This is a genomic window from Lewinella cohaerens DSM 23179 (genome assembly GCF_000379805.1).
Classification (GTDB): domain Bacteria; phylum Bacteroidota; class Bacteroidia; order Chitinophagales; family Saprospiraceae; genus Lewinella; species Lewinella cohaerens.
In genome coordinates, this window is the sequence record NZ_KB903531.1 from 115,343 (window position 1) to 230,685 (window position 115,343).

The window sequence follows — 115,343 nt, forward strand, 5'->3', positions numbered from 1 at the left end:
AAGCTATTTTAGGTAAAAAGCTCGGAAATAAAGGTGCCGCTATTGGAGCTGTAGTCGCGACGGTTCCAGACCTTGATGTTGCCTTGTATTTGTTTTATGATAAATTTGAAATGCTCAGTATTCACCGAGGGTACAGTCATTCTATTTTATTCAGTATTGTCGGAGCATTTTTAATCGCTTACCTGTTACAACGTATCAAATGGACTAAACAAGTGAGCTATCGAAGGCTTTGGGTATTTAGCTGGCTGGCATTATTTACCCATATGCTGCTGGATACTTTTACGGCTTATGGCACACAATTGTATTTGCCCTTTTCCAATGAAAGGCTTGGCTTTGACAGTATCAACATCGTCGATCCGGTTTATACGGTGCCTTTAATCCTTGGCTTGCTCGGTAGTTTAATGTTCTTTAAAAACAAGCCTTCAAGAGCTTTCTTCAACTACGCCGGGATTGCCATTAGTACCCTCTATCTGATAAGCACTTTGGGTATTAAAACGCATGTCAACAACCACTTCAGGGAAGAATTAGCGGAGCAGAACATTGCTTATGACTCCCTACTCACGATGCCAGTAGGAATAGCCAGCATTTCCTGGTACGGCGTAATAAAAGCAGACAATGGTCTGTATATGAGTAAATATTCAATGCGGAGTGATAATGACAGTAAACCTGTTTTTGAATATTTCCCGATAAATGAACACCTCTTGGATAAAATACCCTCAAGCGCAGCTGAAACAATGCGTTGGTTTGCCAAAGGCTATTACACCGTCACCGCCAATCAGGATAAAATAAGAATTTACAATCTACAGGTTGACATGAGAGGTATTGTCAGAGAAGGGGACACAAAAGCACCAACAGCGGGGTACTTTGAAATAACGCCTCAAGGCGATGGTGGTTTTGTTTTTTCATCAGGAGCGCATCAGCAATAGTGTGAGGTAGCGAGAGATTTAATCTGTGGTCTGTGATATTCCATTCAATTCCCCGCACGCACCAACTCCTCCTCGACATGCTCCTTCAGGCTGTTTACTTTCTTTGCCGTTTCGGCATAGAAATACATGATAAAACGGCGGTTGACCTGAATTTTCCACAGATAGGATAGTACTATTTTTTGCTCGCTGTCGGATAGGTCAAACGGGGTACGCATTCCAATGATATTCCCCTTTTCATCGAAGGTGAAATTGGGAGCCAGGATGTTGTTGATCGCCATGAAGTAGTTGTCCTGGAATTGCATTTCCTGGTATTCTTCTTCGAATTTCTTCAAGGTCTGATAATCATATTCGTACAAGGAAATGACTTCAAAGCGCAAAGCATCGTTCTTCAACAACTCTAGGCCTTTAGATTTTAAAGCCTCGTAACCCGATACGTTTTGGATGGAGATAAAATCGCGGGTCAGGCCCAGATAATGGATCATCACCGAGTCGGTATTCACCTCCTGGCCCGTAATGACTTGCCGCCAATATTTACAAGCTTCGATGCCATCTTCGTGGCCTTTTACGTTGACGTTTATATCCTCAATATCCTTTTCCAGGCCATTGGCTATTTCCACTAAAATTTTATTCTCAATGGTCGCATTGCGCTGGTTGTCGTTCCAGTTGTTCAACGCAAAGGCCGCTATGACGGCAATAAAGATGGATAAAAACTCAAAGCCGTATTTTCTCCAGTTGACTTGCTTCATGGTGGGTGGGTTGTGGTGGTGTGATTAGTTTCCAAAGTTATAGCTGTTGACGCTCCAAAAGCGCTACCCATTCACCGCCTTCAACCTCGTCTTGAACTGCCTATAATGCCTTTCAACCCTCGCTAAATATTCTTTATCAGCAAACACCAATTTCTTGAACATTAAGAAAACGTAATCAGCAATATCGGACTGGTACTGAAACACCTCCAAATTAGGTCCTTTTAAATCTTTAATACTTTTCTCATCACCCCCCCCTAAATGTTCTTTTATAGTAAGAAAGTTTTCCCCATCCATAAACAATGTTGGCAACTTCTTTTTGATCCAATAAAACTTTCAAAAACACCCTGCGGCAATCGCATTCATCGCAAAAAAGTTCAATAAACGCATATTCCCCTACAGGAAGAGAAAAGTCATTGTCACGATCCAGTATTGTAATCACCCTCGTTTCTTCGATGGCGGTTTCAGGGCAAAGATTATAAAATGGCAAATAGGGCATACTTTTTTCTTCGCTAATTAAAGAATTATTTTTTTTCAACACTCAAAAACAAAAAAAGCCCACTTCCAATTGGAAGCGAGCTTTTTTAAGTGACCCGTACGGGATTTGAACCCGTGTTACAAGGATGAAAACCTTGCGTCCTAACCCCTAGACGAACGGGCCTCGACGTTATTCTAACTAAATAGAAAATTGTCAATTTCTTTTGCGCATTTAACCTTACGCTTGGTAGTCCGTACGGGAATCGAACCCGTGTTACCAGGATGAAAACCTGGCGTCCTAACCCCTAGACGAACGGACCTCATTTGATCCTGGCTGCAATGATACTACAATATTTTGATTCTCCTATATTTTTTATCTCCAAAGTCTATCGAAAACAAAAAAATACTCGAAAAAAGATGTTGCATCTACAACCAAAACAGAAAACCAGCAGCCCGTACGGGACTCGAACCCATGTTTCAGGAATGAAATTCCTGCGTCCTTACCGCTAGACGAACGGGCTGATCTCGACGGTAATTTAAGGCGCTTTCGCCTTAGCACGTGGCTGCTTTTTTCTAAAGCGATGCAAATATAAACCGTTTTATCATTTCCACCAAAGCTTATTATTGTTTTTTATTCAACAAATCCACAAGTCTCCTGATAACCAACTGAATAGGTTTAATAATCAAAATACGAGGATTACCACCAGCAATGGCAGTAATCCCCGCTAAAATACTCAGCAATTAGCAAACAACGAACGGCTCACCAACATAAGCAACTGACTATCAACAACAAGCACTTCATTCGTCACTCTAGGCTATTGTTTTATCAATTGCTGAATCAACAACTCGTTCTCCTTGCTGATTGCTCGAAGGACATAGACCCCGTTTGGTAAATCCGAAATATCTAACTGAAACGACTGCACTGCTCCTTCCATCCGAATTTGTTGTACCATCCGCCCTTGGAGGTCAAATACTTCTACGGCTTCAAAATCAGTATTGGTTTCCAACCAGACCGTAACCTGACCACTAGTGGGCGTCGGATACACTTCTGCATTCAGTTTTACAAGATCATCCGCGGCGACCATACAGGTACCACATTGGAGCAGGTTATAGCTATCCGTTTGCACACACGTCGTCACACCGTCAGTACAAGTCACTTCAAAGGTAAAGGGGCCGCTCCAGGTAGGATCTACGGTTAGCGCTAACCCTGTTTCTCCTGGCAGTAAAACACCATTGTCGTACCACTGGTAAGTACAGTTAAAACCAGCTATCGGATACAAGACAATACCTTGTAGCGTAATCGTATCACAATTGCATCGGAAACAAGGCCCTACTGCATAAACTTCCATCGGCGGAGCCAAAGTCACCACGGGGCTCTTTACACGTTGCGGACAACAGCTGCTTTCTATAATGCAATAGTAATTTCCACCCAAGCTACCTCCTGCCGGCGGCGTATAGGTGTATGTCGCGGTCGTCGTCGTATGCACTGAGGTGTGGATCAAACTCCCTCCCTGGTACCAAAACACGGTGTAAGTACACCCTACCGGAGCCGGCGATGGCGCAAAATCAACTTCCAAATCCACCGAAGTCGGCGCGCATATCGGACTATAATCTGCAGTAAAATTATTGACAACCAATGGATCTATAATATCCAGGAGCAACTCTATTTCGTCAGCAGGGCATACGCCATTGGTCTTCTCTACTTTCACCCAGGTATCTTGGTACAGGCGATTGGTAAAGTACAAGGGGTTGCGGTCACCATTCGTAGGTAAGGCGGTGTAGCTGCTATTCGAGATTGGACGAATAAACCAATCCCAGCGCGCTGGCTGTCCGGCACATTCAGGCATATACTCTAGCACCGCATCTTCGCCATAACACAGCGGATTAGTATCGGGTGGCAACAATGTCAGCGTACCTACCGGAGCAGCTTCATTATCCAGGCGGATCGTAGCCGAACAGCTTTGATCACCGCAGGCTGGCGAGCTTACTATAACCGTATACACATAACTCTGAGAGCAATCCGTCGCCGAACCGGTAAAGCTCAGCGGTCCTGGCTGATAAGTAGGATTGGTCGCTCCTGGGATAGCGTTCCCATTAGGATCGTACCACTGGAGGGTATACGTACAGTTCGGCGTAGTCGGGTTCAAGGTCACCACCAAAGGTGCGGGCGTAATCGGGCTACCGGTATAGCAATAGGCTTGGTCTGCCACACTACAACTTACCGGTTCGCACAAGGTAATCGTCACGATATTAGAAACCAGCATCGTACAAGGTCCAGCTCCAGCGCCCATCACTACTTCGGCGTAAACACATACGTCACCACTGTGGTACTGAGGAGACAGCGTCAACGGCGAACAACCATTAGTTACCTGAAACGGCAAGCCCCAACTTGTAGGCGGACAAGGCGCATCAGCCACGTACCAGCGAACTTGTTGGACATCATAAAGCGTATTGCACCCCAACAGCGGAATTTGTACCGTTCCATCCGTTTTACATACTTCCTGTGGGGCCACCCTAATCTCTTTACAACACGGGGTCGCAAAAACAATAGGAAAGGAGCAACTGTGAGTACTCCCATCAGGACAAATACAGTTGACCGTTACCGTAATCGCAATACTATTCGGCATTGGCGGCGCTGCCACATCTATCAATCCGGTCACCGTATAGCCAGGGCCAGTACCACTTACGGCCACGTTGCTAATCGTAACACCAGCTTGGCTAGTACTTACACTTACCGTACAGCCTCCCGCGCCTGCGCCCGTAAGGTCAATCACATCTACAGAAAAGGCAAACTGATCATCCACAGCAGTACATTCAATAGACTCGTTACCAACCTCCGCACATTCGCAATCTACGGTAATGGGAAAAACGCAAGTGGTCTGGTTCCCTGCCATATCTGTAGCCGTGCAGGTCACCATAGTGGTTCCACATGGGAAGAAATCGCCGCTATTGTGGCTACAAATGTAAGTCACCATTGGGCAATTATCCGTCACCATCGGCGGGTTAAAGTTGACAATACTCCCCCCTGCGCAAGCCGGTACCGTCACGTTGATCGAGTCCGAGCAAGTAATCATTGGCGGCTCCATATCTTCTACCGTAATGGTATAGCTACAGGTCGCCATCTGTCCTTTGCTGTCCTCGGTTACGCAGGTGATCGTAGTGATACCTTTATTCAGTACCACCGGCGAAATGGCTGGACCACTGGTAGCACCAGACATCGTACAACTGTAAATAAACATCGTGGTACAATCGTCTGTAGCCATAGGGTCTGTCAATGCATAGGTAGCGGTACACAAGTCCGGATCAGTAGGAATGGTCACACTCTGTGGACAATTCAGCACCGGAGGGTTATCCGTCACAGTTACCGTCTGCTGACTAGTTGCCGCACAGCCGGTAGCATCCGTTATAGTGAGACAAACCTGATAAGTACCTGTGCCCGGTAAAGTAGCCGTCACGTTTTGCCCCGTAAAATCGGGCGGACTGCCGGGTAGGTTATCACAATTGATGTCCCACTCGTAGGTAAACGGCCCTGTTCCCGTAGCAATTCCCGTCAATTGTACTTCACAACAATCGGCTGTCCATGTAAAGTCAGCCGTACAGGCCACCATCTCACAGAAGTCATTACATCCATAACCAGGGTCGTATACAGCATACTGAAAAAACGAAGGTGGCTCCGGCAGCAGCGTATTACTCACCATAAACGGCAGCTGATTGATGGAATAGGCTTGCTCTACCTGCACAAAATCCTCTGCACAAGCATTCGTCATATTCAAATCAAAACTACCGATCAACATATCGTAATTCCCAAAACCTGAAGGGTTGTTCTGGCGGGCATCAGCATAAAAGATAGCATCATGATTAGCCTTTACCGAAAGGTGGGGTTCATCAAAAGCCGTTTCGTTATCATACAGGTATTTGTAAAAAACATCATTGAGCACAAAACCACCAATACCATTGATATACGACAGGCTATGCACCACATGGTAGTTCGGGTCTGCCCCTTTTTTCCGGCCTACCGTATACAGGTTACCCTGCAATCCATCACGGCCAATCTCTCTAAAGACACTCACACCAGGGAAACGGAAGCCCGTGATAACATTGTAGTTGGAGCGGTCAATGATGTATACCAAAGCCTCGTCTGTACCAAAGTCAGTACCCGCCAGCGCTACCTCACCGTTCTGCACGTCTACCCCATCGTACAAATCTATCACGCCTGGGTAGTAGGCCCTACCCTGCCAGGCGCCCGTCAGTCCGTTTATATCAATCAAAATTCCTTCGTTGCTACTGCTCCCAAAACTGGAACCATTGCCCACCAAAAACAGCGAGCCATCATTGATCGGCACCAGTCCCCGGTAAGCTTCGATCTCCACACCAGCTTGGTACTCTTGCGCCCAGTTAAAGGTCAAATCTGCGGCAAAGTTATAGACCACAGGCACATCAATTCCCGATGGTGTCGGTGATGGATTTTTCCGTCCCAGCACATAGTACGGAAAAGCCGGATTCGCAGGATTGGGATGTCGCACTATGCGCGTAAAACCTTCCCGGCCATTCTGGTCATAAACCTTACGCAAACCAGGGTTCCCAAAATCATCCATCTTCAATATAAAGGAGCGGTCACTGGCATTTTGGCCCGGGCCGGTACTCACCCCTCCGACTACGCCCACCAAAATCAGCTCATCGTTCGGCGCATCGTATTCCAAGTCCGTGATCCTGCCGGGAAACTCTAGCAATCGTTGCCAAACCAAAGCACCACTCGTCACCGAAAACTTGCTCATCGTAGGATACACCACACCCGACATATCCACCTGATATCCAGCAACATAAACACCATCAGTAAAAGCTTTAATTCGGGCAGGGCGATTATCCAACGTATCACCATACAGCTTCGCCCAAGGGGCTGCATTTGGGCAATTAAGCGGCGTTTCCGTAAAACCACCACACTGCTCGCCGCTCGGGTTACTCACCGTCACTTGGGAAGTAACCACCCCTGCAGACAGGTCTTCAAAACAAACAACGCCCAGTGTAATCACCGTCCCAGGGGCCGTCAATCCTACCAGATTGCCACTATAACTTATCGTCGCAATACCCGTAATCGGGTCAATAGTAGTCGAAAAGCCCGGCAAGTTAATCGTTACACTTTCTACCTTTCCCGAAAACGCGGGAAGCACCGTTGGGTCAATCACCAATTGGTCATACAACGAAGTCGATGGATCACAATTAGGACCAAAAAACAACTCCAAGTCGCCACAACAATCACTCGTAGGCACTATCTGGGCATCACAGCTACATTGAGCATAAAGTGCACTCCCTGCCCACCACAACAGTAGGCCCAGCATATATTTTATCGTTCGCATTTTTTATTTTTTATTTGGGCGTGCCCCTATCGGGTCGCTATGCTTCGGGGTTCGGCCCAGGGCCTCAGCTTCGCCCACCTCATCGGCGGGCTCGTCCTCCCTTCGGTCGCCCCTGCGCAGCGCTCACGCGTTCATCAACAATTATTTACCAAGTCCCTCTTTAAGGGTTCTTATCACAAGGCACCACTGTCCGTTCGGCTTCTCCCACACAGCCGGTCAGCGTATCGGTCACGATCACCTTGTAGGTCGTTCCGGTAATGGCAGGAGTATCGGTCAGGGTACATACCGCAGACGCAGGCCCTTGGGAAACATTATCTATAAACCATTCGTAGCTCAGCGGACCAGTGCTACTACATATCGTATAAGAATCACAAGCAGACAGCGTGATCGGGTCACCTAGGCTGGCACACTCGTTGGGCGTGATTGGGCAACTTAGTACCGCCACCGTTTCACACACTTCCAGGCAAAACTGCGGGCCTTCTACTGTTTGACACCCATTACTGGCCTCCAACCAATAGCAGCCACCAGCAGTGGCCGAAATACTCGTTCCCGTCCCAATCGGCAAGCCATCTAAATACCACTGATAGTTGACCCCAGCTTGAGGGCTATTCACCATCAAGGTTTCTGGCAAATCTTCCAGGCACACTTGGTTAATACCACTAATCGTTGGCACAAGTGGTGCCGAAATGAGGCGTATTTCCAACCAATCGCTATAGCAAGGATCACAAGCAGATGGGCTCGACAAAGGGTTACATTGTATCCGGTAATAGATGCTCGTAGCCGCAGGCGGCCAGAGGTAACTGGGCAGAATATTGGTATTCTGCAAACTGTTGGATAGCCCCATATCTGTCCAAACAGGTGTGCCTGTACCAGGATTCGTAAAGGTGTACTGCCACTGCGGGATACAATACTGGAAAGGTGTAGCAATAGTCAACTGTGCATCATTGCCTGGGCATATTTCGTAGACCAGCGGCGTAGCACTCACCAGGTTCAAGTTGGTAGGCGATCCCAATGGTGCTCCATCAATGGTGCCACAAACAGGCTGAGGGTCTACCATCACACACTGCGAGAACACCGCCAGTTTCCCCTGACAGTTGCGTACTTCTGCTTCAAAACAGTAGCTCCCCGGTACACCACCCGGAGGAAAAGGAGCCGTCCAGTTGTTGTAGGTCAAGCTCGTTTGGTTAAACGCTGAAGGAATCGGAATTCTACCCGTAGCAGGATCGTTAAAAAACCAGTCGATGGTCACATTGGGTCCGGGTGTACTTACAAAGGGATCGCTTGCATTTAGGGTCACCTGAAAATTTACCAACTCGCCTTCACAGAAAGGTCCCGACGGCACGATGCTAATGGTTGCTGGCCCAATGGGGCAACAGATTTGCAAGTCGTATTCGTCACTTACATAGGTACACTGCAGCGCTCCCGGGCCACTCACTGTGCTTACAGCACGGTATTTCCGATCAACAAACCCTTGGCTACCAGCACTGGTACAATCTGTCGTGAGTATCCCTGGCAAAATCGGAAAACAAAAACCCGTAAAAGGTGGGCTCACTAAATTGCTCCATAGCGTTCCACCGTTATCAGAATACTGCCATTGTACATTTACATTGCCAAAAGGGCCAGGCGTTTGGCCATTGTCATACAAACAAAAGTGGGCTGGATCGCCATCACAAATGCCGGTAAGCAAATTGTTTCGGTAAGGGTAGTCTCTAATCTCCAGACTTAGGTTGTGCAATGCCGGATAGACCAATGGCCCAGGTAAGGCCACAAAATTGCTCGTTGATCCTGTGAGACCAAAGTTGATGATGTTGCCATTGTTTCCGTTTCCAGAAAAGTCCATGACCTGCGTCAAAGAAGTATTGACTCCTCCGGGTACAATCGTTGTTTCATCAAAAGTCCAATAGGCAAACAAATTGCTTTCGTTGCCGGCTAATGGGCAATTCAAGCGGCCGCAAATCTCTGCCGGGATAAGTGCAGTATCCCAAATACGCAATTCATCTACCAGCCCCTGCCAATCAGCGGCAGCGGCAGCTCCACCTGGCCAGCGTCCCAGTCGGAAGTTGGTAATATTAAAAGTGTAAGCGGCCAAAGAAGGCGTACTTCCTACCAACACACAGTCTAGATAGAAATCTATCTGGGCGCCATTTTTCACCAATGCCAAGTGCTGCCAAACATTGACGCCAATAGGCGTAATGTTATTGACTCCCGTGTTATTGAAAACACCTCCCTGGATAAAATAGACGAGCTGGCCGCCCAATTGCCCCACTTCTATCCGGGTATTGGTGCCACCAAAACTAAACAGTCGGCGAAACTCAGTAAGGTTGGTATTTTGGGGATTAAACCAGCATTCTACCGTATAACTGGCAGGATTTCCCGCAAGAGAAGTAGCAACAAGCGGCAATTGAATAAAATCGTCTGCATTGCGTTCAAAGTGAAGCGCATTCTGGCCAGCTACTACTTGCCAGCTACAGCACAGTAGCAATAAAAATTTTAGGGTTTTCATAGATAAGGTTTAGTTGTAAATAGCACCTGATGTTATAGCAGGTGTACTACCCTACAATTGCCGCTACCTTAAAAACCTTACCCCTAAATGCTATTTATTTGTAAACAAATGCTTGTGCCTACCCACTCTCTACCCTTAGAAAGGCCCATAAACTCCTGCTTACCAACTCGAAAACCATGCATGGTGACAAATATTATTGTATATTTTACACTAAGTCATTTGATTATTGATCTTTAAGGTGCTATTTTTGTTCCTCTTTTAGAGAGATCAGTAGATGGAACTATTCATTAGCTGATCAACACCTTTAAATTTTATCCATCAAACTCCGCACAAACATGAAATCTCGCGCAAATACGCCAAAGAGAATTGCTATCAACGGTTTCGGACGCATCGGTCGCCTGACCTTCCGCAACCTCCTCAAAAAAGACGGCCTTGAAGTTGTTGCTATCAACGACCTGACTGATAACGCTACACTCGCTCATCTTTTGAAGTACGATTCTGCACAAGGCCCATTCGAGGGTACCGTAGAAGCTACCGATGATGCCTTAATCGTAAATGGTAAAAAGATCGTTTGCCTTTCCGAGCGTGATCCTTCTGCACTTCCTTGGGCAGAACATAACATTGATTTGGTACTAGAATGTACCGGACGTTTTGTTACTAAAGAAAATGCTAGCATGCACCTGAAGGCAGGTGCTAAAGATGTTTTACTTTCTGCTCCTGGCAAAGGTGAAGGCATCCAAACCATTGTACTTGGTGTAAACCACGAAGACCTGGATCGTCGTGCTAATATATTCTCGAACGCTTCTTGTACCACCAACTGTTTGGCACCGGTCGTAAAGATCGTCAATGACAACTATGGTATCCAGCTTGGTTCGATGACCACTACCCACGCTTATACTGCTGACCAGCGCATTCAGGATGCTCCTCACAAGGACCTTCGTCGCGCACGTGCAGCTGCTTACAACATCGTTCCTACCAGCACTGGTGCTGCAGCGGCGGTGAAGTTAGTATACCCTGCTATTGGTAGCAAACTATCGGCTATTGCCGTACGTGTACCTGTTGTTACCGGTTCTATGATCGAACTGAACGTAGTACTGGACAAAACACCTGGTAGTGTTGCTGAGGTAAACGCTAAGTTTAAGGAAGCTGCTGAAGGCCCAATGAAAGGTTACCTACAGTACACCGAAGATCCTATCGTTTCTAGCGATATCGTTCGTAATCCTCACTCTTCTATTTTCGATTCCCTGATGACCAACATCAACGGAAACATGCTGAAAGTAGTAAGCTGGTACGACAACGAGGCGGGTTATTCAGCTCGTTTGGCTGATTTCGCTCACTTGATCTGTACTAAGTAATTTAGTACTAGGTACTTAGTAAAAGGTATAGGGTATAGGGATTTACCTATGGTAATGATTACCCCTTCAGTCCTCAGTGTTGTCTAAGACGCTTACCAAGTACTATTTGCCTTTTCACTTAAATGCTCACTTTAACCATTCTCAGCCCAAGTCCTGACAACGACATTACAACGGCTACGTTTTGGTTAAAGTGAGCCATTCTGTTTTTCCTTCTACCTAGTACTTAGTACCCTGTACAAAGTACCCCTTTAAAATCCCCACTCCATGCTGAATGCTGCAGGTAAAAAAGCGCTTATCCGCGTTGATTTTAATGTTCCTCTTGATAGTGAATTCCAAATTACGGACGACACGCGTATCCAGGCTGCCGTTCCTACCATTAAAAAGGTCCTGGCCGATGGAGGTGCAGCGATTCTAATGTCACACCTTGGGCGTCCACAGAAAAAGAAACTGGAAGACGGCAGCATTGATGTGCAGAAGTTCACCCTGCGCCACATCGTTGCTCACCTTTCGCAGGTACTCGGTGTTGATGTTCGTTTTTGTCCGGAGACCGTTGGCCCTAAAGCCCGTGCCTTGGCAGAAAGCTTGCAGCCAGGCCAGGTGATCCTTTTGGAAAATACCCGCTTTGCAGCCGGAGAGGAGAAAGGCGATGAAACTTTTGCTAAGCAATTGGCAGAACTCGGTGATGTATACATCAACGATGCTTTTGGTACTGCCCACCGAGCTCATGCTTCTACAGCGGTAATGGCCCAATACTTCAAGGCCGATGAAAAGTCATTTGGCTTTTTGATGGACAAAGAAGTGGTGAGTGCTAATAAAGTACTCCACAACCCGGAACATCCGCTCACCGCTATCGTTGGTGGTGCTAAGGTATCTGACAAAATTCTGCTGCTCGATCGCCTACTCGACAGTGTTGACAATCTCATCATTGGCGGTGGTATGGCTTATACTTTCGCCAAAGCGCAAGGAGGAAGCATTGGCAACTCTATCTGCGAAGAGGATAAAACAGACTTGGCGCTTCAGTTGCTCCAAAAAGGTCATGACAAAGGCGTAAACATCTACCTGCCTACCGACAACAAGATCGCGGATGGTTTCTCGAATGATGCAGCAAGCCAGTTTGCAGCCACAGGTTCCATTCCTGACGGTTGGGAAGGCCTGGACATTGGCCCAGACAGTATCAAAACGTTTGGCAAAGTGGTATTGGCATCCAAAACAATTCTTTGGAATGGCCCTATGGGCGTTTTCGAATTTGAGAACTTTGCTCACGGCACCAAAGCCATGGCCGAATACGTTGCTCAAGCTACCAAAGCTGGCGCTTATTCATTGATTGGTGGTGGTGACTCTGTAGCTGCTGTCAACCAAATGGGGCTAGCGGATGACGTTAGCCATGCCTCTACAGGTGGTGGTGCTATGCTCGAATACCTGGAAGGTAAAACCTTACCTGGTATCGCTGCTATCGAGTCCTAAGGAACAGCACGAAAATAAAGTGTTTTCTGCGCAATGCTAGCTGTAGGATATTCCTAAAAAATAAAGGCCCGGGTACTTTTTATTTAGTATCCGGGCCTCTGTATTCCTGTAATATCATACTTTCGTTGGCAGAAAACGGCATTTCGTCGAATTCTACCCTTTAATCGAACATAAAAGGGCCTGCATTGTGTTACTTTTAGGGCCAACACAAGGTCACAAGGCTAAACTTATTCTATGCTGCTCTGGAGCATCTTTATCGTATTTATACTTTTTTTATTAGGATTAGATCTCGGCGTCTTCAACCGGGACAACCATGTTCCGAGTACGCGTGAAGCGCTACGATGGACGAGCCTTTGGGCTGTTGTAGGGCTAAGTTTTTCTTTAGTAGTCTACTATCTTTACGATCACCATTGGGGTACCCGAGATTTAGCGGGTGGTGATGCCGTTTTAAAATACCTGAGCGGTTATTTGGTCGAACTTTCGCTGAGCATGGACAATGTGTTCGTCATGGCCCTGATTTTCAAGTATTTCAAAATCCCTCAACAATTTCAACACCGGGTTCTATTCTGGGGCATTTTAGGGGCATTGGTATTTAGAGGTATCATGATTGGAGCTGGTGTTTGGTTATTAGAGCAGTTTCAATGGATGATGTACCTTTTTGGAATCATCCTGATCTATAGCGCTTACAAGATGCTCACCAGCGAGGAAGAGGTTGATCCCAATCGGAATCCAATCATCAAATACGCTAAGAAGATATTCCCTGTCAGTAAGCAAATCGAAGACGAATCGTTCTTTGTACGCCGCAAACATATTTTGGCAGCCACTCCCCTATTCATTGCTTTACTGATGATAGAAACTACCGATGTGCTTTTTGCTTTCGACTCTATCCCTGCTATTCTGGCGATTACCACCGATCCATTTTTGGTCTTCTCCTCTAATGTATTTGCCATCCTGGGGCTACGTTCCCTTTATTTTGTATTGGCCTCTATGATGGATCGATTTGAGTACATGAAATACAGCTTGGCAATCATCCTGTTTTTCGTTGCCGCCAAAATGATGCTCCACCAATACTGGCATCCCGCCGAATGGCTGAGCCTGGTCGTGATCTTTATATTGTTAGCCGGTGGGGTTTTCGTATCGCTCTACCAAACGAGAAAGGAGGAGAAAGCTGGTTAGGTGGTTTGGTTGTTAGATGGTTGATGGTTGATGGTTAGATGGAAAATCTGGAATAGCTAGATGGCTACCCAAAACAACTTCGCGCAACACACATCCCTTTTCCTGTAAAACACATCCCGGAACGAAGCCATTTTCAACAATGGGAAGAGATGGAGCTTTTGGGCGCTCCCCTTCGGGTCGGGTCATTCGCCACGCGCTATCGCTTGGCCCTACGGGCGCCCCGGTGCCCGGTGCTGGCTACTACCCCTAGCGCGAGGTAGCCAAAGACGCAGACCGTACAAGAATGGCATGACTTTGCTTGATAGACAAGTCCCCACATACCTGAAGTGGGACGTCAGAAGTCAGAAGTGGGAAGTATTTTGCGCACCGAAGCCGCACACTGCACCAAAAGGTGTAAAGGTTGGGTAAGTGTAAGTGTGTAAAGTTTAGGTCAACTACCTCGCATTCCGCACCAAAAACGCACTCTGCAGCTGAAGTGGGAAGTATTTCCCGCACCTAGCACTCCGCACCCAAAGCCGCACACCGCACTAAAATTCGGGAGAATTTTCCGCACCAAAAACGCACCCCGATTGCAAGTACAATCACGTCACCCAGAAGAAGATCGCTACAGCAATGGCTATCACCAGTAGTTCCAACAAGTTCCCGTTGTTTTCTCCTTCTACCCTTAGGTGGATCATAGAAATCGAAGAGGCTACCAAGCCACCCGCCGCATAAAACCCTATAATATTGTAACCAGGGAGGGTGGCGCCATGATGCCCCAACTCATTCCACACACGCAATGCCAACAAAAAGAGCAGAATACCGATAGCGGCACTGGCGACTCCAATGATAAGATGCCAGAAAAAAGCGACCCCTTCGCGGACTTTATCAAAGGTTCGGATCGTAGAGGTAATCACCAGCCAAAAGGCCAACAAGCTCACCCCTGTACGGGTAGCATTGAGCCAATTAGCATTATTGGGAAATAACTTGCCTATAAGAATATAAATCACCGTCAGTATTACACCCAGTACAATACTTGAGACCATAACCGTGCGCCAGAGTGCTCTCTTGTCTTCGTGATCAAGGCCCACTTCCATGGAGCGCTCAGGGTTTTTCTTACGTTTTGCCATTATTGTTTGTTTTTATGACTAGCTGCCTAGCATCTTTATTTTTTTGACTTGCCTCGCGCGTAGCGCATTACCGCCGACACCGTCGGCACTACCACAACCCCGGCTTTCCGGGGGAGTACCACCGCGAACGCAGTGAGCACCTTCGTGAACGTAAGTGAACACCTACGCGAGCACTACCCAAACATCCCCTCCTCCACCAATTCACAAATAAGATGCCCCACCAGCATGTGGCACTCTTGAATGCGTGGTGTATCCTTAGAGGGAACAGCCAAGAGATAATCACAATGTTCTGCCAGTTTACCACCGGTTTGGCCCGTAAAGCCGACAATGGTCATTCCTTGTTCCTTCGCAGCCGCTACCGCTCTTAAAATATTAGGGGAATTCCCTGAAGTTGACATCGCAAAAAGAACATCGCCCTTGCGTCCCATAGCCTTTACCATACGAGCGTAGCTTTCTTCGTAGCCATAATCATTGCCTACTGCCGTCAGGTAACTCGTATTAACGTGCAATGCTTCGGCATAAAGCGGCGGACGATCAAAGTAAAAGCGCCCAGAAAACTCTGCAGCCAAATGCTGTGCATCGGCCGCACTGCCTCCGTTGCCACAAAAAAGAAGTTTACCATCGCGACCAAAACAGTCGATACACAAATCTACGAGCTGCTCTGTAAGCGTAATCATCTCGGTATCTGACACCAATAGCTGTTTGAGGTCAATACTGTCCTGGATACCTTGTTTTATTCGTTCCTGTATCATACTGTTTCCTTAATTGATCGCAAGTTAGAACAACTGCTCCAGTGTTTCCACAAAAGTGGACCAGGAAAACCGCTGCTTTTCTTTTCGCACGCCTTTTCCAAGTGATTCTGTCCTTTCGTTTTGATAAAAATCAAGTACCGAAACGGCTAATTCTTCGGCATCCTGTTCAATGACATAGCCTGCCTCTCCGTGGGGAACAATTTCTGGCAGCCCCCCTACCCTGGTCACAACCATCGGTTTTTCGAAATGGTAAGCCAGTTGGGATATTCCACTCTGTGTAGCCGTTTTATAAGGTTGCACGACTAAATCAGCTGCGCCAAAATAATACCGCACCTCATCATTGGCAATAAAGGAGGTATGGGCAATCACCAGGTCTGTTATCCCCAATGTCTCCATCAAGGTTTCATATTTTTCCTGATTGCCATAGTATTCTCCTGCGAGAATCAATTTTACTCCAGATTTCCGAATCATCGGATTCGCCATGGCTTCCAGCAACAACTCCAGTCCTTTGTATTCGCGAATGTATCCAAAAAACAAAAGGTATCTCCCATCGGCATCCAAGCCTAGATGCTGGCGTGCGACAGTAGGGTTTACCCGCGCTCCGTAAGAATCATAAATGGGATGTGGAGAGGTGCGAACAGGTGCCGCAGAAAAATCCGCTAGTTCTTCTTTGACCGAAGTAGAAAGCGTCATAAAGCCATCAGAAGCCGCCGTAAAATAACGAGACAACAACTGGTCTCCTGGTCGGCGTTCGTGCGGGATGATGTTATGTACTAAACCTATTCGTTGGGTATGCCTATCATCCAGTTGCCGGAGAATTGTCCCCAAGCACGGCGCCATAAAGGGCATCCAGTAAGCCGCAATGACGACATCCGGGCGGCGTTTGCGCAGTTCCCGGCCTACTCTCCACCAATTGAATGGATTGACCGCATTTATTTTACGCTCAATGGCCAGGCCTTCCGGCGCTGCATCTTCAGAATATTGGGTTTTTCCTGGAAACAGGAAGTCCGGATATTGCAAGGTAAAGGTGATCAATGTTACCTGATGGCCTGCATCTTGTAGGGCGTAAGCGAGCCGCTCATTGAAAGCCGCCAGCCCACCACGATATGGATAAGCTGGCCCCAAGAGGAGAATGTGCTTAGAAGGACTACTCATTGACTGCTGCTTGGCCAATTTTCTGCTCGACAAGGTAGTGGTTGCGATCTGTGGCCGAGCGTACAATCAGTTCCGCCAAGAAGCCTGTGAGAAACAGCTGACTACCAATGATGGCACAAATCAGTCCCAGGTAAAACAAAGGACGATCCGTAATGCCGTAATTGAGATAAACCAACTTTGAAATGCTGAGGTAGGCCAAAATCACAAAACCCAGAAGAAAAACTACCGCGCCGAGCATCCCGAAAAAGTGCATCGGGCGTTTGCGGAAACGCGATATAAAGATGACCGACAGTAGATCCAAAGGCCCTCGGATGAATCGTTCTATACCAAACTTCGTCACGCCATATTTGCGTTCCTGATGTTGAACGACCTTCTCTGTGATCTTTTTGAAGCCCGCCCATTTTGCCAATACAGGGATGTAGCGGTGCATTTCACCGTAAACTTCAATGCTCTTGATGACTGCTTTGCGGTAAGCTTTTAGCCCGCAGTTGAAATCATGGAGTTGAATGCCTGTCATTCGCCGAACCGTCCAGTTGTAAAGCTTACTCGGCAGGTTTTTGGTAAGCACTGGATCGTAGCGCTTTTTCTTCCAACCAGATACCAGGTCGTAGCCTTCATCACGAATCATTGCTACCAGCTCCGGAATCTCGTCAGGGCTATCTTGCAAATCAGCATCCATCGTTATAACGACATCACCGACGGCTGCGTCAAAACCTACAAAAAGGCCGGCAGACTTACCATAATTACGCTGAAATTTGATGCCTCGTATTTCCGGCATTTCTGCCGAGAGTTTTTCAATCACTTCCCAGGATCTATCTGTACTACCGTCGTCTACCATGATGATTTCATAACGATAAGCCTCCCGATCAGCCACACGCTTGATCCAGGCAGCCAGTTCAGGCAATGACTCTTCTTCGTTGAAAAGGGGGATAACGACGGATAAATCCATTAGCTAATGTGGGTTAGAATTTAAGCAAAGCGACAATATACGGACTTTCCCGACGGAAGAAGTCGCAATAAAATAGACTTCTACCTTCTCCGAGAGAGGATAAAACCTATAGCTGTCGCCAATAAAAAACCGGGAATTAAACTTTGCGCGTAAGCGAAAAACGAGCTTCCTGCTGTAGGCATCACTGCGTCTTTGGGGTCATAGCCCTGAGCAGCCATCAACTCTCCCTGAAGTTTGACCAATTCTGGATCAAACACCGCGAAAAGCAGGTGATAGTAAAAATAAAACAAGGCATTAGCTACCACAAAAACCATAAAACCTGGCTGAATATATGACTTGAGTTCTTCACCCTCTACTTTACTTTGCGACTTCCACATCGCAAAAATGAAAACAACATAAGTACTCAACCAAAGACCACGGCTAAGCACCAATTCTCTTTGAAAAAAATAGACCGAAGCAAACAGCACTACGACTATCCCTCCGGCTATAATACCCCAGCGAATACCATCTTGCCGCCACTGTTCTTCCTGCTGTTCGTTTGTCATAAGTAGTTATTTAGAGGTAACAAATTGATCGCCATTCAAAATACCCAGAGGGCAACCACTAAGTTCAGTGCCGATCAATGGTGAGTTTTTTGACCTTGAGTGTATATCTTGCAGTGCAACACTCCAATTCTTATCATACTGATAGAAAGTAAGTTGTGCATACTCACCCACAGCAATGCTTGATGACTCAAGTTGAAAAATATCCCGTGGTCCGCTCGTAAACTTAGCAATCAACTCCTCTTCCGTAAGGAAATCACCTACGCCCTTGCGAGCAGTTGCAAAAGCAGTAGAAATCGTTGCTGCACCAAAATCTGCGTAAGCAAATTCAAGGTGTTTCGTTTCTAACTCCAGGGGTGTATGATTAGAGGAAATACAATCAATCGTGCCATCCTTCAAGCCTTCTAGCAGGGCTTGTCGGTCACTCTCTTCCCGCAAAGGAGGAAGCACTTTGCAATGGCTATCGAAACTCTCTACATCCTTGACGGTTAGTAAAAGGTTGAGCGCCGCCACTGAAGCCGTCACCCGTAAACCCTGGGCTTTAGCTTCGCGAATTTTCTCAACACCGTTAGCAGTAGAAACATGGCTAAGATGAAGCCGAGAGTCGGTATATTCTAACAAGCGGAGGTCGCGTTCGATCATCAACTCTTCAGCCAGGGAAGGAATACCGCGCATACCCAGCATGGTGCTTACAATCCCTTCATGGAGTTGCCCCTTACCAGCAATGGTTGCCTCTTGGGGTTGATTCATAATCAGGCCATCAAAAGTCTTTGCGTAGAGTAAGGCGCGCAACAATAGGCCAGCGTGCTGGATGCTGTGGCTACCATCTGAAAAAGCGACGGCTCCAGCAGCACGCATATCCAGCATTTCTGTAATTTCTGCACCAGCAAGGTTCTTGCTTACAGCACCAATGGGCAGCAGGTCTACTGGCGCAAAGCGAGATTGCTGCAACAGATAACTTACCCCTGACTTATCGTGAATAACGGGTTGCGTTTCCGGGCGAAGGCCTACTTTCGTAAAACCACCTGCTGCTGCTGCCTTTGTAAGAGAGGCAATATCTTCTCGGTGTTCAAACCCGGGGTCGCCGCCTGTGGCCTCAAGGTCTATCCAGCCTGTAGAAACACTTGCTTTGGGTAAGTGTATTTCTTCCGCACCATCAAGGGATAAGCCTGATCCAATCTCAGCCAATATGCCGTCGGTGACTCGAATATCTACCGTTTGCCCGTGCCATTCGCTGCCGGGATTCATGATTTTTACTGCTCGAAAAAGCCTCTGCATAGAAGTGTCCTCATTTGAAAGCCAAATTTAGGAATTTTGAAGGAGATAGAAGTAGCTTCTTGTCGATTCCTCCGAAATGTTGCTGTGATCCTCACCAGTGAGCAAGAGACTAAGGTGGCGATGCTGGTCGGGGGACCAGCGGGATACAACAGCTTAGTCTGGGGACTAAGCTGAGCGAGGAGTCGGGGACAAACCCGTTTGTAAACCTCGGAGAAGTCAAAGTTTGGTAGCTATTACACCAACAAACGGGTAGTCAGCAGCAAGCAGTATTGGTCCCTTTGACGCTAACAACCTGAGGTTTCTTCTTTAACCGAAGTCGGAACCGAACAGGTGGAGACCGGGCGTTCCGATCTTCCATCGGAAACCAAGGACAATGGGATGGTAACGTTAGTGGACAGCCCGGTGCCGATCCCGTCCCGACTTTTCTAGTCGGGACGGGAGATGGCATGGCACCAAAACAACCCCAAAAGAACTAGCCTATTCCTGCTTAAAAAGCGTGACGGATTTCCGCTGCTGATCCTTTTCCAGGCTCAAATGGTACCAACCTACGGGGAGATGTGCGGTGGGCAAAGTAAGCACCTGATTGCCAGAAGTAACCGACACGATACCTTGATCTACCGCCTGGCCGAGGGCGTTGACAAAAGCCCAGTACACCTCCCCTTCTTGCGGGAAGGTTACAGGTAGGAAGACCTCGTCTCGAACAGGATTGGGGTAAACATCTCCTACCGTCATCTCCAAGGATTGCCGCTGCAAGCTGCGAATGACCGAATAAGAGGTACTTTCATCAAACTCTTTGACTCGGATGCGGTAGTACATCACTGGTTGATCTGCTTCATGATCCAGGTAGTGATAAGTCGCTGCGGCTTGGTTTTTGGCAGGAATAACATCAAGCGGCAGAAAGGTTTTTCCGTCCTCCGACTTTTGTACTTCGTAGTAGTCCAGTTGTTCTTCGAAAGCCGTGGACCATGTAAGCGCTGCGGTGCTTTCATCTATTGATTTCACGGTAAAGCTCAACCAATCCAATGGCAATACTGCCACGGCAGTGAGCGTAACATCTGCCGGGTTTTTCCAGTCTAAATAATTAACGCTGGTGTGCAAAATTCGCAAATAATTTAGTCCGTCTTTCTGCAAGGCAGCATTGGGAATAAGCAGGCGCTGCTCTGAATTGGTGCCTAACGGGTATGCCGCAGAATAGGCTCCAGATTGGTTCATTTCGGTGTAATCGCCAACACTGCTGCCGAAGAAATCTACCTGGGTAGCAACACCGCTAGCGGGGTTTATGTCAATGGCCAAATCATCAGCAAAGCCAGAGGGGACCGAAAAAGCAAACCAATCAGGATCAGCGGTGGTGCTACCGTGAGGCGTATTGCGCGCACGGAAGGTGGGGATTACGGTATAGGGGTTCTCAAAATCAAGCGTCCAGGCAAAATAAGGGTAATCTCCCTCGTCCATGCCCCGAATCAACTTATTCATATCGTCATTGGCACCAAGGTGAGTGGCATTATTGAGTAATGTGTCTGTCAGTCGGCCACTGATACCATCTGAGGGGTAAGGGACATTACCATTGAAGAGCCATTGCCGCTCCCAGGCCACTACCCCATCACCGGAAAAGCCCGTGATATCACTGGTCATCCAAGTATAGTGAATATTGGTTGGCAAAGGCATATTGGGGTTATCGTAGGTTCCATGCCAGGCATCACCCGTACCTTGGTCTTCGCCGCTGATATTGATACCTTCAATATTATCGGACTCATCACCATCGCAATTTACATCTTCGTTCCACCAACCCCAACCAGCATCTTCGTCACCACCGAATAAGTAAGCACCTGAACAATCACTTAAGCCCAAAAAACCACAGGACCAGGAATAACGTAAATCCCGTACCGCTTCAGAGGACAAATCCGGCAGGCCATCCCGCTGTGGTGGATTATCATCGTCGCGAACACCTGTGATATTCCCCAGCGTGTTGCTCCCCCGGTGTGGTGTGACGGTGGTAAGAACGCTCGCGACCTTGTGCCCCGAACCAGAGCCCGGCGTGACCCACCAAGGGTGACCGCCGCTCCCTGTGCGTTGGAGGTACTCGCGGATCGCCAAGCCGCCCATCGAGTGCCCGGCCAGTATGACTTTACTTTTATCAGGATTGGCCGCTAGTACTTTCTCTATCATTACCCCTAAAGCGTAGCCCTGCTTGAAGATGGCAGATTCGTTACTGTCGGATTCTGTAAATGAAATAGCGGAACCATCGTTACGATTAATGATGGGGTTGTTTACATCTTCGTTCCAGGAGTTATCAAAATTGATGGCGTAGACACAGCCGGGAGCAAGCTCATTATTTTCGTTGTTGAAGGTGACGAGTACATCGTCGTCATTGGTGCCTTTGGTGCCGTCATTTCCCCAAATATGGGTGTTGGTCTGCGCGTTGAGCATGGCNTGAAAGACATGATTGTCTGTCAGGTCTCCGAAGATACTTTCAAAGGAACCATTATTGTAAGCATCCCCCCAAGAGGTTTGATCGCCCGTCCAGCCGTGCAGAAAAATGATGGGGTAAGGACAGTCACCCCCCTGCGCAGAAAGCATAAAAGGGCAAAAGAGCAATAGCAACAAGCTAAAGCAAAGTGGTTTAAGGATTGTCGTAAAGGGCATAGTTTCGTATTCAAATACAGTCAAATATAAATAGTCTTTCCCGCAATACGAATCATTTTTCTTTGCAGAGGGCAAACCATACAAATGTATCGTCGTTTTAACAAGGATTTAAACTACTATCCACCCAACGCATCCTTCTATTACCTAACTTTGCCGCATGAATAAGACCACTGTAATTTTACTCCTCTCCATCAGTTTGATTGGAGGACCGCTGATTAGTCAAACTCTCGAAAATCAGGTAAGTACCCTAGAACAAGAAATCGCTCAACTAGACGCTCAGAAAGCGACTTTATTGAGCAAGGTAGAAGATGTGAAACTGCAAATGATTCGTCGCGACCTAAAGGCGGTGGGCTTACCTTCTGCGGAGTTCATCGAGCACAGTGCTATGATCTTGGAATACTCCGAGCAGCATGAACAGGCCAAATGGGTAGCACACATCATCACCGCTGACGTTATTGACGGCAATGTGTTTCGGACCAATGATTTTCGGGAAGACCCACTGATCACCACCGGGACAGCTACGGAGGTTGATTATTTCCTAAAATATTTACAGCCCGACAGTACGTATAAATACGATGGTTTTGGCTACGACCGCGGCCACCTGGCACCATCTGCCGATTTTCGTTGGTCGCAAACGGCCTTGTCGGAATCTTACTTTTACAGTAATATGTCGCCTCAGCTTCCCGACTTCAACCGCGAAGGATGGGCCGAATTGGAGGGGTTGCTCCGCCGCTACATTGTCGATCATCCGGAGACACAACTCTACGTTGTGACGGGGCCGCTACTGGATGACAACCTTCCTGTGATTGAACGCAGCGTCAATAAAATATCGATTCCGCGGGAATACTTCAAAGTAGTGCTGAACCTAAAGACAGGCGATGCCATTGGTTTCTTGATGCCCAATGCGACCATTACCCAACCTATTTCTGAATACGCAAAATCCATTGATGAGATCGAAGCCCTGACCGGATTGGATTTCTTTTCGCTCATCGAACAAGAAGAAATTATCGAGAGCCATGTCCACCTGGAGCATTGGTTTTCAGACCTTCCCCAAGGTGATGTTGACCCCATCTACCCTCCTAGCCTACCGCGTGGCCATTTCAACACCGAACAGGCCAAACAATACATGGGCGAAAACAAGACCATTACGGTGGTGGGTAAAGTGGTGGGCAGCCGCTACAGCCGCTCTGGCAATCTGTGGTTTAATCTAGACAAGCAGTTTCCGAACCAGACTTTTTCGGTCTTCATTCGCAAAGACGACCTCGTCAATTTTGAGGGCGACCCCAAGGAATTCTTTGATGGGCAGGTGATCAGTGTCACTGGCGTCATCCAGGATTTCAGTGGTGTTCCAACGGTGAATGTGGAGAAGAGTGGGCGGATTCTGGTGTTTGAGAAATAGGAGGAGTGTGTGCAGGGTGCGGAAAATTCTCTCGAATTTTAGTGCGAGGTGCGATTTTGGATGCGGGGTGCGAGGTGCGAGGTGCGAGGTGCGAGGTGCGAGGTGCGAGGTGCGGAAAACAAACAACTTTTACACCCTTACACCTACCCAACCTTTACACCTTTTTGAGTGCGAGATGCAAAGTCACATCTTAATACGCTCGCCATTTTCGGCTCTGAGCCTTGCTCCATAATGAACATACCAATGAAGATGTTTGCTGGATTGGTAACTTCCTATGTTTGATGAGATTCGGCAACCGCCATAGTTCTCTTCAAACATTTTAGTGACCAACCTGATGGCTTCGAAAAAGTCAAAGTTCAGTTTTGCTGTATTTGGATAGCTTGAAAGAGAATCAATGTGTGCTTTAGAAATAATTACAACGTGCTTTTCCCAGAACGGATCAGTGTGATAAAAAGCCATAACCTCATCTGTTTCAAAAATGATCTCTACCTTGACTTTACCAGGGATTACCTGTTCACAATAAAAGTCATTCATATTTTTCGAACTTAGCATAATATAATGTTAGCAAAGCGAAAGCAAAAAATGGAGCCGAAAAAATGATATTGAGGAAGCCTAAGTCAAAGTAAGATATCAAAACACTGAATAAAAAGCCAAAAGGCACTATACCAATCAACCAAAAAACCTGAATCTTAACAAAGTCGCATTTTATTAATTCACGGCAACCTTGACAAGCCCATTTAGATAAGCCGCCGTAGGACATTACATATTGCCTTACGAATTGCCCAAATGGAAATTGATGACCGCATTCAGGACAAGTACGAGGTCCTGTATATTTTTCAACTTCATCAAGTATATCGTTACTCATTGTTGTTTTTGATGCTAACAAGTTCTATACGCAACTTATGATTCTCTCTGTTATCCATACACTTTGCAGAGCAAACCACTGAATATCAAAAAATCACAAGAAAACACCTCCTCTAAAACACCACCAGTTTCCCAAAATAATACCCTCCATCCCCTGAAGCCCTTACCAGGTAAGTTCCCACAATCAATTGTGATATATCCAATCGCCAAGTGCCTTGCGTCTTCTTATATGCAGGAACATTTACTTGCTGCCCAGCGAGATTAAACACTTGAAAAACGAGTGATACACTCCCCGTTGCAGGAATCATCACATTGATCTCCCCCCGGGCCGGGTTAGGAAAAACCTTCAAAGCATTGACTGCCGCCGGCCCTGTGGTATTCGTTGCCCCCACCAGCACCGATTCCGTGTACTGACAACCGGCAGCATCCGTAATTTGCAACTCATAGGTGCCCGCTGGCAAATCCGTGAGCACAGCCCCACTCGCTCCATTGCTCCAGCTGTAAACGAAAGGAGGCGTGCCGCCGCTCACCGCGACAACAACCGAAAAGAGACCATCATTTTGCATCATGATCTCGGTGGTAAAACCTAGCGGCGCCGATTCATTGACCATAAAAGAACGGAAAACATTGCAATCGGCGCCTGCGGATATATTGACTTCATAAACGCCCATCGACAAGTTGCTAAGGGCGGCAGTTGTAGCGCCATTTGTCCAATCATAAACATAGGGTTGCTCGCCGCCAGTGAGTTGCAAGCTGATCGCTCCATCACTGGCTCCAAAACAGGAAATATCCGTCACCACGGCATCCACCACTAAAGGTGGACGGTATTCAACAAGGACTTCTTCCTCGGTAACGCAGCCGTTGGGGTCTGTAAAAGTCAGGGCGTAATTACCTGCATTGAGGTTGAACAATTGGGACGCGGTAGACCCTGTACCCCAACTGTACATATAGTCCTCCACATCACCGGGAGGGTTGGATCGAATCCGTACACTGTCGTCGCCACAGCCATAAACAATGGAGAGTTCGGGGTCGGTAGCATCGGGTATAGTTAGCGTTTCTGTAACCGTTTCCTGGCAGCCACCGGGGTGTGTAATGGTCACTGAATAGGTTGCTGCCGACAAGCCTTCAATACTCGCCGTGGTAGCATTGTTGTAATCCCATTGGTAAGCAATGTTTTCCAAATCTATGGTAACAACACTGATCATACCATCGTTGTTATTGGCACACGAAGGTTGGGTAACCATGGTTTCAAGTAGTAAGCCCGGAGCTTCAATAGCGATGTTTTCCAAAGAAGCTGTACAGCCATTATCATCCGTGACCAATAACGAATATTCACCGAAAGGTAAATTGTCCAGGTCTTCGGTTTCTTCCTCATTGGACCACTGAAAAGTATAACCTGGCGTACCACCGCTTATGCTGAGGTCAATCGCTCCGTCGGCAGCGCCAAGGCAGCTGGCATTGGTCACCGTCGTTGTCGTTAATAGTTCCGTAGGTTCAACAATTATAAAATTAGCCATTAGCGTATCCAGATCGCTATCAAACACCAGTAGCTCGTAATTGCCCGGCGAGAGGTCTTCGATCGTGCTTAGACCTTCTGTATTGTTCCAAAAGTAGCGATACGGAGCAAGGCCTCCCGTAAGCTGAACGCTAGCAGCACCATCATTGGCACCAAAGCAAGTCACCTGATCAACCGTAAGGCTTTCAATTGCTAAACCAGGCCGTAGCGTGATGAAACCATCATCAAGCATGGGTGCAAACTCGTTGAAGTTACCATTATCTAGTTGCACCACTTGTGGCACCGTTGGCACGGAAGTAAACACCACATGATTCGTGTCAGCTGGCGTATCTCCCGCTGAGAAGTACATGGTGAAAGGTGCAGCTCCGTCAGCCAGTGTAACACCTTCCAGCGAAGCATCAAACCAAATAAAACGTAGCGTTCCAGCAAGGCTATCCACATTGAACGAAAAAGGCGCCAAGTCTGGCAATTGATAAGCACCAACACTATCAAGCACTAAAGCCTCTGACGACCAGCTAAGGGTTAATTGCAACCCGACAATGTCCGTAAAGTCAGTGACCGTCAATGGATAGGCTACATTTGTATTTCCCAACTCGGTTTCTGGTAGCAAAAGTGTCGGCAATGTCTGGGCTTGCAAGCTGCTCAGTGCTCCCAACAGGCATAAGCCCCAAATGATAAAAAACTTTCTCATGATGATGGCTTAGCGGTTGTGAATTAGTTTACCCGTGTGAGTGCTGGTTGGCGTTTGCAATTGGAAGAAATACAAGCCAGCGCCGGGTAATCTCTCCGACGGAACTTCCCAAGACTGCACTCCTGGAAGTAACTCTCGGTTGGATTGCCAAATGAGTGCTCCTCCGGGGCTTAGAATCTTCAAAGTTGCTGATTCCTGTTGCGTGCTGGTAAGCGTGAGCGTACATTTTTCCCGGAAGGGTAAAGGATAGCAAGTGCTCACTTCCAGTGGTTCAAAACCGGCTTTGGCAGGCACAAAAACCAAGTCATTGACGATCGCCTCCCTCCCCTGTTCGTCGGAGAGGAGATTGCCTTTGACAGCCAGCCTCAACGTTTTGCTTAGCTGCCCTTTGCGAAGCGCTTTCATCCTGAGCTGTAGCTGTGGCTCCGAAGTAGCTTGACGTGCTTTTGCTGGATCATCGTCGTACCAAATCACTCGTAGTAAGTGCTTATCGCGATGGTATTGATCCGTAGACAAAGGGCTCCCATCCTGGCCAATGACCTCCAATAGCTCGAATTCTTCCGCGGGAAGGTAGAAGGCGAACTGCCAGCCAGCGGGTGTTTGCCCATCAGCGAAAGACAGCCGAATATTGAGTAGCTCTCCAGCAGCGTATTTCTGATCAATAGTTTGCAAAGCTACAGGAGAACCGCCCTGAACAGCAAGGATCACATCTTCATTGACATCCCCTACTTTGATTCCTACAAAATCGCCATTCGTTATATCCGTTGTCAAATCAGTAAAGCGCAGTGCTTCAGGAAAATCCTCCTCCAATGGTGCCAATGGATTGAGGAAATCATAATCGGAAGGTACAAATCGCCACGATTCGTTGTTTGGAAATGTATCCAAAAATCCAATCACCAAGCGTTGCAAAGTGATCAGGTCCAGCACCGTTACAATATCATCACCCGTTGCATCTGCCGCAATAATCTTGTAAGGGGAATTCAAATCCTGGAAACCGATAATGTGTGCTCGAATAAGGACAATATCCCCCACTGTAACGCCAGCTGAATGCTCAATATCACGATGAGGTTCAATCAAGTAATCCTGGTCGGCAGGCAGTTCAGTGAACGTATAGACTCCATCCGTAGCAGTGGTAAACACCTGTCCATCAGGATTGCCTACTTCTGCATTACTTACCGGCAAATTGTACTCCGTCAAAAGGGTACCGCTAATATTTACCGTGGCGCGCACACAGAAGGTGCCACTAATGGTAGCCGGCACAAAACTATTGTCTAGTCCTTCTACCGCAGAGATCGCCGTAGGGATATTGCTAAAGCTAAAAATGCTACAATCGCCGGGTTCGCCATTCAGGCGCACCTTGACCCAAAAGATGATCGTATCATCAGGTAGATCAAGCGGTGGTGCACCAAGCGCAATATTCCAGATCACCCGGAAGATATCATTGGCTGGATTGACGCTAACACCCGTCAGCGCTGGGCTGGGTACAAATTCTACGAAAGTGCCCTGATCAGGCTCAGGAATGACCATCGTAAACTGGAAGCCACTGATATTATTGAAGTTCTCTACCGTTACCGGAATCATCACGGTATCGCCTTCTCCGCCAGCAGCATCACCACCAATAAAGGTAAGCAAGTCTGTAGGTAGTGTTCCTATGATATCGTCGCAGTCTTCGTCCACATTATTGCCAGGAATCTCCTCTGCTCCAGGGTTGATATCTGGGTTCATGTCATCACAATCAACGGTCGAGGAATAGCCATCACCATCCTGGTCTTCATCACCGTTGGTACAGCCATTGCTCGTTATCATCGTAGACAAATCAGTAAATGGCAAATTATCTCCATTACCATCAACAACAGCAGCTTGCGTATTGGGCGAGGACTGAATACTCACTGTCGTCGTGGTATTTGTCAGCTTTTCAAAACAAATGGTGAAGAGATTTTCCTGAGGATCGAGGGCCTCAGATACACCCGCTACCATCCAATTTACAGCAACCTCCCCTCCCGCTGGGGTTGTGAAACTCGCATTAGAAAAACCAGGGAGGTTAGGCGTAACATTTATTATTTCATTTAGGCTTAAAGCCGAAGGGTCAAATAAAACGGGGAAGCTAAACGCTGAGATATTTGTGAAGTTGCTCGCCGTCACATCCAGGCAGAAGGTTTCTCCCTCACAAGCATTAGCCGCTGATATCGCCAGACCAAAGGTTCCCGGTTCGGGGACAATGATCGTGACGGTGCCGTCTTGTTGAAGGAATTCTACCTGTTCTTCATCGGCATCAATGAGCTCTATCGAAGTTGGTGTTCCTGAGAAAATCACTTGGGTCGTCGTCGTTCCTGTAGCTGTAAAGCACAGTTCCAGCAAAGTGGAATTATCGGCCATACTTGCGCCGGTTATCAGCGGGTCCGTCCAGGTAAATGTGAGATTACCCGGTGAAGGGTTGCCTACATTCCCTGCCCCAAACCCGACAAGCTGCGTCGTAAAGTTTTGAGCCCCGGTGTAGCTGAGTACACTTGCATCGTAGTTGACACTGAACTGCATCCCTAACATGTTATCAAAATCGGTAACCGTTATCGGCAAACAGAAGCTTTCGCCTTGATTAACTTCTTCATCTCCAAGAATAAAGGTCGCTTGCCCACCACCAGTATTAGGATCTATGATCGTTACCTGACCGTTTGCAGCATTGAAATCCAAGCTTATACCTCCTACTGCTGATATTTCCGCAGCGAGCGGCAGGTCTTCACGAAATGCAAAGGTTGTAGTACCTTCCGCAACAGCAAGAAACGTAACGCTGAACAAGCCCGCATCATCAAGGCTGACGCCATCACCTGTTGGGTCAAACCAGCTAAAGGAGAGTTGCCCTGCCGGACCACCGGTAAGTGGGGTAATAATATTCGAGGAACTCAACCCCGGCAAATCATTGATAATAGAGATAGACTGAAAAGTCATTAAGTCACTATCCCAAGTCATTGGAAACTGAATACTCGTCACATCCACCAGGTCATTTACGGCCACCGTCAGGGTAAGCGTATTACCAACATCCCTAGTTATCGTTGTAGGCGCTACATAAAACATTGGAGAAATAACAGGGTCACAGTTGAGTATAACACTATTTTCTGCGGTGCAGCCTTCCGCATCCATCACAGTCACGGAATAGGCCCCCGCTGCTAAACCAGATAGTGTGGAAAAGTCTTGAAAACCATTACCAAAATCATAGGTATAAGGCGGCGTACCACCGTTTGGCGTAGCAGAAACAGATCCATTGTTGAGGCCGCAATCTGGGTTGGTGCCGACCACAACTATGTTTAGATCACAAGTTGTACTGCATTCTTCGATGGTGAAGGTGATGCTGGTGACGAATTGATCATTAATCAACAATTCAACAGTATAACTCCCTGATGCTAGTGGTGTATCCACAGCCGTTCCAGACCAATCAGCGCCGGGGCTCGTACATGGTGGGAAATTTATAAAGGTTTGTACATTAGCCGTAAACACATTACCCTGCCGAGAATAGTTTATTCCTGAAAAACCGGTACATGAACTTGCAAACGTACCACTGACTTGGTAAACAAAATCTGAGCAATCATCAAGATCACTAATAATCGTAATATCTCCACTGAGGCAATCTGGATATCCCTCCGACAACAGTACGGCATAAGATTCTACAACACATCCCTTATCGTCGGTTACACCCAGGTTATAGACTCCTTCCGTGAGGTTGGTAAACAAGCCTGTGCTGTTGACCTGCTCTCCCAATTGATAAACAAATGGTGGCGCTCCGCTTTGAATGGAAATGGACACTTGACCGTTGTCGCCCCCGCAATCCGGCAAGGTCGTATTGACGGAAATCGCCAGATCGCAGTAACAATCGGGCAGATCGTCACCACAAGACCAGATAAGTTCTGTATTAGTAAAGCCTTCCAAGATTGCCCCTTGTGGAGGGAAGAAATCACAGGTAAACCCAAGCACTGCACCTGAACATTGATCTACAGCCACACCATCAAGATTGTAGGCGGTCTCCGTATAACTATTATTGAACGGGTAAGAACAGTAATCGTAGACTACAACAAAGACTTCACCTTGATAGCTGCCAAGCGAAATGATTTGTCCACATTCCCCCCCTGCTTCATCTGTACCGCAAACACCGAAATCATCAACGATAGCTCTCAACCAAGGCAGGCAAAGGACATTATCAATAGGTGGGAAACACGCGCCGCTGGTGTAGTCGAAAATGCCAGCACATTCGGCATAGCAGCTATTGGAGTAAGTATTCCCATCACTGCCGCAAACCGGGTCGTAAAGTGCTTCACAAATACATAGTTCTTCGCAAATACCGGGCGTCCAGTTTACACCAGCACATTCGGCATAGCAGGCATTTTGATAGGTGAGACCATCACTGCCACAGACAGGGTCATAAATAGCGGGGCAGTCGCAAACTTGTTCACAAGCGCCTGGTGTCCAATCTACATTGGCACATTCGGCCACGCAACTGTTGTAATAAGTAATTCCATCGCTACCGCAAACGGGATCATAGAGCGCCGGACAATTACATTCTTCGGTGCAAGCTCCATCTGATGCTACTTCTACACCTGCGCACGCAGCGTAACAAGCATTGGAGTAAGTGATGCCATCAACCCCGCAAACAGGATCATAGAGCGCTTCACAGATACACGGTTCATTACAAACACCTGACGTGTATTCCGTAATCCCTGCACATTCGGCGTAGCAGCTATTGGAGTAAGTGTTGCCATCACTGCCACAAACGGGATCGTAAATCGCGTCGCAAATGCAAGGATTATCACACGGCCCTGGCTCCCAGTCTACGCCGGCACATTCGGCTACGCAGGCATTAGAGTACGTAATCCCGTCACTACCGCAAACAGGGTCATAAACGTGAGGACAAACACAAAGTGCTTCACATTCCCCAGGCACCCAATCTACACCAGCGCATTCTGCTGCACAGGCGTTAGGGTAAGTGATGCCATCGCTCCCGCAAACGGGATCATAATTGAGTGGACAGATACAATCGGCGAAACACTCACCCGGTTCGTACTCCGTAATACCGGCACATTCAGCACTACAGGCATTAGGATAGGTGACGCCATCGGAGCCACAGACAGGATTGTAATCAGCGGGGCAAATACAAGGCTCGTCATCACAGGGCCCGAAGGTATAACCAACACCAGCACACATCGCTTCGCAAGGATTAGCATATTCATTGCCATCAGTACCACATACCGGATTATCGTCCGGCGGACAGGCTTCGACCGTGATCTGGGTACTGATACTGGCGGTACAATTGTTGGCATCCGTCACCGTTACCGAATAAAAACCAGCAGCTAGACCACCAGGATCTTGAGTGTTCCCTTGGTTCGGCTGCCAACTGTAGTTATAAGGAGGCGTGCCTCCACTAACCTCTAAATTGATAAAGCCCGTATTTTCACTACACAATGTCGAAAACGGCGTAATGGATAATGACAAATCACTTCCCGCACCCTGAAGCGTAACTACAGTCGTTTCTTCACAATCCGCATTATCTCGAACGGTTATAAAATAGGTCCCAGCTGCTAAATTGGTAAAGAAATTGTTAGACGTAAAAGCTCCGCCGATGCTGTATTGATAAGACGGCGTACCACCGCTTACATTGATTTGGATGCTTCCATTATTGAGGCCACAGCTAGGGTTGGTTCTATTGGTAGAAATACTCAAATCACAACCCACACAAGGAGGAATCGGATCATCACAAGACCAGATCAGGGCTTGATCTTGTAACGCATTGACAATAGCGCCCATCGCAGGGCCATTACTACAATCAACCCCTCCGTTAACTAGATTCTCTATACAACCATCAACGGGCGTGCCTTCGCAATCATATACAATGTCAATATCTACAGTAGGAATCCCTATCGTTTCCACAAGTTGATTAACGTAAATGTAATCTTGCCCATTAGCAGTAGCAGTGTACACATCAAAATGAACCACTGTCGTACTGGTTTCATCACAACTCTCTTGGAATTGATTCAACAAACCCGGCAACCACTCCAAACAAAAAGGATCATTGATATTACAAAACGCAGAAGGCGCACAGTCCTCCCCCGTCAAGCAATTCGCGCTGTTGTAGTTATTGAGTATAACATTTCGCACCTGTGCATGAAAACCCAGGCTAAAGTTCACACCAATGCCCGTCATACGCTGACAGTAGCTCATAAGCGTTCCTCCATTGGTGGGTAAGATCGGGCTATTGCTATTATAGCAATCAGGAAAGGTATAATCAGGGTTCGGGTTTTGCTCAAAGTAAACGCTTGCACAGTCGTCGATTTGGGTGTCGTTGCCATTCCAAACACAGGCATGGGTGTGTTGTGCACCGAGGTTATGGGCCAATTCGTGAGCCATAACGTGTAGGTTATTCGAATAATTGGGAAAAGGAGCTGGATTCGCCTCCAAACGAGTGCCCATGCTGTAAGGGCCATTGGCCCAGGTGCCATCAGTAGAATAAGTTCGGCAAACGACATCGTCACCAAAAATTGCTAAACCATAATACAACGGGTGAATGGTACGGGTAGTCAGCAATTGAGCCAAGCGACCATTATAATTATCCTGCCGAACGTCGGCGTAATTGGAAAGAAACTGGATAAACCCCGTTAGCGTATTTGGTGTATCCGTGTAGGGGTCAGGTGAATTCCAGACTAGGATTTCAGAAATATTTAGCGGAATACCAGCCTGCTCAAAGAGGATTTGCATCTCATTGAACGTACCCGTCACAAACTGTTCGGTAGCACTTACACTACTGCCATTGTCTTGGTAGGTTTTAAAATCACATTCGAAGAAAACATCCAGGCAATCGCCGAAAAAAGAGGCTTCAGTTTCAGGAATTACGGGAGGAGGAATACTGCTTCCACTCCCCTCTTCTTCTTGCACCGCACACACACCATCCAAGGCGCGTAACCAGTTTTTTTCATGGTAAAAAGCATACCGCGTGCCGCCATCTAGTTGGGTAACACGATGATTACCATCCTCATCGGCAAATAAAACGCGTACTTCATTAGGAAAGAAACTCACGGCACAGCGCGAGTTCGGACGGCCCTTCACACTCCCTTGGTAGAATACCTGTTGCTCATTTTCGGGGTAGGTTTCCCCGCTACTTGTATTCAACTGGTAGCCATTCGCAAATAAATCCACCCGGTTCAAATCCAGCTGCAATACTGCGCTCCCATTAGGAATTTCTACCACCAACGTAGCTTGTCGCTCAGCTATAATCTGATCAAGTATCTCCTGCTTTACCTCAAGATATTGCACCTCACTTACAAAACCAGTATGCTGGTTAGGTAAATCCAAGGTTTCAAACGGCTGGAAAGCAAAATCATCACCTCCAATTTCAGGTGTGACCGCCAAAAAATCCTGCTGGCCAACAACTACAGAGAAAAACAGAAAGATTAAGGCGAAGCTACCGAAGAGGCGCCCAATGATGCGTAAGGGTTTCATAATAAGGGTTTAGTACAGCTAAAATTTCTTTGAATGGAAAAATACTAAAGTTCAGGAGAAGGAAGAAAAATAGGAAAGGCTTTCTCAATATTCATACGCCTATTCAAGAGCTTCTTGATCGATCAGGGGCCATGCCTTCGTGCCTCGGCACCGGGCTGTTCACTAGCGTTACCATCCCATTGTCCTTGCGCCATCCTGGCCCCGAGCTTCGGCCTATTGGCCTGCGCACTAGCATGGCTTACGCTACCACTGTAGCGTTAGACTACTTCATTTTAAAAAAGCACTCATATGTTCTTCTATGAACTTATATGGTTCACCCCCCCCTGTTCGGCATTCGTTATACCTGTTCAGCGTCGGTTGTACCTACACTACCACTTCCCGAAAAAAAACCAGCCCTTTGCCATTGCGCATACCAAACCGGCCAAATTTCCGCTAAGCCCTTGGCATCATAACCATACTTTTCAGAGAGCCACCGAAGGGCTTGAGGCACCCCCTGACCATCCGCCAATGCTTGCAAAAGGAGATACTGCTCTGGATGCAAATCAAAGAAAGTCAGTTTGTAATCACGGCGCAAAATGGCACAGTAGCTTGGCTGGGCTTCAGGAAGATGGGGTTGTTCTCCTTTGGCCACCGCCTGATAAAACCAACGCACCGGAAACTTGGTCGCCAATAGGCGGATGCCTGGAACGAGGGAGAGCCGTTCTAGTGGCGTAGTCATGGTCGCCATTGGGTCTTCATGCTCAACATCAGCATTAAAAAGGTGGTTGATCAGCCATTCAAAGCGGGCAAGCTCTATCATAAAGTCAGGCCAGTCTTCTTTGATGAGTTCATCTCGATCAGGGCGACTTTCCTCCAGGTAGGTCATAAAACGATCTCCGAGGTTAGCGAGGCTGTAGCTTTCTGATGGGTACTTCCGTAAGTATTCATCAGCGAAAGCCTGAAATAAATCAGGACTCAAGGCATACTCCAAGGCCGTAAACTGCTTTGCCAAACAGTCGCGTAAACGGGCCGTATAACCTTGCTGATAAATCGCCAAATGCTGCCTTGCCGGTAACCGGCTCGAAGGCTTAAAAACTTCCTCAATCGAAACACTCCTCCCCTCGCCTATTTTGGCGGCGGCATAACCTGGCTGAAGCAGCATCTGCAACATCCATTTTTGAAAATCCGCTAAAGAGAGTTTCGAGTTCGCCACAGTTTAAGCTTCTTTCATTAAGTTAGTCATAAGAAAATCTACAGGGTTAGATACTTCTGCCGCATCATTGGGTGCCTCTTCTTGCATTTGCGGCTTGGAAAAGGAAGACGACATAAAGTCTTTGGCCTTCATCAGTTCAGCATAATAATCATCGAAGGGCGGAATGTTTCCATCCCACTCCAGCAAGGTCGAAACACCCTCGGTCTTTTGCCACGCTAGTTGAAAGAGTTGCCAGACGTTATTGGTCACCTCCCGGTCGTGGGTATCAATGATGTAATTCCCACAGTGCTGATGTCCGGCCAGGTGCATCTGTACAATGCGCTCATGCGGCAGCTGTTCGATATAGTGAACGGGATCAAAATCATTGTTAAAGGCAGAGACATAGACGTTGTTTACATCCAACAATAAACCGCAGTTGGTTTCCTCGGCCATTGCTTTCAAGAATGCCCATTCCGGTATGGTAGAATGCTGAAAACTGGCGTAAGTGCTGGGGTTTTCCAGTACCAGCGGCCGCTCCAGGTAATCCTGCACTATCCGGACGCGTTCGCACACATGCGCCAAAGACTCTTCATTGAGCGGCAGCGGCAGCAGGTCATGGGAATTGATAGACAATACGCCCGTCCAGCAAAGATGATCACTCACCCAGGCAGGTTTCACCTCATCAGCAAGGGTCTTCAAGCTTTTCAGGTAATCAAAATCCAACGGGTCGGTACTTCCTATCGACATCGACACTCCGTGCATCACTACCGGATAGCGTTCAACAATCTGCTTCAACAGATACCGAGGCCGGCCGTAAGCATCCATAAAATTCTCGGAGATCACCTCAAACCAATCCACCGCTGGTTCATGTTCCAGAATATGGTCAAAATGCTTGCTTCGCAGACCGAGGCCCAAGCCGAGATCTGGCAGATGGAGAAGATTACTGCTCATTATTACTTTTTCACACAGGCCTCATCCGAATAATGAGCCTTGCTGCTGTTTTTCATAAAAGCTTCTCTGTTAGCTTTCTTCTCTGCATCTTTCACCTTTGGATCAAAAGCGAAGGAACAATAATGAGAACCACTCTGCCCGCAAGATTCATACTGGTATTGCCCAATTTTAGCAGCAAACTCAGCCGTGGGGCCGTAAGCTTGCTTAGGCGGAGGTGATCCGTATTTTTTTCCGGCCTTACTCATGCGCTCTTCAAAACGTTTTCGTGCCAATTGCCAAACGCTCAGCCCTTGGTTGGGACCATCGACAAAATAGCGGGTAGCCAAAATGGGAGAGCCGCAACTACCCTGGTATTTACAATCGTTCTCACCAGGATGACAAAATTCGGGCGCGGTGCCAAACAAGCCGCATCCACCCTGCCCACGACAGTCATTGACGGTATGGCAAGCGTGAACGATGGTAGCACATAAACCCATTCCGGCACAGTCGTTTTTCTTGGTAAAACCTTGGTTTTTGCAAGCGTTCAGTCCCATGCATACGTGCAACTCAGGGCCAACTGGGCTAGGAATATCCGTTATTTGTGCCTGCCTGCGCTTGTTGGGCTCAGGTGCAATGGTGTGTTTTTTATCAGAATGATCCATCTTAGTAATAATTGACGAGTTATCAGAATCGGGTTGAGTTAAGTTAAGCATGAGCCGTTGGGAACGCGTTACCTTTTATCCCCAGGTCTTTATCAATGTCTTTGACATTGTAATCAAGATCAATATCCGGCAGTGCCATAAAAGCAGCACTGCTTTTGTTGCCTTTACTAAGCCACCCTTCTACCGTCCATACTTTAGAAAGCTGATCGGCCAACTCAATGATTTGGGCTTTGGGCCGCATCTTAGGCTTCGCTGCAAAATCATAGAACTCGAACGTCAGCGCAGCAGAATACGTTTTGCCTTTTTTCTGGTAAAGGATATTCGAGATATTACCACCAAAATGACTCAGCAGCCAAATCATCGCCTTGTGTACACCGTACATAAAAATCTGAAACTGTGTTTTCGTACTTTTCGTCCGATAGCAAGTTTCTATCATCAAAAGGATATAGGTAAAGATCGCATTGCCAAGCTCTGACTCCAGTTTTAAAGCAGCAACAGCATTATCGCCCTTCTTGGGGTCTTTAATACTCGGTTTAGCGTTAGGGCTGTCATAATCTGCCTGCTTGGGGTCAAGATCTTGATTATGCACAAAGAGCGAGAAAAAGTCGAGGCCATAGCCTGCTAGCATTTCTTGATAATAATATCCTAAGCTATACGCTTCGTAAAATTTATCAAAGTGAGCCAACTCTTTGCCGCTAGGGTCATCAGCATCTCCTTTATCCATTACCACCTTACCATCTATTACGGGTAGCGGGATGGGCATACCTGCTGCATCCAGTTGTAGTTTATTACCATCCTGGTTACCTTCACCTTGCTCTACAATGATACCCAGTGCAGCCAATGCGGTTTCACTGTCTATCACTTCCACCAGTCCACCACTATCATCCTGATTGACGAAATGCGGTTTATGGTCTTTATCGTAATAAGCGGTGTTGATCGAATTAGGAGAATAGACGCCCATTCGTGGATTTGGTGTCAACTGCAAGCGGTCTCCCAAATCGTAAGCACCAGAAAAGTGATTCTTTATACAGTCTTCAATCATCGTGTAAAACTGCCCGATGGTTTGATAATCAATCGCCCTCTCCTCGATCAGTTTTGCTGGCAATTCAAAAGCATTAGGGCTTTCAATCTTCAGGAAGGTCGCCAATTGTTTTAGCGAAAGCGGTCCCAAATTGATCGGGAACTCTGGCTCATGCCCATCCAACTGGGTAGGAAACTTAAAGCCCTCTGAAGCAGCAATGCCCATCAAATTGGGCGGCAAACCACAAATCGCTTGTCTGACATTAGAGGCCAGCGCCAAATGTAGCATCTCTTCAATCAAAACCCCCATAATCAGAGCTGCCGTCTTATTGGCATAAACCATGATCTCCAGGGTAAGGTCTTGTGCCTGCTTTACCTTTCCGGGCATACGCTCCAACAGCTTCTTATAAAGCGTTTGCTGATCCGGAAGTCGCTGAATAGAGTAATACGTAGAAAGGTAAGTGGGAATAGTCGCCAACTCCAACGTGATGGCTTGCTCCATCGCCGCATCAAAGTTACTGGGCATAACGACGGTAGGAATATTAAACAGTTTCTTTTTAGGCATGATATGGGTAGGTTGTAGGTTTGGTTAGGGTGTGGTTTAAAAGTAATCAATCCTAAAGTAGCAGCCAAATATCTGTATAAGATACTCCTACAAAGGAGTAAATACGAAAAAACAAACACCCCCTTCATTTTTCATCACTGATAATGAGTCCGTTACGTTTTTCTAGAAAAAATGTTCGCTTTTTTCTTGCTTAAGAGCAAATAAGCGACGTATATTTGCGTCGCCTTAGGAAACAAGGGCAGTTGGTTCGGTAGCTCAGCTGGTAGAGCAATACACTTTTAATGTATGGGTCCTGGGTTCGAGCCCCAGCCGAGCCACTCTCAAAAAAAGCTTATTCTGATTTTCAGAATAGGCTTTTTTGCTTTTTAGCCATTCCTTTTCTTTCCTCCTGTTTATCAGATTAAAGTTAGGGATGTTATTGTTGTTATTTTTTCCAATCCTTTCCTCAAGCTTTTATTTTAAATTGGCCCCAGCGCAGTTAGAGCGCATTACACTTACCCCTGTATCCATTTACACCATTGAGTTTAAGTACTCTCTGAGTAGTCAAAACATCCCCATTTCTGTCACGGATAAGTAATCTCCGAAAATAAATCATTGCTCAAAAGGTGCCCATTCCTGAAACACCTACCAACCCATCATTAAACAAAAAAATGGACCTTACCCCACCCAAAATCGCAGGCAAAACCTATTTTTTTTTACAGGTGTTGATCCTACTGAGATATTTCTATTCCCAGCAATCAAGGTAAAAATAAATCTTAATCAAACACCCACGCCAAGCCCCCCTTCTTCTCCGGAGCCGGAACTTTCGCCTTAGCGGTAACTTCCCGCTCCGCAGCAGCGTTCCTCACCCCCTTGCAACAAGAATGCCTGCAAACATCTACTCAGACGGCACGGCTAGGTGTCGGTCAAAGTATTCGATTATCTTGCCAAACAGGTAGCGATCGTAATTCCGCTCACGGCTCCATCCATGCGTTGCACCCGGTGCAAACGCAAAGTCGAAGTCCTTGCCCTGTTTAATCAGTTCTTCAGCTAACACGGCCGTCGTCTTGAATGGTACCACATGGTCCTGGATGCCGTGGATAAACAGGAGTTTATCCTCCAGATTCGCTGCATAGTTGAGCGCTTTTCTTTCGAAGATCTCCGGGTGTGTCTGTGGGCTACGAACAATCGCGACGTCGTCCGTACCAAAGAACACCGGGTCAACAGCCGCCGCTGCAGCAACACCCACCTGGAATAAGCCCGGCTTCATCAACAGCGAATAAACGGAGAGTGTGCCACCGTAACTGCTGCCCCAGATACCGATGCGATCGGGATCGACATAAACCTGTGATTCCATGTAGGCAACGGCACTCGCATAATCCTCAATGTCCTGGTCGGCAAAGCCCAGCAAGAACTCTTCACGGAATGCCCGGCCATAACCGTTGCTACCACGTGAATCCACCTGCACGATAACATATCCCTTCTTGGCCAACAGATGCTGTACGAGGCTGTAGTTGCCAGCCCAGCGGTTCCTCGCTGTATTCGAATACACGGGCCCAAACAGCACTGGATACTTCTTACCGGGCTGCATGTTGGCAGGTTTCAGAATCCGGGCATGCAGCGTGTAGTCATCTACAAGACTGGGGAAACTAACGTATTCCGCAGCTGCCCAGGTTCGCTCCGTGAAGGCGGGCAAGGGCGAGTGGGTTACTCGCGTAGCCTCACCACCCTCGCTGCTTACCACGTAAAGCTCGGGCGGTGATGTGTCGTTGCTGTGCATGAACACCAAGTGCCGGCCATCCGGTGAGGGGTAGCCAACGTTCCGGCCCGCAAGACGCGTCACCTGTTCGGGGTCGCCACCGGACCTATTCAGGCGATACACGTGTTGTTCGTACGGGTTAACGCCGTTGCCTGCATAAAACAGTGCATCACCAGCAATACTTGGGGCGGACAGCACATCGTAGGACGGATCGGTCAGGAGCTGCGGACGATCATCCCCAGACGGTGAGGCATCGATCGTATAAAGGCCGTAGCGATCCCCCATATCGCTTAAGAAAACGACCTGCTGCCCATCCGGATGCCAGGTAGATCCAAACGATGTGTACATGCGGCTCTCTCGAACACCTCGCCAAATCTCGCGCACTTGGCTTTCTCCGGGTGCAAGGACGAACAACTTACGTTCAACCGCCGTGTCGGATGCGATATCAACCAGCAGAGCACCGCCTGGTGACCAGTTGAAGTCAATGACCTGGTTGGCTTGCGGGTCTGGCAAATCGGGGTACATAATGTTACCGCTTTCTACATTGAGCAGGCCAACCTTGCGAATCTCGTTTGGATCGCCCGGGTAACCTCGGCGTACCTCGTTAGGATTGGTTTCGGCAGCGAGGTAATCCGGGAACAGCACCTTTCGCATCTCGCGTCGGTCAACGGCGTGAAACGCGATTGTCTTGCCATCCGGGGACCACTTGTACGTTGGCCCGCTCCAGATGCCTGGACCAATTTCACGTTCCGGTCGGCTGTAGCGCCCCTTCCGTAAGCTCGAAAGACTGGCGATGCCGATCTCGGTGAGCTGGCGATTCTGTTTGGAAGGGAAGTCAACAAGCCACAGATCACCGTTCTGTATATACGCCGCTTGGTTGCCGCTTGGCGATAGCGACAGGTTACTTGCTCCTACCTCGACGGGCATAAATTGGAGGTCTTCTCCTTGGCTCAGCGATGTCTGCCATAGGTGGTTACCTCGCAGACTGACAATTGTGTTCGCGTCGATCCAGACAATATCGCGCACTGAGGCGGATGCTGTATCGGAACTGAGGCGTACCTCCTTCCCATCGCTTGTGGATACCCAGAGGCCACGCCCAGGATTTCCTGGTTCACTCCAGGAAAAGGCGAAGTGCTCGCTGTTCGGTGCCCACGCAGGCCGGGACGGGGTTGTTCCCGTCAGTTTTGGCGTTGCGAACAGGTCATCAAGAGTGAGCTCACCTTCCTGTGCTATGACCGTTGCGGGCATCGCCATCAGTAAGCCTGCCACTACCCATGTTTGCCAAAAAGAGATCTGTTGCATGTGTTTGCTTGTTATACGCATTGCATAAACTCGATTATAGTCCTCCAACCCCTTGTCAAAATCAAAAACTGGCCTCCCCTCACCCATAGCGAAGAGAAACACATGTTAATAAGTTCATCCTGCTGACGGGCCCAGCAGTCAAGATAAAAATAAATCTCAATCAAACACCCAAGCCAAGAACCCCTTCTTCTCTGGAGCAGAAACTTTCGCCTTAGCGGTAACCTCCCGCTCCGCCGCAGCGTCCACGCCCGCCAGGTCATACCCACCAGGCGACTTCGCCCACCGCACCAAGTTATCCAGGGTTGGTTCGAGCACCTTGCGATTGGTGTTTTGGGCATCTTGTAAGGTTCCCCGCACCGATTGCACCAATGGCCGTAGCGCAATCCCGATGCGGATGATCTCCGCTTTGGTGATGCGCACCCCGTCTTTGTCCAGGCGCTTGATTTTGCGCTCTACGTAGGCGGTGTAGCTTTTCTGATCTGACTTGGCAGCCAGGGCTTTGAGGTCTTCTTTTACATGCTGCTGGTCCGCCTCGGGCTTTTTGTAGGTGGTACGGATTTGGATAGCGCGAAGCTGGCGGGGCGGAGTGAGTATTTTTTGTAGGGACGGCTAACTTTCCTGTAAAATAACTGGCTAGCTAGAAGAGCCGTTATATTTATGATAGTAAAACAAATGCTTATGAGTACTGTAGAGATCAGAGCCGAAATCCAATCTTATTTAGAACAAGTCAAAGATGAAAGCTTTTTGAAAGTTGTTCATTCAATGCTCGACACATACCTTTAGGAGCAAGAAGACCCAATCGTTAGCTATGATATTGACGGTACTCCAAGAACAGTCTCGCAACTCACTGCTATATTAGATGCTGAGGTGGCAGTAGCAAGAAAAGGAGAGTTTGTTACTATTGAAGACTTCCAAAAACAATCTGCCAAATGGGGCCAACTTACCAAGTAGTTCTTAGAGCTTGCTTGGTATCGAAGAAGAAATAGTAAAGTCATCTCAGGCTCCCGACTCAAGAGGACTACTGAAAGGTCATAAAAGCCAAACAGTCTATAGACGAGTACTCAAATGGTCTTACCGGATCATTTTCACCATAGAAGAAAATGAGCTTAGTGTTTTAGTGGTTAGAATCGATCATAGCAAAAGTAATCCTGCTGAACTCGAAAGCTTACCGTAAGCGTGCTGACCTGCTTTGGTAGGCAGTAAAGCGACGTGCATCAAAAACTCCCCTTCATACCAACCATCAGACTCCCTTGTAACCGCCGGTATTCTGCCTGTTCTACAAATGACGGAGCAGTGGTGAGCCTTAGCGTCTGCGAGCTATTTAGATTGAATAGATCCTGCCCGGAAAGGCTAAGTGTTAGCCAGGTGTTTAAGCTATAATCTAACCGGAAGTCTAATACATGAAGGTAGATGGAAGCACTAGCTATTCGATTGAGTTGCCAATCGTAATTTATTGAACCGTTCCACTTTTTGGCTTTATGGCGTAGGCCAACTCCCACTACCCAAGTATGCCAGTTTTGGTCAATCGCCCCTTGTTTTTGTTCGGACCAATTATAAGTACCCTGCAAATCGGCGTTCCATTGGCCTTTCCATAAGGAAGAAAAATGAGTACCAAGACTCAAATTACGGCCGTCAATATTTGAAAGAACGCCCCGCTCTATGGAGGTGAGCATTGTTCTCAGTCTTGTCTTCAACTGGTACTTTTTATTTCCAAAAGGCTGTGAATAGGACATGGCAATGGTAGTACTTTGCAACTTTGGGGCAAGAAAAATTTCACTGACTACAAAGTCGTTATCAAAGCTATTTAATCGTGAAATAGCATTGGTCTTTTCCTGGTAGTTGAATGTGCAGTTGATCGAAGACTTTTTATCTTTTTTCGAATTAAAGAAATAAAAATCTGCTTGTCGAGTGCGGGAGCTTTGCCCTGCTTCCAAGGCCGAAGAAATAACTTGTAAATTGTCCTGGAGCTGGTAAAATGCGAAGGTATTTCGTTGGTCAATGAACGCTTGCGTCTGTCGTAAAGAAAACCCGATGAACTTCACCAAACTCCAGCTGTGTTTGAAGCAAAAAAGGGGGTTCAGCCAGGTACGCTGAAAAGTCTGGTGAGATAGATCAAGGTTATTGTGTGCCAATTCCAGTTGCAGGTGTGTCATCCAATGGTCCGTTTTGATGCCATACCGGATGCTTGGCTGCCAGTTTTTCCAGTTGTACGCGTAACTAGACGCGTTGTCAAAGCCAGGCAGTTGATCAAATTGGATGCTCCTGCGAAGGTGACCAAACTCAAGGTGGTTCTTGATTTCAAGCAGGAAGATATTGTACTTATTTTCTAAAAACGAGGACAAAAAAACATTTACGCGTTGATCATCCAACCTTTGACCATAAACGGGCTCGCTACCGTTATCTTCAATAAAAGCAAGGTCAAGATGCTGGTCTTTTATGTCTACCCCCGTACGGTGCCCCGAAGACCAGTTGGACGGATGCCGCATGTTCACGGATACTACTGGCGAGTAGTGCGAAGAACGGTCGGTACTGGTAAACTCGGAAAAGTAGGACGCTTCTCTAAAAATCCCGGCACGGGTATCCGCCGCTTGCTGTTCATTGAACTGTGCGGTCATATCAAAGGCTAGTAGTAAATTTTTGGAGGGCTCGTATTTGGTCTGTAAGGTGCCAAAGAGCATAGGAAAGCGGGTCTGGCCCCTACCTTGACCTGTAAAGCTGGCATTTTCGTCGAAGAATTGAGTGGCTATATTCGCCTGTTCTCTGGCGGTTTTCCAGACGCCAAGAATTGTTGCGGTCACCCTGGTCTTTTCGCCGATGTCGTTGTCTATACCGGCAGAAAAAAGGTGTTGGGTTTCTTCAAAGGCATTTACATCGGGCAGAAGTGCCTTGGGTATGACTTCCACCTCTCCACTTTTTCCTCCACCAATTGAACTTAAGTCTGGCAACATCCCCAGATATTCTAAAGGCTGAATAACGGCTGCTCCTATATTGTTGGAGCGAACGAAAGCCGATTCTCCGCTTTTCTCTCTTGCTCTCAGGGCTTCTGCGCTTAGTTGGTATTTTTGGTTTGCTCCGCCCAGCGCTTCAGCTTTGCCGTTGACCTTACCGCGAGCCGCTTTTTTAAGACCGATGTTCATGGCTACATCCGATGAATGCCCTTGCGAAAAACGCAGATGAAAAGGTTTGTATTCGTGGACAATCTGGATCTTTTCGATATCCTCTGCTCGTAAGCTCTCTACGGCCAGACTGTGCTGGTTGTTCAGGATGTCTCGGCCTTCTACCCAGATCTGTTTGACCCGCTTGCCCTGGTACAGTATCTGATTACTGGTACTGATTTCTATGCCTGGCATCCGGCTTAGTAGGTCACCCAGGGTAAGGTCTGTTTTGGTCCTGAAACCTTCTACGTCAAATGTCAATGTATCACCGCTCTCCTTAATAAAACTTTGCTCGGCCGATACAATCACTTCATCAAGTTGCTGGGTGCAATTTTCCAGTTTTACGGCTAAAAAAATCGTTTTACTTTCAGAGAAATCAACCTTTTGAAGAAAAGGCGAACAGCCCAAAACCGAAACGATAAGATGAACGATGCTGTAGGAAGTGTCGACTTCAATTTCAAAGAAATCCCCCCCCTCTAAAATGAGATAGCCTATCCGTCTGAAAGAAGCATCCGCTAATTCAACTTCTATGAATGACTTCTCCATTTCATCATCGCTTGAGACGATACCTCGCAAGGTATGCTGGCTATAGCCAAAGACACTAAAGCCTAAAATGGAAGTGAGAAAGATTAAATATCTGGTTGCATACATCTATATGCCTAGTTTTTCAACCATCCTTTGTGCCCTTCTGCGGTATAGATCAAAGGAATCCAGCTTTGCGTCGGAAATTCATTATTGAGGAGCATAAACCATGCTGAATCAGGATCCTCAGGCGGATAGCTCGGCTTTGGTGTTTTTTCCCACGGTTGAATTTGGCTGACTTTGTTTTCCAATCCTGCAAAAGGGGCTATGAATTTAATATCAACGGCTTTCGTGATGTTTCCATCCCCCATGATGTGTTCTAAAACCAAACCGGGCAAATTACAATGGTATTTTTTCCTCGAATGAATAGGGCCATCTTTGTAAGGCAAGTCATTCGTAAACCAAATCTGATGAGTTTCTTTATTGATCACTACCGAAGCATAATGACATTCCAGTCCCAATATCTTCTTGGTTTTGGTTTTGTCAATTTCCCAGTCTACTGTTTCATCACAACTTTCAAAATAAGCAAAGTCGGCAGGTAGATTAGGATAAATAGAGAGCTTTTGACCAGCGGCATAATCCCGTATGCTGATGATGGAATATCGCCAGGCTTTGACTTTATTACCAGGAGATTCCACATAGACGGAATCNGTTGTAAAGATGCCAGCATGTTCATACAAACGCAAGGTGCTTCTTTCTTTTCCTTGTATGAATTCGATCCCATCTTTTTGACTGAAATACGAAGAGAGGTGAGGCGAGCGCTGCAAGGGGGTATACGCATCAATATTTTCGTACACTATACATACCGGAGGAGTGCTTTGCTGACCTAATAATAAGCTGGTAAGTAGTAGTAATAAAAAAGAGAGAATGGGTTGCATCGTTTATGGGGATTGGAGTTTTACCAAGAACTTGAAAGTAGATAAACCCAATGAACTCACCAAAAAGGATTTTCCAAGAGAAGAGTACACTGGACTTATGGTTGATCCAATATTAGCAACCATTGGCCTTTCCATAAGGAAGAAAAATGAGTATTAAGGTCAAGTTACGTCCATCAATATTTGAGAGCGCACCGCGCTCTAGAGTAGAACGAGAAGTAGATACGACAATCAAAAACGCTAACCAGCTTTTGTCAGGCTTATTACACTACACCTGTACAAGATTTAACCAAGACTAATATAAGTTCATTACATTTGATAGCGTTCGTCTTCAAAAACGCTCTCTAAACCTTGTTTTATGCCCCCCCTACATCTCAAAGTATTTCTATTTATTCGTACTCTGTTTTCCGATTACTTTACTCAATGCTCAATACTTAGAGCAATACGAACAAGCAGACGAAATTTCTACGGGAGATACTTACGGTACCTTAGATTGGTCGATCAACTCGGAGGATGGATACATTTATACTGCCGGGAAAACAACATTTCGAGGATTTAAAGACACCTATGTCATCCGAAAACTAGACACCCTAGGTAATATCTGCTGGTCTTCCGCAGAGAGAGGATACTTCATTCCGACTTCTAATTTCTTGAGAGACTTCAACCTCTTCGACGACAACTACCTGTATCTAGTAACCTCTGAAACAACCAATTCAGGGCCTAAGTATTTATGGAAAATTGATGCACTTGATGGCTCGTTAGCTTACAAGCAAGTTTTACCTGCTCAATTAGATCCTTCTGCAAATCGCAAGGTTATCCCTTTCAATGCGGATACACTCCTTTTTTCTTTTCGCCCGGCATCTTCTCCTAGCACTGGCTCCAAAGGAATTGCCTGGATCGACCGGACTACTGGCGTCACGCTGTCTATACAGGATATTCTTGCTCCACAAATAGAGAGTGATGTTCCAATCGTTGTGATTGATAATGATCGGCATCTGATTTTCAGCTCTGCTGATACCTTGTATAAGATGAACCCTTTTATTTCCGACAGTATCATCTGGAAGACTCCTTTACTTTCTCCTTACAGTAATAGTACCGTTTCCCCTCAATCACTCCATTATGCAGACGGAGAGAATGCCCTATACGTGGCGGGAATTATTGATAATTATTCCGAGGGGTTCGCAAGTCGCCTAAATACACTGACAGGTGAAATAGAATGGATGACATTCATCGAAAGTAACGATGATATTGATTTCAGTAATTACCTATTTGATCAAGCGTACTATTACGTTAACTGGCGACCATCTACTACTGGTAACTCCAAGGTTCTTGTAAACAAATTTGACAGAATTACAGGAGAGATCGTTTGGGAATCGGCCTCCAATTACGAGGTCGGTAATAACCGAGAACAAGCTGGCTTAGAGATGATACAGGATGATAATGCGCTATATCTAACAGGCTACTTCACCACTAGCCAGGGATACACCAACTGGGGCATGCTAAAATTGCAAAAATCAGATGGGGGATTGGTTTACTCGACGTTGATCACCAACATCCAACAAAGCATTGGCAGCCTAGGTATCGGCTTAAAGGTTCTGAATGACAGGGTAGCTTGTTTAGGAACAAAAAGGCTTGAGCAAAACCTTGGCCTTGCCACCGAGCAATGGGTGGAAATTGATAATGAAAACGGAGACATTCTACTTGAAAAAATCATCCCCGATACGATCCCATTCCCTTCAGCTATAGTAAATATCGAACAAGCTGGCCCCGGAATCTTAGCCATTCTACAACAACATGGCACCAAAGCCAAATTGAGCCTAAAAACCACCAATGGAGAAACCCAATGGGATACGGTCTTCACAAGCCCTAACTATCCCAATTTCCAGCCTCAATACCTTGAGGCCATTAATGATTCAACTCTATTTATTGGTGGAATTGGAAGTAATGACATTGAACTACTATTGGCTCCAGACCCCTACGAGACTTATGAGCAGGAGATGAGGTTCTACATTTTCAACACCAATCAGCGAACCTTCATCAACTACGGACAAAACCTCCTAGGTAATTCAATCAGGCCGTTTAAAATTGTAGATATTCTTTGCGATCCTGGTACAAACAACTTGTTTATCTGTGGAGCACAGTCGGATAATCTTAACTTATATCGCTTTGACTACGGGATAAACGTTCCTGCTATGTTATTAGCAGACCGAACCGCAGATAATGGAACAGAAACCAGTGAATGGATGACACATGCTCAACTTATGGTTGACGTTTCTCCTGATCATTTTCTCTTCATTTCGAAAAACAAATGGTACCGCGTTCCCAAAACGAACCTTTCCTTGTTGACGGGCTACCCTGGCACTGGTGCAGCTCGCCTACATCATATCGACACTTTTCCTGATGGTCGCTTTTTTGTCAATGGACGTATTGGCTATTCACAGATATCTTATATTATTGACCCATTAGATTGGGAAGAGATTCAATATGTACAAATATGCCAAGGCAGTTATGCTGCTAAAAAATGGGTACAAGGAGAGTCTGACAATTATATTTATTCCCTCTGTGCCGGAGAAAACAGTACGGCTGTCGCCAAGTACGATATCACAGCCAATTCAATTGTTTGGCAACAAGAAGTCTCTTCGTCTGATCCTTTATACACATTAGCAACGGCAACAGATATTACGTTTAATACCGCTGGCCAATACATAGCTATCACCGGTCACCGAAGATCAACAACAGGTGGAGAAGAGCAATTGTATTTTGCAACCCTAAATACAGATGGTAATATTACTTCTGCCATTAGCCACGAGGCCGTCGGTATTTTACAAAATGCCCGTGGTCTTGTTTTGCATAGTGATGCCAGCAGCACCGCAACGGTAATGGGAGGAACACTAAAACGGGCTCCTGGCCCAAGCGAAGCCGCTCTATTTTACATCAACGAGCTATCGTTGGAAAACCGGATCATTGCTAAGGTGTTTTTGGACGACAATCAAGATGGCTTACAACAAACAGGCGAACCTACCATTCCCGTTGGGGATTTCCTAATTGACAACCAACAACAACTATTTCCTAATCAGTTAGGATATATTCATCACCTAACGATACCCGGACTACATGAAGTCAGTTACCAACTCCCTGACCAATGGCAACTGACATCCGAATTCTTAACCTATGAAGTTGACCCTTACGACATTACACAGGAAACAGACACACTCTGTTTCGGCATTTCGCCTACGGAAGATAACGCGAACATCAGACCTTTCCTGAATGCAGAACAATTCATCTGTAATGAAGAAAATCAGGTTCATCTTCAGTTCAAAAATATAGGTACTACAGCTACAGATGTACAAATTAGCCTTACTTACATTGGTGAATTTATTAACGCTGACACTCCTCCTGAAAGTCAGCAAGCAGATACACTGTTCTGGTTGTATTCTGATATTCTACCTGGTACCACACAAACCAATACGATCACCCTACTTTCCCCCACTGCCCAGCAATTAGGAGAATTATTGACCTTAGAATTAACAGCCACCTGGTACGATACGGATGGCGTTACACTAATCGATACAACATTCAGGTACCAAGATATACTACTTTGTAGTTACGATCCTAATGATAAACAGGTTTCTCCAAAGGGAGAAGGACCAGCCAGCGAAATACTCAAAAATGAAGCGTTGTTCTACACCATTCGCTTCCAAAATACAGGTAATTTTCCCGCTCAGGATATTGAGATCATTGACGATCTGCACGAAGGCTTTGACTTACCGACTTTCGAATTCATTAATGCCAGTCATCCAATTACAGAAATAAAACGTGTAGACAGTCGTCTATTCTTTGTTTTTGAAGACATTTGGCTACCCGATTCCGTCAACAATGAACCCGAAAGCCATGGCTTCGTAAGCTTCAAAATTTCTCCTCAGCCAAATCTGCCGGACAACTACGTAATCAACAATACGGCAAGTATATATTTCGACCAAAACCCAGCCATTGTTACAAATACCGTTACTAATACACTGGTAAATATTATTTCTAGTAATGAAGAAATCCCCCCTGCTACAAAGTCTAATTTTCTGATTGCACCAAACCCTGTTACCAACGCTTTCTTTATTCGAAAATTGGCCGATGATGGAATCTCTTATCCATTAGTTCTCCATGATGCTAGAGGAAGGGTCGTACAGAGATGTACCCTCGTTGACAACGAAAAAGAAATAACAACCTCAGCCTTGGCTGCAGGGCTTTATTTGTTACGAATAGGTCATTTAGAAGTAATAAAAATCATTATAAAATAGCCCCCCTACTCTTCCTCCTCCGGAAACTCAAGCAGCAGCTGTATCCCAACTCCATCCCCCTCTTGCTCACGCTCTAGGTTGGAGATCGACATGCCGAGGAGGCGCACCTCCCCCACTTCGGAGATGTTTTCTTCTAGTAAGGCAAAGACGACTTTCCGTAGTTCTCCCAGCTGGCGGACTTCGCTATTGAACGAGCGGGAACGGGTAAAAACCTGAAACTCCGGCGTCTTCATTTTGATGGTGACGGTACGGCCAAAATTTTGGGTCTTCTTCATGTAATCGAAGACTTTCTCCGTGAGATAGGCCAGCTTCTCTTTCATGATCGGCAGCTCGCGGAGGTTCTCCGAATAGGTGCGCTCCGCCCCGATAGATTTCCGTATCCGATTAGGGTTCACGGGGCGTTCGTCTTGGCCACGCACAATCCGGTAGTAGTGGCGGCCTGCTTTCCCAAAGCGTTTCACCAACTGTATTTCCGTTAGCTCCCGCAGGTGCTCGCCGGTACGGATGCCCATCCGTTGGAGCTTACTCGCCGTCACTTTTCCGATGCCGTGGAATTTCTCAATCGGTAGTGCACTCAAAAACGCCAATGCCTCGTCCGGCAGGATAACCTTCATCCCGTCCGGCTTATTGATATCGGAAGCTACCTTGGCTAAAAATTTGCAGTAAGAGATGCCTGCCGATGCCGTCAGCTGCGTGCGCTCCAATATCTTGGTTCGTATCGCTTGCGCGATCAAAGTAGCAGAATGAGGACCTAGCTTGGGCTCCGTCACATCCAAGTAAGCTTCATCCAATGAAAGCGGCTCTACCAAATCTGTATATTCATGGAAGATTTCCCGAATCTGGCTCGACACCTCTTTATATACATCAAAACGGTGGCGAACGAAAATTAGCGACGGGCACAAACGCTGCGCCGTCACACTCGGCATCGCTGAACGCACCCCATAGCGACGAGCTTCATAGCTGGCCGCTGCAACCACCCCGCGTAAACCACCGCCACCTACCGCAATAGGTTTACCCCGCAACGAAGGGTCATCCCGCTGCTCCACCGATGCATAAAAAGCATCCATGTCAATGTGTATTATTTTACGCGAGGTATCCAATCGGGGAATTAGTATTGAAGGGCTTTTCATCAACCTTTTGAACCAAAAAAGGGATTATAAGGTCATTTAAGTCCTTTCTAAATGCTTATATGTTCTTATATGGTTCAGAATAAAAACATAAAATTAGCTATTTCGATTTAAACTTCACTGGTGCCAAGAAAGCCCGATTAGTCATGTAGACTCATCAAAAACACCAAACTACGCTGATATTCTCCCGCCATAAGGGACCTCAAACACCTTACCTTCTTTGGCTAATGAGGTATTAGAGAAAATCGTCTGTGCTTCGGTCAGCAAAGGGCTCAGGTCACCATAGCGGGGCGAGAAATGCCCTAGCACCAATTTCTTCACTTCGCCTGCGAGGCCGACCTCTGCTGCCTGAGCAGCTGTTGAGTGTCCTGAAATTTCCGCTTGTTCTCTGAGCTCGTTCAGAAAAGTGGCTTCGTGGAATAAGATATCTACTCCTTTTATATAAGGTAGCAACGCTGAATTCGGACGAGTATCACTTGCGTAAGCAAAAGAACGTGCAGGTGGAGGGTCGACCGTAAGCTCAGTATTAGGTACAAGCTTACCGGTGGCTGCCTGATAATCACCTCCTGCCTTGATGGCCGGAATATTCTTGTAAGGAATTTCGTATGCTTGAATAGCGGAGCTTAAAATAGTGCGAGGTCGTGGTTTTTCCTGAATAAGATAGCCAACAGTAGGCACCCGATGGGAAAGCGGCAGCGTTTTTACGGTAACCACTTTGTCTTCAAAAACCAATTCCGGTGTCTGCTCAGGGTCAACAACAATGTATTTTACCGGATAAGGCAAACCAGTATGGCTGTGTTCGAAAACCGCTGCTAGGTAAGGTTCCAAGCCTGGAGGACTAACAATAGTCAAAGGAGTGTTACGCTGATTCATACCCCAAGACGTCAACAATCCCGGTAAACCGTAAATATGGTCACCATGAAGGTGAGAGATGAGAATAACATCAATACTACTCCACCCCAATCCATTTCGCTGGAGGGAAATTTGAAGTCCCTCACCACAATCAATCAGGAATCCGGCTTTACCGGTTTTAAGATATTGCCCACTAGGCCAACGCCCTGGCACCGGACCAGCAGCAGAGGTGCCCAAAGTCGTTAGCTTGAAATCCATCCTTTTTACTAATGATCGGCAGGAGCCTGATCACCGTCTTCCGCATTGATTTCTCGTTCCAATTCCTCCATAAAAACGAACTCAATCGACTCTTCAACCGTCGGAATAATCGACAAGACAGAATCAAGGCGAGAAATTTCGATCAATTTCTTCACACTAGGATGAGTTACACCCGTCAGAATGAACGATCCAAGTGGTTTCCACAAACGGTTTGCTGTCAAGATGGCACTGAGGCCCGAAGAGTCAACATACTGAACTTGCGAAAGATCGAAAATAAGGTTACGCACTCCTTCGTTGGCGAAAATAACCAATTCCGACTTCAACTTCGGTGCCAATATAGAGTTTAGGTTCTCTTCTGACAGTTGAAAAACGGCGTACTTGTCTTTTTTGTCTATGCTGTACTTCATTAATGCTGAACTTTGCTGATACGGTATCTTGGTGAAACCGCAAGACGCAAATGTAAGCAAGAAAAAGCTGTCGGCCAATAGGCAAAGTAAATTAAGTTTATGTTAATCTGTCAACCAGCCGCCCTTTTTACCGCCTAATTGGCAGTTATTAGTATAATTTTTAAACGTGGCACCATTTTTTCTGTTAAGTAGGCATTAATTGATTTTTTTCGTCATACAGGCATCGGAAAAAAAGGCAAGGAAGGATGAAACTTCATCAAGGCAAACTTTGTTTTCTTACAGAAGTCCCCTATTATTGTTCACCATAATCCTTGAACAGCCTAAAAGATAAAGCGAGTAAAAAACATGAATAATAACCGCAGATTTTCACCACAAGTCAAGCAAGTCATCTCCCGCAGCCGCAGCGAAGCGGTTCGCCTTGGGCACGGCTTCATTGGCACCGAGCATTTACTGCTGGGCCTACTGACCGACAATGACAACTTAGCACTGCGGGTACTAGAATCGCTGGAGGTAGACCCCGGTGAATTGCGCAGTTCCGTCGTAGAAAGCATTCATCGTATCCCCAGCTCGGGCAATACGGGCCTCAATGTGGGCAATTTGCCGCTTAACAAGCAGGCTGAAAAAGTCCTTAAAGTGACTTTCCTCGAAGCGAAAATGCTCAAGAGCGAAGAAATTAGCCCTGAGCATTTACTTCTTTCCATCCTTAAGGATAAGGATAATCCCGCTTCGAAGATTATGCGTCAATACGACGTCGATTACGATTTATTCAAAGCAGAATTAGAATACGTGAAACAAGAACAAGATTTCACTAGTGGCACCGACCCTTATACGCGTGCTTCCGGTGACCAGGATGAGCCCTACGAAGAGGAAGAAGGCGGCACCCGTGGCGGTTCTTACCAGCAACGCGGTAAAGGTGCTACAAAGTCTCGTACACCGGTCCTCGACAATTTTGGGCGCGATATCACAAAGCTCGCCGATGAGGGTAAATTAGACCCTATCATTGGTCGTGAAAATGAGATCGAGCGTGTCAGCCAGATTCTTAGCCGCAGAAAAAAGAACAATCCTATCCTCATCGGTGAACCCGGTGTTGGTAAAACAGCAATAGTGGAAGGCCTTGCCTTGCGCATTCAGCAAAAGAAAGTATCACGTACGCTTTTCAACAAGCGCATCGTAATGCTTGACCTTGCAGCCCTTGTTGCTGGTACCAAATACCGTGGTCAGTTTGAAGAACGGATGAAAGCCATCATGACGGAGCTTGAAAAGAGCCGTGATGTCATTCTGTTCATCGATGAGATTCACACCATCGTAGGTGCAGGTGGAGCTACCGGGTCCCTGGATGCTTCCAATATTTTCAAGCCAGCACTGGCTCGAGGGGAATTGCAATGTATTGGTGCTTCTACCCTTGATGAGTATCGCCAACACATTGAAAAAGATGGCGCACTGGATCGTCGTTTCCAAAAAGTAATGGTTGACCCGCCAAGTGCGGAGGAAGCTATCCATATCTTGGAAAACATCAAGTCTAAATACGAAGAGTTCCACAACGTTGTCTACTCCGACGATGCCATCAAGGCTTGCGTTAAATTGAGTGACCGTTATATTACCGATCGCTTCCTGCCGGATAAAGCTATCGACGTTCTGGATGAAGTAGGTGCTCGCACACACTTGAAAAACATCCATGTGCCTAAGCACATCGAAGAGTTGGAAGCCAAGATTGAAAAGGTCAAGGAACAGAAAAACCAGGCCGTTCGCAATCAGCAGTATGAAAAAGCTGCCGACTTGCGCGATCAGGAATCAAAACTGGGCCGCAACCTCGAACAGGCAAAAGTAACCTGGGAGGAAGAAGCCAAGACCAAGCGTTATCCCGTAGAGGAAGAAGATATTGCCGAAGTGGTTTCTATGATGACCGGTATCCCCGTACGTCGGGTAGCACAATCGGAAAGCAAGAAACTGGTTGGTATGACCAATGATCTGCGTAGTGTTATTATTGGCCAGGATGAAGCTCTTGCGAAAGTGACCAAAGCCATCCAGCGGAATCGTGTCGGATTGAAAGACCCGAAGAAGCCTATTGGAACCTTTATCTTCCTCGGTCCTACCGGAGTCGGTAAAACAGAATTGGCAAAATCACTGGCGCGTTACATTTTTGATAGCGATGATGCGCTCGTTCGTATCGACATGAGTGAATACATGGAGAAATTCTCCGTTAGCCGATTGATTGGAGCGCCTCCAGGGTACGTCGGTTACGAAGAAGGTGGACAGCTTACCGAACGTGTACGCCGTAAGCCCTACTCTGTGATCTTGCTCGATGAAATCGAAAAAGCACACCCTGACGTTTACAATATCCTACTCCAGGTACTGGATGACGGACAGTTAACGGATGGCCTTGGACGTAAAGTAGACTTCAAGAATACATTGATCATTATGACGTCTAACATTGGTGTACGTCAGTTGAAAGATTTTGGTCAAGGCGTTGGTTTTAAAACGGCCGCTCGGGAAGAAGCTGCGGAGACCCACAGTAAGAGTGTTATTCAAAATGCCCTGAAACGGACCTTCTCTCCTGAATTCCTTAACCGTATCGACGATGTAGTCATATTCAATAGCCTAGACCAGGAAGAAATCTTCCAGATCATCAATATTACGTTGAAAGATTTGTTTGAGCGCCTGGCTGGAATGGAATACACGCTGCAATTATCTGATGAAGCAAAGAAATTTGTTGCAGAGAAAGGATTTGACCCACAATTTGGTGCTCGCCCGCTACAACGAGCTATTCAAAAGTATCTTGAAGATCCGTTGGCTGAGTTTATTCTCACCAACAATCCCCCGGCAGGTACTGTCCTTGAGGCAGTTATGAACGAAAACGAGGATGGTTTAGATATTACTCTAGCTACTGAAGAAGTAAATTCTGACGTAGAAGAATAAAAATTGTCCTATCTTGTAAGCACGCTTTCAGGAACCCGTCCGGAAAGCGTGCTTTCATTTATATTTTTAACTAAATTTTATATCATTTGGCAAAGAGAAGAGGTTCAAAAAACAGAAACCAACGAAGAGAAGACCCAAAAGACCAGTTTCGTGTTAATGATCAAATCCGGATTCCGGAAGTTCGATTAGTAGGAGATAACCTAGAGGAGGTCAGTGAAATAGCTGGCAGAAAAGTAGATCCCGGTATCTACAATACCCGTCAAGCCATTGACTGGGCACGTCGCCTGGAACTTGACCTGGTGGAAATTTCCCCTAATGCCGCACCGCCCGTAGTCAAAATCATTGATTACAATAAATTCTTGTACGAAAAGAAGAAGCGGGAAAAAGAAATCAAATCAAAGGCTGTTAAGACGGTAGTGAAAGAAATTCGCTTCGGCCCTAATACGGACGAGCACGATTTCGAGTTCAAGCTGCGTCATGCACAACGATTCTTGGAGGAAGGTGCTAAAGTTAAAGCTTATGTACATTTCCGTGGCCGTACGATTGTTTTCAAAGATCGCGGAGAGCTCTTATTGCTGCGTTTCCTCAAAGAATTGGAAGAATTCGGAGCAGCAGAAGCATTACCCAAGATGGAAGGACGCCGTATGACGGTGATCGTCCAGCCTAAAAAGGGTAAAAAGTAAGGTATCTCTTGGTTTCTTTCTAAAGGATCACTACCTTTGCGGACCGTTTAAAGAAAACAAATTTTGTTATGCCAAAAATGAAGACCCATTCCAGCGCGAAGAAACGCTTCAAGTTGACTGGATCAGGGAAAATCAAGCGTTTTCAGGCTTACACTTCGCACATGATGCGGAACAAAAGTAAGAAAGCCAAGCTCAATCTACGTGATTCAGCACTGGTAAGTACTGCCGACAGTCCTCGCATCCGTCGTATGCTTTGTAAGTAATTTTATCATTAATTCAGTGATTTTTCACGAGAGTGTAGGTATAAGTGCAAAAAGCCTCTACACTGAACAAAAAATCGAACTATGCCACGTTCAGTAAATGCCGTCGCTTCACGTCGCCGGCGCAAAAAAATTCTCAAGGCTGCCAAAGGTTACTTTGGTGCCCGTAAAAATGTTTATACCGTTGCCAAGAATGCCGTGGAGAAAGCCATGCAGTATTCTTACCGTGACCGTAGAAACAAGAAGCGTGCTTTCCGCCGTCTGTGGATCGCTCGTATCAACGCGGGTGCGCGTATGCACGGTCTAACTTACAGCCGTTTAATCCACGGCCTAAAAGAGAGTAATATCGATCTGAATCGTAAAGTACTAGCCGACTTGGCAATGAACCACCCTGATGTATTTAAGGAGGTTGTTGCTAAAGCTCAAAAGTAATTTACTTACTGATTGGAAATATAAAACGCCACTGTGGTTCAACCGCAGTGGCGTTTTTCGTTTGGCTCTTTCAATACGATCCTAGACTTATCAGGACTAGACCTTACGGGGCAGCGCCTCACAAGTAAGAGGAGACGTGAAGCTAAATGAGCAAAGAAAGAAGGGGACTTGACGATACAAATCCCCCTGCGAATGAAAATGAAGTAATTCCTTAAGGGAGGTAATCAGCAGGATTAACTGGCACACCGTTCTTGATCACTTCATAGTGAAGGTGGGTGCCTAACGATAAGCCTGAATTGCCCACCGAACCGATCTGCTGTCCGGCAGTAATTTCCTCTCCTACTGCTACATCAATATTTTCCAAGTGAGCATACAGTGTTTGGTAGATTTCATCGTGAAGGATAATAATGCAATTGCCGTACTTTTCCTTGGTACCCGCTTCGAGGACTATGCCATTTCCGGCAGCAAGTACGGGTGTTCCGAGCGGAGCCTTCCAATCGACGCCACGATGTAATACTTCCTTTTTGGAGATGGGGTGGATACGATTCCCATAATCTGAGGTCAACTCATGCCTGTCTGTGAGGGGACAAAAGGAGGGCGGCTCGAAATACTCAGCCGTAGCTAGGGCGGGTATCTCTTGACTTGTTTTCTCCGGAAGTTTTTCAGATGATGCTCCCGATGATGGGGAGAAAAAAGTAATTGTGCTCATTCCTATGAGCAAAATGCCAATCAGTTTTACCATGGTAAATCTTTTTTGGGTGGATGAATGAATTTTCTTTACTTCACTTTCATTCCATCGTTCCCGGCAGCGGAGGAAGGCTTCATCAAAGCCCACACCTGCTCCCATGGTTTTTTCAATATCACAACAAAGATGATCTAGCAACTCGTCTTTTTGAGGCGCTGTAAGTTTTCGGTACTGCCGCAAAAAGGCATCTACTTGCCCCGTTTGATCCGTATCCAATATCATTGTTAGTCGAGATTTAACTTAAAGATGCGGTTCATCGTCAGTACGAAATCCCGAAACTCATCCAAATAATCGGTAGCACTTACAGTGCCAATATCACTGAGCAGGTAGTATTTACGCACACGCCCCCCTACCCTTTCCTTTTCGGAAATGATCAGGCCAGCTTTTTCCAATTTGTGCAATGTTGGATACAATGCCCCCTCGGTGAGTTCCAGTTCGCCATCAGTAAGTTCTCTCACCCGCTGGGTGATTTGATAGCCGTACATCCTGCCTTCTGCTTGCAACAGGTGCAAAATCAGTGTTTTCAGGGTGCCTTTAAAGAGTTCTTTTGAATGCATAATACAAAGATGCATAATATTCTTATGCATTGAAAGCATTGACTGAAATTTTAACACTTTTTGCCAAAAGTATCGGAAGGGGAAGCGCCCTTGTCTCAAAGTTGGAAAGGTGGAAGTGTTGGAAAAGTGTAAAGGTTATACACGCCCTTCTTAAAGTCGGATGCTACTAGCGAAACCAACCAACAACAATCAACCATCAACCATTTTTACACCATCCAACAAGCAAACCATCGAACCATCGAACCATCGAAACCAAAAAGCCCCCCACGCAAAAGCGTAGAGGGCTAATTTTTTTTAGCATGTAAAGCCGCGAATCATCGCGTCTCAACGCCACGACTTACATCATGCCGCCCATTCCACCCATGCCGCCAGGCATACCAGCAGGCATACCGCCGCCGCCTTCTGGTTCAGGCTTATCGTTGATTACACACTCCGTTGTGAGTACCATACCTGCGATAGAAGACGCATTTTCCAAAGCAATACGGGTCACTTTGGTTGGGTCAATTACACCTGCTTTCTTCAGGTCTTCAAACACATCGGTACGAGCATTGTAGCCGTAGCTACCTTTGCCGTTGCTTACGTTCTGTAGGATCACACTACCTTCTACACCAGCGTTGTCCGAAATGGTACGTAGCGGAGATTCGAGTGACTTGCGAACGATATTGATACCAATGGTCTGGTCTTCGTTATCGCCTTTCATGCCTTCTAGGGAAGAAATTGCACGTACAAGCGCAACACCACCACCAGCAACGATACCTTCTTCTACCGCAGCGCGGGTAGCGTGAAGTGCATCATCTACACGGTCTTTCTTTTCTTTCATCTCTACTTCGGTAGGCGCGCCTACGTAAAGTACAGCTACACCACCAGACAATTTAGCAAGACGCTCCTGGAGCTTCTCACGGTCGTAGTCAGAAGTAGTAGACTCGATCTGAGCTTTGATCTGGTTGATACGAGCAGTAATCAGGTCGTCAGTACCAGCACCATCTACGATGGTAGTATTATCTTTGTCAACGGTGATTTTCTCCGCCTGACCAAGGTGTTCTAGCTCTACGCTGTCCAACTTGTAACCTTTTTCTTCGCTGATTACGGTACCACCAGTCAGTACAGCGATGTCTTCCAACATTGCTTTACGACGATCACCAAAACCAGGAGCCTTAACAGCAACGATCTTCAACTGTGCACGTAGGCGGTTGACCACCAATACGCCCAATGCCTGGCTTTCGATATCCTCGGCAATTACCAATAGTGGGCGACCAGCCTGTACAACTTTTTCCAGAATTGGAACGATATCCTGCATGTTGCTGATCTTCTTATCGTGGATCAGAATGTAAGGATTATCATACTCTGTGATCATGTTTTCAGCATCGGTCACGAAGTAAGGAGACAAGTAGCCACGGTCAAACTGCATACCCAATACTTCTTCTACGTAAGTGTCAGTACCTTTTGCTTCTTCTACCGTGATCACACCATCCTTGCTTACACGCTTCATAGCGTCAGCGATGAGGGTACCAATCTCGTTATCGTTGTTAGCAGAAATCGATGCTACTTGCTTGATTTTCTCGAAGTCATCACCAATTACTTCGCTCTGCTCCTTCAGGTTGGCAATAACAGCTTTCACTGCCTTGTCCATACCGCGCTTCAGGTCCATCGGGTTAGCACCTGCAGTAACATTCTTCAAACCTGCACCGATCATAGCCTGTGCCAAAACAGTGGCGGTAGTCGTACCATCACCCGCAATATCAGCGGTTTTGCTGGCTACTTCCTTTACCATCTGAGCGCCCATATTTGCTACGGCGTCTTCCAGTTCGATCTCTTTGGCAACGGTTACACCATCCTTAGTGATTTGTGGTGCGCCAAAGCTTTTCTGAATAACAACGTTACGACCTTTAGGTCCTAGCGTTACTTTTACTGCGTTCGCCAGGGCATCTACGCCATTGCGTAGTTTCTCCCGTGCGTCTCTGTCAAAGCTAATTTCCTTAGCCATATCTATAATGTGTTTTGAATTTTTTTTGGAAAAATCTGAGCATCAGTAAGGAAACAGGTAACAAAACCGGCTTCTAAATACCAATGATCTCGAAGTTTGATGTGAGCGTTGTTAAGCGCTACTACAGAATGATCAAGACGTCGTCTTCGCGCATGATGAGGTAGTCCTCGCCTTCGAAGTTGATTTCCTGGCCAGCGTATTTGCCGTAGAGAACGACATCTCCGATTTGTACAGTCATCAAGTTGCCGTCCTTACCAGGACCAACTGCTACAACCTCGCCACGTTGGGGCTTTTCCTTGGCTGTATCCGGAATAATGATACCACCTTTTGTGGTTTCTTCTGCCGTAGCCGGCTTGATCACTACTCGGTCGTTGATGGGCTTCATAAATGAATAAGTTTGATTATCGATTGAAATAATTAATTAATTGGGAAGTTGCCATGATGACAACACCGATCTATTAGCATAATACGTGCCAAATACGCCCAAGCTGACAAAGCGACAGTTTGACGGTAAATGCGGCAGAGGTTTGCGATTTTGGCCGTGAAATTTTGACAGGACCGCATGGTGTAAGCAGGTGTTTTTGGGCGCTCCCCTGCGGGTCAGGCTATCCGCTCTCATGCTGGTATTAGCACCGCGATGCATCGCGGTGCTAATACCAGCATACCGCTTCTATCCTTAGCGCATTTTTGGTATCCTTCGATTGTTTCTTTTGGGCGATGGGTATGTGCGGTAGGTAGGCAAGGCCAAAACCCGGGGCGAAAGGATGCAAAAAAGGTAATTATAGAAGAGGAGTATATCAATTTATTTTTACCTTTAAAAAATTACGCGCATAAAACTTCTCTGTAATGAAATTTACGATTACAACTACGTTCTCTATCTTATTCACACTCTCTTTATTCTCTCAACAATTTGAAATCAATGATCTCGGAAATATGCAATGCGGCAAGCATTGGGAAGATGTCGTCTTTGGGATTTGCATTGGTAATAATAACAGCCTGATCCCATTTGATTTGGCAAATGACGGAACCATTGAACTAATTGCTTCGGCGCGTACTGATGGTGGGTTGGGAAATCGAGGGTATTGGTATATTCTCAAGCACAACGCTAATACGGGAGAGTATGATAAAGTACACATCAGCAACACGTACGAAGATCCGATCGATAAGATGGTCGTTTTCGATCTGGGGGATGACGGTGTAAAGGAGTTGTTGTATGTTATTAAAACTAATTTGTACGTTGTCAATCTCATCACTTTAGAAGAAGAAGTTTATACCTTACCGACACTGCCTACATCAGGTTTAGGCGAGGTTCAACAAATTATATACGCTGATGGAGACAATGACGGAGTTAAAGAAATCGTGATCAGCGACCGTAATGACTTGGTCTTTCTAAATGCTGAGACTTATACACTGGAGCACGCTTTCGCTATGCATACGGGGGATTTCGATATTGGTCAGGTGGATGGAGATGCTGCATTAGAGATTGTTTTTTCTTTCGGCCTTACGTTACAAGTGGCTGCCGACGGTACGTATGTAGAAGAATACGATTTTCGTCCAGAAGAAACCACGCCGCAGGGACAAATTCGTTTGTCCGACACTGATCAAGACGGCTTTGAGGAGGCGGTCGTTGCAGATAGAGCAGATTTACTAATGGTATATGATATCAATCTAAACACGCTTAAGTATGAATTTGAAACGAACTACGGTGTAGGAGCCTTCTTAATGGCTGATATTAATAATGACGGTATGGAGGAAATCTTGTACGGTAACGAAGAGTCTCGGGGAAACCTATACTGCCATGATGCCCAAAATGGTGATATGCTGTGGGAGGTAGAATTACTCCCATCTGGAACGACTGGTATTGCGGTGGCTGATTTCGATAATGATCAGCAATTGGAAGTTGTTTGGGGAGCTGGTTGTTTTACCACGGGGGCAGATCATCTGTTCTTTTACCAAGCTAACAATCAAAATTTTGAGTGGGAATCGCCTCATCTGGATGGTCCCTATTATGCGCTCGAGATAGAAGATGTGGACCAGGACGGGAGACAGGAAATTATCACTCTCAGCTTAGAAAGCAACAGTGGCGATCGTGGTGGGGTATTGACTATTTACGATGCAATTACCAAAGAAGTGGAATTTCATTCAAGTACTAATTTTTTCTCAAGCGTTTGGCTTGGGATGTATAATCTTGAAATCGCAGATTATCTTAATGATGGAGACTTAGATATCGTAGTCGCGGCGGGTAGAGCATACAACGGAACGATTTGGGTAGTCGACGGTGATACCCATGCTATCGAATCCGATTATACTTACACGGCACAAGGAGGCCCCGATGAACTATACGCGTTGGAGGTTATCGATATCGACGGTGACGGACAAGAGGAGTTTATCTGTGGAACCGATGGTAAGCTTCACATCATTAATAGCTTTGATTATACTGTTGAATGGAGCAGTGGTAATTTATCTGGTCCTCGCCCGCGTGGATTGTTAACGGGAGATATTGACGGAGATGGCTTCAGCGAAATTGTATTGGCAAAGAATACGCTCTACACCTTTGACAATGGAACGTTCACCCAGCAACAATCGACTACGAGCGGTTATTTAGCGATTGCACTTCACGACTGGGATGATTCTGGTGATTTGGAAATTATTGCGGGTACTTCTTCGGGGAGAATTCGGGTGTTTGACGGTCTTTCGTTCTCCATAATTGAGGAATTTCAACTTGAGTATAACCTGATCGAGGGGATTGCTTTTGCGGATCTCAATAACGACGGAGAAGAGGAAATGATTATCACGCAAGACGGCCGTATGGTTGCCATGGCCAAAAATGGGGATTACCTCACTAGCAATATCCTCAGTTCGTACATGGGAGCTTATGATGCATTAGTCATTAAGGATTATGATAACGATGGTGAAATAGATATTATAGTCGGTACGGTCAACGGAATTCTTGAGATTGATCCTAGTTGTGCAAGTTGCTTATGGTTTGATGCTGAACTAGTCGGGGTCGATCCTACCTGTGGAGAAAATAACGGTGCTATCATTGGTACGAGTGAGGACGAAACAACGGTATTTTCATACGGTGCGATTACTTTTCAAGACGCGCTGGAGGATTTACCTGCTGCCAATTATTCGGTGATGGCAAGCAATGAGATGGGATGTCAAAAAAGCCTGACGCTCAGTTTAGTTCAGTATGATTTAATTTCGACGCTGGAAGTCACTGATCGATCCTGTGTGGGAGAAGACGACGGTGAAGCAGTGTCAGAGGTTACCGCCGGTCTAATGCCCATTACTTATGACTGGTCAACAGGGGCATCGACCACTATGCTGCAGGAATTGGCCGTAGGAGCGTATAGCCTCACCATCACTGATAGTAACAATTGTGAAGATGTCTTCTTTTTTGAAGTTGAGCAGAGTACGATAGCCGCTGATGTTGTAATCGAGAAGCCTTCTTGCGTAGAGACTGCTAATGGTGTTGCATCGGTAGATATAACCCAGGGACTTCCCCCTTATCAGTATTTTTGGGACGAGGAAGTTGGCAACGCATTCAATAATGCGCTTGACAGTGGTATGCACACTGTGATCATTATTGATCAAAATGGCTGTGAAACTACCCAAGTATTTCAAATGACGGAAGCAGAGCTTCTCATTGATGTACAGGCACTCACGGCAAGTTGCAATGGCCAACCTGATGGGTCTGCGGAGGTCATTATCGAAGCTGGGACACCTCCCTTCTTCACTATGTGGAGTGGTGATGCAGTGGGAACGAATATAGCCAGTAACCTAAATCCGGGAACGTACTATGTAACTATAGATGATGGAAATTTCTGTGTACAGACAGACTCCGTCGTAATTATAGAATCTGTGCTGGAGTTAACTTCTTCCGTCGTGCAGCCACTGTGCGCTAACGAAGCAACGGGGAGTGCGGTTGTGTTTGTTACCGAAGGTGTAGAACCGATCACTTATCAGTGGAACACCGGGGAAACAGTCAACAGTATCGGACAATTGTTGGAGGGAGAATACTTTGTCCTGGTTCGCGATAGCACAGGTTGTCAGATCGTTGAGCAAATCGTTATTGACGCACCGGATCCCATAGCGATTACCTTCAATGTAGTCGATGATAACCCGCTTACAAGTGAGCCGGACGGTGCAGTAACTGCGGAAGTAACAGGAGGAGTAGGTCCGTATTTTTACAACTGGGGTACAGGAGGAACGATAGCAGAGATCAATATGTTAGCTGCTGGTTCCTACACGCTAACGATCACGGATATCAACGAATGTCAAGTACAGGATGAGGTAACAGTCAGTATACTATCCGATGTTACGGAAGTTCTCGCTGGTTTTATTGAGATTTACCCGAATCCTTGTAAAAGTTATCTGAAAATTGAGGAAAGGGAAGCGAAGCGGGTTGAACGAATTCGTTTAATTGCTGCTGATGGGCAAGTGGTAGTGGAAAAATCCTTGGCTGAACAGTTGAACAAGAGTTGGCAGCTTGACACCAGGATGCTTTCTAGTGGAACTTATATATTGCTACTGGAAATAGATGGGGAATTTTATCAGAAGCAGATCGTTAAAATCTAGTGGACGGTCAAGTGTAAATACCCCATAAAAAAAGCCTGACCGAAAAATCGGTCAGGCTTTTTTATGCTTGTGTCCGCTTTGCTTAGAGGCCCATGGCATCAGTTGCAGAGCTGTCTGCTACGAGAGAAGTGATAATACACAGTGCGAACAGTGCAATAGCCAAGTACCAAGTTACCTTTTCAATGAAGTCCGTAGACTTGGCGGCACCAAATACTTGGTTAGCTGAACTACCACCGAAAGTAGAATCAATTCCACCTCCTTTGGGGTTTTGAATGAGAACGGCTCCCATCAGTAACAAGCATACCAGAGCGGTCAGAATTGTCAATCCGGTGATCATATATTATTGTTTTAGTTTCAGTTCTTCAATTGTGGCCGCAAAGTAACGGCTTTTTTCTGGATATAACAAGCTTAAACGTTCGTAGATTTTTATGGCTTTGCGGTACTGTCCCTGGCGGGTCAGTAGTTTGGCCAGGGTTTCCGAAGCAAGATTAGCCTGGTCCTGCACACTTTGCTTGGCCATCTCCTTTGCTTTTGCAGGGTTCTCCTCCTCTTTTACACTCCGCAAAGAGCGTTGGCGCAGCTTGTCCCAACGGCTTCCTGGCCCTTTACGCTGGCGTTGCCAACTGGCAAAATTTTCTTTCGCTCTTGGCGCTAAAGGTGTGCCTCCTAGTAGCGACCCGCTGATAAGCGTCTGGAGGAGAGAAGCAGAGATTTCAAATTCGGAATTGGGAATTGGGAATTCGGAAGTATTAGTAGCCTCAAGTAGCGTATTTTCCTCCTCTTCTAAATCGTGGCTACCGATAATAAATTCCGGTAAGCCCTCATCTAGCTCTTCGTGTGTCTCATCATTTCCGACTTCCGACTTCTGACTTCCGCTTTCAAACTCGGACGTATCATTAGTGGCAAGTGGCGTACTGTCTTCCTCTTCTAAATCATGGCTTCCAATGATAAATTCCGGCACGCGCTCCTCTGGCTCTTCGTGTATCTCGCTACTTCCGACTTCCGACTTCTGATGTCCGCTTTCAAGGTCGGAATTGGGAGGTGGGAGATCGGAAGTATCAGTAGCCTCAAGTGGCGAGCTANCCTCTTCTTCTAAATCGTGGCTTCCAATGATGAACTCCGGTAAGCTTTCCTCTGGTTCTTCGTGTATCTCGCTACTTCCGACTTCCGACTTCTGATGTCCGCTTTCAAGGTCGGAATTGGGAGGTGGGAGATCGGAAGTATCAGTAGCCTCAAGTGGCGAGCTACCCTCTTCTTCTAAATCGTGGCTTCCGATAATAAATTCCGGTACGCTCTCTTCTGACTCTTCGTGTACCTCGCTATTTCCGACTTCCGACTTCTGACTTCCGCTTTCAAGGTCGGAAGTATTAGGTCCCGTAAGTGGCGTATTGTCCTCTTCTTCCAAGTCGTGGCTACCAATGATGAATTCCGGTAAGCCCTCATCTAGCTCTTCGTGTGTGTCATCATTTCCGACTTCCGACTTCTGATCTCCCACTTCAAAAGAAACTTCTGAAACCTTAGCTTCAAGTTCATTGAGTAAAACGGGCACTTTCTCTTCAAGATCAAGCTGGGCAAGATCCTTGAGTTCGAGCCGTTCTTCTGGCGCTGTATCTAATTCGAGTAACTGTGGGAGTTTGTTGTGAACAAAGGAGTAAAGATGCTCCCTGTCGAACGTGTGTGCTGCTAAACTGTGGAGGTATTGCTCAAATTTTGGGTCTTTTTCGATCCTGCTTTTGAGCAAAAGTAGCTGGCGGAGGTTGGCAGAATAGGGGTATTCCTGTACCAGGTTTTTTATTTCCTGATACGGTAGTTGGTACAGTTTAGCTGGCTGGGCCAGGTATTCCATGAAATTTTCTGCGTTCATTCCTGCTGTTGTACGAAGGCATTGTTGCGAAGGTTGCAAAGTATTGCCGAGGATCAAAAATAGACCTTATTGGGAAAATTAGCAAATTGAATAAGAAGACCCTTAAATTTATAGCGCTATTTTTGCGGAATAGCTAATGACTTTTTTAAATATCAAAAATTACTACGATGAAAACGTTTTTTTCTTTAGTGCTGGTGTTGGCGATGTTGTTTAGTTGTGAAAACAACACTTCACCAGCGCCTGTTACTGCTTCTCCTGCTGGCACCGAAGTACCTTCTTCGGCAAGTGATTATGAAATGACACCTGTTCCGGGGACAAATGCAATGATGGCAACACTTTACACACCAGACCGAAAAATCATGGAAGCTGGCCCTATGGTCAATGGTAAAAAGAATGGTAGTTGGGCGTATTACGGTGCAGAGGGCAGTTTCCCTATAAAAGTGATCAGCTTTGTTGAAGACATGTACACCGGCGTATACATGGAGTTTAACGAACGTGGGCAGGCGGAGTTGATNGCTACTTACAAAAACAATAAACTACATGGCCCTTGGGGAAAATACCGCTTTGGCCGTGAGGAGCTAACCGCCAACTATAAGGACGGAGAGCTGGATGGTGTCCTGCGAGAATATGATTACCGCGATGGTAAGATCAAAAAAGAAGCTTCCTATAAAGCTGGCCAGCTAGATGGCTTGGTTCGCGACTACGATCCTGAAGGGAATGTGATGGTCGAATACATGTACCGCGATGGTGAAAAAATTAGCGGTGGTATGGTAGAGTAAGTTGACCGTCACTTACTTGGACCTTTGAGTGCCAGTATTACATTGTTTGATACTGGCATTCATCAAAGTTTCTTCCCGATGGTCAATCTCAGACAAATGCAAAGGAATAGTTGTGCAATTAAGTTGCCCTAGCTATTTTTGACGGTCGGCCGGATTTGGCAAACTATAAAACTATGATCGAAACGATAAGGGCAAATAATTTCTTGGATTGGATGATGTTGGTAGAGGAAACAGATTTAGCCTACGGTTGGTTAAAGTCTTTACTCACCACGGGTGCGGCAGAAATTTCGCTTCAGCCACGTTCTGATCAGGAGAAAAAACTTTGGCATTTCTTTAATGAGCAAAGGTCTGCTCGTCGTCTTGAAGGGCGGCACGTGCTCTATTTTACTTATCCTTATCTGTTGCGTAAAGAAATGGGGCAGTTGACCCAAACACCGCTCCTTCGTTGGGCTTGTTTGCTTGAACCACCCGTGAGTAACCGCCCACATTGGTTGTTAAAGACCGTAGACAGTGTTGCCGGAGAAATGAAGGGACGTTTGGTTGGTGAATTAGAAGAGACAGCGTCCAATGATTGGAAAGGCGTGTTGGAGGCGGCGCTAAAGCCTTCTCCTGGTTCCATGCAAAAACTCAGTTTCTTTGCGCAAGAGCTTTCCGAGAAAACGGAATTTGTTTCCTCTAGCTGGCAGCCAGCACTCGCTCAAATGCCGACTTTGGAAATAGAACCAGCAGGTAAAGGAGAGCTGTGGTGGTCGGCTAGATTAACCCTTGATGATACGCATTGGCGTAGCTCGGACAACAAGCTGCCCGTGCATTGGCATGAACCCTTCACGCATGAAGAGTCTGCCATTGGAAACCTGTCTTTATCTCGTTTGGCACCTTCTCAATATCATTTTTTTAAACAGGTTTACGGACAAAGGTATACGCTGGCAGAAGGAAACCCTGAATCTGGGTTGAGTGCGATCAGCTCCGAGTTGTTTAAGCTTTCGCTGGTGGAAGGGAAGTCTTGTTTGGTCATTTCACGGAAGAAAAAAAGTCTGGAAACACTGCACCAACAGCTTAATAAAATATCGGCATTAAACGGCTTTAGCTTGCTTTGGCAAGACCCGGTTACAGATTTACCTATAGTAAAAGGCTTGTTGTCTACCTTTGATAAGAACAAAGCAGCTACAGCAACTTATGATCCATTACGATGGAGAACAACCCTGAGCCGGTGTAATCGCTTGCAGCGACAATACGATGCGTGGTACGATGCATCGCGGAAGAAAATCTTTGGCGACAAATCGTGGTCCGATCTTCTCGGATTTTACTTGTACTATGCTCGTGTGGAGGGCAAAGAACTTTTAGCAAGCCAGCTTAATGCTGCCCAGTACACCTTTCTTCCTAAAGAATACCAGGAGATCAGTACTGCGCTTCTGACAACCAAGCCGCTTCACCAAAAGCTGGGGACCTTGCACCATCCTTTAAGCAACCTCAGCGCGGCGATATTTATTCACCAGGATTTGGCGGAAAGCCAGCAGTTTATAGAAACAACAAGCCAGCGATTACTTGCACTCGCTCGAAAACTTCATCAGCGTTATGTACGGACTCAAAGCCAGTATGCTGATCAGTTGGCTAGTTTTCATGAGCACCGATATTTGCAGTTAAGGAATTTATTGGAGCGGCTGGAGCAACGGCTGGAAGATAGCCAAAATGCTTACGGAGCGGACACACTGCGTTCTGGTGACCGTACTTTGAAAATTTATAGCCGGTTTTCGAAAAAATACGAGAAGGCGCTCGACGAAAAGAATGCCCTGCAAGCTGATTATCAGGCCTTGCGAGATTTACACACGGAATTAGATCCTTTCCCCTTCGCTTGGCCCACACAGAAACCTCGGCAGCTCTTTGATAAAATAGGCGCTTTGTTGATCGCGTTTCGGGAGACCCTGGATAATTGGAGGAATCAACTTTTTCAGGGTGTGCAGGAAGAAATGGTACGCCTGAATTTTAAGACAGCCATCTCTGAGTTGGATGTTGCATCAGGGATTGAGGTTCTGGAAAGAGACCTGGAAGTTTATATTGATGAAGTTAACGCTAGCGGGCTTTACCAACTTCCGTTGCAATCAAAAACGCTGACGCTAACCAGGCAGCAGAAGTATCTGGAAGAGATTATTGATCAACTGGAGCGTAGCCAGGAAGGTCTTTTACAATACGAAGCCTTTTATAACTGGCAGCGAAATTGGTTTTCACTGTCCGAAATCAGCCGCAAAACCATCCAGGCCATTCTTCGTTCCCGGCCCAATGATTGGGAGGCGGCTTTTTCAAGCTGGTATTTCCATGAATGCTTGCAAAAGAATTACACGCCATTTTCTCCGTTAAATTCGGCAGTACGGGAACAGTATATTGAGGAAGTAGAGCAATTGCGGTCGCAGCTACCCGGATTTATTCAGAACGAATGGGTCAGCCGCAGAAATAAAGGCCACCAACAAATCAAGTCGGCACTAAAATCCTGGCCTGAAAGTATGGAGCAATTAATGGCGGAACATGGGAAACATCTGGTAAATTGCTTTCCAGTTAGTTTTGCTAACCCAGAAGTCGCTGCCGACCTTGTTCCTTATTATGATCTGGTGGTTTTAGAGAAAGCACAGGATTTAAACCGATCGGAAGTCGCAAATGTCATCAGCCAAGCCAAGCAGCTGGCGGTAGTCGCAGATACCAATCAATTGGGGCTTAGCGACGATGGGGTTGTTGCTTACTTGAAGAAAGGTAATATCCCAACGGTAATATGTACTGATGAGCGAGTACCTAACTTGGCAGAACGCTGGAGTAGCAATCAACCTCAGGTGTTTTTCCATCAAGTCGATGGCCGCTTTTCAGAGCAAGAACAAATCAATGAGGTAGAAGTCCAAGAACTGCTGAAATTACTTAATGCCATTGAGAAACAAGGTTTAAAAACCTTCCCAAGAGTAGGAATAATTACCCTCACTTCTGCTCAGCGTGACCTCATCCAGCGGTTATTATTCCGAATAAAAAAGGAAAGAAGTGCCGGAGCAGAACTGGTACAACAACTAGAACGCAATGGCCTGACAATCTTACATGCAGCAGATGCCTTGTCGCAGCAATTTGAGGTTGTCATCTATAGTCCGGTTTATGGTCCTGTCGATCATAAAGGGCACTTGTCTTCACTTTTGCCTCGCTTAAATCAGGCGAATGAAAGGGCCAGCCTGGAAGTATTACAACAGGTTCTTTCTCGTGCTCAAACAGTTCATATTCTGAATTCGTTGCCCCTTGATGAAATAAGCGTTCGGCAATCCTGGTCTGATCGCCCCGGCGAACAATTGCAGACACTAATGATCGGCTTGGCGTATGCGGTAAGTGAGAACGACTACGGCGAGATAGATAGAATAAGGCAGATTTGGCCACTGCCTACACCAAGAAAGACAGCTTCAGATTCTCTTCCTCGGGAGCTTATCCATCGCTTGCAGCCACAATTGCCCGACTGGAAATGGAATTTTACCAATGTGAGAGGAGTACAAGAAAAAGTGCTTTTAGCAACAGCTCCCGGTGGTAATGAAATAATTCTCCTTACGGATGGTTTCTTGGCCCAGGGGCATGTGACGACACTCGATTGGGAGAACTGGCAGAAGGATCGGTTGCACCTTTCGGGCTATCAGTTGCTAAGCTTTAGCTCAGAAGAGCTTTGGAAAAACCCAGGATTGACTTGTCACCGATTGGCCGGACAATTGGCCGGTTTGGCAACAAGGGGGGAGGAAGAGGAATAATCTTTGTGCCAAACTTGAAGTTTTAACAAAGTTTTAACTATTCTTTTGGGCAATCCTCCGTTGATAGGGATAGAAACGGTCTAAGAGCTTCTTTGGGAATACTTTAGACCGTTTCATAGTTTTTATTGGATACTGACTTCAAACATAAAACGGGGAGATTACCAATCTAAGTGAAGGGATAACTTAGATTTGGCCTTCTCGCTTGAGCCCCAAACTGATTATGAATACAACTTCTCGGGTAGTCGTAGCGCTGAGCGCTGGCCTCTTTTGCTTTTTTGCTTTTCGTTCCTATCTGCCGTTTCCTCTTGATGGTGTAGAGGCTAGCGGTGTAGATACTTCTATGATTGCTGATAATTATGGCCTGGATCGCCTGGAGGAGGACTCCGAGCTATTTGACGATCACTGGCTGCCAGAAGTTGAAGTTGGTGGAAAAAGCAGTGTAGCTGTAGCGGGCCATTTACTAGACACCATTTCCTTTGCAGACTGGCAGCGAAATGCCAGACAGATTTCCTTGAACCATAACTTTGGGAATACATTGCCGCTGAATCCAGCGCAAAACATCAAACTCATTCGTCCGTTTAATACCGTTTTCCCTGTTTTTACTAAAGACTTAGGGGAAAGGACAAATTTCAGAGAATTTAGCTGGGAGAATATTTTGCCAACGCTTTCTCAAGATTGCGAAGTACAAGAGACGGTTGTATTGCTATTAGACAATGCTTCCCTGGTCGAGCTTAGAACGGATTTTGAAGGCTTCATGAAACTGTATACCGCACACCCTATGGTCGTGATGTTCTTTGGCTCAACGCCGGACAATTTTCTATCCAAGCTGCCTGTTCCCGTTCTCTTCTTGCCTGATGCTACGCCTACGGCGCAGGCCATGGCTGCTCAGTTGTTGTTTGGTGCACAAAACCTGACTTTATCATCAGGAGGAATGTTAGCTGCTTCCCGCCTGGGGCATGCACCACCCGAAGTTGCTGGTATCGATCGTGCAAAATTGGAAAGCATTAGCAGTTATGTACAACGTGCTATTCGCAAAAAAGCCATCCCCGGCTGTCAGGTATTGGTCGCTAAAGGAGGGCAAATTGTTTATGATAAAACCTTTGGTTATCACACTTACGAAAAAGTACAGCCTGTTGATCCACAAGATGTTTACGATCTCGCTTCATTGACGAAAGCGGCAGGTACAACACTCGCATTGATGGAACTGTACGACAAAGAGAAAATTGATTTGTCGCAACGCCTTCAGTCTTATTTACCAATTTACAATAGAAGTGGGCTTAAATACCTACGGGTGCGGCACCTACTGGCTCATCACACGGGCTTGCAGGCCAACCTGCCGATTGCAAAATGGTTGCGTCAGGATGACCTTTTTACAGTAGAGAAGAATTCCGAGTACCTCACGGCCATTGGTAAGGATTTATACATCAAGAACGGTGTGCGAGAGGGGCTGTTGGAAGAACTTGGAAAAGTACGTACAGCGCGCCGTCCTTTTTATCGATACAGTGATGTCAATTTCCTTTTGTTGCAGCAGGTTGCTGAAGAGGTAGGTGGAGCTCCTCTTGATGAGTTTCTCAACCAGCATTTTTATGAATCATTGGGCTTACGTCGCCTTCAGTACCGCCCTGGTTTACGAATCCCAGAAGAAGAAATTGTTCCTACAGAGAAGGACAAAAAATGGCGCCATCAGTTGGTGCGTGGCGAAGTGCATGACGAAAGTGCTTTGTTGTTGGGCGGAGTCGCCGGGCACGCCGGATTGTTTAGTAACGCCCGGGATTTGGCCGTGGTGTTCCAAATGCTGCTGAATGGAGGAAGCTACGCCGGAGAAGAGTACCTACAGCCTGCTACGGTAGAAAAGTTCACCAGCCGCAATGGCTATAACTATCGTGCCTTTGGTTTTGATCGCCTAGCTGGTCACTCTAAGTCACTACAGCCTTACGGTGCCTCTAAAGAAACGTTTGGCCATACAGGGTTCACGGGCACCTGTGTTTGGGCTGACCCCGATAATGACTTGGTTTTTATCTTTCTTTCGAATCGTATTCATCCGGATAAGTACAATAACAGGTTGCAAAAAATGGGCTTGCGTGAGCGTATTCACAAGGTGGTGTACAAGAGTTTAGATACTTTTCAGGAGGAGGTTTAACGCAGAGTGTAAGGGTTGGAAACGTGTAAGGTGTAAAGGTTGTTTCCTAGATATTCCCTAGATTTATAGAAATGAATAACTATAGACTTTTTACTAAACCTGAACCAACATTAGACCTAAAGCTTGAAGGCGGAGAAGTTGTGAGGATCGACGAGCAAGGAAACAAAAGAGAGCTATTTATTCACGCTGATAAATTGGCGGCTTTTGAAAATGTCTCCTTATTTGTTTCCAATCGGCAGGCTCCACAAACGATAGCGTATTACTTATAGTAGTCAGGTTGTCACCAGGAAGGAAGAACCTCTACTACACTGAAATTCACTTCCCTTTCCAAGAAAAATTCCAGGTAATACTCGGAATGACCGGAAACAACGATACGCGAACCGCCTTTGCTTGAGCAGTGCCAGCTGCAGTGTCCGTACTCAAGTCGTAGTAGATGAAGAAAGGATTCCGACGGTTGTAAATATTATAAACAGAGAAAACCCAACTGGAATGGAAACGCTTCTCCTTTGTATCTGGCCGATTGGTAAAAGTCGCCGAAAGGTCTAAGCGATGATAGGGCTGGATGCGGGCACTATTGCGAACACCATACTCCTGTACCAAATTTTGTTCAATAAAATAAAGGCTCTGCAAAGGCGTATACGCTTGCCCGGTACCATAAACGAAAGCGCCACCGACCTCCCATTTAGGAGCCAGCTGATAATTGGCAACGACAGAAATATCGTGCCTTCTGTCGTAAACAGCAGGAAACGGATTACCGTCATTAATATCCGGAAATTGTCGCTCGGTTTTGGATAGCGTATAGCCAATCCACCCCGTAAGTGCTCCTTTGCGTTTATTGATAAAAAACTCTGCGCCATAGGCTTCACCCTGGCCAAAGACAAACTCATCTTCCAGGTCGTCAGCAGCGTTGTTGACGTAGTTCTCGCGGTAATCGATTTGGTTGTCCAGGTCTTTGTAGTAGATTTCTACACTTGTTTCATAGGTGTTATCTCGGAAATTCTGAAAATAGCCGAGCGCGTACTGAATACCTCGCTGTGGTTTGATCTTCTCTGTACTTGGCACCCAAATGTCGGCAGGCAGAGTAGAGGTAGAGTTACTCACCAGGTGGATGTACTGATTGGTGACGGTAATCCCCGCTTTTAAGCTCGCTGCCGCTCCCAGCTTGTAGCGCCCACTCAAGCGGGGCTCGAATCCGGTATAGGTGGTCACAGGCTCGTTTTTGGTGTAAACGGTGCCATCAAATGGGGAAACATAAGGGCCTAACTGCGTAAAAGTAGAGAAGCGTACCCCGTAGTTGATACTCAACCGCGAGCTTATTTTCCAATCATCAAGCACATAGGTGCCGGTTTCATGCGCGTATTTAGGCTCCAGGTTGTTGGAGAAGGTTTCTTCACCGTTGGTAGCATTGGCAACATTGGGCGTAAGCTTGTGATAGGTATAGTGGACCCCAAATTTGACGCTATGCTTTGGGTTAGGAAAAAAATCGAAGTCGAGCTTCAAATTGGCATCACGAACGCCACTAGCCACATCAACAGAAAAGTCCGCCTGCCCACCTTCAAATCCAAAATCATAGTCATTGTAAACCGCAGACAAGTTGAAGAAGAGCTTATCATTAAACAGGTGATTCCAGCGCAGGGTGGCAGTAGAATTCCCATAAGGTAAGTTAAAGAAGAAGTCACGGACACTACTGCGGTATCGGAGCACATCGCGGCCAAAGTAACCACTGAGGAAAATCCTGTCCCGATCTGATATGCGGTAATTGACCTTGGTGTTCAGATCGTAGAAATAGTAGTTGGTCCCCGCAAAATTGGTGTTGTTGATAATAGGCTGCGCCAAATCCAGTGCGTACGTTCTTCTCCCCGAGAGAATGAACGAAGACTCGTTTTTGGCAATTGGCCCTTGCACCGTAAGTCGGCTGGCAACGATTCCTATTCCCCCATCTACCTCATAACGTTGCTTGTTACCTTCCTTCATCTGGATATCAACCACAGAAGAGAGGCGCGAGCCATAATTAGCAGGCATTCCTCCCTTGATAAGAGTCGTGTTTTTGATCGCGTCAGGGTTGAAAACAGAAAAGAAGCCCAGTAGGTGTCCTGAGTTATATACGGTAGCTTCGTCCAGCAAAACCAAATTCTGGTCAGGCCCGCCGCCCCGCACATAAAACCCAGAACTGCCCTCTCCCGCAGACAGTACGCCAGGTAGTAATTGAATAGCCTTCAAAACATCTACTTCCCCCAATAAGGCCGGCAGTTTCTTAATCTGATCGGTAGAGACTTCCAGCGTCCCCATCTTGGTATCCTGTACGTTCTTGTCCTCCTGCTGACCAACGACGACGACTTCTTCCAAAGCTACACCTTCGTTCATGGCAATATCCAGTGTTTTTTTAGCACTGAGGCTTAAAGAGATTGTTTGGTTGCTGAATCCTAAGTAGCTGATAATTAGATTGTAGTCTCCTTCTGGCAAAGTCAGAGAGTAGAAGCCGTAAACATTACTTACGGTCCCTTTTTCAGGACTTTCAGCTACATAGATATTGGCTCCAATGAGGGTTTCTCCACTGGCAGCATCGGTGATGTAGCCACTAATAGTGTGGTTGGTTTGGGCATTGGAAAACAGTGGGAGCAAGACAACCAGACCAACAGTTAAAAATAGGACTCTACGCATTTTTTTGGTATCTTAGAGAAGGAATAAATATTGCGCAAAAAATGCCATAGGCACCCCTACGGGGTAAGTTGAGCCGTTTCTAAGGCAAATCTCAAAGCAATAGAACGAACCTTGAGGATAAGAGGTTCAACTAACGCAAATTCTTTTTTTGACTTAGGGAGGTGTATATTGTTATTTGCGAACGCTCTCACCTCCTTTTGTTTAATCAAACTTTATTTGATGCGAGCTCTCTTATTTGTAATGTTTATTTTTTGTAGTTGCTATTTGTCAGCAACAACCTACTATTTGGATGCCTCTGGTGGTAACAACGGCAATGATGGTTTGAGCAGCGAGACGCCCTGGAAAGATCTTTTCAAGATTCGGGAAGTCAATAGCCCCGGCGATGTTTTTTTGCTGAAACGGGGCGAGGTTTGGACGGTGTCAAAGCTTTATCTCACCACTTCTGGGACAAGTGCGCAGCCCATTCGTTTTGGAGCCTACTACGATGGCAACCCCGGTGATCCGATGCCTATAATTACCAATATTGATGACGTTGCCAATGCTAGCGATCCAATACTATGGACAGAGACCTCTCCCAATATCTGGACGCTCAGTACACCAGAACCACCCGGTCGCCTTTTCATTGATGGTAATGAATTTCTGAGAGCTGATTCTCTACATAAAGTAGGCGATACAGACCTTGAGGGAGCAACGGGATACTGGTTTTACGAAGATAATCCTACGAATGTTTTACACCTCTATGCGCCGAGCAACCCGGCACTGTTGTACAGTATCATTAAAGGAAGTCTGGAATACTACGCCACGCTTATTGATCGGGCGGATTATCTGGAATTCGAAAATATTGATTTTAGAGGAGGAAGCGGTGCCTCCTTCGGCGTTATTGGCGGACAGCACATTGAGGTCAGCAATTGTATACTTGGTCATTCTAGTGGAAGTGGCGCCCTTGCTATAGAATATCATAATGGAGGATCTAGGCGGACCTGTAGCGATATATCGTTTATCGATAACTTATTTGACTCTAATTTCACCTTCATGCACGGCGTGGGCAGTGAGCGCGGTTGCGGAGATGGAGTACGATTCCGTAACGGTGCCAGCAACTGTGTCATCAGAGATAATGTTTTCAAAAACTGGGCACATAATGCCATCGAATTGCTAGGAGATGACCCCGCTGCCGCTGGTGTGAATAACAATTTGATCCACCATAATACGATCTCCGCGCCGGATATTCCCTACGCTCATCCACTGGGTGCTGACGGGGTATATGGAAAGTGCCAGTACAATGAGTTTTATTACAACAGTGCGACGGATTGCCGCACAGCTTGTCAAATCAATGGAAATAACAATTGGGTACATCATAATACGATCCGTGCTATGCGGCAGTCACCCGCTAAGAATGATGCAACAGCCTACGGTTTCGTTCTCGCTATTTATGGTTCGGACTTAGTTTGTGAAGATAATCGTTATGACCATAACCTTATTTATGATACTGATGAGGCAGGTTTTCTACTTCGCAATTACGGTTATGCCCAACATGTTGCGGGGAATAGTTTACGAAATAACGTGGTTATTAACAGTGGGAAAGCGCCTTATGGCAATGGTTATCAAGAAGGGACGTCTTTAATTATTTACGATAATAATAGTAATGGGGTGAGTGGCAACACTTTTCAAAATAACGCTTTCTATAGTGATCAAATGGGAGCCGAGGCCGTCTATCTGCAATATGCAAGTAGTAATTACAATGCCGAAGATTTCAACAACCTCAACGGGCAGCAAGGACATACCATCAGTAGTAACCTAGACAGTGACCCATTACTAATGAACGTAAGCAATGGCGCATATCTACCAACAAATAGCTCACCGTTGATCAATGCGGCCATCGACGTAGGTTTACCTTTTGACTTAGCTGGAAACGATCGCGTTTATGGTGCAGCGCCTGATATTGGACCTTTGGAAACCTCTGTTTTGATTCCTTTACCCGTGACCTGGGGAGCGATGAGCGTACAGCTGACAGCAGAGAAAGAAGCCTTAATCCGTTGGGAGATTGTAGCCTCAACCAACCTGCGTTCATTTGTAGTGGAAAGAAGTACTAATGCCCGCAATTGGGAAGCAGTAGAAGAGTTACCTGCCGAACACGAGGCTCGCTTTTACCACTTTCTGGATGGCGAAATAAGTACCAGCAGTTACTATCGTATTCGTCAGCTGGATTGGGGTGGGGCCTTTAGTTTTTCTGAGGTTCAGTATTTGAATTATCCGCTTGCCTCCGAGTATTCCTTGCGCAGGCTAGGCCCAAATCATTGGCAAGTACAAAATGCGGATATACACGATTGGTCATTGGTGAAATTGTTGATCTACAATGCCGCAGGTAAGCTTATTCAATCTTTGAATGAGATGCAAGATATTAATACCAACAACCAATGGGCATCGGGAGTGTACTGGATACAAATCATTAACAACGGTAATCGTTCCACCTTGCCGCTTTCAGTAGAATAAAATCAGGTTTGCACCCAATAACTATCACTGCCCATACAAGCTCCCACTCTTCGCAAACAACCGATCCACCTTGGCACTCACTGCCGCATCCGTCACCAACTCCGGCGCATGGTGTGGCTTCGTACGGGCATCAATGATCAGTGGTCCGCGACAACCCCAATGTTTGAATTCCGTAAAGGCATCCACACCGTATATATCATGACTGGGGTTCGAGCGCGTAAAGGTCACCCAAAGGAAGTTGTTGAGCGTCTCTTGCATAAAGGTCGCATCATTGCACAAGACAATCAAAGGAACGTTTTGCCACTGGTCAGCCGTCAGGTAATCGGCCAACTGCTGGGCCTGCTCGTAACTCTCTTTGCCAGTAAAATCAGGCCCTTCGATGGCCACAATACCGGCTTGGGCCAATTGTGGATTCCTAAACCCTGCTGGTAGTGTGATTCCTGTAGGTAATTCCGTGGCCAACTCCCGTAGCTTAGGCCCACAACACGCCATCACTACCTTGGAGCCGGCATTCCAGTCGGTACCGGAGTAATCCAAAGTATCAATGGTAGTCTTGGTTTGGAAATGCAGGTCCCGCGTCCAGTCGATGCGTTCCAGCACATGGCGGAAGAAGCCAGAAATGTCGTGGGTCGTCACCGGCCCATCACCCGTAGCGGCAATGATGAGGTACTTGGAAAGCGAGGTCTGCCCCGAGCCGATAATACGGTTGGCTTGCGCCAAAATTTCTTCCGGTCTTCTTTCTCGAAACGGCATATAACGCTCTGAGCCTACCGCCAGTAAAAGCGGATGTACCCCGGCAGCATCTACCGCCTTAATTTCTTTGATACCCGGAAATTCCTGCGGCGTGAGCAGCTTCACCAACTGATGGATCAGGTGCCCAAAGCTGGAATCCTCCTGCGGAGGTCGGCCCACCACCGAAAAGTGCCAGATAGCATCCTTGCGATGGTGTACTTTATGGACATCCATCACCGGAAAATCATGTTCCAGACTGTAATACCCGAGGTGGTCACCAAAAGGCCCCTCTGGTTTCTTCTCCCCCTTACGGATAGTCCCCGTAATCACAAAATCAGCATCCCCGGAAAGGAAGTAATCGTCTTCAAAAAGATAGCGAAACCGGCGTCCGCCCAGCAACCCCGCAAAGGTCAATTCACTCAATCCTTCGGGGAGCGGCATAATAGCCGAAAAGGCATGAGACGGCGCACCACCCACAAAAATAGAGCAACGAAACGGCTCATCGCTGGCATTGTACTGCGTATGGTGAACGCCAATACCACGGTGCAACTGGTAGTGGAGCCCTATTTCTTTATTCAGCTCATAGTCATTGCCACTGAGCTGTATGCGGTACATCCCAATGTTGCTTTGCATGGCCTTTTTACTACCAGGAGGCAGTGTCAGCACTTGCGGCAAGGTCACAAAAGCCCCCCCATCCATCGGCCAACTTTTTACCAGTGGCAGTTGATCAATGGTCGTAGTGCCGTATTGAATAGGTGCTTTTCCTAACCATTTTTTCATAGGCAACGCATTCAGCGCTGTAAAAGGCGCAGAGAGGTAGCGCCCCGGTTTTTGGAGTAGCCGGGTAGGATCAGCCTTGAGTTCAATCACCTTTTGTACCCTTTCCATGGTGTGCCTAAACAACCATTCCGTACGCTCAAAGGTCCCATAAAGATTAGACAAAGCCTGAAATGGACTGCCCTTCACCCGCTCAAAAAGAATAGCAGGCCCACCCTGGTCAAAGATACGCCGATGCACCTCCGCCATCTCCAAATTGGGGTCAACTTCTTCCTTTACACGAACTAATTTGCCGTGTCGCTCTAAATCATTGGCGGCTTCCCGCAGGCTTTTGTAACTCATGGATGGTAATCTGAATGATCGTAAACCAAAAGAATATACTCTAAGAAACCCTAAATATCGCTAAGGGTTTTGAAACTTTCAATGTTTTTTGAAAATGAAAATATCAGGCTACTTGGTATAACATGCTTCAGGCCATTGCGCGACCTCATCCGAGGTCGTTTCTTGGTTTGTTTATTCTTTTCTACCAATATTCCACTTCTCCGAGGTGCTCCACGCTGCGCCTTTCTAATAGTACAGCTATTTGAGCGTAAAGATGTGCGGAGGCCCTAGCCCGTAGGGATCACTATATGGGATGGCTATGCCCAAACACCAAGTTTTAAACACTCTCAAAACAAGCCCTATAAATGACGCCAAACCTAGAAATACCACCACCCAACCCTTAAGCCTATATTTGTGGTCTAGGCATATTGAATCAAAAAACGAAACCATGAAACTGTCCAATAACCTGTTGCTTTACAGCTTCTCCTTGTTGCTCTTCTTAGGGCTAAGCTCCTGCGTCAAAGATGAATGTGAACGCGAGGTCACCTACCTGCAAAGTACACCCGTTTATATGACCAAGGAAGTCATACGGCAAGGTTCGCCTGTAGTAGAAGCAGCTCGTTCGCTAGAGCAGCCGGGGCAGTTTTACTACTACAACCAGTATATCCTTATCGCCGAAAAAGGGGAAGGTATCCATATCATCGACAACCGCGATCCGCAGACGCCCAACATAGTGGCTTTTTTGAATATTCCCGGTGCGGATAATATGGCGGTTAAAGACAACATCCTTTATGTCAACAATTTCATTGACCTACTGGCTATCGACATCAGCAACATCGAAGAGGCCAGTCTGATCGGCAGGACTCAAGATATTTTCCCGCCGATCTGGGAAGATGTCAACAGCGGGCAAATACTCGTGCGTTACGATATCAATGAGGTAACAGAGAAAATGGACTGTACCAGCTTTAGCAGCTTGCGTAACTGGGGCGGTATTCTTGTGGACAATGCTACTTTTAATACTTTCGAAGCAAATAGTGTTGCTCCTGGCGGAGACTTCAGTAGCGGAGGAGTCGGAGTCGGAGGCTCTTTGGCGCGTTTTAGCATCGTTGGTGATTACCTCTATTCCGTGAGTAATACCGATTTGGATGTAATCAGCCTGCTGCAAGCCCAGCAGCCGGAGCGGGTCAACACCATCAATTTGGGCTGGGGTATTGAGACCATCTTCCCTTATCAGGACAAGTTGTTTATTGGCTCCAACAGTGGGATGTTTATTTTTGACAACAGCAACCCCGCAGCGCCTACCCAGCTGTCGGCCTTTGCTCATGCTCGCGCTTGTGACCCCGTTTTTGTAAAAGACAACTACGCCTACGTGACCCTCCGCGACGGAAGTCTTTGTGAAGGTTTTGTCAACCAAATGGACCTGATTGATATTTCTGACCTGACCAACCCCCGGTTGGAGAAAAGCTTCCCTATGGCTAACCCTCATGGATTGACTATTCGCGGCAACAGCCTCATCCTTTGTGAAGGCACCCACGGCTTGAAGGCTTTGGATATTACTGATCCTAAAACCCTCGACGAACATCCCATTGATACCTATGCCAATGTACACGCCGTTGATGCCATCAGCCTACCGGGCAATGCACCCATTACGGTCGTCATTGGAGAAGAAGGTTTTTACCAATTTCAGTTGAATCCTACTACTGGATTTGAATTACTGAGCTTAATACCGGTCAAATGATACGCGGCATCTTTACCTGTTTTTGCTTACTGCTGGGGCTTGCCTTAGCGGGGCAAAAACAGGTTTTTATAGATCGGATACTCCTCCCCGGCGGTAATCTGCTGGAGGGGACAATCATTGATACCCCGGATACGGCCTTTGTACACCTCAGCTTGCTAGGAAGCGATAGCACCATCCTGATTCCGGTTGGGTTGATTGAAAAAATCGAGGTGGATGATAAAGGGAAACGAATGCTTGTCAATGGAAACACCATCCCTGCCCGTGGTTGGTATGGCGGCGTAAGCCTGAGCTTCCTTAGCGGGCATTCGTACCTCAGCTACGGCGAAACCAAACGGCAGTCTTTGTCCCTAGATATGGAGGCGGGCTATTATGTCCGGCCCTGGCTGACTGTAGGTGCTGGGGTAGCCTTTGATTATTACGATGAATTTATCATGCCAATATACGCCCAGTCCAAAGTATTATTGACACGCTGGTCAAATACCCCTTTCTTGCGCTTGCAAGTTGGAAAAGGCATCGCCGTAGAACGGATGTTCAATAGAGAAGATTTCGACAAGTCGTACGCTGGGTGGATGTGGCAACCGACATTAGGCATCCGGTTGGCCTCAAGGCGCGACCAAAACCTATCGGCGGAACTCGGCTACAAATTCCAACGCTTTACCACCGACTACCAATACCCAGACGACTGGTGGACCATACGGGAGGTGGAGCGCATCACCTACAAGCGGGTGGTCATGCGTATCGGATTTACTTTTTGAACACGCTTCGGCCTGTTGGTTATTGGCCCTGCTCCTCTTCTTGAGAGCGGTCAACTGTGGGGGCGGTGCCGATCTTGTATATCAAAAAACCAATACCCGCTACAATGTGTAGGATAACAATCGTGGCGATGACGTATAATAAGGTGTTACTTTCTCCCATAAGGCTTTTATTTTCAACAAAGCTGGGGAAGAAAATGCCTTAACTCAGTAACTTGGATCACATGAAGTACAATTTCTAAAACTCCATCACCAAAGTCGCCACATAAGCCCTCGGCGCCGAAGGGATAATTCCCGGCCCAGGGTAGCCTGTAGTACGCCGGGTAAAGTAACTGTTGTTCAGCAAGTTGTTTACGTTGGCTTCGACTTTTAGCCATTTGCAAAAACGGTAAGACAGGCTCATGTCTACAATACTGTAGGCAGGAATAGAGCCGATGATACCGCTGAGGTTATCTTGTTTATTTTGTGGTGCATTGGTTGCATCGGTATACTGCTCAGAGAGGTAGGTGTACTGAAGAGACCCAAGTAGGTTTTTATAACCAAAACGCAGACCGGTTTTCACGTTAATCAGTGGCATAAACTCTACTCGCTTACCCGCTACATTGGAAATTTCGGAAGCGAAATATTCGGAGTGTGTAAGGGCCAGGTTGATGAAATAGTTTAGCTGAGCTTCTGACTTATTTTCTTTAGAGAAAGTGCCCAGTAAGTTCCAGTCCATCAGTCCTTCTAAGCCAAAGATGAAAGCTTGCCCGATGTTGCCTCGCCAGCGTACCGGTGGGCCGGGTACTTGTACCGTCACTCCTTCAGCAGTAACGCGTGTACGGGGGCGCAGCACCGCCCCCAAGCGATCATCGTACAACAAACCAAAACCACCGACCTCGAAAGCTACTTTATCCAAACGTCCGCGCCAGCCAACATCCGCGGTAAAGCCGCGTTCATCGCTGATATTTGGGTCTACCTGATCGGAAGGGTTTACAACGCGGATATCAGAGAAGGTGACGGAGCGGAAATTCTGAGAAAAATTGAGGTACCATTCCGTATTGGGTTGTGGCTTGTAGCTGAGCCCTAGCCCAGCGAGGAAAATATTACGTGCAAAATCACGATTATCTTCAAAATATTGGTCGCGGATGGGATTGCCTGCCAAGTCGCGATCAATGGCCCGGAAGCCCCCTTCGCTACGAGTGTTGATATACTCATAGCGCAAGCCTGGTGTCAGAGATAGGTTTTCACGTAAGTAGAAGATATTTTCAATGAAGAACGCCAGGTTACGGTTGGGAAAGGTGAAATCAGATTGTGCATCGTAGGTGGGAAATTGTGTCAAAGCAGACAGAAAATCCGCATCACTACCATTAGTACCTGGGCCTTGAAAGGCTTCGTTGGTGGAGTGATAGTATTTATTACCAATCAGAAAAACAGCATCCCGACTACCGATTTTATAGCGATTCAGCAAGCGGGTTTCTATGCCCCAGTTGTTGAATTCTCCAATTAGCAAATCACGCGGAGCGGAAAGGTCATCTACCTGACTCACCCGATTGGTACGGAACCCTACCGCCTTACGGCTGGCATCTAATCCAAAAAACTGAACAGAAAGATCGGTATTGACCGAAAACTTGTGATCCAGCCGCAGGGAATACAACAGCCAATCGACGGCAAACCAATTGCGGGTACGGTTGCTAAAGGTAGGATCACGGTAAAACTGTGCATCGGTCAGGCCTCCCGCCTGATGCGCGAGGTAGTCAAGGTAGGTCACTTCTAAAGCAAGCTTGGTTTTGGGTGAAAACTGATAGCCGAGATGCGCATAAAAATTATGAGACTTGAAATCAGCGTTCTCTCTAAAGCCGTCTCCTTGCTTGTAGTTGTAAAAAGTATAATAACTAAACTTCCCCAGGGTGCCAGACAAACTGTTGAAGGTCGTCCGCAAACCAAAGGAACCTATCGTTTGTCGGCTGGTTAGTGCTATTTTCTGGGTGGATGGTTTTTTGAAAACAAAGTTTACGAGGCCACCAAACTGGGTACCATACTGTAAAGAGGCCGCACCACGAATAATTTGAATCTCCGCCAAAGCCTCCGCTGGCGGGGTGTAATAACTCTCGGGATAGCCTAGCACATCGGCGCTGATATCGTAGCCATTTTGCCGGGTATTGAAGCTAGCGGAGCGATTGGGGTCCAGGCCGCGACCGCCGATATTGAGTTGTAGGCCAGCATCGTTGGCTTCCTGGATATTGAGTCCGCTTACCTGTCCGTAGATTTGCCGGGCGTTATTGGCTGCTGCATTAACGGTTAGCTGCTCTAGCAGAATAACTTCTGTCTTTTTGCCCGCATAAATGGCCGTCCCTTCCACGGCTCGCAAGCGCTTGAGGGCGTATATTCGTTCTTGCTCTTCACGTACGACTACTGCCGAAAGCTGTACCTGAAGGTCTGTCAAACGGAAATCTTGCACGACATCCTGATCTTTGACGACCAGTTGCTCTTCAATGGTATTAAAACCCTCTAAAAACAGGTAAACCGTGTAGGTGTCATTCGGTAATTCAGTAACGGTAAAAGTCCCTTTTCGATCTGTAATAGCTGTCCTGCTAATACCTGAAATAAAGAGCTCTGCACCTATGATGGGTTCGTCAGTAGCCGCGTTTATTACGCGCCCACTAAAGGAGTGTTGTCCATACAAGTTTCCGGCCAGCAAGCAACAAAGAAGCAAGCCCAAAGAAAGAATATGACGAAGATTATAGTCCTTTGATTTCATCGCGAAAAGGCAACAGCCAGTTTTTATGCTTTAAAGAAATTTCAACTTGCGCCAGATCAACGGTAGGATCAACAAAAGGTTGACTACCACGGCCGTTAAGCGCCACGTAGCTCTCTACGTATACTTGCGCTGACTTCAGACCTCTCTCACGATAGGTTTCCGCCAAGTAATGCGCATATTCCAAGATAAAATCTGGCTGAAAAGCCATTTGCTTTTCCTGAAAAGGGTTGAGGAATTCACTGTTATCTACGTAGAAATGGCGGCCCGATTCCCCGTCTACAACTTTGAATTGGGCATACCCTGCTTTTTCCATCAGCATCACTCTCCAGGAAAAGCGGAAGCCCTGTTCTGTCCAAAACAGCTCGCCGGGATAGAGCTGATAGCGAAAGGGTATCAGTAGTTGCAGCGCGAAAAAACAGGTGAGGATGCCTATCTTAAAGGTAGAGGGAAGCGTGCCGGTTGCATCGCCACTTTGGGTAGATGGTAAAGAGACTTTGGAGCTACTAGAAGAAACAGTCGACAAGGAAGTCATGTCTTCATAATTAGCACTAGGCACCATTCCCAGCCACTCCCCTAGCCTACTGATTACGCTCAATACTTTTTTGTGAAACTCAGGTCCAAAAAAGATCAGCGTACTCACTATCATGATATAAGGAAACATCCCTATGGGAAAGAGGATTCGCGTAAGCAAATGAAAAATCACCACCGCTACAAATGCTAAGCTTCTGGTAGGGCGATACCACAGCAAAAAAGGGATAAAAAGATCATACAAGGCCCCGGACCAGCTAAAGGCGTAAGCCACCCAGGTTTCCTTTAACAGGCCCCCAATCAAGGGAATACTATCTTTGGTAGCCAACCAAATGCTCAGCGGTTTTGCCTCCAAAAGCCAGTCGGAATTAAGCTTTGCCAAACCTGCATAAAAGTAGACAATGGTTAGCATGAGCTTAACTGCATCAATCGACCAGCGTGGTACCAACGTCGCTGATTTCCTACGAGCATCCAGAGAAAAATATGCAGCAGCAGGTAGAAAAAACAACAAAAAACTCATCACACTAACAAAGTAGTAGTGGTTGAGATAGGTCGTTTTGTCCATCAGCTCGATGTAAGTAAACGAACAAAAAAAGACAGCAATGGCCAGCCGGTAGCGATACCCCAAGGTGATCATCAATGCCGCCAACCCACAAACGACAAAGAGCAGGTAAGTATACCCGCCCAATGGTTTGACCCAACCAAAGCCGTAAAAAGTAAAATGGAACGATGGCTCCAAATATAACTTTTCAATCCAGCCCAAAGCAGCGAAGCGGATGAGGCTAATCAGCATCAAAATGCCAAAGAAGATCCGAAAAACCGCCAGTGGAGCAGCGCTCGTAGTAGATTGAAAATAAGTTGCCAACCTTTTGTTAATCCCCATCGGCATCGACATAATCAACATTGATATTCAGCTTTTGCAGCATATCAACCTTGAGGTTAATCACATTGATTTGTAGCTGATCATAAGTAGCCAGCATGACAGTATTATCAGCAGCAATTTGTTCCGTAAAATCATCGGCCAGCAGCGCGACTTGTACTCGGGTTTGGTCAAACTGTTCATTGATAACTTCCGCTAGTGGCAAGCCATCCTTTTCTGCGTTCAACTCTGTTAGGTAAGCTGCTAAACTGGGGCCAGTACTGCTTCCATCAAAAGATTTCCCGTTGAAAAAATCCTGTACGGCATCTAAACTGGCCAACAACAAGGTCTTAGAGAAATTACGCCGGTAGTAGGCCTCTACGGTATTATCAAGCGGAGCGCCCGAAAAAACACCGGCAGGAATTCCTACTTTGCCTGCACGCAAGTGTTTTTCATAGAAGAAAATGTAGTCATTCACAAATCTATCTACGGAGGCGGTAGCAGAGTTGCCATCATTGGCAACAAATTCACCTCTGTAGCGGTCTGTCCAATCGTTCAATACCGCCTGAGCGAGCGTGTTAATTCTATTCGCAACTGCTTGCAGGTACAAGCGGTAACTCTCATTATCAGCATATAGATTGACCAATGTTAATTCATCGGTATCTAGGCCATATAGCAAATAATCCAGCGCTGGAAAACCTTGCTGATCATTCGTTGATGGTAACTCCAGGTTGTAGACGCCACTATTTATATTGGCATCCAAGGCAGCGACATCTACCGGGTAGATGTTGAGATTATTGGTCAGAAGCAATTCTTCTGCTTTACCAATTTCGTACATGGCTACTTTTTGCCAGTCCAAGTACGCAGTTTCCCAGGCGCTACGCAAGGCTGACAAAGTTGCCAACTCCGGGTTAGCGACAAAATCAGCAACAGCAGCTTGCAAATCAGTGGTTGATCCTGTAAAAGCCACGTAGCCAGGAATGATTATGTTATCAGCCCAGTGAGTCAGCATCGCTTGCCGATCGAAGTTATCGCTAGGCTGAGCGTTATCGTCTTCTCCACAAGAGAACGTAGCTATCGTGAGAAGAAAAAGGAAGAATAAATTTTTCATGGTACTATTTTCAAAAATTTAGCAACCAAGCTCTGGATGAAATCATTTGGTAATGTAAGTTTAAGACGTAGCTGGACGTTGACACAATCTCATACCTTCGAGGCAGTGGGCATTCAGTAGGTATCTATTGTGGCCGGGCTGAAGCCCAGCTTACTCCGCAGCCTCCGCTACTGTAAAACCAAAAGCTGTAGCAATAGCAGTAGAAATGGCGTCAATAGTAGCAGGTGTTACGTCCCACAAACCATTGGTTCCGTCCCCCAGCAAGTCGGTCAAGAAAGCTTGTACTTCTGAGTTATCAAAATACGGTGCTTGAGCATCTCCACGGCGGGAAAACTGCAAGCTATAGATAAATCCGTAAGCTTCAGACAAGTCATGAAACACACCGCCGTAAGCAATAGGTGTGGTTTCTAAAGCTTTTTTGCCTTGTTGCAAATAATAGACTCCACGAACCGCAATTACTTTAGAGACCTGATCCCGAATGATAGCAGCTTGCTCATCACGAAGCTTATAATCTCCGGCGACGATGGCCGCTCTGCCCAGCTTGAAAGCTTCAAAAATAGCATCATCGATGGTCATAAAATCAGGGTCACTCGCAACACGACCTACATATTCGTTAAGGAAGTTATCATCATCACCAATCGTTAAGTTGGGCTCTGCAGGGTTAGCCGAAAGACCGTAGAGGTAGCCGTAGGCTTCATCCCACTTGTGTTCCATATTGGTATAGCTTTCTGCTTCAACCGTCGTTCCGTTATCATTTTCGGTACGGTTACTTGCTTCATCTAACACCGCAGTACTGAGGTAGTTGTTGAGCATCTGGTCCATCATTAAAGCACCAATAAGGCTTTTGTTGACCATTTGATTGTACTCTAAACCTTGTGCATTAACGTAACGAACACTGTTACCATCGGCAATTTGCCCAGGTGTACCTGCCGTGGCAAGTTGTTGATTGGCAGGAAATACTTCGTTGACCTGTGCATCCAACCATGTAGAAAAATCGGCTTTAATGGCTGCTGCATCAACTGTGTTGGTAGAAAAATAATCAACCGATGCAGCTACTTTAGATTGAATACTCTTGGTTGAAGCATTGAGGTCTGCATTGGCAAAGGGATCAACACCGTCTGGGTTTGCATACATATCCTGCAACTGTTGAGCTGTAAAGGAGAAGTCCTTCATTGCTGCAATCAGCTCCTCTCCCATCAGGATGCGGGTAGTCTGGCCAGAAAAACTAACGGAAGATTCATTATTCCGAGAAAATTCGTAAGTATCAGGTACGTCTATTGAGGGGCCTTGATCGTCGTCGTCACAGGCAAAAAAAGTGGTAACACTTAGCAAAGAAAGCAGGGTGATTAAACGGATATTCATTTGGTTGTTTTTATTTAAACTAAATCTAAATAATAACCCAAATGTAGAACGCCCCAATTCCCCAGACAAATTCTACTCCTCCCAAAAAGCAACAATCCCTAATATATACCTAACGGTTAGGTAGGCCACATAGCTGAAGGCTTTGGTTTGGTCACTCCTTGGGCAAAGCCCAGCTTGCGGTTCTTACCCTGTTTACGATTTTTCCTCGCGCACCACAAATTTCCGGCGAATAACCTCCTGCACAGGTACCCCCTCTATTTTACTTTCCAACCACGAGATAATATCCAAGTAAAGGAACGGGCGGCGCACAAATGGTTTGCCTTCCAATTTGGAGAGTGTTTCTTTGAGGCGAACAAACTCCACTTGCAGCTCATCTGTCCTGATACGGGGAGTCTTACGTATAAAGTAGAAGATTTCTTTTTGAACCTCGTTCAGTTCTTCCTGCTTAGCCAGGAAGCGGTAGACGGATTTCACTTGGTACTCTACCAACTGGCGATTACCTAATTCAAAATGGGCGATAAGATTAAGAATACGCGCAAAACTCTGAATGTCTTCCCGATAATCAGGATTTTTTTGGTTAATAATCAGATTGAGGTAATCAATGGCTTTACTGTTATTTCCACTACCAAAATAAAGACAAGCTATACGGTAGTAAAAGACCAATACCCGGCGGTTATCCCAATAATAGGTTTCCTCCTCTATGATTTTCATGAGTGGCTCCACCAGCACAATTCCCTCGGTAAAAGTACCTTGTAAAAAGTGGAATTTTATTTGATGAATATACCAGAACAAGTAATAGAGGCCTTCTATATTCTTGTTCTTGCTCATATCATACTGGTCAGGAAAGGCCTCCAATATTTGCATGACTTCACAAAAGCGTTGGTATTGCAAGGTATTAAAGAGTGCATTCAATAACTTATGTAGCCCTTTTAAATACTCGGCGGGGTGGAGTCGGATCGAATTCGGAGAGTTGTCAAACAAGGCTAGCCAACGCTCACTGTAACGGAAACACTGCGGAAAATCCTGGCGCATATGGTGATACCAATAATGGGCTTTGCTATGATAAACTTTGCTCCAGAAATCCAATTGGTGATAATCAACATCAGGAAGTTGTTCTTCAAAAGTTGCGCGTGCAAAATCATACTCTTTCTGATTGCGCACGTATCCCACCTTTAGGTAAAGCGCATACATTTGCAAGCTCAAGTTGGAAAATTGATTCGTACGATGTAAAAGCTCGGTAAGCTCTGCCGACTCATGGCTCAAAGCATCTGCCCGTCCTTCCATGCTCCCCGTAACATACTGGCCTTCAATTCGTTTCTCAAATTCTAAAATTTCCAGGGTTAGCGTATCAAACTTAGCTAGGCGCGCTTTTTGTTTTGCCTTATCCAGGATATCAAGTGCTTGCTGGTACAAGCCTTTATTATAGAGCACCCGAGCATAATCAATAGCCTCTCTAATCTCAATATCTTCATTGTAATTTTTGCTCAGTAATCGAAGACTAGTAAGTAATTGCTTATACAGGTGTGCTTTGAGATTACTCAATTGAGTCTTCTTAATATCCGGTATTTTCTTTAGTAACGTAGGCTCATCGTACTCCTGGTGTTTATCCAAGTGATCGAAGAGCTGAAGAAAGAGAATATCATTAGAAGACTGGTTTCGTTTAACGAATAAACGAAAGTGTCGCTTTTCTGCTCTAGTTAGCGAAAGAATCAGTTGGAGTAAATCATCTGTTTTCTGCTTTGGCATTGTAATTTCACCTTTACTAAAACCCTAATAGACAATGTCTTAAATCAAAATCAAGTCCAATAGCATCTTGTACTACTTAACTATTTTAACTACCGAAGATAGCCATATCCAAATATCTTTGAATTATACAAACATACAAACTTAGAATTATTTCTATTCCTATGGCAACAGAGCATATTTTTATCTTCGACACCACCTTGCGCGATGGCGAGCAAGTTCCGGGCTGTAAATTGGCCACTCCGCAAAAAATAGAAATTGCGCTACAGCTGGAAGCCCTAGGGGTAGATATCATCGAAGCCGGCTTCCCGATTTCAAGCCCTGGAGATTTCAACTCCGTGGTTGAAATCAGTAAAGTAATTAAAAATGCCAGTATCTGCGCACTATCCAGAGCAGTAGACGCCGACATCAAGCGAGCTGCCGAAGCTTTGGTTTATGCCAAGCATCCGCGCATTCATACGGGTATTGGTACTTCACAATCACATATCCAGCATAAGCTGCGTTCTACCCAGGACAAGATCCTGGAACGGGCGATCCATGCTGTAAAATACGCAAAGACATTTGTAGAAGACATAGAATTCTACGCCGAAGATGCGGGGCGTACCGATAACGAATACCTTGCACGAGTTTGTGAAGCTGTCATCAAAGCAGGTGCTACTGTACTGAACATTCCTGATACGACAGGCTACTGTCTTCCCGAAGAATACGGTGCAAAAATTGCTTTCCTTAGAGATAATGTCAAAGGCATCGAAAACGTCGTATTGTCTACCCACTGCCATAATGACCTTGGCTTAGCAACAGCTAACTCCATTGCAGGTATCCAACATGGTGCTCGGCAAATCGAATGTACGATCAACGGTGTAGGTGAAAGAGCTGGCAATACCTCTTTGGAAGAGGTAGTTATGATTATGCGTCAGCACCCTTACCTGAACCTGGACTCGAAGGTCAATTCTAAACTACTCAACCAAACCAGTCGCTTGGTTAGTGAAAGTATGGGTATGCCTGTACAACCTAACAAAGCCATTGTAGGAGCCAATGCTTTTGCTCACTCTAGCGGTATTCACCAAGATGGTGTCATCAAGCGCCGGGATACTTACGAAATCATTGACCCCAAAGAAGTAGGTGTCGATACCAGCAAAATTGTACTCACCGCCCGTAGTGGCCGTGCAGCTTTGGCCTATCGTTTTAAAAACATCGGCCACGACCTGAGCAAAGTAGAATTGGATACTGCTTACGCTCAATTTGTACAAGTTGCTGATGTTAAGAAAGAAGTCAATGATGAGGATTTGGAAGCAATCCTTAAGAACGAGCAGATAACAGCATAGTACTGCCCATAGGACATTGAGTCCTCTATTCATTAAAAAAACCTAACCAATAATAATGGCTAAGACTTTGTTTGACAAAATCTGGGATCGCCACGTAGTGAAAACCATCGAAGGAGATCAACAAATTTTGTACATCGATCGCCACTTTATCCACGAAGTCACCAGTCCGCAAGCATTTGCTGGCCTTCGTGAGCGTGGATTGCCGGTATTTCGCCCAGCACAAACCATTGCTACGGCTGATCACAACGTACCTACTATCAACCAACATTTACCTATTGAGGAGCCGCTTTCGCGGAAACAGGTTGATGCTCTTACGCAAAACTGTGCCGAATTCGGCGTCAATCTTTACGGATTGGGCCATAAATACCAAGGTATTGTCCATGTTATTGGCCCTGAGCTGGGTATTACTCAGCCCGGCATGACCATTGTCTGCGGAGACAGCCATACCAGTACCCACGGTGCTTTTGGTGGTATTGCTTTCGGAATTGGAACCAGCCAGGTAGAGCAAGTGATGGCTACCCAGTGCGTTTTGCAGCGCAAACCTCAGAAGATGCGCATCTCGGTTGATGGAGAATTGGCACCCGGGGTTGTCGCCAAAGACATCATCCTTTATATTATTGCTCAACTGGGTGTAGGTGGCGGCACCGGCTACTTTGTAGAGTATGCGGGTTCTGCTATTCGCGACCTCAGTATGGAAGGCCGGATGACCATTTGCAATATGAGTATTGAAATGGGTGCTCGCGGAGGATTGATTGCGCCGGATGAGACCACTTTTGATTATGTAAAAGGCCGTGAATTTGCCCCCAAGGGTGCAGATTGGGACAAGCAACTTGCCTATTGGCAGTCCCTCCCTACTGACGCGGAAGCTACCTTTGATAAAGAATACAATTTCCGAGCCGAAGATATCCAGCCCATGGTCACCTACGGCACCAACCCTGGCATGGGGATGGGAGTAGCGGCACAGATTCCAAAGCAAGCTAAAGCCGGAGAAAGTGAAGCCACCTTTAAGAAATCTCTGGCCTACATGGATGTCCAGCCCGGTCAGTCGCTATTGGGCCAACGCATTGATTATGTCTTTATCGGTTCCTGTACCAATTCTCGCATGGAGGACTTGCGGATGGCTGCTGCCTTAATTGAAGGGCAAAAAGTCGCTTCCCATGTAAAAGCTATGATCGTACCCGGTTCTCAGCAAATAGCGTTACAGGCGCAGGCTGAAGGCTTAGACAAAGTGTTTATCGCTGCTGGTTTTGAGTTTCGTCAAGCCGGCTGCTCTGCATGTCTTGGCATGAACGAAGACAAGGTACCCGCAGGCATGTACTGCGTATCTACCAGTAATCGCAACTTCGAAGGACGGCAAGGGCCTGGAGCACGTACTATCTTGGCAAGCCCACTGACTGCTGCCGCAGCCGCCATTGCCGGTGAGATTGTGGATGTGAGTAAGCAGGTGGGCGTATTGGCCTGATGCTTTATTTGAACCACCTTATTTGAACCATATAAGAGATTATAAGGGGATTATAAGAAGGGGTGCTGGCGTAGGTACAACCTACGCCGAACGGACATTTAAGATTAAATCATGATTCTGGTAGGTTTTGACAAAGTCAAAACCTACCAGAATTCAATATAAAAATTGCTTTATGCAAGCATTTACGACTATAAAAAGCACGGCCATTCCACTTCCTATTGAGGATGTAGATACGGACCAGATCATTCCGGCGCGCTTTTTGAAAGCAACCACCCGAGAAGGATTTGGTGACAACCTCTTCTGTGACTGGCGCTTTGATCGCGAAGGCCAGCCCAAGAAGGATTTTGTCCTCAATAACCCCACTTATCGTGGAGAGATTCTTGTGGCTGGGAAAAACTTTGGTTGTGGATCGAGTCGCGAGCATGCTGCCTGGGCCATTGGCGATTATGGCTTGCGCGTTGTTGTTTCCAGCTTTTTTGCGGACATATTCCGTGGTAATGCCTTGAATAATGGTATTCTACCGGTAGTGGTAAGTCCTGATTTTTTGGATCAAATTTTTCAGGCCATCGAACAGGACCCCGGTGCTACCTTTACGGTTTCTCTTGAAAATCAGAGTTTTCAAATTGACGCCAGTGGTACTAGTACTACTTTTGACATTGATCCTTACAAAAAGAATTGCCTTCTGAAAGGCTATGATGACATCGACTTCCTACTGAGTCAGAAAGAAGAAATAGAAGCTTATGAAAAAGTATAAAATTGCCGTTCTTTCGGGAGACGGAATCGGGCCAGAAGTAGTTGCTCAAGCCATGAAGGTGCTGGATGCGGTTGGCCAACGCTATGGTCATACGTTTAGATACTGCCACGCGTTGGTTGGCGCCATTGCGATTGATCAAACAGGCGACCCTCTACCAAAGGAGACCATAGAGACTTGCTTGCAGTCTGATGCTGTTTTGTTCGGGTCTATCGGTCATCCAAAATACGATAACGATCCCAGTGCCAAGGTACGTCCGGAGCAAGGATTGTTGAAACTGCGGAAGACGCTGGGCTTGTACGCAAACTTACGTCCTGTAACCATCTACCCCAGCTTACGTGATTTGTGCCCCTTGCGGCCAGAGCGCGTAGAAGGTGTAGATATGTTAATCGTGCGGGAGCTTACGGGCGGCATTTATTTTGGTGAACGAGGCAGAAGTGAAGATAAGCTAACGGCTTTTGACACTTGTACTTATTCCGCATACGAGATTGAGCGTATTGCCCGGATCGGTTTCCAGGAAGCGATGAACCGCCGCAAGCAACTCATGCTGGTAGACAAAGCCAATGTACTGGAATCAAGCCGACTATGGCGGGAAGTGGTGCAAAAAATGGCCCCAGAGTACCCAGAGGTAACGGTCAAATACATGTTTGTGGATAACGCCGCTATGCAGCTTATCCTCTATCCTGCACAGTTCGACGTTATTATTACCAGCAATATGTTTGGTGATATTCTTTCTGATGCATCCAGTGTACTGGCTGGCTCGCTGGGTATGTTGCCCTCCTCTTCTGTAGGTAGTCATACGTCTTTGTTTGAGCCCATTCACGGCTCTTATCCAGAGGCGGCTGGCGAAGATCGTGCCAACCCTTTGGCGACCATTCTTTCAGCAGCCATGCTTTTAGATAGCCTGGAGCTCCACAAGGAAGCAGAGCAAATCAGAGATGCTGTCGCCCAAGTAATGGAAAAGGGACTAGGGACAGAGGACCTGAAGCCTAAAATCAAGTGTACTTGTTCCGAACTTGGTGACATCATCGCCGATATCGTAGAAGACACCGAAAATCACAGCCTGCGCATCCAGAAAATCAGTGATCGCATATCGACGATTATTTAGTATAAAAAACGATTTGAGAATTTTTGAAAACGGAGCTTCGGAGACGAGGCTTCGTTTTTTTTGTTTTTCACCACCAAAGGCACTTAAGTTTTTTTTCTAACTACTTCGGGCTTTGAACCAAAAAAGAGATTATAAGGGCATTTAAGAGGGGGGATTGGATAGGTAAAATCACGAATTCAACATGCGCTCCATTTATGAATGCAACCCACAATTGAACCACTAAAGGCACCAAGGCTTTTTGAACCATATGAGGGATTATAAGGGCATTTAAAATGAGCGGCAAACCAAAAGATTGGTTAACTGGTCTTTATGTTTTTTATTTGGTGAATCATCATTTTTTTTGAACCGCTATGCACTAGCGATGCGTAGTAGTGACGGCCGCAGGCTGGCAGACCCAGCTTTTGCTGGGGCCGAGTGAATAACGAGCTACGAAGCGTAGCGGCCCCGCAAAAGGCGGGGCAGTGCCCAAAGAAAAATTATTCTGAACAACTCCCTTTTCCTATTTTTGGGAAAAATACCTCGGTGATGAAAAGTTTCCCTTTCCCTCGTTTTGCCAACATGCTGTTATTAGGCTTGTTGGTTCCATTTTTTACTGCTGCTCAAACGGCTGAAGATTTCCGTGCCGCTGCCCAGGAAGCGCTGACGGCATTTGACGTACCCGGTTTTTCGGTTGGAGTTATTAAAGATGGTAAAATAGTGATGGCGGAGGGTTTTGGTACCCGCACAGCTGGAAAAGTCGAAGCGGTAGATGGGAATACCTTGTTTGCGATTGCCTCTAACACCAAAGCGTTTGTTTCTAGTAGCATCGTGAAACTTCATATGGAGGGCAAGCTGGATTTGGATGCGCCCGTACGCGACTACCTCCCTTATTTCGAGGTGTATGACGACTACGTATCTAACCACATGATGGTGCGTGACTTGCTCTGTCATCGGGCGGGCCTGGGTACTTTTAGTGGCGATGTGATCTGGTATAAAAGTGCATTGAGTGCAGAGCAGGTTATCCGTCAGGTTATGCACTTGCCTCAGGCATATGAATGGCGGTCCGGTTATGGATATACTAACCTGATGTTTATTACTGCCGGAGAAGTTATCAAGACAGTGACTGGTAAAAACTGGGGAGAATACGTACAGGAGAACTTTTTGCAGCCATTGGGCATGGACAGAACGCAGACCTCGGTGACACCACTGGCAAAGTTGGATAATGTAGCAACCCCACATTTGAGTCGCCATGATAACCAGCCAATTCCCTACGTCAACTGGGACAATATGGGCGCAGCCGGTGGTATTATCTCTAGCGCAACAGATATGCTAAAGTGGCTAGAACTACAGATGGCCGATGGGCAATGGCAAGGGAAGGCAATTTTTCCAGAAGGGCTGACGGCCACGACTTGGCGGCCTCACAATCCACTTGCAGGGGGTACCTCGTTTACAAGTGCTGGCTTGGGGTGGTTTTTGCGAATGCGAGAAGGACACCGCCTGGTTAATCACGGAGGAGGCTATGACGGGATGTACTCGCAGGTGATGATGGCACCGGATGACAACTTGGGCGTGGTGATTTTTACCAATAGTATGACAGGCTTGTCTTCGGCCTTGACCAACTACATCATCAATAGCTACTTGGGTATCTCTACCGAAAACTGGTTATCAAGCGCTATTGATCGACAAAAAAGAGGTGATCAAGCTTGGGAAGACCGCCATCAGGAGCGACTTGATGCTCGTGTGATGAACACCTCCCCTAGCCTATCAACGGCGGCCTACGTGGGTGTTTATGATGACCCAATGTATGGTAAAATAGAAGTAAAACAACAGGGAGAAGCCATGCAACTAAACTTCCTTACGGCCCCGCAACTCAATGCTACGCTTAGTCATTGGCACTACGATACCTGGCTAATCAATTGGGAACAAACTCATGCATGGTTTGATTTTGGAACCGTACAATTTGAATTGGACAATAACCGAAAAGTTACGGGACTGAGCTTTGATGTGCCCAATGATGATATTTTCTTTCATGAGATCAAGGCAGCAAAGCAGTAGCATCTAAGGGGTACGGCTCGCTTCGCGTGCCTATGGTACAGGGTACAGGGATCAGAAAACGCAGAAGGATCAAATCCCTATACCTTCTACCTTTAATCCTTCTACTACTTTCGGCGAATGCCGACGCCGAAGGCATGCCTAGGGCAAAGTCCAGCTTAGTTTGCGTTGTTTTTTTGTTTTAATTTTGATTTTATAAAACTTTTAATTACATTTACATTCTACTTCACCATGTGACGCTGGTGATTCCAATCGAAGGTTAATACCTCTATCGTCAATAGAGCATTCAGCGGTTTTATTTTTGCGTATTGCTTGGCTGCTTCTGAAAAGGAGCAGATGATGACGCACGCCCGGTATGGCCATTGGGTCAGGGGGCGGTTTTGGCGATCTGGCAGGAGGGTGGGCCCTCCACTTGGGGCTGCTATACCCCCTCATCACCACGCCTCCTCTATAAAATCCCTTTCCTTAACCTGAATAAGTCTACGCAATCTCGTACTTTTGCAGCCGCAAATTCAGCAATATGATTACCCTCAGCGATATCTACGTACAGTACGGCAACCGAATCCTCTTGGATCGAGTCACTTTGGTGATTGGAGACAAAGATAAAATTGGGCTTGTTGGCCGCAATGGTGCTGGAAAATCCACTTTATTAAAAATTATCGCGGGTTATCAAAGGTCGGATGAAGGCACCCTCAGTATCCCTTCTGATCGCACCATAGGTTTTTTGCACCAAGAGATGAACATCCCGCAGGGCAAATCCGTCATGGAAGAAACGCTCTCAGCCTTTGCGGAAGTACGAAAAATTGAAGCGCGACTGGCCGAGATCAACAAAGAGATGGCTGTCCGTACGGATTACGAAACGGATTCGTACTTGAAAATGCTGGAAGATTTCTCAACCCTCAACGATCGATTCCTTTTTCTAGGTGGTGATCGAATGCAGGCACAAGCAGAGATGGTTCTTAAAGGTCTAGGCTTTGCACAAGGGGACTTCATTCGCTTAACAGACGAGTTCAGTGGTGGGTGGAAGATGCGTATTGAGTTGGCCAAAATGCTGCTTGCGCAACCAGATTACCTCTTGCTTGATGAACCTACCAACCACCTTGATATCGAGTCTATCATTTGGTTGGAAGACTTTTTACAAACGTACCCTGGGTCAGTTGTCGTCATTTCACACGACAAGCAATTCCTGGACAATGTGACTAAACGTACTGTTGAAGTTGAGCTGGGTAAATTATATGACTATAAGGCCCACTATTCTAAATACATAGAGCTACGGGAAGAAAGACGTGAAAAACTGGGTTCGGCTTATGCCAATCAGCAGAAGGTAATTGCTCAACGGGAGAAGACCATCAACCGCTTCATGGCTAAAGCCACTAAAACAAAGCTGGCCCAGTCGATGCAAAAGCAGCTCGACAAGATGGAGCGGGTGGAGATTGACGAGGCAGATACCAAAGCAATGGTTCTGCGCTTTCCTCCAGCGCCACGATCAGGCACTGTAGTCGTAGACGGTAAAGGTATTAGCAAGAAATATGGCAAATTAAAAGTACTTGACAATATCAGCTTAAAGCTAGATCGTGGAGATCGTGTTGCTTTTGTGGGACAAAATGGACAGGGTAAGACTACACTTGCAAAAATTCTTATCGACGAAATCCCCGCTACTGGCGGAGATATCAAACTGGGTCATAACGTATCTATCGGTTATTACGCCCAGAATCAGTCGGAAGCCCTAAAAGGAGACCTTACCCTTTTGGAAACCCTCGAAAACTCCTCGCCGCCAGAAATGCGAACCAAATTACGTAGTGTACTTGGCGCATTCCTTTTTAGTGGAGAAGATGTTGACAAAAAGGTGTCTGTATTATCCGGAGGAGAAAGAGCCCGTCTTGCGCTGGCAGCGTTGCTCTTGCGGCCTTTTAATCTTCTGGTGCTGGATGAACCTACCAACCACCTTGATATCATTTCGAAAGATGTCCTCAAACAGGCCCTCATAGAATATGATGGTACACTTATAGTCGTGAGTCACGATCGGGAATTCCTTGCCGATTTGACCGACCGTACGATTGAGTTTAGAGATCATCACCTCCATAACCACTTGGGTGATATCAATTTCTTTCTTGAGAAACGCCAAATGGCGAACATGCGGGAGGTAGAGCTAAGTAAATCCAATAATACAGGATTAGCAGAGGAGGCAACAGCATCTGGTCAGCCTAAAGTAGAGTTATCTTACGAAGAGCGTAAAAAGCTTACCCGTGCGCTATCAAATGCGGAGAAAAAGGTAGAACGCCTGGAGAACGATATCGAAAAATTAGAGACCCTAATGTCCGATCCTGATTTTTATTCTCAAAGTGATGCTCAAGATAAGATAGCCCTTCACCAAAAGAAGAAAGACGAGCTAACCGTAGCTATGGAAGAATGGGAGGAAGCACAAATGAATATGGACGAAGCAGAAAATTAATAACCTATTCCGCTTCTTCCTGAAGCGTACGCATTTTATCCAACAAACGATTTAGCTCTTCAGCTTCAGCACAACTCAAATAACCTTTTTCGAACCTCATTTCATTTTCCAGTTCGGCACTGGCTTCTTCCAATAGTTTAAGTCCCGATTCGGTAATACTAACATCTACCCGACGGCGATCTTCCTTAGAAGTTACTCGAACAACCAAGCCTTTAGCCAGTAATTTATCGACTAAACGGCTAGCATTAGACATCTTGTCGATCATTCGCTCCGTTAATAACTTAACCGTGGCCGGTTCAGGATGGCGCCCGCGCAATATCCGCAATACATTGAATTGCTGCCAGGTTAATCCATAAGGCTTTAATATAGCAATGCTGCGCTGGCTTAGCCATGAAGCGGAGAACAATATATTAAGATGAACTTTCTGGTGCTCACTGATAAACTTCGTCTGCTGAATAGCCTCCTCTAATTTCATAGGTTATAATGATACTCGCATAAAATGTTGTGGCCGTAAGCTAACAATAAAATTACATAAATGTTTATTGGCTGCCAAACCTTCTAAAATTATACCTTTGCAGCCCCTAGCCATTCACTGTTTAAATTTTCTGAATTCTTATGAAGATACTTGTTATCGGAGGAGGCAACATGGGCCTTACTTACGCTCAAAGTTTTTTGCGTTCACATATTACCCAAAAAGAGGACATGATGATTCTGGAGAAATCTCCGGAAAAGGCCGTCCAATTGGCTCAACTGAATATTGGTTCCGTCTTCAGCGAACCTAAGGATTGCCTGGGCTTGGCAGATTTAATCATTCTGGCGGTAAAACCTCAAGACGCCCCTACCCTCTTCGACGTGTTAAGGCCGCTCGTTGAAAAACAACAGGTTTATTTATCCATCATGGCTGGTGTTAAGATTAGTACCATTGCCCAAGGGCTAAAGGCTAGCAAAATCATTCGGGCCATGCCTAATCTTCCTGCTCAGATCGGCATGGGAATGACCGCATATACGGCCAGTGATGAGGTGACAAGAATTGAACTGGTGATGGTTCAAAACCTTCTCAATACTACGGGGAAAACTATTTATGTCGATCAAGAAAGTGCCATTGATGCTACAACAGCTATCAGCGGTAGTGGGCCGGCCTATGTTTTTTACTTCATGGATGCGATGATGAAAGCAGCTCGTGGAATGGGGTTCAATGAATCAGAAGCCGAGCTATTGGTTAGCCAAACCTTTCGCGGAACGGTAGACCTTTATAACAAAAGTAATTTCTCTTGTGGGGAATGGATTGCAAAAGTCAGCTCTCGCGGCGGCACCACAGAGGCCGCTATGCAAACTTATCAAGATCGGCTGGTACAAGAGGATATTGTGGCAGGAGCGCAGGCGGCATTGGCAAGAGCCATTGAGTTAGGAGAAAGCTGATTAGTCTAAAACGAAAAATTAAATTGCCCTTCTTCTTCATAAATATCGATGTAGCGTATTCGTACCTCTACCTCCCTTAGCTGTGTGCCTACCAGCTTTACCACTAGGTTATCGCTATTACTTGCTACAATCGTACCCTCACCATAATTGTAACTACCTTTTCTATTCTTGATTTCTCCGGAAGACTTCAGGTATTCTTCCAGGGTATCAAATTTTTGACCATTAGAAAAAAAGGAAATCTCTTTGATAATTGCAGGGCCAAATCCATTATTGGAAAAACTAACAACCATCATAGAGTCTGTCTGAACTATATGATGATCCAAATATGGCTTGACGGAGAGTTTGTTATGCTGATGCCCTAGCCGAACCTGCCAAATAGATACAAAAAGGGCCGACAAGGCAATAACGATAACCGCGTAATCTGAGATTTTCTCTAATTTCATAGCTTATCTATTTTTGTTTTGCTCCCAATATTTTTCCGCTTTAACCAAATCTTCAGGAGTATCGATACCTAAAGATTTGTACGGTGTCACCCCCACAAAGATAGAATAACCAGCGGTCAGCCAACGTAACTGCTCCAAGGACTCCGCTTCTTCTAATGGAGCAGGGGACAATTCTGTTAGCTTCAATAAGACTTCTTTTCGATAGGCATACAGACCTAAATGTTGAAAATGCTTACCTTCTTTCACCCATTCCAACTGATCTACACCACGCAGATAAGGAATTGGCGCTCGACTAAAATACAAAGCTCTGCCGCTAGGCGCAAAGACTGCTTTGACTACGTTGGGGTCAACAATCATTTCAGGTGCTACGATTGGATGAGCAAGGGTTGCAATAGCAACTTCAGGCTGATCAAAAAAAGAGCACAATTGCTTCAATTGTTCAACACGCACAAAAGGTTCGTCGCCTTGAATATTTATGACCACGTCCGTATCCGGTAAATTTGCTGCAACTTCTGCAANCCTGTCCGTTCCACTAATATGATCCGAACGCGTCATCATGACTTGCCCGCCAAAGTGCTCTACGGCATTACTTATTCGTTCATCATCTGTAGCTACGACGACTTTAGAAAATAGCTCACAAGATTCTGCTTGCTCATATACACGCTGAATCATGGGTTTACCACCAATAAGCGCGAGGGGTTTACCTGGAAAACGAGTGGATGCAAAACGAGCGGGGATAATAGCAGTAAACTTCATAGCGTTAAAAATAGTCATTCCCCTTATATTTGCCGAGACTAAGAGAAAACAAAATACACCCTATGCGCTTAACACTCCTGTTGGTCTTCTCGCTGCTTGGATATTTCCCACTACAGGCGCAGCAAGACACTGTTCCCTACCTTTCGTCAACTGATACGCTTTTCACTTATTTGCACCCAATGGGAGAAGTGATGTTCACCCATAAAATCAAAACCAAGCAAACGCTTTTTTCACTGGCCAAGTTTTACGGACTAACCCTCCAGGAGCTTTATGCCTACAACCCGCATGTCAGTGCAAAATACGACCCGGGTGATCAATTAAGTATTCCATTGCCTTTGAAGGCTATCATTCGGCAGGTACCGCCTCCGGCAATGCTCCCTGGCCTGGCCTTGGTTTATTACCGCGTACAGCGTGGAGAAACAGTGTATGGTATTTGCAAACGTACTTTTGAAATTCCCCCAGAATGGCTGATGCTCCAAAACCCGGAGTTATCCAATGGTTTAAAACCAGGTCAGCTATTACGCATTGGCTGGGTATCCACCCAAGGTATTCCTGCGGAATGGCGCGAAGTACGAGGAGGCCCATACGCGCAGATGAATCATCCTCTTAAACTGGAATATTTCCGGCGCTCTGCTGACCGGCGAATTACAGAAGAAAGAGGTGCAGCTACCTGGCCACGCGACCTCGATGACAACTCCGGGTTCTTCTGCCTACACCGTAGTGCTCCTGTAAATAGTTTGGTCGAGGTCTACAATCCGCTGACTCGCCAAACCATGTATCTCAAAGTAAGCGGCAGACTACCCGAGCGCGTATATGATCGTAATACAGTCGTCGTCGTATCTCCATTAGCTGCAAAAGCACTGGGGGTTAGAGATGACCGTTTCTATGTGCATTTGAAACATTATTGAGCCCCCTTGGTGTAAAAAAAGCACTAAGCAATACAATGTATTATATTTTAATTAATATATAAACGAGTGACACAACCTCGCTAAAGAATGTTAATTTTACATTAACATACACAGAGAAAAACATAAGCAACAACTTCCCAAAACTACACATCCCTATGAAAAATTTCTTTTTCTTACTGATAATCCTATGCTCTTTTTCCAGTATTCATTCCCAAACTTGGGATGGCGACGCCATGGATAACGACTGGAACAATCCACTCAACTGGGACACCGATATAATTCCAATCGCAGGTGGCCTTGTTGTTTTCAACCAAACAGTGACGGTTATAAGTACTGGAGCAGTAATACCTCCTGCTCAAATATTAGTTAGTGGCGCAGGCACTGTACTCACCCTCGATTTAGACATTCTAGTCGGTGACGGTGTTACAACAGAGCATGCCATCCGGATGAATGCCAATGCTACATTGGTCATACCTGACACACGAACGCTCACCATCAATGCTCCAGCAACCGAACACGGAATCGTAAACTTCAGTGGCGCTGCAAATGCAGCAGTAACCGTCGATGCAGGTGGCTCTATTTTCATTACTGGTGAACGAGGGATCAACCTCCGAAACAGTAGCTTTGTTTTTACTAATAACGGAATCGTATCCTTGGTATCTTGTGCTAAAGACGGCATCAACTTGGTCGATGGAGCAACATTTAATAATAACGGGAGTCTAACTATTCTTGCAGCAAGCCAAGACGGCATCGATAATTCTGGCACTTTTACCAATACTGGTTCGATCAATATCATTAGTGTTAACAGTAGTGGTATCAACAACCAAACAACAGGGACTTTCACCAACAATGGCCTGATCGAAATCAGTGATGTACTCAATACAACTAATGATGGTGTTTTCTCAAGCGGAACCTTCAACAATCAGAGCTTAGGTGTAATCACAATAGGTGCCATGACTGATGATGCCGTAGATGCCCTCGGTGGTAGCTTTACGAATGATGGTACGATGAACCTCACCGTTAAGGATGGTGCAGCAACGGGAAACAATGGCTTATCTGTTGGATCCAATTCCGCAATCGGTACTTTTATCAATACTGGAATTATTGAAATTGATGGTGGTGCTAATACCCTTGGAACTAGTAGAGCGGTTTATGTTTTTCCAGGAACAGGAGGTGCTACAACGCTTACCAACAATGGTCTGATTACCCTTAGTAACGGTAACCCCAATCAATTATTCTTTACAAAAGGAACTACCATCAATGGCCCTACAGGTACAATCAATACCGGTGACGGGCGCATCAATGTAAACCTTTGGACCTTTACCAACAATGGCCTGATTGTCTCTAATTTCCCCATGCTGCCAGGTGTATTTACAGGCGCATCAGGCACATCCGTTAATGATGGTTTTTTCCGTACAAATAGCAGCTCTTTCTCTAATGGCGCAGGAAGTATTACTGACAATGGCATCAATATGAATGATCCTGCGCAAACCACCTTTAACCTTGCTGGAGCCTGTACTGTTATCATCGGAGGCGCAGGAGCTGGTCAGCTATGGGAGAATATCCTTGGGGACACAGTCACTGTAGCTGGGCCAAATGTTTCTTTTTCTAATGCTTTTCCAGATGTTGCTTCCGCCACTATCAATGCAAGTGGCATTGATGTTTCGCTGACTTTGATTGACATCTGTGCCGCCGCTATTCTCCCCATCGAACTAACAAGTTTCACTGCTCTTCGCAAAGAAAAAAGCGTAATGCTCGAATGGGAAACAGCTACCGAAATCGACAACGACTATATGGCTGTAGAACGTAGTACTAACGCTAAATTATTTACCGAAATTGGCAGAAAGCAAGGTGCAGGTGATAGCAATAGCGCTATCCGCTACCAGCTGGAAGACGCTGCTCCGCTTAACGGTATCAACTACTATCGCCTTCGACAAGTCGATTTCGACGGAACAACGAATTATAGTAAAATCATCTCCGTTAACTTTAAGGGTAATATTGGTACTCCTACCATTGCCATCTATCCAAACCTGGTAAAAACCGGAGAGCATATGGAAATTGACCTAACCCAGTTTCCTAACCAACTGATGACTTTCCAATTGGTGAACAGTCAGGGGCAGATCGTAAATACGTTTTCATTGATGGGAGGAAGTAGACAAGCTTTTGAAGCTGGTAATTTACCAACAGGGATGTATTTCCTCATAAATGCCAATACCACTTCCAAAGCTAGTACAAAGTTTATGGTAATAGACTAAGCTAGTCTTTACTGATAAAACTGGTTAGCAAACGCAGGCCAAAAACAGGGCTTCCCGGGTTAAATACTAGGGAAGCCCTTTGTCTTTTTTCTATGTGAATGTAAGAGTAAGAGGAAAATTTTACCTTTGCAGCCAAATCTCGCTTAAAGTGTCTTTGGGCCGGATTAATGCAAAAAAGGAACTTACCAAATGCAATACCAAGAAAACATTCTACATACCATTGGCAATACCCCATTGGTTAAGATCAACAAAGTTACCGCCGACGTTCCCGCGCTCGTGCTGATGAAAGTAGAGACCTTTAACCCCGGCCACTCTATCAAGGACCGCATGGCACTGAAGATGCTCGAAGATGCTGAAGCCGCTGGCAAACTGAAACCAGGTGGAACAATTATTGAATGTACCTCTGGCAATACAGGAATGGGATTAGCAATTGCTGGTTGTGTAAAAGGATACCGTTCTATTTTCACCACCAGTGATAAGCAATCAAAAGAAAAAATTGACCTCCTCAAAGCACTGGGTGCTGAAGTAATCGTTTGTCCTACAAATGTTACCCCAGACGATCCACGGTCCTACTACTCTATTGCCGAACGGTTGAGTAAGGAAATCCCTAACAGCTACTGGTTCAATCAATACGACAACCTCTCTAACCGACTGGCGCATTACGAAAGTACTGGCCCGGAAATTTGGAAGCAAACGGAAGGAAAGATCACCCATATGGTTGTTGGAGTAGGCACTGGTGGTACCATCTCGGGTACTGGCCGCTACCTCAAAGAGCAAAATCCGGATATCAAAGTTTGGGGAATCGACACCTACGGGTCTGTCTTTAAAAAGTACCACGAAACGGGTGAATTCGACGAAAAAGAAATCTACCCTTATATCACCGAAGGAATTGGCGAAGATATTTTGCCTAAAAATGTTGACTTCGGCATCATTGACCACTTCGAGAAAGTGAGCGATAAAGATGGCGCTGTAATGGCCCGTCGATTAGCAAGAGAAGAAGGTTTATTGCTTGGTTATTCTGCTGGATCAGCAATGGCAGGCTTACTACAGTTAAAGGAGGAGCTTACGCCAGAAGATGTCGTTGTTGTTATTATTCACGACCACGGCAGCCGCTACGTTGGCAAAATCTACAACGATGATTGGATGCGGGAACGCGGCTTCCTTGACACTGAATTACGTGTAGTCGATCTCGTTAAGGGTCGCAAAGCCGAAGATTTTATTGCTATCCAGAAAGACCATACCGTACGTCAAGCTTTCCAAATCATGAAGGACAAGGATATTTCTCAGCTTCCTGTTATGGAAGGAGAAGAAATCATTGGCGGACTAACAGAAAGCACCGTCCTGTCATTCCTTCTTGACAACCCGCTCAACAATGGAGAGAAACCCGTTTCCGATATCATGGATGATCCTTTCCCAATAGTACAATGTGAGACACCATTGAGCCAGTTGCGCCCTTATCTCAACAAGCGTATCCCTGCTGTGATTACCAAAACCCAGGCAGGTACTTGGCAGATTGTAACGCAGTACGATATCTTGCAGACGGTTTAAACCTAATCTTGCTAAAATAAATGTGCCTATGTGGGAGCAATTCTCACATAGGCACAACTTTTTCCATGAGGGGCTTTACCCCACCACAATATTGATCATCCGGCCTGGTACAACGATAATCTTACGTATCGTTTTTCCTTCCAGGTACTTTTGGATGTCTTCCAAACCAGGTGCCGCAGCTTCTAGATCAGCCTTGGTCGAGTCGGCAGGAAAATCAACGGTAGCTCTCGTTTTGCCATTAATAGCAACAGGATAAGTAATATTTTCCTCGATCAACCACTTTTCTTCCAGCGCTGGCCACGCAGCGTGATGTACACTGGTTGTGTGTCCCAGTTTTTCCCACAACTCCTCGCACATGTGTACTGCAAATGGAGCCATCAATACTAAGAGTGGTTCCAAAATAGCGCGTTTGTGGCATTTTGCTTTACCAAGTTCATTGGTCGCTACCATAAAGGCACTCACACAAGTATTAAACGAGAAACGCTCTACGTCTTCTGTTACTTTTTTGATGGCAGTATGCAAACTCTTCAGCTCCTCTTTGGTTGGCTGATCCTCATTCACTACCCATTCATCACGATTATAAAACAAGCGCCAGAAACTATTTAAGAAACGGCTCGTTCCGCTGATACTATTCGTATTCCAAGGCTTAGCTTGCTCAACCGGACCGAGAAACATCTCGAACATACGGAAACAATCGGCGCCGTACTTTGCAACCACATCATCGGGATTCACCACATTGAAGTAGCGCTTCGACATTTTTCCGACCTCTGATTTGGTCACCAAATGGCCAGCATCATTCGTTACAAAGGTAGCGGCTGAATAATCAGGCCGCCATTCGATAAACTGCTTGATGCCTTCTGCATTAAGATAGGATTCATCCCTACCGTATTCACTTACAAAATCAACGTGAACAGGAATCTGAGCAAACTCGGCATCAGGATAGTCCCCCAATTTATCGGCAGATACAAATACACGACTGCTATCTCCCTCGTCTGCTTTGATGAGGTAGATGTACTCGATCACTCCCTGGATCATTCCCTGGTTGATCAACTTGGCAGCATATTCCTTCTGAGGAACAAGTCCCAAATCAGATAGAAAATGGTTCCAAAAACGACTGTACAGCAAATGCCCTACAGCGTGCTCCGATCCACCAACATAAAGGTCTACACCCTGCCAGTAATCTACCGCTTCTTTGCCTACGAAGGCCTCACTGTTGTGGGGGTCCATATAGCGGTACCAGTACCAAGATGAACCCGCCCAACCAGGCATGGTGCTCAGTTCGTAATCGTACTTACCTTGGTATTTCCAGTTTTCAGCACGCCCCAGTGGTGGCTCGCCGGTTTCGGTAGGTAAGTATTTATCCACATCAGGCAGTACCAACGGCAATTCATCTTCCGCAACCAAATAAGGCACATCGTCCTTCCAGTAAGCAGGTACCGGCTCTCCCCAGTAACGCTGGCGGCTAAAGACCGCGTTGCGCAAACGGTATTGAACTTTCCCCTTGCCTATCCCCTGCTCTTCAAGCCAAGCAATCAACTTAGGTGTTGCTTCTTCATAACTCAGGCCGTTAATCATGCCAGAGTTGATATACTTTCCTTCCTTGGTGGCGTCAGCTTCTGTTTCCAGATTTTGCTGTGCATCCAAAATAGGGACGATCGGCAAATCAAAATGGGTAGCAAAACTCCAGTCCCGCTGATCACCAGACGGTACGGCCATTACAGCACCCGTGCCATAACCAGCCAACACGTAATCGGCAATATAAATTGGAATAGGCTGCTCATTGAAAGGATTGATGCAGTAAGCACCTGTAAAAGCCCCCGTCACTTTCTTGACTTCTGCCATACGTTCCACCTCTGAGCGAGAGGCTGCCCAGGTGCGGTACTCGTCTACATTCGCGCGTTCAGCGTCGGTCGTAATTTGATCTACCAAGTCGTGCTCAGGAGCCAATACCATAAAGCTAGCACCATAAATCGTATCTACCCGGGTGGTAAATACTTCGATCTTCGTTGCCTCGTCTTCCGCCAAAGAAAACTTAACACTGGCTCCGACAGAACGGCCGATCCAGTTGCGTTGCTGTTCCTTCAAACTGTACGGCCAGTCAATATCATCCAAACCGTCCAGTAAACGATCGGCGTAGGCGGTAATCCTCATACTCCACTGCGCCATCAATTTACGCTCCACAGGATATCCACCCCGCTCGCTGACACCGTCTTTTACTTCGTCATTCGACAAAACGGTCCCCATGGCAGGACACCAGTTCACATAGCTTTCTTCAGGAAAAGTCAAGCGATATTTCAATAAAAACAGCTGTTGTTCCCGCTCGTTCATCGCATTCCAATCCTCAGCAGAAATAATTGGAGTCTCTTCTTCACAGTCCGCATTAAGGCCAGCATTACCTTTTGAAGCTAAACGCTCGACTAGCTCGGTAATGGGTTTGGCACATCCTGCATCTTTATCAAAATAGTGCTTGAATAACTGTTGGAAAATCCATTGCGTCCAGCGATAATATTCCGGACTACTTGTGCGTACTTCCCTGCTCCAATCAAAGGAAAAACCAAGGTTCTCCAACTGTTGGCGATAGCGATCAATATTCTCTGAAGTAGCAATGGCCGGATGAATTCCCGTCTGGATTGCATACTGCTCTGCGGGTAAACCAAACGAGTCATACCCCATTGGATGCAGTACATTGAACCCTTGTAGTCGTTTGTAGCGTGCATAGATATCCGAGGCGATGTACCCCAGCGGGTGCCCCACATGTAGCCCTGCCCCCGAAGGATAGGGAAACATATCTAAAACGTAGTATTTCGGACGGTCACTTTCGTTAGATACATGATATGTACCTTCGGTTTCCCAGCGCTGCCGCCATTTCTGCTCAATGTCGCGAGCTTGATAATCCATTGGTTAATTCTTCTGGTTGAAAGAAAACAAAGCCTGAACAACATAAAAAGTTCCTGTAGGCCAGCAGGAAATAGGTGCGAAGATAAACGATTCCAGAAAATTATCCTTATTCCTTTGTAGACAAGCAAGTCAAACGCACCAAAAGAGAGGGATACCGTGCGTTTTGTAGCTTTTGCCCTGATAGGCAAGACAAATAATTACATCGTAATTAGGGCATCAAGCAGCAATACAGCTGACAAAAGCGTTAAAACTTTGCTAAAACAAACTAAATGATCCTCCAAAGGACGTTTTTATTTTAATTTTAGTTTTGTTGCTGAAAAGCTCCTTTAGAAATGCGCCCCGGTTTATAAACCAAATTCATTTCGGAGCAACACTACCCATTGTTTTACGCCTCTACTGACACCCGAAAAACCGGCAGAAATTAATTTATTAGACTGACCATTTGTGCTAACGTACAAATGGTTATTTTTTTCCCGTAATTTAGCCGCTGTAGAGGTAATGTATGCCTCATACATACTTTACATAGCACCAAAACACTAAATCTCACAAAAGAAATTGCGTGCTATTCTTTGCCACAGGTTCACTGTGACTATAAAAGCACAAAAAACTCCGTGCCTCAGTGTCTCCGCGGCTAATTATTCTGCAGAGTGTAAACTGTTTCCGCTGTAGGATATAAAATCTAGTTTATGAGAATTTTTATTTGTTGTTGTTTCTTTGCCTTGCTTCTAAACGCCTGTATTCAAGAGCGTCAGACAATTCCAGCAGAAGTGATTGGCCTTGCTCCCATTTATGCCAGCGATGATTGGCAGGACATTCAAATACTCGCTCCTCAAAGCATTGAAAACCTGGGTAAAATTTACTACAAGTCACCCTTTATCTATGCCACCGAGCGCGGGCGAGGCATCCATATTTTTGACAATACTGATCCAGCACAACCTAAGGCCGAAGCTTTTCTGCAAATTGCCGGAAACTCTGACCTTGCCATCCGTAATGGTATTCTTTATGCCAACAATGTCAATGATTTGATAGGTATCGATATCAGCGACCTTGCAGATATTGAGGTAGTCGAGCGATTAGCTAATATTTATCAGGTTACCGGCAGTGATTTTCCCGAAAATTATATTGGGTATTTTGAATGCGTTGATCCAAATCTTGGTCAAGTGGTTGGCTGGTTTGAAACGACAATACGAGAACCAGAATGCTGGCGAGAGTAAATTCTTCCTCCTCGTTTCGTAAAGAATTAATAAAAATTACCATGAAATACTTAGGCGCTATTTTCTTGTGCTTTGCTTTTTTGGCCTGTTCCAACGATTCCGCTGCTACGCTAAACAGTAGCAGCTCTACAGGACAGGGTGGGTCATTGGCGCGTTTCACCGTCGTTGGCGATTACCTTTACACCCTCGAAGTAACTACCCTCAAGTGGTTTAAGGCCGAAGAAAACGGTGGACTAACTCCTCAGGGGGAGATCAGCTTAAACGAAGGGCAAGAAACCATTTTCCCGCTAGATAACTTACTATTTCTGGGTTCAACTTCAGGCATGAGCATCTATGAAATTAGCAGCACAGGAGAGCCCGTTTTTCGCTCCCAAATTGATCACGTTGTCGGTTGTGACCCCGTCGTCGCGAATGATGAATTCGCTTTCGTAACCTTACGCATTCAAAGTTGTGCTGGCTTGTTCCGACCTTTGGCCACCGAAGATGTCCTCAACATTTACAATGTCCAGGATATCCAAAACCCCAATCCTGTAGCCTCCTACCCCATGAATGATCCACGAGGTGTAGGCTTGGCTGGTGATGTCCTCTTTCTTTGTGAAGGAGCCAATGGGCTAAAAGTCCTCGACATCAGCGATGTTAACGACGTGAGTACCATTAGCCAATTGACCAATATTCATGCGAATGATGTGATTGTGCTCAATGATAAGTTGCTGGTCATTGGTCCTGAAAAAATCATTCAGTACGATTACTCTGACCCAGCAAACCTGGTACTGATTTCAGAGATAAACCTTTAGAGCCTTATCAAGGAACATGCAGTATATCGTTATCATTCCAGCCTACAATGAGGAGGAATTCTTGCCCGCAACCATTGATTGCATTATTCAACAAACGCACTTGCCTGCCGCACTGATGGTCGTCAATGACGGTTCCAGTGATCGCACAAAAGAAATTATTGATGAATATGCTAAAACGCATTCCTGGATTCACCCTGTTCACCTTTCACAGGATAAAGGCTACGCTGGGGGCGCTAAAATCGTAAACGCCTTCTACCATGGTTACAATGCCATTCCTCTGGAATCTTATGATTTTTTGGTAAAACTAGATGCCGATATAATATTAGCGCCCAACTATTTCGAGAAAATCACCAATATCTTCAAGAAACACCCAAAAGTGGGGCTTGCCGGCGGACAGCTACTAACCGAAAAAAACGGAAAGTGGGTCTACGAAAACATCTCTGACCGCGATCATGTAAAAGGGGCATTCAAAGCATGGCGCAAAGCCGCATTTGAAGATATCAACGGCATACGATCTACCATCGGTTGGGATTCAGCGGACGAGATTCTCTTGCAATACAATGGCTGGGAAGTAAAGGTTGATGAATCTTTACCGATCAAACACTACCGCCCCTTAGGCACTAAAACCGGTTTAGTAAAAATCCAGGTACGTATTGGCTACAGCTTCTATCGGCTTCGTTATGGTTTTTGGATCAGCTTGATTTCTGCAGCCAAAACGGCCAGTCGCCATCGGCCATTTATTATTTCAGGCTTGGCGGTCATGTATGGCTTCTGCGAGGCTTGGCTGCGTAGAGATAAGTATGCGGTAACCAAAGAGGAAGGCGCTTATTTTCGGCGCTTTCGCCTTGCGCGAATGCTTGGGAAACTCGGCTTTACCCTACCGCTTGATAAATCGGGTATTAATAACCATTAACTGGACTTTGCCAAAGATCCTAGAAGGATTTGAAATAGAAATGAGCATCTTAACCGTTTAATTTCCAACCTTGGTTTTTCACGCTTTTATGGGGAATTAATCCTTCCGTATTTTAAAATCCCAGTACCCTGTACCATAGGCGCGCAAAGCAAGCCGTATCCCAATACGGACTTTTGCCAAAAGTCCAAATTAGTCCTTCAATTTTCCTACATTTGCTCCATGAGTAAGCCGCAACAGCAACCACCTCAACATCGGCCAAATTACCTCTACACCATCATCAGTGTAGCTGCCGTACTTTTTCTATTAGGCTTCTTTGGGCTACTCTTGCTGCAGAGCCAACGACTGACCAAAGTCCTCAAGGAACAGGTCGACATCATTGTTGAACTGACCAATACACCCGCAGATTCCGCAAGGCTGGCACTGGAAAACAAGCTTAGTAAAAGTTCATTTGTGATCCCTCAATCCGTAGAGTTTACTTCACGGGAAGATGCCCTGGAATTGATGAGCGATGACCTCGGCGAAGACCTCCTGAGCCTGGATTTACCCAACCCGCTGTACGATGTTTATACCTTCAATGTAGGTGCGCTTTACCTTACACCAGACAGCCTTCAACGCATCCGCGAAGTACTGATTAAAGACCCTATTATCAACGACGTCTACTATCAGGAAAGCCTCATTGATCAGCTGACGCGAAACATCAAAAGGATCAGTTGGATTTTATTAGGTATAGCTGCTCTTTTTGTCTTACTGGCCCTTACGGTTATTCACAATACCATCCGATTGGCCCTGTATGCCAATCGTTTTCTAATCAAAACACAGGAGTTGGTAGGTGCCCGCTGGGAGTTTATCTCACGCCCCTATTTACGAAAATCACTCTGGCATGGCTTACTTAGCGCATTGCTTGCCATTGGATTGCTCCTTTTACTGCAATTTTGGTTTCAACAGCAAATTCCTGAAATCAGAGCACTTCAGCACCCATTGGCTTTCGCTAGTTTATTTGCAGGACTCATCATTTTAGGAATGGTCATCAACTGGCTTAGCACCTATGTCGTTGTAAGAAAGTATCTGCGAATGCGGGAAGATGAACTCTACTAAAAAACGTGTACCTTTGCCCAATTGAGAAACACCAGAGAATATTCGATATATTTTTTGCGCAATATCAAGGAAACATAATCAATGAGTAATAAGCCTAGCAAGAAGAAGAAGGTTGTTGTAAGCACAACTTCTAAAGATGCTGATCGCAGC

At 46.2% G+C, this 115,343-nt stretch carries 75 protein-coding genes and 4 tRNA genes (2 of these 79 running past the window's edge); 33 read left to right on the top strand and 46 right to left on the bottom strand.

Annotated features, from left to right (window positions below; genetic code table 11):
* On the top strand, positions 1-926 hold the 3' portion of the coding sequence (locus A3EU_RS0100430; protein ID WP_020534141.1) for a metal-dependent hydrolase. It extends 43 nt beyond the left edge of the window; the window shows 926 of its 969 coding nt (coding positions 44-969); its start codon lies beyond the left edge, outside the window; its stop codon occupies positions 924-926.
* Positions 927-970: 44 nt separating this feature from the next.
* On the opposite strand, the gene A3EU_RS0100435 is transcribed toward A3EU_RS0100430, so the two are convergent.
* The 7 genes from A3EU_RS0100435 to A3EU_RS0100465 all read right to left on the bottom strand — a co-directional run bounded on the left by A3EU_RS0100435 (position 971) and on the right by A3EU_RS0100465 (position 10,003).
* The gene (locus A3EU_RS0100435; protein WP_020534142.1) at positions 971-1,672 is read right to left on the bottom strand and encodes a hypothetical protein; all 702 of its coding nucleotides are present in this window, start codon (positions 1,670-1,672) and stop codon (positions 971-973) included.
* A gap of 244 nt (positions 1,673-1,916) precedes the next feature.
* Positions 1,917-2,168 (bottom strand): hypothetical protein, encoded by a 252-nt coding sequence (locus tag A3EU_RS34100; protein ID WP_169433305.1) that lies wholly within the window; start codon positions 2,166-2,168, stop codon positions 1,917-1,919.
* 90 nt (positions 2,169-2,258) lie between these two features.
* Positions 2,259-2,330: transfer RNA gene (locus A3EU_RS0100445), tRNA-Glu, on the bottom strand.
* Positions 2,331-2,391: 61 nt separating this feature from the next.
* Positions 2,392-2,466 (bottom strand) — tRNA-Glu (locus A3EU_RS0100450).
* Between the two features lie 129 nt (positions 2,467-2,595).
* A tRNA-Glu gene (locus A3EU_RS0100455) sits at positions 2,596-2,667 on the bottom strand.
* Between the two features lie 294 nt (positions 2,668-2,961).
* Entirely contained in the window at positions 2,962-7,500 is a 4,539-nt protein-coding gene (locus A3EU_RS0100460; RefSeq protein ID WP_083937196.1) for an HYR domain-containing protein, read from the bottom strand.
* A gap of 160 nt (positions 7,501-7,660) precedes the next feature.
* On the bottom strand, positions 7,661-10,003 hold the full coding sequence (locus A3EU_RS0100465; protein ID WP_020534145.1) for a LamG domain-containing protein: 2,343 nt from the start codon (positions 10,001-10,003) through the stop codon (positions 7,661-7,663).
* A gap of 335 nt (positions 10,004-10,338) precedes the next feature.
* Here A3EU_RS0100465 and gap point away from each other — a divergent pair, with 335 nt between their 5' ends.
* The 3 genes from gap (at position 10,339) to A3EU_RS0100480 (ending at position 13,998) form a co-directional block, all read left to right on the top strand.
* Positions 10,339-11,358 carry a type I glyceraldehyde-3-phosphate dehydrogenase gene (gap, locus tag A3EU_RS0100470; RefSeq protein ID WP_020534146.1) on the top strand — a complete coding sequence of 340 codons (1,020 nt, stop codon included), beginning with the start codon at positions 10,339-10,341 and terminating at the stop codon, positions 11,356-11,358.
* Between the two features lie 264 nt (positions 11,359-11,622).
* A complete protein-coding gene (locus tag A3EU_RS0100475; RefSeq protein WP_020534147.1) occupies positions 11,623-12,822 on the top strand; it encodes a phosphoglycerate kinase in 1,200 nt (399 codons plus the stop codon).
* 234 nt (positions 12,823-13,056) lie between these two features.
* Positions 13,057-13,998: a TerC family protein gene (locus A3EU_RS0100480; protein WP_020534148.1), complete on the top strand. Its 942-nt coding sequence runs from the start codon at positions 13,057-13,059 to the stop codon at positions 13,996-13,998.
* Between the two features lie 581 nt (positions 13,999-14,579).
* Here A3EU_RS0100480 and A3EU_RS0100485 read toward each other — a convergent pair.
* The 7 genes from A3EU_RS0100485 to A3EU_RS0100515 all read right to left on the bottom strand — a co-directional run bounded on the left by A3EU_RS0100485 (position 14,580) and on the right by A3EU_RS0100515 (position 22,426).
* Positions 14,580-15,107 carry a hypothetical protein gene (locus tag A3EU_RS0100485; RefSeq protein WP_020534149.1) on the bottom strand — a complete coding sequence of 176 codons (528 nt, stop codon included), beginning with the start codon at positions 15,105-15,107 and terminating at the stop codon, positions 14,580-14,582.
* Between the two features lie 173 nt (positions 15,108-15,280).
* A complete protein-coding gene (locus A3EU_RS0100490; protein ID WP_020534150.1) occupies positions 15,281-15,859 on the bottom strand; it encodes a D-sedoheptulose-7-phosphate isomerase in 579 nt (192 codons plus the stop codon).
* Positions 15,860-15,883: 24 nt separating this feature from the next.
* Positions 15,884-17,014 carry a glycosyltransferase gene (locus tag A3EU_RS0100495; RefSeq protein ID WP_020534151.1) on the bottom strand — a complete coding sequence of 377 codons (1,131 nt, stop codon included), beginning with the start codon at positions 17,012-17,014 and terminating at the stop codon, positions 15,884-15,886.
* The gene (locus A3EU_RS0100500) at positions 17,007-17,963 is read right to left on the bottom strand and encodes a glycosyltransferase family 2 protein (protein WP_020534152.1); all 957 of its coding nucleotides are present in this window, start codon (positions 17,961-17,963) and stop codon (positions 17,007-17,009) included. Before A3EU_RS0100500 ends, A3EU_RS0100495 begins: the two co-directional genes overlap by 8 nt.
* A gap of 80 nt (positions 17,964-18,043) precedes the next feature.
* On the bottom strand, positions 18,044-18,508 hold the full coding sequence (locus tag A3EU_RS0100505; RefSeq protein ID WP_020534153.1) for a DUF4199 domain-containing protein: 465 nt from the start codon (positions 18,506-18,508) through the stop codon (positions 18,044-18,046).
* A 6-nt stretch (positions 18,509-18,514) separates the two neighbouring features.
* Positions 18,515-19,753: a dihydroorotase gene (locus A3EU_RS0100510; protein ID WP_052331269.1), complete on the bottom strand. Its 1,239-nt coding sequence runs from the start codon at positions 19,751-19,753 to the stop codon at positions 18,515-18,517.
* 507 nt (positions 19,754-20,260) lie between these two features.
* A complete protein-coding gene (locus A3EU_RS0100515) occupies positions 20,261-22,426 on the bottom strand; it encodes a T9SS type A sorting domain-containing protein (protein ID WP_044085297.1) in 2,166 nt (721 codons plus the stop codon).
* Between the two features lie 157 nt (positions 22,427-22,583).
* On the opposite strand from A3EU_RS0100515, the gene A3EU_RS28900 reads away from it, so the two are divergent.
* Positions 22,584-23,825 carry a DNA/RNA non-specific endonuclease gene (locus A3EU_RS28900; protein WP_020534156.1) on the top strand — a complete coding sequence of 414 codons (1,242 nt, stop codon included), beginning with the start codon at positions 22,584-22,586 and terminating at the stop codon, positions 23,823-23,825.
* Positions 23,826-24,008: 183 nt separating this feature from the next.
* Here the strand turns inward: A3EU_RS28900 and A3EU_RS0100525 are convergent, their stop codons facing one another.
* The 8 genes from A3EU_RS0100525 to A3EU_RS0100560 all read right to left on the bottom strand — a co-directional run bounded on the left by A3EU_RS0100525 (position 24,009) and on the right by A3EU_RS0100560 (position 38,720).
* Positions 24,009-24,359 carry an HIT family protein gene (locus tag A3EU_RS0100525; protein WP_020534157.1) on the bottom strand — a complete coding sequence of 117 codons (351 nt, stop codon included), beginning with the start codon at positions 24,357-24,359 and terminating at the stop codon, positions 24,009-24,011.
* Positions 24,352-24,690 carry a hypothetical protein gene (locus A3EU_RS0100530; protein ID WP_020534158.1) on the bottom strand — a complete coding sequence of 113 codons (339 nt, stop codon included), beginning with the start codon at positions 24,688-24,690 and terminating at the stop codon, positions 24,352-24,354. Before A3EU_RS0100530 ends, A3EU_RS0100525 begins: the two co-directional genes overlap by 8 nt.
* A 112-nt stretch (positions 24,691-24,802) precedes the next feature.
* A complete protein-coding gene (locus A3EU_RS0100535) occupies positions 24,803-26,896 on the bottom strand; it encodes a T9SS type A sorting domain-containing protein (RefSeq protein WP_020534159.1) in 2,094 nt (697 codons plus the stop codon).
* 9 nt (positions 26,897-26,905) lie between these two features.
* The gene (locus tag A3EU_RS0100540; protein ID WP_020534160.1) at positions 26,906-34,372 is read right to left on the bottom strand and encodes a Kazal-type serine protease inhibitor domain-containing protein; all 7,467 of its coding nucleotides are present in this window, start codon (positions 34,370-34,372) and stop codon (positions 26,906-26,908) included.
* Between the two features lie 337 nt (positions 34,373-34,709).
* Positions 34,710-35,564, bottom strand: a complete 855-nt coding sequence (locus tag A3EU_RS28905) for an HvfC/BufC N-terminal domain-containing protein (RefSeq protein WP_156825599.1) — start codon at positions 35,562-35,564, stop codon at positions 34,710-34,712.
* Between the two features lie 3 nt (positions 35,565-35,567).
* The gene (bufB, locus tag A3EU_RS0100550) at positions 35,568-36,494 is read right to left on the bottom strand and encodes an MNIO family bufferin maturase (protein WP_020534162.1); all 927 of its coding nucleotides are present in this window, start codon (positions 36,492-36,494) and stop codon (positions 35,568-35,570) included.
* Between the two features lie 2 nt (positions 36,495-36,496).
* Positions 36,497-37,135, bottom strand: a complete 639-nt coding sequence (locus A3EU_RS32295) for a hypothetical protein (protein WP_020534163.1) — start codon at positions 37,133-37,135, stop codon at positions 36,497-36,499.
* Positions 37,136-37,178: 43 nt separating this feature from the next.
* Positions 37,179-38,720: a ferritin-like domain-containing protein gene (locus A3EU_RS0100560; protein ID WP_020534164.1), complete on the bottom strand. Its 1,542-nt coding sequence runs from the start codon at positions 38,718-38,720 to the stop codon at positions 37,179-37,181.
* Between the two features lie 244 nt (positions 38,721-38,964).
* On the opposite strand from A3EU_RS0100560, the gene A3EU_RS0100565 reads away from it, so the two are divergent.
* Positions 38,965-39,037, top strand: a tRNA-Lys gene (locus tag A3EU_RS0100565).
* 560 nt (positions 39,038-39,597) lie between these two features.
* Here the strand turns inward: A3EU_RS0100565 and A3EU_RS0100570 are convergent.
* The 4 genes from A3EU_RS0100570 to A3EU_RS0100590 all read right to left on the bottom strand — a co-directional run bounded on the left by A3EU_RS0100570 (position 39,598) and on the right by A3EU_RS0100590 (position 46,375).
* On the bottom strand, positions 39,598-41,781 hold the full coding sequence (locus A3EU_RS0100570; RefSeq protein WP_211213884.1) for a S9 family peptidase: 2,184 nt from the start codon (positions 41,779-41,781) through the stop codon (positions 39,598-39,600).
* Between the two features lie 135 nt (positions 41,782-41,916).
* Entirely contained in the window at positions 41,917-42,075 is a 159-nt protein-coding gene (locus A3EU_RS34105; protein WP_156825600.1) for a hypothetical protein, read from the bottom strand.
* Positions 42,076-42,974: 899 nt separating this feature from the next.
* Positions 42,975-45,566, bottom strand: a complete 2,592-nt coding sequence (locus A3EU_RS0100585) for a hypothetical protein (protein ID WP_020534168.1) — start codon at positions 45,564-45,566, stop codon at positions 42,975-42,977.
* 8 nt (positions 45,567-45,574) lie between these two features.
* The gene (locus A3EU_RS0100590; protein ID WP_020534169.1) at positions 45,575-46,375 is read right to left on the bottom strand and encodes a GLPGLI family protein; all 801 of its coding nucleotides are present in this window, start codon (positions 46,373-46,375) and stop codon (positions 45,575-45,577) included.
* A 647-nt stretch (positions 46,376-47,022) separates the two neighbouring features.
* Between A3EU_RS0100590 and A3EU_RS0100600 the strand changes: the two genes are divergently transcribed.
* Entirely contained in the window at positions 47,023-50,664 is a 3,642-nt protein-coding gene (locus A3EU_RS0100600; RefSeq protein ID WP_020534171.1) for a T9SS type A sorting domain-containing protein, read from the top strand.
* A gap of 5 nt (positions 50,665-50,669) precedes the next feature.
* Here A3EU_RS0100600 and dinB read toward each other — a convergent pair whose 3' ends face one another.
* From dinB to A3EU_RS0100620, 3 genes are all read right to left on the bottom strand, one after another.
* Positions 50,670-51,794, bottom strand: a complete 1,125-nt coding sequence (gene dinB / locus A3EU_RS0100605) for a DNA polymerase IV (RefSeq protein ID WP_071596845.1) — start codon at positions 51,792-51,794, stop codon at positions 50,670-50,672.
* A gap of 168 nt (positions 51,795-51,962) precedes the next feature.
* Complete coding sequence (locus A3EU_RS28915) at positions 51,963-52,901, bottom strand: ribonuclease Z (protein ID WP_020534174.1); 939 nt, start codon at positions 52,899-52,901, stop codon at positions 51,963-51,965.
* Between the two features lie 8 nt (positions 52,902-52,909).
* Positions 52,910-53,308, bottom strand: coding sequence for an STAS domain-containing protein (locus A3EU_RS0100620; protein ID WP_020534175.1), 399 nt, complete (start codon positions 53,306-53,308; stop codon positions 52,910-52,912).
* Between the two features lie 345 nt (positions 53,309-53,653).
* On the opposite strand from A3EU_RS0100620, the gene A3EU_RS0100625 reads away from it, so the two are divergent.
* The 4 genes from A3EU_RS0100625 (at position 53,654) to rplT (ending at position 57,599) form a co-directional block, all read left to right on the top strand.
* Complete coding sequence (locus A3EU_RS0100625; protein WP_020534176.1) at positions 53,654-56,224, top strand: ATP-dependent Clp protease ATP-binding subunit; 2,571 nt, start codon at positions 53,654-53,656, stop codon at positions 56,222-56,224.
* 86 nt (positions 56,225-56,310) lie between these two features.
* Positions 56,311-56,907 carry a translation initiation factor IF-3 gene (infC, locus tag A3EU_RS0100630; protein ID WP_020534177.1) on the top strand — a complete coding sequence of 199 codons (597 nt, stop codon included), beginning with the start codon at positions 56,311-56,313 and terminating at the stop codon, positions 56,905-56,907.
* Positions 56,908-56,975: 68 nt separating this feature from the next.
* Complete coding sequence (gene rpmI, locus A3EU_RS0100635; protein WP_020534178.1) at positions 56,976-57,170, top strand: 50S ribosomal protein L35; 195 nt, start codon at positions 56,976-56,978, stop codon at positions 57,168-57,170.
* A gap of 81 nt (positions 57,171-57,251) precedes the next feature.
* On the top strand, positions 57,252-57,599 hold the full coding sequence (rplT, locus tag A3EU_RS0100640) for a 50S ribosomal protein L20 (protein WP_020534179.1): 348 nt from the start codon (positions 57,252-57,254) through the stop codon (positions 57,597-57,599).
* A 211-nt stretch (positions 57,600-57,810) separates the two neighbouring features.
* On the opposite strand, the gene A3EU_RS32300 is transcribed toward rplT, so the two are convergent.
* From A3EU_RS32300 to A3EU_RS0100660, 4 genes are all read right to left on the bottom strand, one after another.
* The gene (locus A3EU_RS32300; protein WP_020534180.1) at positions 57,811-58,566 is read right to left on the bottom strand and encodes a M23 family metallopeptidase; all 756 of its coding nucleotides are present in this window, start codon (positions 58,564-58,566) and stop codon (positions 57,811-57,813) included.
* Positions 58,567-58,568: 2 nt separating this feature from the next.
* Complete coding sequence (locus A3EU_RS0100650) at positions 58,569-58,901, bottom strand: PadR family transcriptional regulator (protein ID WP_044085300.1); 333 nt, start codon at positions 58,899-58,901, stop codon at positions 58,569-58,571.
* Positions 58,902-59,238: 337 nt separating this feature from the next.
* Entirely contained in the window at positions 59,239-60,885 is a 1,647-nt protein-coding gene (gene groL / locus A3EU_RS0100655) for a chaperonin GroEL (RefSeq protein WP_020534182.1), read from the bottom strand.
* Positions 60,886-61,006: 121 nt separating this feature from the next.
* Positions 61,007-61,270 carry a co-chaperone GroES gene (locus tag A3EU_RS0100660; RefSeq protein WP_020534183.1) on the bottom strand — a complete coding sequence of 88 codons (264 nt, stop codon included), beginning with the start codon at positions 61,268-61,270 and terminating at the stop codon, positions 61,007-61,009.
* 461 nt (positions 61,271-61,731) lie between these two features.
* Between A3EU_RS0100660 and A3EU_RS0100665 the strand changes: the two genes are divergently transcribed.
* Complete coding sequence (locus A3EU_RS0100665; protein WP_020534184.1) at positions 61,732-65,466, top strand: FG-GAP-like repeat-containing protein; 3,735 nt, start codon at positions 61,732-61,734, stop codon at positions 65,464-65,466.
* Between the two features lie 82 nt (positions 65,467-65,548).
* On the opposite strand, the gene secG is transcribed toward A3EU_RS0100665, so the two are convergent.
* Positions 65,549-65,803 carry a preprotein translocase subunit SecG gene (gene secG, locus A3EU_RS0100670; protein ID WP_020534185.1) on the bottom strand — a complete coding sequence of 85 codons (255 nt, stop codon included), beginning with the start codon at positions 65,801-65,803 and terminating at the stop codon, positions 65,549-65,551.
* 2,479 nt (positions 65,804-68,282) lie between these two features.
* On the opposite strand from secG, the gene A3EU_RS0100685 reads away from it, so the two are divergent.
* The 3 genes from A3EU_RS0100685 (at position 68,283) to A3EU_RS0100695 (ending at position 74,276) form a co-directional block, all read left to right on the top strand.
* Positions 68,283-71,867, top strand: a complete 3,585-nt coding sequence (locus A3EU_RS0100685; RefSeq protein ID WP_020534188.1) for an ATP-binding protein — start codon at positions 68,283-68,285, stop codon at positions 71,865-71,867.
* Positions 71,868-72,087: 220 nt separating this feature from the next.
* Positions 72,088-74,007, top strand: a complete 1,920-nt coding sequence (locus A3EU_RS28930) for a serine hydrolase domain-containing protein (protein ID WP_020534189.1) — start codon at positions 72,088-72,090, stop codon at positions 74,005-74,007.
* Positions 74,008-74,078: 71 nt separating this feature from the next.
* Positions 74,079-74,276, top strand: a complete 198-nt coding sequence (locus A3EU_RS0100695; protein ID WP_020534190.1) for a hypothetical protein — start codon at positions 74,079-74,081, stop codon at positions 74,274-74,276.
* Between the two features lie 46 nt (positions 74,277-74,322).
* Here A3EU_RS0100695 and A3EU_RS0100700 read toward each other — a convergent pair whose 3' ends face one another.
* Complete coding sequence (locus A3EU_RS0100700; protein ID WP_020534191.1) at positions 74,323-76,668, bottom strand: TonB-dependent receptor; 2,346 nt, start codon at positions 76,666-76,668, stop codon at positions 74,323-74,325.
* Between the two features lie 219 nt (positions 76,669-76,887).
* On the opposite strand from A3EU_RS0100700, the gene A3EU_RS0100710 reads away from it, so the two are divergent.
* A complete protein-coding gene (locus A3EU_RS0100710; protein ID WP_020534193.1) occupies positions 76,888-79,158 on the top strand; it encodes a right-handed parallel beta-helix repeat-containing protein in 2,271 nt (756 codons plus the stop codon).
* Positions 79,159-79,182: 24 nt separating this feature from the next.
* Here the strand turns inward: A3EU_RS0100710 and A3EU_RS0100715 are convergent, their stop codons facing one another.
* The gene (locus A3EU_RS0100715) at positions 79,183-81,009 is read right to left on the bottom strand and encodes a UbiD family decarboxylase (protein ID WP_020534194.1); all 1,827 of its coding nucleotides are present in this window, start codon (positions 81,007-81,009) and stop codon (positions 79,183-79,185) included.
* Positions 81,010-81,436: 427 nt separating this feature from the next.
* Between A3EU_RS0100715 and A3EU_RS0100720 the strand changes: the two genes are divergently transcribed.
* Together A3EU_RS0100720 and A3EU_RS0100725 are read left to right on the top strand one after the other, a co-directional pair.
* A complete protein-coding gene (locus A3EU_RS0100720) occupies positions 81,437-82,726 on the top strand; it encodes an LVIVD repeat-containing protein (protein WP_020534195.1) in 1,290 nt (429 codons plus the stop codon).
* Positions 82,723-83,481, top strand: coding sequence for a hypothetical protein (locus A3EU_RS0100725; protein WP_020534196.1), 759 nt, complete (start codon positions 82,723-82,725; stop codon positions 83,479-83,481). Before A3EU_RS0100720 ends, A3EU_RS0100725 begins: the two co-directional genes overlap by 4 nt.
* A 19-nt stretch (positions 83,482-83,500) precedes the next feature.
* Here A3EU_RS0100725 and A3EU_RS34110 read toward each other — a convergent pair whose 3' ends face one another.
* The 6 genes from A3EU_RS34110 to A3EU_RS0100755 all read right to left on the bottom strand — a co-directional run bounded on the left by A3EU_RS34110 (position 83,501) and on the right by A3EU_RS0100755 (position 91,824).
* Complete coding sequence (locus tag A3EU_RS34110; protein ID WP_020534197.1) at positions 83,501-83,641, bottom strand: hypothetical protein; 141 nt, start codon at positions 83,639-83,641, stop codon at positions 83,501-83,503.
* 75 nt (positions 83,642-83,716) lie between these two features.
* Positions 83,717-86,218 (bottom strand): TonB-dependent receptor, encoded by a 2,502-nt coding sequence (locus A3EU_RS0100735; protein ID WP_020534198.1) that lies wholly within the window; start codon positions 86,216-86,218, stop codon positions 83,717-83,719.
* Positions 86,199-87,641: an HTTM domain-containing protein gene (locus tag A3EU_RS0100740; protein WP_342670962.1), complete on the bottom strand. Its 1,443-nt coding sequence runs from the start codon at positions 87,639-87,641 to the stop codon at positions 86,199-86,201. The genes A3EU_RS0100735 and A3EU_RS0100740 overlap by 20 nt, the downstream gene beginning before the upstream one ends.
* On the bottom strand, positions 87,619-88,716 hold the full coding sequence (locus A3EU_RS0100745; RefSeq protein WP_020534200.1) for an imelysin family protein: 1,098 nt from the start codon (positions 88,714-88,716) through the stop codon (positions 87,619-87,621). The genes A3EU_RS0100740 and A3EU_RS0100745 overlap by 23 nt, the downstream gene beginning before the upstream one ends.
* Before the next feature lie 150 nt (positions 88,717-88,866).
* Entirely contained in the window at positions 88,867-90,078 is a 1,212-nt protein-coding gene (locus A3EU_RS0100750) for a DUF4856 domain-containing protein (RefSeq protein ID WP_020534201.1), read from the bottom strand.
* Between the two features lie 192 nt (positions 90,079-90,270).
* Positions 90,271-91,824 carry a hypothetical protein gene (locus tag A3EU_RS0100755; protein ID WP_020534202.1) on the bottom strand — a complete coding sequence of 518 codons (1,554 nt, stop codon included), beginning with the start codon at positions 91,822-91,824 and terminating at the stop codon, positions 90,271-90,273.
* A 161-nt stretch (positions 91,825-91,985) separates the two neighbouring features.
* Here A3EU_RS0100755 and A3EU_RS28935 point away from each other — a divergent pair, with 161 nt between their 5' ends.
* From A3EU_RS28935 to A3EU_RS0100790, 6 genes are all read left to right on the top strand, one after another.
* The gene (locus A3EU_RS28935; protein ID WP_020534203.1) at positions 91,986-93,146 is read left to right on the top strand and encodes a 2-isopropylmalate synthase; all 1,161 of its coding nucleotides are present in this window, start codon (positions 91,986-91,988) and stop codon (positions 93,144-93,146) included.
* A 55-nt stretch (positions 93,147-93,201) separates the two neighbouring features.
* Complete coding sequence (leuC, locus tag A3EU_RS0100765) at positions 93,202-94,608, top strand: 3-isopropylmalate dehydratase large subunit (RefSeq protein WP_020534204.1); 1,407 nt, start codon at positions 93,202-93,204, stop codon at positions 94,606-94,608.
* Between the two features lie 172 nt (positions 94,609-94,780).
* On the top strand, positions 94,781-95,362 hold the full coding sequence (gene leuD / locus A3EU_RS0100770) for a 3-isopropylmalate dehydratase small subunit (protein ID WP_020534205.1): 582 nt from the start codon (positions 94,781-94,783) through the stop codon (positions 95,360-95,362).
* A complete protein-coding gene (gene leuB / locus A3EU_RS0100775) occupies positions 95,349-96,467 on the top strand; it encodes a 3-isopropylmalate dehydrogenase (RefSeq protein WP_020534206.1) in 1,119 nt (372 codons plus the stop codon). The genes leuD and leuB overlap by 14 nt, the downstream gene beginning before the upstream one ends.
* Positions 96,468-96,992: 525 nt before the next feature.
* On the top strand, positions 96,993-98,501 hold the full coding sequence (locus A3EU_RS0100785) for a serine hydrolase (protein ID WP_020534208.1): 1,509 nt from the start codon (positions 96,993-96,995) through the stop codon (positions 98,499-98,501).
* Positions 98,502-99,018: 517 nt separating this feature from the next.
* Positions 99,019-100,950 carry an ABC-F family ATP-binding cassette domain-containing protein gene (locus tag A3EU_RS0100790; RefSeq protein WP_020534209.1) on the top strand — a complete coding sequence of 644 codons (1,932 nt, stop codon included), beginning with the start codon at positions 99,019-99,021 and terminating at the stop codon, positions 100,948-100,950.
* Between the two features lie 4 nt (positions 100,951-100,954).
* Here the strand turns inward: A3EU_RS0100790 and A3EU_RS0100795 are convergent, their stop codons facing one another.
* A complete protein-coding gene (locus A3EU_RS0100795; protein ID WP_020534210.1) occupies positions 100,955-101,425 on the bottom strand; it encodes a MarR family winged helix-turn-helix transcriptional regulator in 471 nt (156 codons plus the stop codon).
* A 140-nt stretch (positions 101,426-101,565) separates the two neighbouring features.
* Between A3EU_RS0100795 and proC the strand changes: the two genes are divergently transcribed.
* On the top strand, positions 101,566-102,369 hold the full coding sequence (gene proC / locus A3EU_RS0100800) for a pyrroline-5-carboxylate reductase (RefSeq protein ID WP_020534211.1): 804 nt from the start codon (positions 101,566-101,568) through the stop codon (positions 102,367-102,369).
* A gap of 5 nt (positions 102,370-102,374) precedes the next feature.
* Here the strand turns inward: proC and A3EU_RS0100805 are convergent, their stop codons facing one another.
* On the bottom strand, positions 102,375-102,812 hold the full coding sequence (locus A3EU_RS0100805; protein WP_020534212.1) for a hypothetical protein: 438 nt from the start codon (positions 102,810-102,812) through the stop codon (positions 102,375-102,377).
* A 3-nt stretch (positions 102,813-102,815) separates the two neighbouring features.
* Positions 102,816-103,586, bottom strand: coding sequence for a 3-deoxy-manno-octulosonate cytidylyltransferase (kdsB, locus tag A3EU_RS0100810; RefSeq protein ID WP_020534213.1), 771 nt, complete (start codon positions 103,584-103,586; stop codon positions 102,816-102,818).
* A 44-nt stretch (positions 103,587-103,630) separates the two neighbouring features.
* On the opposite strand from kdsB, the gene A3EU_RS0100815 reads away from it, so the two are divergent.
* The 3 genes from A3EU_RS0100815 to A3EU_RS0100825 all read left to right on the top strand — a co-directional run bounded on the left by A3EU_RS0100815 (position 103,631) and on the right by A3EU_RS0100825 (position 108,279).
* Positions 103,631-104,476 carry a LysM peptidoglycan-binding domain-containing protein gene (locus tag A3EU_RS0100815; RefSeq protein ID WP_020534214.1) on the top strand — a complete coding sequence of 282 codons (846 nt, stop codon included), beginning with the start codon at positions 103,631-103,633 and terminating at the stop codon, positions 104,474-104,476.
* 155 nt (positions 104,477-104,631) lie between these two features.
* On the top strand, positions 104,632-106,731 hold the full coding sequence (locus A3EU_RS0100820) for an autotransporter outer membrane beta-barrel domain-containing protein (protein ID WP_020534215.1): 2,100 nt from the start codon (positions 104,632-104,634) through the stop codon (positions 106,729-106,731).
* A gap of 189 nt (positions 106,732-106,920) precedes the next feature.
* Positions 106,921-108,279, top strand: a complete 1,359-nt coding sequence (locus tag A3EU_RS0100825) for a pyridoxal-phosphate dependent enzyme (RefSeq protein WP_020534216.1) — start codon at positions 106,921-106,923, stop codon at positions 108,277-108,279.
* 75 nt (positions 108,280-108,354) lie between these two features.
* Here A3EU_RS0100825 and leuS read toward each other — a convergent pair whose 3' ends face one another.
* Positions 108,355-111,177: a leucine--tRNA ligase gene (gene leuS / locus A3EU_RS0100830; protein ID WP_020534217.1), complete on the bottom strand. Its 2,823-nt coding sequence runs from the start codon at positions 111,175-111,177 to the stop codon at positions 108,355-108,357.
* Positions 111,178-111,863: 686 nt separating this feature from the next.
* Between leuS and A3EU_RS28940 the strand changes: the two genes are divergently transcribed.
* The 5 genes from A3EU_RS28940 to A3EU_RS0100855 all read left to right on the top strand — a co-directional run.
* Positions 111,864-112,391, top strand: coding sequence for an LVIVD repeat-containing protein (locus A3EU_RS28940; RefSeq protein ID WP_020534218.1), 528 nt, complete (start codon positions 111,864-111,866; stop codon positions 112,389-112,391).
* 41 nt (positions 112,392-112,432) lie between these two features.
* The gene (locus tag A3EU_RS0100840; RefSeq protein WP_020534219.1) at positions 112,433-113,185 is read left to right on the top strand and encodes an LVIVD repeat-containing protein; all 753 of its coding nucleotides are present in this window, start codon (positions 112,433-112,435) and stop codon (positions 113,183-113,185) included.
* A gap of 16 nt (positions 113,186-113,201) precedes the next feature.
* Positions 113,202-114,098 (top strand): glycosyltransferase family 2 protein, encoded by an 897-nt coding sequence (locus tag A3EU_RS28945; RefSeq protein ID WP_020534220.1) that lies wholly within the window; start codon positions 113,202-113,204, stop codon positions 114,096-114,098.
* Between the two features lie 219 nt (positions 114,099-114,317).
* Positions 114,318-115,193, top strand: coding sequence for a cell division protein FtsX (locus tag A3EU_RS0100850; RefSeq protein ID WP_020534221.1), 876 nt, complete (start codon positions 114,318-114,320; stop codon positions 115,191-115,193).
* A gap of 81 nt (positions 115,194-115,274) precedes the next feature.
* Positions 115,275-115,343, top strand: partial view of a DUF3098 domain-containing protein gene (locus A3EU_RS0100855; protein ID WP_020534222.1) — the 5' end (the start) only. It continues 258 nt past the right edge of the window; 69 of the gene's 327 nt are visible here — the first part of the coding sequence; it begins with the start codon at positions 115,275-115,277; its stop codon lies beyond the right edge, outside the window.

Excerpts from the sequence above, each read along its gene's own strand:
- A3EU_RS0100435 (WP_020534142.1), bottom strand. The coding sequence starts at position 1,672 with ATGAAGCAAGTCAACTGGAGAAAATACGGCTTTGAGTTTTTATCCATC.
- A3EU_RS34100 (WP_169433305.1), bottom strand. The coding sequence starts at position 2,168 with ATGCCCTATTTGCCATTTTATAATCTTTGCCCTGAAACCGCCATCGAA.
- A3EU_RS0100460 (WP_083937196.1), bottom strand. The coding sequence starts at position 7,500 with ATGCGAACGATAAAATATATGCTGGGCCTACTGTTGTGGTGGGCAGGG.
- A3EU_RS0100465 (WP_020534145.1), bottom strand. The coding sequence starts at position 10,003 with ATGAAAACCCTAAAATTTTTATTGCTACTGTGCTGTAGCTGGCAAGTA.
- gap (WP_020534146.1), top strand. The coding sequence starts at position 10,339 with ATGAAATCTCGCGCAAATACGCCAAAGAGAATTGCTATCAACGGTTTC.
- A3EU_RS0100475 (WP_020534147.1), top strand. The coding sequence starts at position 11,623 with ATGCTGAATGCTGCAGGTAAAAAAGCGCTTATCCGCGTTGATTTTAAT.
- A3EU_RS0100480 (WP_020534148.1), top strand. The coding sequence starts at position 13,057 with ATGCTGCTCTGGAGCATCTTTATCGTATTTATACTTTTTTTATTAGGA.
- A3EU_RS0100485 (WP_020534149.1), bottom strand. The coding sequence starts at position 15,107 with ATGGCAAAACGTAAGAAAAACCCTGAGCGCTCCATGGAAGTGGGCCTT.
- A3EU_RS0100490 (WP_020534150.1), bottom strand. The coding sequence starts at position 15,859 with ATGATACAGGAACGAATAAAACAAGGTATCCAGGACAGTATTGACCTC.
- A3EU_RS0100495 (WP_020534151.1), bottom strand. The coding sequence starts at position 17,014 with ATGAGTAGTCCTTCTAAGCACATTCTCCTCTTGGGGCCAGCTTATCCA.
- A3EU_RS0100500 (WP_020534152.1), bottom strand. The coding sequence starts at position 17,963 with ATGGATTTATCCGTCGTTATCCCCCTTTTCAACGAAGAAGAGTCATTG.
- A3EU_RS0100505 (WP_020534153.1), bottom strand. The coding sequence starts at position 18,508 with ATGACAAACGAACAGCAGGAAGAACAGTGGCGGCAAGATGGTATTCGC.
- A3EU_RS0100510 (WP_052331269.1), bottom strand. The coding sequence starts at position 19,753 with ATGAATCCCGGCAGCGAATGGCACGGGCAAACGGTAGATATTCGAGTC.
- A3EU_RS28900 (WP_020534156.1), top strand. The coding sequence starts at position 22,584 with ATGAATAAGACCACTGTAATTTTACTCCTCTCCATCAGTTTGATTGGA.
- A3EU_RS0100525 (WP_020534157.1), bottom strand. The coding sequence starts at position 24,359 with ATGAATGACTTTTATTGTGAACAGGTAATCCCTGGTAAAGTCAAGGTA.
- A3EU_RS0100530 (WP_020534158.1), bottom strand. The coding sequence starts at position 24,690 with ATGAGTAACGATATACTTGATGAAGTTGAAAAATATACAGGACCTCGT.
- A3EU_RS0100535 (WP_020534159.1), bottom strand. The coding sequence starts at position 26,896 with ATGAGAAAGTTTTTTATCATTTGGGGCTTATGCCTGTTGGGAGCACTG.
- A3EU_RS0100540 (WP_020534160.1), bottom strand. The coding sequence starts at position 34,372 with ATGAAACCCTTACGCATCATTGGGCGCCTCTTCGGTAGCTTCGCCTTA.
- bufB (WP_020534162.1), bottom strand. The coding sequence starts at position 36,494 with ATGAGCAGTAATCTTCTCCATCTGCCAGATCTCGGCTTGGGCCTCGGT.
- A3EU_RS32295 (WP_020534163.1), bottom strand. The coding sequence starts at position 37,135 with ATGGATCATTCTGATAAAAAACACACCATTGCACCTGAGCCCAACAAG.
- A3EU_RS0100560 (WP_020534164.1), bottom strand. The coding sequence starts at position 38,720 with ATGCCTAAAAAGAAACTGTTTAATATTCCTACCGTCGTTATGCCCAGT.
- A3EU_RS0100570 (WP_211213884.1), bottom strand. The coding sequence starts at position 41,781 with ATGCGTATAACAAGCAAACACATGCAACAGATCTCTTTTTGGCAAACA.
- A3EU_RS0100585 (WP_020534168.1), bottom strand. The coding sequence starts at position 45,566 with ATGTATGCAACCAGATATTTAATCTTTCTCACTTCCATTTTAGGCTTT.
- dinB (WP_071596845.1), bottom strand. The coding sequence starts at position 51,794 with ATGAAAAGCCCTTCAATACTAATTCCCCGATTGGATACCTCGCGTAAA.
- A3EU_RS28915 (WP_020534174.1), bottom strand. The coding sequence starts at position 52,901 with ATGGATTTCAAGCTAACGACTTTGGGCACCTCTGCTGCTGGTCCGGTG.
- A3EU_RS0100620 (WP_020534175.1), bottom strand. The coding sequence starts at position 53,308 with ATGAAGTACAGCATAGACAAAAAAGACAAGTACGCCGTTTTTCAACTG.
- A3EU_RS0100625 (WP_020534176.1), top strand. The coding sequence starts at position 53,654 with ATGAATAATAACCGCAGATTTTCACCACAAGTCAAGCAAGTCATCTCC.
- rpmI (WP_020534178.1), top strand. The coding sequence starts at position 56,976 with ATGCCAAAAATGAAGACCCATTCCAGCGCGAAGAAACGCTTCAAGTTG.
- rplT (WP_020534179.1), top strand. The coding sequence starts at position 57,252 with ATGCCACGTTCAGTAAATGCCGTCGCTTCACGTCGCCGGCGCAAAAAA.
- A3EU_RS32300 (WP_020534180.1), bottom strand. The coding sequence starts at position 58,566 with ATGATATTGGATACGGATCAAACGGGGCAAGTAGATGCCTTTTTGCGG.
- A3EU_RS0100650 (WP_044085300.1), bottom strand. The coding sequence starts at position 58,901 with ATGCATTCAAAAGAACTCTTTAAAGGCACCCTGAAAACACTGATTTTG.
- groL (WP_020534182.1), bottom strand. The coding sequence starts at position 60,885 with ATGGCTAAGGAAATTAGCTTTGACAGAGACGCACGGGAGAAACTACGC.
- A3EU_RS0100660 (WP_020534183.1), bottom strand. The coding sequence starts at position 61,270 with ATGAAGCCCATCAACGACCGAGTAGTGATCAAGCCGGCTACGGCAGAA.
- A3EU_RS0100665 (WP_020534184.1), top strand. The coding sequence starts at position 61,732 with ATGAAATTTACGATTACAACTACGTTCTCTATCTTATTCACACTCTCT.
- secG (WP_020534185.1), bottom strand. The coding sequence starts at position 65,803 with ATGATCACCGGATTGACAATTCTGACCGCTCTGGTATGCTTGTTACTG.
- A3EU_RS0100685 (WP_020534188.1), top strand. The coding sequence starts at position 68,283 with ATGATCGAAACGATAAGGGCAAATAATTTCTTGGATTGGATGATGTTG.
- A3EU_RS28930 (WP_020534189.1), top strand. The coding sequence starts at position 72,088 with ATGAATACAACTTCTCGGGTAGTCGTAGCGCTGAGCGCTGGCCTCTTT.
- A3EU_RS0100695 (WP_020534190.1), top strand. The coding sequence starts at position 74,079 with ATGAATAACTATAGACTTTTTACTAAACCTGAACCAACATTAGACCTA.
- A3EU_RS0100700 (WP_020534191.1), bottom strand. The coding sequence starts at position 76,668 with ATGCGTAGAGTCCTATTTTTAACTGTTGGTCTGGTTGTCTTGCTCCCA.
- A3EU_RS0100710 (WP_020534193.1), top strand. The coding sequence starts at position 76,888 with ATGCGAGCTCTCTTATTTGTAATGTTTATTTTTTGTAGTTGCTATTTG.
- A3EU_RS0100715 (WP_020534194.1), bottom strand. The coding sequence starts at position 81,009 with ATGAGTTACAAAAGCCTGCGGGAAGCCGCCAATGATTTAGAGCGACAC.
- A3EU_RS0100720 (WP_020534195.1), top strand. The coding sequence starts at position 81,437 with ATGAAACTGTCCAATAACCTGTTGCTTTACAGCTTCTCCTTGTTGCTC.
- A3EU_RS0100725 (WP_020534196.1), top strand. The coding sequence starts at position 82,723 with ATGATACGCGGCATCTTTACCTGTTTTTGCTTACTGCTGGGGCTTGCC.
- A3EU_RS34110 (WP_020534197.1), bottom strand. The coding sequence starts at position 83,641 with ATGGGAGAAAGTAACACCTTATTATACGTCATCGCCACGATTGTTATC.
- A3EU_RS0100735 (WP_020534198.1), bottom strand. The coding sequence starts at position 86,218 with ATGAAATCAAAGGACTATAATCTTCGTCATATTCTTTCTTTGGGCTTG.
- A3EU_RS0100740 (WP_342670962.1), bottom strand. The coding sequence starts at position 87,641 with ATGTCGATGCCGATGGGGATTAACAAAAGGTTGGCAACTTATTTTCAA.
- A3EU_RS0100745 (WP_020534200.1), bottom strand. The coding sequence starts at position 88,716 with ATGAAAAATTTATTCTTCCTTTTTCTTCTCACGATAGCTACGTTCTCT.
- A3EU_RS0100750 (WP_020534201.1), bottom strand. The coding sequence starts at position 90,078 with ATGAATATCCGTTTAATCACCCTGCTTTCTTTGCTAAGTGTTACCACT.
- A3EU_RS0100755 (WP_020534202.1), bottom strand. The coding sequence starts at position 91,824 with ATGCCAAAGCAGAAAACAGATGATTTACTCCAACTGATTCTTTCGCTA.
- A3EU_RS28935 (WP_020534203.1), top strand. The coding sequence starts at position 91,986 with ATGGCAACAGAGCATATTTTTATCTTCGACACCACCTTGCGCGATGGC.
- leuC (WP_020534204.1), top strand. The coding sequence starts at position 93,202 with ATGGCTAAGACTTTGTTTGACAAAATCTGGGATCGCCACGTAGTGAAA.
- leuD (WP_020534205.1), top strand. The coding sequence starts at position 94,781 with ATGCAAGCATTTACGACTATAAAAAGCACGGCCATTCCACTTCCTATT.
- leuB (WP_020534206.1), top strand. The coding sequence starts at position 95,349 with ATGAAAAAGTATAAAATTGCCGTTCTTTCGGGAGACGGAATCGGGCCA.
- A3EU_RS0100785 (WP_020534208.1), top strand. The coding sequence starts at position 96,993 with ATGAAAAGTTTCCCTTTCCCTCGTTTTGCCAACATGCTGTTATTAGGC.
- A3EU_RS0100790 (WP_020534209.1), top strand. The coding sequence starts at position 99,019 with ATGATTACCCTCAGCGATATCTACGTACAGTACGGCAACCGAATCCTC.
- A3EU_RS0100795 (WP_020534210.1), bottom strand. The coding sequence starts at position 101,425 with ATGAAATTAGAGGAGGCTATTCAGCAGACGAAGTTTATCAGTGAGCAC.
- proC (WP_020534211.1), top strand. The coding sequence starts at position 101,566 with ATGAAGATACTTGTTATCGGAGGAGGCAACATGGGCCTTACTTACGCT.
- A3EU_RS0100805 (WP_020534212.1), bottom strand. The coding sequence starts at position 102,812 with ATGAAATTAGAGAAAATCTCAGATTACGCGGTTATCGTTATTGCCTTG.
- A3EU_RS0100815 (WP_020534214.1), top strand. The coding sequence starts at position 103,631 with ATGCGCTTAACACTCCTGTTGGTCTTCTCGCTGCTTGGATATTTCCCA.
- A3EU_RS0100820 (WP_020534215.1), top strand. The coding sequence starts at position 104,632 with ATGAAAAATTTCTTTTTCTTACTGATAATCCTATGCTCTTTTTCCAGT.
- A3EU_RS0100825 (WP_020534216.1), top strand. The coding sequence starts at position 106,921 with ATGCAATACCAAGAAAACATTCTACATACCATTGGCAATACCCCATTG.
- leuS (WP_020534217.1), bottom strand. The coding sequence starts at position 111,177 with ATGGATTATCAAGCTCGCGACATTGAGCAGAAATGGCGGCAGCGCTGG.
- A3EU_RS28940 (WP_020534218.1), top strand. The coding sequence starts at position 111,864 with ATGAGAATTTTTATTTGTTGTTGTTTCTTTGCCTTGCTTCTAAACGCC.
- A3EU_RS0100840 (WP_020534219.1), top strand. The coding sequence starts at position 112,433 with ATGAAATACTTAGGCGCTATTTTCTTGTGCTTTGCTTTTTTGGCCTGT.
- A3EU_RS28945 (WP_020534220.1), top strand. The coding sequence starts at position 113,202 with ATGCAGTATATCGTTATCATTCCAGCCTACAATGAGGAGGAATTCTTG.
- A3EU_RS0100850 (WP_020534221.1), top strand. The coding sequence starts at position 114,318 with ATGAGTAAGCCGCAACAGCAACCACCTCAACATCGGCCAAATTACCTC.